This is a genomic window from Streptomyces griseus subsp. griseus (assembly GCF_000720255.1).
Taxonomy (GTDB): Bacteria; Actinomycetota; Actinomycetes; order Streptomycetales; family Streptomycetaceae; genus Streptomyces; species Streptomyces griseus_I.
On record NZ_JOJE01000001.1, the window covers coordinates 112,598 to 226,815 of the forward strand.

Here is a 114,218-nt window from a genome sequence, read left to right on the forward strand (position 1 = left end):
ACGACTCCTGAGAGCTTTCGCAGCAGTCGGCGAGCGCCGAGGTGGACACTCACCTCCGCACGAGCGACTCCACCGCCGTGACGGCCTCGGACAGCCCCGATGGATGCGGCAGCCCCGGCGCCGTCTGTCCGGCCCAGCCGGGACCGAGGGTCAGGACCAGCGGCTTCCTGCGGGCGCCCCGCACACCCCACTCGAGCGCTGCGACGTGCTGGGCCAGCGGCCGGCTCGCCGTGGCACGGGACTGCGCCCACAGCCCTACCACCGCCGGTCCGGTCCGGCGCACGGCGGCCAGGAGTGACTCGACGGGCAGTGCGCCACCGAACATGCGGACCGGGAGGTCGCGCTCGGCCAGCGCGGCGGCCAGCACCTCCAGCGGCAACGTGTGATGCTCCGCGGGCACACAGGCGAGGAGGGTGGTGGCACCGGGCCGGTCGGCGGCCACGGGCGGGGAGTGGCGCCGCAGCGCGCCGGAGACGTGCCAGGACAGGAAGTGCTCGACCTCCACGTACCTCTCCCCCGAGCTCTCCCACTTGCGGCCGACCGCCTGCAGCGTGGGCATGATCACCTCCGTCCAGGCGGTGATCAGGCCGTGCTCCTCGACGGCCGCCCTCAGCAGCTCGTCGAGAGCGGTGGCGTCGAGACGCAGGGCCGCGCGCGCGAGGCCCTTGCACTCCCGTCGTACGTCACCCAGTCGCAGACCGGTGCCGGCCCGGCCGCGCCCGCGGGCCGCCGCCGCGGGCTGTGAGGGAGCGGTACGCGTCGTCTGTGAGGCGCCGTCCGCACTCGGTTCCGCGAGCGCCAGGCGGGCGGCCTCGGCGGGGGGCAGTCCGGTCGCCGTGAGGGAGCACATCCGCTCCAGCCGTGCCACGTCGTCGGCGGTCCAGCGGCGGTGGCGGCCGTCGGTGTGGCCGGTGGGGCCGAGGCCGTAGCGACGGTCCCAGGACCGGACCGTTGTGGGCGCCACCCCGAGCCGTCTCGCCACCTCTCCGGTGGTCAGCCCGCCGCCATGCGACGCACCGGCCTGATCACCGTCGCTCCTGTCGTGACTCACACTCCCATCATACGACGCACAACCGACGCAGGTTGTCTGCGTCGTTTTCGCTTCTGAGACTGGTACCCACGCGTCCGGTCGCTGCGGCGCTCGCCCCGACCGGACCTGCACGGCAGGCGGTTCCGTATCCGCACCGTCCACCTGGCCAGGAGGAACAGGCCATGAGCCCGAACACGCGATCCACCGCAGACCGATCCCCGGCCGCGGAGGAGACCCGGTACGAGGACGAGCTGGCCCGCGGCCTGCGGGCAGCGGACCAGAACGCGTTCGCGGCCGTCTACCGGCGATGGGGAGCACTCGTACACACCATGGCGACCCGCTCGCTGGGCGACGCGCACGAGGCTGAGGACGTGACGCAGCAGGTGTTCCTCGGCGTCTGGCGCGGTCGGTCCGGCTTCCGTCCGGAGCGGGGACCGCTCGGAGCATGGATCGTCGGCATCACCCGCCGGAAGATCGTCGATGCCCTGGCGGCCAGGACGAGGCGCCACACGCTGGTCGACTCGATCACACGCGACGCGGACACCCACCGCACGGACGTGGTGGCACCCGACGACGTCCTGGACCGGGTGCTCCTGGTCGACGCCCTGTCCCGCCTTCCCCACGACCAGCGCGAGGTGCTGTGCATGGCGTTCTACGACGACCTGACCCAGACCCAGATCGCCGAACGGACCGGAATGCCTCTGGGCACCGTCAAGAGCCACAGCCGACGCGGCCTGCACCGGCTGCGTGCGGGAATCGAACAGGGGCGCGCCGGCGCAAGGGCCGCGTGACCGCGTCGGGTTCCCGTTCCCTCGCCCGCATCCGTGGCGGCGCCCGCCCACGAAGCAGAGACGAGACTCCGCAACGGGCGGAACCTCCTCATGAAGGGATATCCCCCATGGCCTCCCGCACCCCTTTCACCCTCGCCGCCATGGCCGGCGCCTGTGCTCTGGCCCTCGGTGTCACGGCCCCCGCCACGGCGGCCCGCGCCGCGGGCGGCGGCGACGACGCTGCCATGGTGTCCGTCTTCCACGGCGTTCCCGGGCTGACCGTCGATGTCTATGCCAACGGTGACAAGCTGCTCGGCGACTTCAAGCCCGGCACTGTGACCGCCCCCCAGGCCCTCGACGCCGGGACCTACGACATCCAGGTCTTCCGAGCCGGCCAGAGCCCCGGCGGCACACCGGCCATCGAGAAGGAGATCAAGGTGCCGGCCGGAGCGAACGCCACCATCGCGGCCCACCTCTCCGCAAGCGGCCGGCCCCGACTGACGGCCTTCGTCAACGACGTCTCCCAGGTGAACACCGGCAAGGCACGGCTGACCGTGCGTCATGTCGCCGCCGCTCCGGCCGTGGACGTCCGAGCGAGCGGGCAGCCCGTTTTCAAGGGGCTGGAGAACCCCGAGCAGGCCACCACCACGGTCGACGCCGGCACCGTCTCGACCGATGTCGTGCTCGCCGGCACGAACACCGTGGTGATCGGCCCGGCCGACCTGAATCTCAAGGAGGGCACCAGCAACATCGTCTACGCCTGGGGCAGCGCGCAGGACAAGAACCTGGCGCTGGCGACCCAGACGCTCAATGCCAAGGCATCCGCACCGAACACCGCCGGCTAGGGCCGCCCGGCGGATCAGGCCGCAGGAAGGCAGCGGTGACTCATCGACCCAGGTGAGCGGGGTCTGGTGCCGTCGGCAACCGACGACAACGCCGCAGGTGTGCGCGCCAGGCCCCGCGTCTGCGGCATGATCCGCCGGACAGCCCCCAGGGCGGCGGTGGCACCACCACCGTCGGTGCGGACTCCTCCGGCGGCCGGTGTCGTGGGCCCCGCCGAGCATCCGCGGAGGACCGCCGCCTGGGCGGCGGTCCTCGCCCTCGGGACCCGCTCTTCGGGATGGCGTCACCGCCGCCGACTTCCGCCCGGGCCGGCGCGGAGAGCGCCCCCTCGTGTCCCACCCCGGAGGATCTCGGCTGCTGCGGACAGGAACAGCGGCGGATCCCGAGGAACAGGAGGCCGCCGTGGCCCACGTCGATCCCGCGCGGTTGGTGGAACTCGCCTTGGGAGAAGCTGACTCGGGCAACGACGCGCACGCCTTGCGACACATCGCCGCATGCGCCCGGTGCAGTGCGGAACTGCGGTGGACGGCACATGTCGTGGCCGCTGCGCGCGGCGTCGAGGCGGCGGACCTGCCGACCGCGCCTCCGGAACGGGTGTGGCGACACATCGCGCGGGAGTTGCCCCACGCCGGGGAGACCTCTTCGGCGCCTGGTGCGGAGGCCGCTCGCATGCCACGTGGGGCGACAGTGGACGAGGACAGCACAAGGCACTTCAGGGACACCGGCATCCGCGTGTGCCGACGTGCCTTGAGGCTTCTCGGCGCGGTCACCGGTATCCGGAGATCCCGGCGCGCTCGTTCGCCCGGACGGCACGGTCGGCGTGCCTGACGCTCCGGCGACGGCGAGGTCGACCGCGAAAACAACCATCTGTTCACTTTTGGCGTCCTTATCAGTGCAGAGAGCCTGCCGGCCTGAGCCCCCCTCGGCCGGCAGCAGCCGACCGGAGCCCCCCTCGGGTCGGCGGTGCGAAGCCCCCGCCGGTGACGACCGGCGGGGGCTTCACATGTCCCCACTGAAACTTTCGACGCTTCGTGTCCCACCTCGCCCTGTTGACGGGCCGTTTCCCGCTGGTAAGACTCCGAAGGCGCGCGCCGCCCAACAGAATCCCCCACACTTCCACAGGACTGCCCATGCGCCCCAGAGCCGTGTTCGTCGCCTGTCTCGCCCTTCTCCTCACCCTGTTCGCCGCCCCACCCGGCACCGCGCACTCAGGAGCCCCGCCTGTGAAGCACTCCGAGTACGCCGGCTACCTCTTCGCCTACTTCACCGGCGAGGGCACCGCCGACGGTGAGCAGATCCGCTACGCCCTCAGCCGGGGCAACGACCCCCTGCACTGGCGCGAGCTGAACGCCGGGAAGCCGGTCCTGACCTCCACCACCGGTGAGAAGGGGCTGCGCGACCCGTTCGTGATCCGCTCCCCCAAGGGCGACAAGTTCTACCTGATCGCCACCGACCTGCGGATGTACCAGAACAGCAGCGGCAGCTGGGACTACGTGCAGCGGCACGGCAGCAAGTCGATCATGGTGTGGGAGTCCACCGATCTGGTCCACTGGACCGACCAGCGCCTGGTGAAGGTCTCCCCCGACAGCGCGGGCAACACCTGGGCTCCGGAGGCCTACTGGGACGACTCCCTCGGCCAGTACGTCGCCTTCTGGGCGTCGAAGCTGTACGCCGACGACGACCCCGATCACACCGGCTCGACGTACAACAAGATGCTGTACGCGACCACCAAGGACTTCCGCACCTTCAGCGCGCCGAAGGTCTGGGACGACCCCGGGTACTCGGTGATCGACTCCACGGTCGTGAAGTACAAGGACAGCTACTACCGCTACACCAAGGACGAGCGCGACCCGACCTCCAGCTCGCCCTGCTCGAAGTTCATCACCGCGGAGAAGTCGACGACCCTGACCTCCACGAAGTACGACTTCGTCGCGGACTGCGTCGGCAAGGGCGCGATGGACCGCGGTGAGGGCCCGACGGTCTTCAAGTCCAACACCGAGAAGAAGTGGTACCTGTTCATCGACGAGTACGGCGGCCGCGGCTACGTCCCCTTCGAGACCACGGACCTCGACTCGGGCAAGTGGACCCCGTCCACGAACTACCAGCTCCCGGCGAGCCCCCGGCACGGCACGGTGCTCCCGGTGACGCAGGCGGAGTACGACCGGCTGCTGGCCGCGTACCCGTCCTCCCCCTCCTCGGTCGTGGACGCGACGGCGAAGGACCAAAAGGGATACGCGATCGTCACGGAGAGCGCCTCGAAGGTCGTGCTGCCGATGAAGCCGGACGCCGACCTGCGTGGGCTGGCGCCGAAGCTGTGGACGGGTGAGGGCGCGAGCGTGAGCCCGAGGTCCGGTACGCGCCGCGACTTCCGCACCCCGCAGAAGTACACCGTCACGGCGGCGGACGGCACGAAGCGCACCTGGAAGGTCGAGGCGGTGCGCACCCGCAGTCCGATCCTGCCCGGCCTCAACGCCGACCCCGACGTGCACTACCTCAACGGCGAGTACTGGATCTACCCGACGACCGACGGCTTCCAGGGCTGGAGCGGCACGCAGTTCAAGGCGTACTCGTCGAAGGACCTGGTCCACTGGAAGGACCACGGCGTCATCCTCGACCTGGGCCCCGACGTGAGCTGGGCCGACAAGAACGCCTGGGCTCCGGCGATCGCCGAGCGCGACGGGAAGTACTACTTCTACTTCTGCGCCGAGCAGCAGATCGGCGTGGCGGTGGCGGACTCCCCCGCCGGCCCGTTCAAGGACGCGCTGGGCAAGCCCTTGGTCGCGAAGGGCGGTTCACTCCAAGGACAGATGATCGACCCGGCGGTCTTCACGGACGACGACGGCCAGGCGTACCTCTACTGGGGCAACGGGCACGGTTACGTGGTCCCGCTCAACGCCGACATGGTGTCGTACGACGCGTCGAAGGTGAAGGACATCACCCCGGACAACTTCCGTGAGGGATCCTTCGTGATCAAGCGGAACGGCACGTACTACTTCATGTGGTCCGAGGACGACACCCGCAGCGAGAACTACCACGTGGCGTACGCGACGGGACCGTCCCCGCTCGGCCCGTGGACCAAGCGGGGAACGATCCTGTCCAAGCGTCCCGAGTACGGCATCCTCGCCACCGGCCACCACTCCGTGGTGCGGGCGCCCGGCACCGACGACTGGTACATGGTCTACCACCGGTTCGCCCTGAACGGTCCCGGCAGGCCGGGCGGTGACGGCATGCACCGGGAGACGACGATCGACCGCATGGAGTTCGCGGCCGACGGCACGATCAAGCCCGTCGTCCCGACCCTCGGATCGATCGCTCCGGTACGGAACTAACTGACGAAATACGTCGGGTTGGGCAGCTTGTACGTCCGGTCCGCGTACCCGCCGTCGAGGTCGGAGTACTGGTCGCCGAAGTTGGCGATGATCTCGTACCCGAGGTCGTCCTCGATGTGCTTGCGGGTGCCGGCCTTGTACTGCACCGTCGTGCAGTTCCAGGTGCCCGGCGTGGCGCAGGCGCTCAGGTAGGACGGCGGGTTCGCCTTGTCCTTGAGGAACATGTGGTCGGCGTCGAGGTTCACCTCGGCGCCGATCTTCTTCAGGTTCTCGACGGCCGCCGGGCGCTGCGCCTCGCTGAGGCCGGAGTTGTAGAAGACCGCGACACCCTTCTTCTCGGCGTAGCGCACGAGTTCGGGGCTGCCGAAGACGGCCGGGCGGTCGGCGCGGTTCACGTAGTCGGCCCAGGTGGTGGCGTTGTACGTGTAGTTGTAGCGCTTCTCGTAGTCGAGGCTGAGCAGCAGCGTGTCGTCGATGTCGAAGACGACCGCGGGCTTCTCGCCCTTGTGGCGCGCCTTGCGGGCGGCCTGGTCGATGTACGTGCGCGCGGCCTTGTCGAGGCGCGCGAGGTCCTTGGCGTACGGGCTGTCCGGGGACGCCTGGTAGACGCCGTCGGCGTCGGCCGTGGTGCCGTAGTAGGTGTCGATGTCCTTGACCAGGAGCCCGATGTTGTAGGGCTCGTGGGTGGAGTTGGCCGTTGACTGGCCGGCCGTGGCGGCGCCGGCACCGCAGAGGCCGGCGCCGGCGACGGCACACGCTGCGGCGATCGCCGCGATACGCAGTGGCTTATGCATGACAGGTTTCTACGCGCGTCACCCCCGATGGCGCGAGACCCGCCGGGCAAAAAACGGGTCAAGCGCCCCTGAACGCGGGCGGGACACGGGTCAGTTCATGGTGGCGCCGATGGTCGTGCTGCCCGTGGTCAGGAAGGTGGTGGCGGGCAGGGCGCCGTTCGACTGGCGGGCGTTGTACGTGCTGGAGGCGTCCGTCGACCGGAAGGCGGGCGTGCCGACGCCGCTGTCCCAGTTGTTGCCGGACGACACCACCGAGGAGCCTTTGCTGACCTGGCCGCCGCCGTTGCTCACGGCGAGGTTCTTGCCGAGGCGGGCGGCGCCGGTGGCGAAGTAGTAGCCCCACTTGGCGTTCTTGTAGGCGGTGGTGCGGTTGATGGAGATGGCGCCCTTGTTGGAGTTCTCGGTGAAGCCGTTGCCCGCGTTGTCCCAGGCGGCCGAGTTGTTGATGACGTGCGCGACGACCTCACCGTCACCGCCCAGCTTGTAGCCGTTGCCGTCGCCCGCGAACGCGGAGTCGCCCCAGCGGTTCTTGCCGTTGCCCATGGACCAGGTGTGCTCGATGGTCACCGGCGAGGAGAACGACCAGAAGTCCAGGCCGTCGTCGGAGTTGTTGTAGAGGCGGGCCCCGGTGACCAGGTTGCCGGTGCCGGACCCGAACTTGATGGCGAGGCCGTCGGCGTTCTCGCCGTGGTTGGCGGGGTCGTAGTGGCCGTAGGAGTCGAGGTTGCGGACGGTGTTGTTGACCGTCCCGTCCCCGGTGAGGGTGAAGCCGGAGTCACCGCCGTTGATGGTCTTGATGTTGTTCCAGTTGGTGCCGGTGCAGGACTGGCAGACGACCGCGCTGTCCGGGGAGTTCTGGAAGGTGATGTTGGCGACGTTCCAGTGGTCGGCGGTCAGCTTGAAGATCCAGTCGCCGTCGGGGAGGCTCCCGCCGTCGATCTTCACGGTCTCCGAGCCGTACGCGGTGAGCGTGATGGGGCTGGAGGAGGTGCCGTTCTTCGTGGACTGGAGCGTGGCCGTCGGGTAGTAGGTGCCGCCGCGCACCTGGATGACCGTCCCGGCGGTCGCGTTCTTGATGGCGTTGGACAGGTCCGTGGAGTTGCTGACGACCACCGTGGCGGCCTGGGCCTGGGTGGGGAGGACGGCGAGGCCGGCGCCGGCGGTGACGACGGCGAGAGCGGTGAGGGAACTCCTGATGCGGCTCATGAGGTGGGGGATCCTCTCGTCATTCGGGTCGGGACGGTTCACAGGACGGCGTCGAGCCAGGCGAAGACCTCGTCCTGCATGCGGTCCGTGAAGACATGGCCGAGCCCCGGCCAGATCTCGGTACGGAGCCGCTCCTCGGCGTGGCGGGAGCGCCAGACGGCGCGCATCTTGGCGTAGGCCGCCCGGACGCCCTCGGCGGGGAACAGCGGATCCTGCTCGCCGTCGAGGAACAGCATCGGCCTGGGGGCGGCGATGCTCGCCACGTCGGGGAAGTCGAGGAACCGGGGAAGCCCCGGGTGGAGCATGTAGTACGACGACTGCCCGCGCAGGGTGTTGTTGCCGGGCACCATCATTTCCTTCAGGCCGGTCATCCAGCAGACGGCGGCCGTGGCCGCGAGGTCGTCGCTGAGCGCCGCGGTCTGCCAGGCGCGGAAGGCGCCCATGGAGAACCCGAGGGCCGCGACCCGCCGCCGGTCGACCCGGTCGAGCCCGGCGAGGAACCCGGCGGCCCGAACGTCCTCACGGGCCGTCAGCCCGGCCAGCGAGGAGCCGAGGTTGAAGAAGTTGCTCGCGAGGGCCTGCTGCTGCTCGTAGGTGAGCGGCCCCCGGTCGCCCCAGCCCAGGGCGTCCACGGAGAGCACCACATACCCCCGCCGGGCCAGCTCGTCGCCGACGAACCGCCCGCTGAAGTACTTCTCCGCCCAGCCCTGCGCGGAGGCGAGCCGGACGTCGTCGTACCAGGGCCGGACCAGTTTCTCCTTGCCGATGTCGAACCGGGCGCCGTGGTCGTGCAGGAGCAGCACGGCCGGGCAGGGGCCGGTGCCGTGCGGGGTGAGCAGGGCGCCGCGGACGCGTTCGTAGCGGGTGAGGGAGAGGGTGACCAACTCCCGTGTGAAAGCGTCCCCTTCGGAGCGCGAGCCGAACTCGGGGGCGTAGGGGACATGGTCGTCCCGACCGACGATCATCAACTCCTCGACCTTGGCCCGGGCGGTGCGGCGCCAGGCGCGGAAGTCGCGGATCGGGGAGCGTCCCCAGGCGAGCGGGAAGTCGAGCTCGGTCTTGAGGGCCGGGTGGAAGTCTGGCAGCGGCCCGTCGACGACCCCCGCCTCCGCCCCGCTCACCGCTCCCGCCGTGAACAGCGCGGCTCCGGCGCCGACCACGAACCCCCGCCGCCCCACCGGGTCACGGGCACTCATACGGCCGCCAGTCGCCGAGATACGTCCGCCGGGTGTGCGTGGCTGCCTCCTCGGCCGTCAGCTGAGGCCGGTTCTCCGGCACCGAGACCACCGCGCCGGGCCCGGAGTTGCCGTACTCCCGGAACCGCATGGTCTGCCACGGATAGGCGTCCCGCATGTTGGTGTACGGGGTCACCGCGTCGATCCCCGGTCCGAGCCAGGTGTCCCGCACGACCAGCGAGGGCCAGGCAGTGGTCTCGTACGACGGCACCCAGGGCCGGGCGATCTTGTACGCCGCGTCCTCGGCACCCGAGGTCACCCGACCGCGCAGGGCCAGGAAGCCGTGGGGGTTGGCCCGGGCGGTGGCGGGGGCGAAGACCATGCCCTTGGGCGTGAAGGTCACGTCCCGTCGCAGGGTGCGGAAGTGACAGGCCTCGAAGACGGCCGTCGCCCGGCCGAAGACGAAGTCGACGTCGCCCTCGATGTAGCAGTGCCGGTAGTACTGCCGGTCGAAAACCTCCAGCGCGGTCGTGTCCGCGAACAGGGTGTCCTGGTGGGCCAGCAGCCGCACGTTCTCGAAGCGCGACCGGTCCCCCGTCACATACGCGGCGACCGCTTGCGTTCCCGTGATGTCGGGGTGGTCCGCGCGCAGCCAGTCGTTGGCCAGCGTCAGGTCGCGGACGGTCAGTCCGGGGGCCGCCGAGGTGAAGGTGGCGGAGCCGGCCGTGCCATAGGTGCCCGAGCCGTCGGGCTTCGGGGTGCCGTTGGCGTTGTCGAAGACGATGACCGCGGCGCGGGGATCACGACTGGCCCCCCGAATCGTCAACTCACCCGCGTCCGCGGGGACTTTGACGACCTCACGGTACGTCCCCGGGTGCACGACGATCGTCCGGCCCGGGCCGGTGACCGCGTCGACGGCCGCCTGGACGGAGTCGCCGGGGCGGACGTGCAGGACACGGCGGCCGTGGGCGAGGGCGGGCGTGGCCCCGACGGCCGGCAGAGCGCCGGCGGCGGCGAGGCCGGTCAGGAGGGTGCGTCTGCGCAGCACGGTCAGCACTCCTTCCATGGGGCCCAGTCGCCGAGGTAGGCCACCCGGGTCGCCGACCCGGCCTGCTCCCGGGTGAGTCGGGGTCTGTTCTCGGGGACGGTGATCTCGGCGCCAGGGCCGGAGTTGCGGTACTCGGCGAACCGCATCGACTGCCAGGGGAAGGAGTTCGACATGTTGGCGTAGGGGGCGACCGCGTCGATGCCGGGGCCGAGGTGGGTGTCGCGGACGGTGAGCGAGGGGCGGGCGGTGGTGTCGGAGCTGGGCACCCAGGGGCGGGCCAGCTTGTAGAAGGCGTCCGGGGCCTCGCTGGAGACCCGGCTCCTGGTCACCAGGTAGCCGAGCGGGTTGGCGCCCGCCGTGGAGGGCGCGAAGACGAAGCCGTACGGGGCGGCGGCGAGGTCGGTGCGGTTCAGGGTGCGGAAGTGGCAGTGCTCGAAGACCGCGGTGGCCCGCCCGAAGACGAAATCGACGTCTCCCTCGACGTAGCAGTGGGAGAAGTACTGCCGGGCGAAGACGGCCAGGGCCATGGAGTCGGCGTACAGGGTGTCCTGGTGGCCGAGGAAGCGGCAGTGGTGGAAGGCGGAGCGGTCGCCCTGGACCTTGATGGCGACGGCCTGGGTGCCGGTGATGTCGGGGTGGTCGGCGCGCAGCCAGTCGTTGGCGAAGGTGATCCAGCGGGCGGTGAAGCCGTCGGCCTGCACCGTCGTGGTCGCCGACCCGGTGGTGCCGTAGGTGCCGCCGCCGGGCTTGGGGGTGCCGGCCGCGTTGTCGTACACGATCACGACGTCACGGGGGTTCTCGGAGGCGCCGATCCAGGTCAGGTCCGGACGGCTGACGTCGACAGCGACCGTTTCCCGGTACGCACCCGGGGCGATGACCAGCGTGTACCCGCTGCCTCTCGCGGCGGCGACGGCGTCCCGGACGGTGGTGAAGTCACCGGCGCCGCCCGGATGGACGTACAGGGTCCTCGGATTCGGGCGTGCGGCCGGAGAGCCGTACCGGCCGAACGGTCGCGGCCGGGCGGCGGCCCGTGCCGGGCCGGACGCCAGTGCGAGCGCGGCGCCCGCTGTGGCGCTCGCGACGAGGAACCCCCTGCGGGAGAGGGGACGATGGTGCTGCGAGAGCATGCGACTGCTCCTTCGCGGTGCGGCTCGTGCGGGTGGGGGTAGGGGGCCGGGCCGGGCGCACCTCGTGGTGTGCGCCCGACCCGGCCGGCTCTCGACCGGGCGTCAGCAGATGCGGCCGGCGCCCGCGCGGTGGTCGACGACGGCCGGGACCGCCTTCGTGGAGTCGATCTTGGTGCGCAGGGTGGGCGTCCAGTCGCCGTCCGACCGGAGCATCTCGCCGGGGATCTCCGCGTTGTGCACGGCGATCAGGTCGACCACCTTGCCGTTGACGCGGTTGTCGGCGGCGGTGAGCGGCGAGTCCATCCACTTCTTCAGGATCTTCGCCGGGCTGATCCCGGCCGGCAGCGTGAAGGCATTGTGCTCGGCGACGAGTTGGGACTCCTTGCCGATGCCGAAGCTGTAGACGTAGTCCTGGCCGGCCACGAAGTGGTTGTTGTACACGTCGACCTGTCCGAAGCGGACGCGGGGCGCGCGCTCGACGAGGTTGCGGAAGAGGTTGTGGTGGAGCGTCACCTTGAGCTTGCCCCGGTCCCCCGCGGCCGTCGACTCGCTGTCGCTGTTGCCGATCATGAGCGTCTTGTCGTGGTCGGCGAAGGCGTTCCAGGACGCGGTGACGTAGTTGGATCCCCGGACGATGTCCAGCTCACCGTCGTGCTGCTGGTACAGCGTGCCGAAGTACGTCGGTGCCTTGCTGTCGGGGTGGCTGCCGTCGGTGAACGTGTTGTGGTCCAGCCACACATGGGTGGAGCCGTAGACGACCGCGGTGTCGTACTCGGAGTTCCAGGCGCCGGTCGAGGTGTCGGTCGGGTCCCACTGCGGGAAGCAGTCGACGGGGCTCTCGAAGGTGAGATTGCGGACGATGACGTTGTCAACGGCCTTGATCTGGAGGCTGGCGCCCTTGAAGCCGGCGTTCCTGCCGACGCCGATGATCGTGGTGTTGGCGGGGACATTCGCCTTGATCTGCTGGTCCTGGTTGTCGGCGGAGGCCCGGCGCAGACCCTCCGGGCTGTCGTCCGGCTCGGCGCTCAGGTCGGTGTCGAGACCCCACTTCTCCGGCGCGTACTTCGCGAGATAGGCGTCGAAGTCGTACCCGGGCACGGCAAGTGCGTCACACCCCTCCGACACCGCGTCGATCGTGCCCTTCACCTTGATGATCTTCGGCGCGCTCCCCCCGGCGGCGAGCGCGGCCTTGAATCCGGCCCAGGTGGTCACGGTGTAGACGTGGTCGGTGTCGGCGGCGGCACCACCGGTGGTCCCGCTGCCGTACGACCCCCACCCGTCCTTCGCCCCGAGCGTCTGCCGTGCGGGATCGCTGGTGTCGGCCTGGGCGGAGGCGGTGCCGGTGAGGGTCAGCACCAGTGCGGTGCAGCCGACCAGAGCGGCCATCGTTCGAGTGGTGACATGCCCATGCCATCTCTGTGGGTGCATGTGTGCGGCTCTCCTTTTCGAAAATGGGGGCGTTACGCCGCGGCCTTCGGCCAGGTGATCCAGGACTCGGGAATCTGCTCGTCGAGCCGACGCACCTCGGCCGGCTCAAGCACTCGCGTGCGCAGCAGCTCCCGCGCCACCAGCCGCGCCACGGCGATCGCGCCGGGTGGGTTGAAGTGCGTGTTGTCCTGCTCGGTCGCGGTCCAGTTGAAGTACTTCTTGGTCTCCTCGACGCCCAGCCTCTGCCACAGCGCGATCGACAGCGCCTGGATGTCGAGCAGCGGCACGCCCTCCTTCAGGGCGAGCGCCCGCATCGCGGCCGGGTACTCGCCGTGCGTCGGCAGGGACTTGCCGCTCGCATCGAACTTGCGCCGTTCGACCGAAGTGGCGAGCACGGGCCGCGCCCCGCGCGCCCGGGCCCCGGTGAGGTACCTCCGCAGGTGGTCCTGGTACGTCGTCCACGGCTCGGTGTAACGCGTCGGGTCCTCGGTCTTCTCGTCGTTGTGCCCGAACTGGATGAGAAGGAGGTCGCCGGGCTTGATCACCGAAAGGATCGCGTCGAGCCGGCCCTCGTCGATGAAGCTCTTGGAACTGCGTCCGTTCACGGCATGGTTGGCGACCGGGCGATCCTTGCGGAGAAAGAACGGCAGCGCCATGCCCCACCCGGTCTCGGGGGCCGCGTCGGCGTATTTCTGGGCTGCGGTGGAGTCACCGGCGAGGTAAATCTTCTTCTCCTGACGACGTCCGGCCTGTGCGGTACCAGCGCCCGCAAAGGCGAGAGGAACTGCGGCGAGTGCCGCGGCTGTGACCTGTCTACGGTTCAAAGACACCAGCGTGCACCTTTCGGGGGAAGGATGAGCAGTCCCACCTGAGGGCGCGGGGAACTGCGCGACGAGCCAGGGGCGGCCCACAGCCCGCACACCACGGACCGCCCCTGGAAGACCTGCGGAATCAGCCCTTCTTCTGCTGGTTCCATTCGTCCTGAGCCTTGTTCAACTGCTCAGCCATCGTGTCCAGGAAGTCCTTCGCGCTCATCTTCCCGAGCAGCACCTTCTGGAAGTTCGGCTCGTTGTCCGCCTTCGAGATCGTGTTCCAGTCAGGCAGGTAGTAAGGAAGCTGAACAATGGTGGTGGAACCGTCGGACAGCGCCTGCGCGGCCAGCTTCGTGGGCTCGGCCTTCGCTATCCACGCGTCCTTGGCGGCCTCCGTGTTGGACGGCACCGCTCCCGCCGATTCGTTCCACTTGGAGTTGGACTCGTGCGAGACGGCGAACTCGACGAATTTCCAGGCGGCCTCCTTGTTCTTGGAACCCTTGAACACCCCGAGGCCGTCCACCGGGTTGGACACCTGAACGCGCTTGCCACCAGGACCGATGGGCTGCGGTATGCCCCGGAACTTGTCGGCCCCGAAAGCCTTCACGTGGTCCTGGTACGACCCGAGGTTGTGGTTCAGCATCCCGATCGTGCCGGAGTCCCACTGCGCGACCATCTTGGTGAAGTCGTTGTTGAGGTCGGCTGCCGGGGTGACCTTCTTGAACAGCGCCGCGTACTTCTTCAGCGCCTCGACGTTCTTCGGATCGTTGACGGTCGTCTTCTCGCCGCTCGTGTCCCAGAAGGAGGTGATGCCGGACTGCCCGTACATCGCGTCGAGTGCCTGGGCAATGGACCCCGCACCACCGCGAATGGTGTACCCGAACTCGTTCTTGCCCTTGTTGGTGAGTTTCTCCGCAGCCGCGTAGAACTTCTCCCACGTCGCCGGCTCGTCCAGGCCCGCCTTCTTGAACAGGTCGGTGCGGTAGTACAGGACACCGTTGTTCGCGGAGGTCGGAATCGAGTACAGCTTTTCGTCACCGCCGCCGGCGGCCTTCAGCGACGCGATCATGCCCTCGTTGAGCTTGCCGTTCAGCGACGACTTCGAGAGCCGCTCTTCCAGCGGGTCCAGCGCGTTCTGCGCGGCGAAACCGGCGAGCATCGCCGCACCGACTCCGCCGACGTCCGGCAGGCCGCCGCCCTGGATGGCGGTGTCGACCTTGGACTGGTACTCCGTGGAGGCGATCCCGACGTACTCGACCTTGATGTCCGGGTTCGCCTTTTCGAAGTCGGCGATGATCTGCTTCCAGATGTCGGTGCGGACGCCACCGTTGTTGTCCCAGAAGACGATCTTGCCCTTGCCGCTGCCCTCGGCCCCCTTGTCGCCGCCGGACCCGCTGCCGTCGTCACCGCAGGCGGTGGCGGTCAGGGCGAGGACGGAGCCCAGGGCGACGGCCACGGCCGCGCGCCTGCTTCTGCGGATGCTGCTCTTCATTGGTCGGCTCTCTCTTCTGGATCAAACGGAGATATGAAGTTGTGGGGGGTCAGTGCCGGGCGTACGGCGTCCAGTCGTCGTCACCCTTGAGGTACGCGGCGACGGTGTGCTTCCTCGCGTCCTCGTCGCTCATCTGCGGCCGGTCCGGGGTGATTTCCGACCCCGGCCCGTAATTCCGGTACTCCGTGAACCGGGCGTCCTTCCAGGAGAACTCGCTCATGTCCGTCCACGGAGTCGCCTTGATCGCGGTGGGCAGCTCGGTGTCCCGGATCAGGACCTGCGCGACGGCGTCCGGCTCCCCGCCCGGGTGCCAGGGCCGCCCGAGGTGGAAGCTCCCGGCCGGCGCGTCACTCACGATCCTCGACCGGGTGATCAGGAACCCGTGCGGGTTCTCCTTCCAGGTCGAAGCAGCCGTCACCCAGCCGTTGTTGGTGTCCGAGCCCCGACTGAGCGCCCGGATCACCGAGCGCTCGATCACCGTGGTGGCCCGCCCGTAGATGAAGTCGACGTCACCCTCGATGTAGGAGTCGCGGACGTAGACCCGGGTGGGAACGTTCAGCTTGGGGCTGTCGGTCATCAGGGTGTCCTGGTTGCCCAGGAAGGCCGTGTTCTCGAAGACGATCCGGTCGCCGGTCGTCTTCATCGCCAGCGCCTGCTCGCCCTTGAGTTCGTGCGCGGCCTCGTCGAAGTCGTTGCTGAAGGTGAGGTTGCGGGCCGTGACGTCGTTCGCAGCGATCCGTACGGTGGCGCTCCCGGTGGAGCCGCCGTACTCGGCGGGCGTGTCGAAGACGATGACGGCGTCGGAGCGGTCCTGTCCAGTCCCCTGCAGCACGAGGTTCGGTTTGGTCGCGGGGATGAAGACCTTCTCCCGGTAGGTTCCCGGTGCGATCGCGATCGTCACCGGCACGTCGTTGCCGACGGGCACGGCGTCGACGGCCGCCTGCACGGTCGGGTACGCGCCCGGAACGTCCAGCGTCACGCCGATCCGCTTCTGCGGCCCGGAGAACTTCCGCACCAGCGCGGGGACGGCGGCGGCGCGATCGAGCCGGTAGTCGTAGAACTCCCGCGGGTCGAAGGCCTTGCCCCGCGCGTCGGTCCGGCCGCTCGTACGCTTGAGGATCGATCCACGCTGCACCAACTCCGCGGTGGTGTCGGCCTGGTAGGGGTGCTGGACCCTGTCGTAGTAACTGTTCTCGATGACCATCTTGGTGCGGCCCCGCGACCAGTTCCCATACGTCCACACCGGGTCGCGGTCGGCCACCTGGGCGGAGAGGTAGTTGTTGTAGAGGTGCGCGTAGGCACAGTTGTCCGCCGAGGGGTTGCGCTGTTTGGTGCCGGTGAACCAGTTGTGGTCGATGGTGATCTGCGTCTGGACGTTGGTCGTCCAGCCGATCCCCAACGCCTTGTTGTGGTCGCTGAACTGGTTGTAGGAGACAGTGACGTACTGGCTGTCCTTGCGGATGTCGAGCAGACCGTCGCCCATGCGCGTGAATCGGTTGTGGTCGATCCAAACGTGGTCGACGGTGTCCATCTGGATGGCGTCGAAGTCGTTGGTCTTGCCGTCCCAGTCACCCTCGACGTAGGAGTCGCGGATCGTCAGGTTGCGGATGATGACGTTGTGGGTGCCGGGGTTGAGGTGCAGTTCGCCGTGGACGATCTCACCGGTGTCACCGACTCCGATGATCGTCTTGTTCGAGGCGACGACGATGTCCGAGCCGAAGGGCTCCACGGCCACGGACCCCGCCACCCGGATGACATACGGCTCGTCGGCGGCGGCATACCGCGCCAGCGAGGCCTGGTCAGTGACGGTGACGACCTTGCCGCCGGTCCCGCCCGTGGTGCCACCGGCCAGCGAGGCGAAACCATGGGCCTGGTCGGTCCAGCGGGCATCCGCGACACGTGCGGCCGGGACGGATGCGGCGGCAGGGGCGGACGCGGCGGCAGGGGCGGACGCGGCGGCGTTCGCCTCACCGACCGCGCCGAGCCCGAGGGTGGCGATCAGGCCCGCGACCGCGGTCAGGGCGAAGCCCGACCGGGGCAAGCGCTTGCTAGGGAAGTGCGTCATTGCGGCTCCCAACAGGCGTAACAGGGATAGGGAAAAAGGGGTTACAAGTCGGTGATCCGGAACCGCGTGAACGCGGCGGCGCCCGCGTGTCCCGACCCGACGGGCGCGAGGGCGAAGAGGCCCAGCAGGGCGCCGACCCAGCGCCAGGGGGTGGCGGCGAAGACGGGACCCGACGGGCACGGGCCGTCGCCGACGTCGTAGGAGAAGCGGCAGCGGGCGCCGGCGCCGATCTCGATGCGCAGCCTCACCCGGCCGTCCGGTGCGAGACGCGGATGAGCGGCGTCGCGTTCTCGCTCGGCGACCGACTCGGCGAACCGGTGGACGACGTGGACCGTGGCGTCGGCGCCGCGCTGGAGCCCGATCCAGCCGAACGCGTCCCCGAGGACCGCGAGCCCGGCCCGTGCTCCCGGCTCCTCGCTGTGCAGGCGCAGGTCCACCTCGACGACGGACGGGGTGCCGGGCAGTCGCTGGGTGAGGACGTTGGGCAGTTTGCGCAGGTCGTGCGCGTCCACCGAGCGGACGCAGGACAGCCGCAGTCCGTCGCCGGAGTGCTGGGTGGCCCAGCCGTCCTGCGGGTTGGCGGTCCACTGCCACTGCCGTCCGAACCGTCCGCCGGGGAAGTCGTCGTCGGTGGCGGGTGCGGCGGGCGGCTGGTGCGGCAGGTCGGGCCGGGTGTGGACGGCCACGGGGGCGCCGTCGTCCCCGATCACCGGCCAGCCGTCGGTGTCCCAGCGCATCGGCTGGAGGTGTACGACCCTGCCGTAGGGGCCCCGCTGCTGGAAGTGCAGGAACCAGTCCTCGCCGGACGGGGTGCGCACCCAGCCGCCCTGGTGGGGGCCGTTGACGTCGGTGTCCTTCTGTTCGAGGACGATCTTCTCCTCGTACGGACCGAAGAAGTCCCGCGCGCGTAAGGCGCCCTGCCAGCCCGTCTCCACTCCCCCGGCGGGCGCCAGGATCCAGAACCAGCCGTCGTGCCGGTAGAGCTTGGGGCCTTCGAGGGTGAACCAGCCGGGGATGCGGTCCCCGTCCACGATCAGTTTGCCCTCGTCGAGGAGGGAGGTGGCGTCGGGGTGCATACGGTGGCCGGTGAGGCGGTTCTTGACGCCGGAGCGGGACTTGGCCCAGCCGTGCACCAGGTAGGCCTCGCCGGTCTCGTCGTCCCACAGGGGGCAGGGGTCGATCAGGCCCTTGCCCCCCTTCACCAGGTGCGGGCGGGTCCAGGGGCCGCGGATCGCGGGTGCGTTGACCTGGAAGATGCCCTGGTCGGGGTCGCCCCAGAAGATCCAGAACCGGTCGTCGTGGTGGCGCAGGGACGGCGCCCAGACCCCGCAGTCGTGGCGGGGGGAGGTGAACTCGCCCGCCGGTTCCAGGCGTTCGAGGGCGTGGCCGACCAGCGTCCAGCTGACCAGGTCGCGGGAGTGCAGCAGCGGCAGGCCGGGGGCGCGGCCGAAGCTGGAGGCGGTGAGGTAGAAGTCGTCGCCGACTCGGACGACGTCGGGGTCGGACCAGTCGGCGTTCAGCACCGGGTTGCGGTAGGTCCCCTCGGTCATGCGCTCACCGCCTTGCGCACCAGTGTGGCGGTCTCGTCCCGGTCGAGGCGGCCGTCGGCGACGACGGTGACGACCCGCCGGACGACGGTCTCGCCCGGCGGGACCGGCACTCGGTCGTCGTACGCCAGCGACGATCCCACGCCCGGATACTCCTCGGTGCGCACGAACCACGGGTCCCTGCGGGTCTGTTCGGTGGCACCGGCGAAGGCCAGCGTCCAGGTGGAGCCGGCGAGGGCGAGCCAGTCGGCGCGGCCGCCGTGGACGTTCTTCTCGCCCTGCGCGTCTGCCGTGAAGACCTCCGGTGCCGCGTCCTCCTTGCGGGCCCGCCAGAAGAAGCCGCCGTAGGCCGCCCCGGGGCGTCCGTTGGTGGCGGGACTGCCGATGGACAGCGGGTCCTGGGTGACGTTGGTCAGGGAGAAGGTGAAGTCCAGCGCCCAGGCGGTGTCGGTGAGTCCGGTGGCCGCGACCGTACGGCGCTCGCGCAGCAGCTCGGCCCCCGAGGCGACCCAGCGCAGCTCCTCCACGAAGCCGTCGGGGTCGCGCAGCTGGAACGCGGTGTGCCGCTGGGCGCCGTGGTTGTCGAGCTCGGTCGGGCCCCGGTCGCGGACGTAGGTGCGTCCGCCCCAGAAGTTGAACCCCTCGACGTCGGGAACGGCGACACCGACGCCGAGGTGGTGTGTGTGGTCGGCGGGGCTCAGTTCGGTGACCGCCGTGCCGGACAGGGTGGTGACGGGGTGCAGGTACGGGCGCGGGGAGAGCCGTGCGGGCAGCTCGGGCCGGGTGACGTACCGGCCGACCGGGCGGCCCGCGACGCGCAGGACCGGGGAGTCGTTGGTCGTCATCAGGTGCTCACCTCTTTCGGCGCTTTGGGGACCTTGGCGGACAGCGCCCAGGAGGCGCCGAGTTCGGAGTAGAGGGAGAGGGTGTCGGCGGCGGCCGCGACGAGTCCGTCGATGCCGGGCACGACCCTGCGGTCCTCGTCGGGCAGCAGCTCCCAGGCGGCGTCGGGCAGCGGGGCCGGGTCGGGGGCCGTCCGGATCGCCTCGACGACCTTCATGAAGGCGCCGGTCGCGTCCGGGGTCACCAGCAGCTCGGCGCCGTCGGTGAGGTGGTCGACCAGGTTCTCCAGCAGGTCGGTGCGGCCGTACTCGTACTCCTCGGGGCCGTGGGCGGCGCGCTGGAGCAGGACGCGGTCCTGCTTGTACCAGAGGGTGATCCGGCCGCGGCTGCCGTGCACCAGGACGTACGGCTCGTCGGGGTGCTCGGCGCACAGGGTCGCGGCGACGGTGACCTGGCGGTCGTCGGCGGTGGTGACGCGGACGCAGGAGGTGTCGTCGGACTCGATGTCGTTGGCGCGCAGCAGCTCGGTCTCGATGCCGGTGACGTCCTCGGCACGGGTGGCGCCGGCCAGCGCGAGGGCGGTGGCGACGGCGTGGGCGAGCGGGTTGGTGAGCGCCCCGTCGATCACGTCCACACCGTTCATCCGCCGCTTGCCCGCCCAGGGGGCCCGCCGGTAGTAGGCCTGCGCGCGGGCCCAGGCGCCGGCGCCCCCGACCCCGGTGACCTCGCCGATGGTGCCGTCGGCGATCAGCTCGCGGATCGCGGGCACGGCGTGCGAGCCGAGCGACTGGAAGCCGATCTGGCAGACCACGCCCGCCTCGGCGATCCCGTCGGCCATCCGGCGGAACTCGGCGTAGGAGGGGGCTGGGGGCTTCTCCAGGAGAAGGTGGACGCCCCGGTCGGCGGCCGTCAGCGCCAGGTCCGTGTGGGTGGGGATCGGCGTGCAGATCACCGCCACCTGGGCGCCGGTGGAGTCCAGCAACGCGCCGAAGTCGCTCGCCTGCTCGGGCGTGCCGAGGCCCTCGGGGATCTCGTCGGACGTCAGCGGGGTCAGTTCGCAGATGCCCGCCAGGCGGACGATGCCCTTGTCCTGGAGCCTGCGGATGTTGTCCAGGTGCCAGCGGCCGTGGCCGCGCGCGCCCGCGAGGACGATGGGTACGGTCATGGGAGCCTCCCTGCGCCCGCGCCGCGCGCCACCTTCCGGTCGGCCGCCTCGGCGCTGTCGATCTTTGTGTGCAGGGTAGGCGTCCAGCCGACGTCCGCCGTGAGATCACGCTCGCTTCCGGAGTTGTAGGCGTTGTGGATCGCGAGCAGGTCGACGGGGAAGCCGTTGAAGAGAGTGCCGCTCTGGTGCAGCGCGGTGCCGTTCCAGCTCTTGACCAGGTCGGCGACCTCGACGTGGCCGGGGGCGTGGAAGGCGTTGTTCTCGCCGTGGATCGCGGACTCGGTCGACACGCCGATCGAGTAGCGGTAGTCGCCGCCGTCCTCGGGGATCACGTAGCGGTTGTTGTAGAGGTGCACCTGCCCGAAGCGGACCCGCGGGGCGCGCTGGACGACCGACTCGAACTCGTTGTGGTGCAGGGTGACCCGGAGCTTGCCGCGGTCGCCGGTGACCGTGTCGCCGTTGCCGATGAGCATCGCCTTGTCGTGGTCGGCGAACCGGCTCCAGGAGACGGTGACGAGGTCGGAGCCGTTGGTGATGTCCAGCAGGCCGTCGTGGCGGAGGTAGTTGCGGGCGAAGTAGGTGGGCTCCTTCGCGTCCGGGTGGCCCTGGTCGGAGGCGGTGACGTGGTCGACCCAGACATGGGTGGCGCCGGAGAGCCAGATGGTGTCGTACGCCGTCTTCCAGTCGCCGAGGCCGCCGGTGTTGGGCTGCCAGACGGGGAAGCAGTCGTAGGCGTCGCGCACGTCGAGGTTGCGCAGGATGACGTTGTCCGCGTTCCTGACCTGGAGGCTGGCGCCCTTGAGGACGGCCTTCTTGCCCAGGCCGACGATGGTGGTGTTGGAGCCGACGGTCAGCGCGACCCGCTCCGCCTGCTTCGCCGCGGATGCCTGGCGGGCCTCCTCCTGAGGACCGCTGGGCCTGGCGGAACCCCAGGTGCGGGGGTCGTAGGCGGCGAGGTACTTCTTCGTGCTGTAGCCGTCGGTGGCGTAGTCGGCGCAGCCGAGGTGGGAGCCGTCGTCGTCGGTGTTGGCGTCGATGGTCCCGGCGATCTTGATGATCTTCGGGGTGTCGCTGCCGTTGTCCAGGGCGCGGACGAGTCCGGCGCGGTCGGTGACCGTGTGGACGTGGGCGTCGTCGGCGGCCGCGCCCCCGGTGGTGCCGGTGCCGTACGCCGCCCAGCCGTCGTTCGCCGGGAGGGTGTCGCGGCTGATGTCGCGGCCCTCGGCGTGGGCAGGGACGCACAGCAGGCCCAGGACGCCTGCCAGTACGGCGATGTGACGGCCCCTCATCCCTTCACCGCCCCCGCGCTGAAGCCGGTGATCAGCCACTTCTGGATGAAGGCGAACACGATCACCACGGGTACGGCGGCGATGATGCCGCCCGCCGCGAGGGCGCCGAGATCGACGCTGTCCGCGCTCATCAGGGTGTTGAGGCCGACCGGGATGGTCTGCTTCTCCTGGTTGTTGAGGAACATCAGGGCGAACAGGAAGTGGTTCCAGGAGTGCACGAAGGCGAAGGAGCCGACGGCGATCAGACCGGGCCGCAGCAGCGGCAGGACGACGATCCTGAAGGCGGTCATCCTGTTGCAGCCGTCGACCCAGGCCGCCTCCTCCAGGGAGTACGGCACGTTCTTGATGAAGTTGCTGATCAGGATCATCGACAGCGGCAGCTGGAAGACGGTCTCCGCGAGGATGACACTGCCCAGTGAGTTGATCATCTTCAGCTCGGCGAAGATCTCGAACAGCGGCACGAGGAGCAGCGCGCCCGGCACGAACTGGGAGCAGAGCAGGGCGAGCATGAAGGCCCGCTTGACCTTGAAGTTGAACCGGGCGAGCGCGTAGCCGCCGGCCAGCGCGACGACCGTCGTCACCAGCAGGGTCGCGACGCCGACGAGGACGCTGTTCTGGAAGTAGGTGCCGAAGGACCGCTCCGTCCACACCTTCTCGAAGTGTTCGAAGGTGATCGGCCAGGGCACCAGCGAGGTCGAGCCGGCCGGGCGCAGCGCGAAGAGCAGGATCCAGTAGAAGGGGATCAAGGTGAAGATCAGGTAGATCCCGAGCGGCAGATAGATCTGCCAGCGCGGTGCCTCGTCCCAGGCGCGCTCGCGCTTCTTGGCGGGGCGGGGCGGCTCGGGGACCTCGTCCCGGGGAGCCGGTGCGACCTCGGTGGCCTCCTTGGTGATCACTTCTCCTCACCTCCGAACTTGCTCAGCCGCAGATAGACCACCGAGCAGAAGAGCAGGATCACGAACGCGACCGTGGTCAGGGCGGACGCGTAGCCGAAGTTGTGTGCGTCGACGGATGTGTTGGCGATGTACAGCGGGAGGGTGGTGGTCTCCCCCGCGGGACCGCCACCGGTCAGGGTGTAGAGCAGGTCGACGTTGTTGAACTCCCACACCGCGCGCAGCAGCGTGGACAGGACGATGGCGTCCTTCAGATGGGGCAGGGTGATGTGCCAGAACTGCTTGATCCGGCTGGCGCCGTCGACCTCGGCGGCCTCGTACAGGTCCTTCGAGACGGACTGGAGGTCGGCGAGGATGAGGATCGCGAAGAAGGGCACACCGCGCCAGAGGTCGGCGACGACCGCCGCCGGGAAGACGGTGGAGGTGTCCGACAGCCAGCTGGTGCCGTAGGAGCCGATGCCCATGTCCGCGAGGTAACGGGTGATGCCGGTCTGGGAGTTGTAGAGCAGCACCCAGATCGCGGAGGTCAGCACGCCGGAGACGGCCCAGGGGGAGAAGACCAGCGCGCGGCCCAGCGCGCGGCCGACGAAGGTCTGGTTGACGATCAGCGCCAGGGCGAGACCGAAGAGCAGCTGGAGCCCGACCTCGACGACGACCCACTTGCCGCTGAAGATCAGCGTGTCCCAGAACTGCGGGTCGTCGGTGAAGGCGTGGACGAAGTTGTCGAAGCCCGCGAATCCGTTCCGCCACGGCTTGGTGGGGTTGTAGTTCTGCAGGCTGTAGTAGAAGACGCTGATCACCGGGTATGCGATGAAGCCCAGCATCAGCAGGGCCGCCGGGGCGATCAGCAGGTACGGCAGCCTGCGCGGCGTGGCGGAGGCCCGGCGCCGCCGGGGTGGCGCGGGCGGTTTCGCCACGGCTGCGGCTTGGGCCATGACTGTTCTCCGTTCTTGTACGTCGTGCGTGCGTAGTGCGTGTACGTGCGGGTGAAGCGCTTTCTACGTGGGCAGGGCTGCGCCCTGTTCGAACTGCGTGCGGTTCAGCCCGCGTACGGGTCCTGCACCTTGCCCGGGCGGGCCAGGAACTCGAAGTCGCAGCCGGTGTCGGCCTGGGTGATCTGTTCGTTGTAGAGCGCGCCGTAGCCGCGCTCGTAGCGGACGGGCGGTGGCGTCCACTGCGCCCTGCGCCGCTCCAACTCCTCGTCGTCCACGTTGAGATGGAGGGTGCGGGCCTCGACGTCCAAGGTGATCGAGTCACCCGTGCGCACGAGGGCCAGCGGTCCGCCGATGTACGACTCCGGCGCCACGTGCAGCACGCACGCGCCGTAGCTCGTGCCGCTCATCCGGGCGTCGGAGATCCGCACCATGTCCCGCACACCCTGCTTGAGCAGGTGGTCGGGGATGGGCAGCATGCCGTACTCGGGCATGCCCGGGCCACCCTTGGGTCCGGCGTTGCGCAGCACCAGCACGCTGTCGGCGGTGATGCCCAGCTCCGGGTCGTTGATGGTCCGCTGCATCGTCCTGTAGTCGTCGAAGACGACCGCGGGGCCGGTGTGCTTGAGCAGGTGCCGCTCGGCGGCGATGTGCTTGATGACCGCGCCGTCCGGGCAGAGGTTGCCGCGCAGTACCGCGACCCCTCCCTCGCTCGCGACCGGGTTGTCCCGGGGCCGGATGACGTCGTCGTTGTGGACCTGGGCGCCGTCGATCTGCTCGCGCAGGGTGTCGTACGAGACGGTCGGCCGGTCCAGGTGGAGCAGGTCCGGGATCCGGGAGAGGAACCCGGGCAGGCCGCCGGCGAAGTGGAAGTCCTCCATCAGGTATTTCTGGCCGCCGGGGCGGACGTTGGCGAGGACGGGGACCGTGCGGGCGATGCGGTCGAAGTCGTCGAGGGTGAGCTTCACACCGGCGCGGCCGGCCATGGCGATCAGGTGGATCACGGCGTTGGTGGAGCCGCCGAGGCCGAGGACGGTCGTCACCGCGTCCTCGAAGGCGTCACGGGTGAGGATCTCGGAGAGGACGCGCCCCTTGTGGACTTGTTCAACGATCCTCATGCCCGCCGAGGCGGCCATCCGATCGTGCCCCGAGTCCACGGCCGGAATGCTCGACGCACCCGGCACCGTCACGCCCAGCGCCTCCGCCGCCGCGGTCAGCGTGGACGCCGTCCCCATCGTCATGCAGTGGCCCGGCGAACGGGCGAGGCCGTTCTCCAGCTCGGCCATCTCGCAGTCGCCGATGAGACCGGCCCGCTTGTCGTCCCAGTACTTCCACATGTCGGTGCCGGAGCCGAGGACCTCGTTGCGCCAGTGCCCCGGCAGCATGGGCCCCGCGGGCACGAACACCGTCGGCAGGTCGGCGCTCGCGGCGCCCATCAGCAGCGCGGGCGTGGTCTTGTCGCAGCCGCCCATGAGGACGGCGCCGTCGACCGGATAGGAGCGCAGCAGCTCCTCGGTCTCCATCGCGAGCATGTTGCGGTAGAGCATCGGGGTCGGCTTCTGGAAGGTCTCGCTGAGGGTGGAGACCGGGAACTCCAGCGGGAAGCCGCCCGCCTGCCACACGCCCCGCTTGACGGCCTGCGCCCGGTCACGGAGGTGCACATGACAGGGATTGATGTCCGACCAGGTGTTGAGGACCGCGATGACGGGCTTGCCCAGGTGCTCCTCGGGGAGGTAGCCGAGCTGGCGCGTGCGGGCGCGGTGGCTGAAGGAGCGCAGCCCCTCCGTGCCGTACCACTGGTGGCTGCGCAACTCCTCCGGGCGCTTCCTGTTGGCCGGCGCGTTCATACGGACCACCCGGCGGCTATCGCGGCCACCTCGGCGCGCTCCTCCTCGGGCAGCGGCCGGCTCGGGGGCCGTACGTCCCGACGGCACAGCCCGAGGGAGGCGAGCGCCTCCTTGACGACGGTGACGTTGTTGGCGGAGCCGTTGGCGGCGCGCAGCTCCTCGAAGCGGCGGATCTGTTCCCAGACCTTCATGGCGGCCGGGTAGTCGCCGGACCGGAGCGCTTCGATCATGTTCAGCGAGACGGCCGGGTTGACGTTCACGAGCCCCGAGGTGAAGCCGGTGGCGCCGGCGGAGAAGTACGAGGGGGCGTACGGCTCCGCGAGGCCGGCGACCCAGACGAAGCGTTCCAGGCCCGCGTCCCGGGCGAAGGCGGCGAACCGGGCCGCGTCCGGGACCGCGTACTTGACGCCGATGACGTTCGGGCAGACGTCGGCGAGTTCGGCGAGCCGGGCGCCGGCCAGTTGCGCGTTGCGGATGTACGGGACCACACCCAGCTCGGGGACGGCCTCGGCGATCGCGCGGTGGTAGTCGACCCAGCCGCTCTGCGAGACGTACGGGTGGACGGGCTGGTGGACCATCACCATGGCCGCGCCCAGCTCATGGGCGTGCCGGGCGGAGGCGATCGCGGTGGGCACGTCGTGACCGACGCCGACGAGGATCGTCGAACGATCCCCTGCCTCATCGATCGTCATCTCGGTGACGAGCCGGCGCTCCTCCGGGGTGAGGGCGTAGAACTCGCCGGTGTTTCCGTTCGGTGTGAGCGTGGTGATGCCGCCGTCGAGCAGCCGGCGCAACAGGGCCCGGTGGGTCTCCTGGTCGACGGAGCCGTCCTCGGCGAACGGGGTCACCGGGATCGCGACCACGTCGGCCAGGGCCGCCCGCTGGGTCTCGAACACCACGCTGCTCATTCCTGACCTTCCTGTTCCGGCGCCCCGGGGAACGCCCGCTGGACGAAGGACGCGATATGGGCGTGCAGCGCGCCCGCCGCGCCGTCCGCGTCGCCGCTCAGGGCGAGCCGGAGGATCTCGCGGTGCTCGGCGGCCTCCCGCTCCCAGGAGGGGTCGGCGGCCCAGGCGACGGCGGAGACCAGGGCGGCCTGGTCGCGGACCTCGTCGAGCATCCGGCCGAGCAGCGGGTTGCCGCACGGTACGTACAGGGAGCGGTGGAACTCCCGGTTGGCGAGGGAGCGTTCGGCGGTGTCCGTGGCCTCGTCGGCCCGGGTCAGCGCGGAGCGCGCCGCCTCCAGGGACGCCCCGCGCCGCACCGACCTGCGCAGCGCCTCCGGCTCCAGCAGCAGCCGTACGTCGTAGACCTCGCGCGCCATGTCCGCGTCCACCATGCGCACCGTGACGCCCTTGTACTGGTTCATCACGACCAGTCCGGTGCCGGCCAGGGTCTTGAGCGCCTCGCGCACAGGGGTCTTGGACACCCCGAACTGCGCGGCGAGCTCGGTCTCGACCAGGGCCTGGCCCGGCGTCAACTGCCCGGTCAGGATGCGGTGTTTGATCCCCTCCAGCACGTATTGCGTGCGGGACGGGATCGGCGTGGGCACAGAGGTCATGCGCGCCTCTCGGATCTCACGGATCACAGGATCTCGGATCGGATCTCACATATCGCGTCTCATATATGACGTACGAAGTACGACGCGATGAAACTAGGGAGGGCGCGTGTGTTTCGTCAATGCTTCTGGCAAAGGAAGTTGGCGTTGCGCGCGACGGGGGAGCCGCTTCCACGCCCGCCCCCGCCGCGCGGCCCGCGTCTTCGGGTGCCCGGTGGATCTGTTCGCCTTCGCGATGCGGTCGATGAGGAGATATGCACGCGCGCTCGATCACATCGCGTTCAGCTCGGGCATTCAGCCGTTCCGGATCCGTGTGCCACTGCAACTCTGCGAAGCGCGGTGTCTCCGGATCACGGCGTGCTCCTCCAACCGGGGTCACGTCCGCTCAGCCCCACCGCCCGGTCCAACAGGGGCGCGTCGGCCGGGACCGGGACGACCGGGCCGAAGATGCCGCCGCCCCGGTCGGGTTCCTCGGCGGCGGCGAGGAGGAAGTCGTGGGACGCCCGCAGCGCCGCGGGGTCCGGCTCGTAGGGCTGGCCGGTGGCGCGGGCCAGGTCCCAGGCGTGGATGACCAGCTCGTCGGCCGCCACCGCGCCGGCGACCACGCCGGGCAGGTCGATGCCGCCCGCGCGGGTCATGCCGGTCCAGGCGGCGGGGTCGCGCCAGGCCTCGGCGAGTTCGTCGAGGACCTTGGGCAGCTCCTCGCGCCAGCCGGGGCCGATGTCGGGCACGGCGGCGGTGGGGTCGGTGTCGGTCGTGACGCCCAGGTCCTTGCGCCCGGCGTCGCGGAAGGCGACGGAGAGGTGGAGCAGGTGCCCGAGCATGTTGCGCACCGCGATGCCCGGGCACGGCGTGGCGTCCGTCAGCTGCTCCTCCCGCACGCCCGCCGCGAGGCCGGCGACGATCCTGGCCTGGGGCCCGAGATCGAGCAAGGTCGTACTGGTCATGTTCCGCTCCTCGAAGACGCAGGGTCACCTCGAGGTGTGGACTGGCCCGGGGCAGGAAACTCATCGCGCCGCGATGGACGAGCGCGTCCTCTAGGGCATCTGCCCGATCCGCACACCCCCTCCTCAGCACCACGATGACCAGGCATGACGACGACTTGGACCGTGTCGCGCGTGCTGCGCGACCGCAGTGCGGCGCTGTATCTCGCCGCGGTGGTGGTCTCCGGCCTGGGGACCTCGGCGCTGTGGCTGGCGGCCGGTGTGTGGGTGAAGGACCTCACCGGTTCGGACGGGCTGGCCGCGCTGTGCACGTTCGCCCTGTGGGCGCCTTCCCTCGCGGGGCCGCCCCTGGGCACGCTCGCCGACCGCACCCGCCGCAAGCCCCTGCTCATCTCGATCGACCTGCTGCTGGCGGGCCTGCTGCTGACCCTCCTCACCGTCGACTCACCAGCAGGCCTGTGGCTGCTGTTCACGGTGCTGCTGGTGTACGGCACGGCGTCCGTCGTGCACGAGGCGGCCAAGTCGGCGCTGGTCGCGGCGGCCGTCGCCCCGGAGCTGCTCGGCGATTTCAACGGGCTGCGGACGACGGCCGTCGAGGGCGTGAAACTGGTGGCCCCGCTGGCGGGGGCGGGCCTCTACGCGGCGTACGGCGGCCCGAGTGTCGCCCTGCTGGACGCGATGACCTTCGTGGGGGCGGCTGTGCTGTACGCCTGTGTGCGGGTCCGCGAGAGCGGCCCGGAGCCGGCCACGAGCGGCTGGTGGGAGCAGACCGCCGAGGGCGCCCGGTCTCTGCGGCGGGACGCCCGGCTGCGGCACCTGGTCCTGGCCGGCGGTACGACGATGCTGTTCGCGGGCGTCAACGGGGCGCTGATCTACGCGGTCGTCGACGGGCTCGGCCGCTCCCCCGCGTTCGTCGGTGTGCTGTACGCGGCCCAGGGCGCCGGGTCCGTCGCGGTGGGGGTGGCCTCGGGCGCCGCCCTGCGTCGGCTGGGCGCGCGGCGGTTCGCGGTGGCCGGGATGGCGCTCACCGGTGTCGCGGTGGCGTTGCGGGCGGTGCCGTCCGACGCGGTGGTGGTGGCGTGCAGCGCGGCGATCGGCGCGGGGTTGCCCTGTGTGCTGATCGCCGCGCTCACCGCCGTACAGGCCGGGACGCCTCAGCGGACGCTGGGCCGTGCCGTGGCCACGGCCAACACGCTGCTGTTCGCGCCGAACGCGGTCGGTCTCGCCGCGGGGGCGCTGCTGGTGGAGCTGGTCGACCACCGGCTGCTGCTCGTGATCCTGGGTCTGGGGCAGCTGGTGGTGCTGGCTCAGAGTCCGCTGAGCCCCTTGCGCACGGCTTCCAGGTCGCCGTCCGACGCCAACCCGGCGTGATACAGCCGCAGTTCCGTGGCCCCGAGGTCACGGGCCCGCGCCGCGTCCACCGCGAGGGTGCCCGGGCTGCCGCCCATGCCGGAGACGACGCCGAGGTTGGCGGCGAGGACCGCGTCCGGGCGGCCCTGCTCGGTGAACGGCGTCAGCAGCCCGGGGCCGCCCGCGCAGGGCACGACGACGCCGTCCGCGACGGACAGGATGTGCGCGGGGTCGACGCCGGGGTTGGCTCCGACGCGGTAGGTCACGGGGTCCGCGTGCAACAGGATCTGGAAGCCCTCGGGGGCGGCGGCGCGGACGGCGGCGACGGCCGCCTCCTGGAGGGTGCAGGCGGTTTCGTCGCGCCACGCGCGCGTGGCCGCCGCCGTCGTCTCGCCGAGCAGCTTCTCCACGCCCGCCCAGCCCTGGTCATCGGTCGCGCCCTGCCACAGCGGCTCCAGCGCGGCGCGTACGGCGACGGCCAGCTCGTCGGGGTCGAGGCCCTGGGCGGCGTACCCCTCGCGGCAGGTGGAGCAGAAGCAGAGCGCCATCAGGTAGTACCCGGCGTCCCCGAGGCCGACCCCGCCGGTCTTGTCGTGGGCGTGCAGGTGCTGCAGTCCGTACCAGCCGAGCGACTCCAGTTCGGTGCCGCCGGCGCCGGGCCGTACGGCGGCCTCTGCTGCGAGGTCGACCAGGTACGCGCGCGTGGCGGGCTGCGCGATGCAGGGGGCCCAGGGGTAGCGGTCGCCGTAGGCGTTGACGACCGAGGTGCCCGGGTGTTCGGCGCCCAGGCGGGAGTTGTGCGCGAGGACCACCCAGGTGTGCACGTCCAGACCGGCGTCGGCGAGAGCGGTGGCCGCCTCGCCGTACGCGTCGCCGGGGGCCCAGTCGCCGGCCCGGTAGGGGCGCAGCGGGCGGCCCTCCCAGCGGGCGTCCGGCGGATAGAGGACGGCCGCGTGCTCGGCGGTGACGATGCGGTGGCGTGGGTGGCGGGGGGTGAGCGCGCGGGTGGAGTGGTAGGCGGCGGCGAGCGTCACCTGCCGCACCCCGAGCCCGGCGATGCGGGCCGGGGCCTGCGGGTCGCCGTTGACGTCCCAGGGATAGACGAATGTCGACGCCTTCACGTGTCCTCCTGCGGCAGCTTCACTTGTCGTTCGTCCGGCGGCGGCGTCACTCGGTGCCGTCCGGGAGCGGATTCACTTCTCGTCCAGCAACGCGTACCCGCGCTCGATCACCTGCGCGAGTTGTTTCACATGATCCTCGCTCGGCTCGTGCAGCGGGGGCCGGACCTCCCCCACGTCGAGACCGCGCAGCCGTACGCCTGCCTTGACGAGGGCGACGGCGTAGCCGCGGCCCTGGGCGCGCAGGTCGACGAACGGCCGGTAGAAGCCGTCGAGGAGCCGGCCCGCGGTGGTGTCGTCGCCGGAGCCGAGGGCGCGGTGGAAGGCGCGGGCGATCTCGGGGGCGAAGCAGAACACGGCGGAGGAGTAGAGCGTGATGCCGATGCCGCGGTAGGCGAGCTGGGTCTGTTCGGCGGTCGGCAGGCCGTTGAAGTAGAGGAAGTCGCCCGGCGCCTCGGAGCGGACGGCGCTGACGATGCGCTGCATGAGGTCCAGGTCGCCGAGGCCGTCCTTGAGGCCGATGATCCCCTCGGTGCGTGCGAGTTCGACGACGGTCTCGGGCGTGAACACGGCGTTGTCGCGCTGGTAGACGATGACGGGCAGCTCGGTCGCCGCGGCCACCTCGCGGTAGTGGCGCAGCAAGCCCTCCTGGCCGGCGATCACGAGGTAGGGCGGCATGGCGAGCAGCCCGTCCGCCCCGGCCTCCCGCGCCAGTCGCGCGTACCGCACCGCGAGCGCGGTCCCGTACCCGGCGCCCGCGACGACCGGCACCCGCCCCTCGGTCGCCTCCACGGCGGCCCGCACGCACTGCTCGAACTCCTCGGGGGTGAGCGCGTGGAACTCCCCGGTGCCGCAGCACGCGAAGACGGCGGCGGCCCCGGCCTCCACCCCGCCGCGGACGTGCTCGCGGTAGGTGTCGAGGTCGACGGACCCGTCAGGGCCGTAGGCGGTGACGGGGAAGAACAGCGGGCCGCTGGGGACACGCAGGCGTGTGGCGAGCGGGGCTGGCGTCACGGGCTCTCCCTAGAACAGGCGCTCACTCTTATGATCCTTGTTTACATTTCTGAACACATCCACCCTAAGGAGCCGCTTGAGCGGCGGTCAAGCGCACATGCGTCGCCTCACCGAGCAACGACCAGGCGAATGACCAGCTCCGCGCCATACTTGACGTGACGCGCCGACGATCCTTAGCGTGTCCACGAATGTGAATCCTGTACAAGAATGCGGCTGTCGACGCAAGGAGACCCGAGGATGCCAGCTCCCCGCACCGTTCTGCTCACCGGCGCCGCCGGCGGGCTCGGCACCCTGATGCGGGGCCTGCTCCCGGATTACGGCTATGAGCTGCGCCTGCTCGACGTGCGCCCGATCGAGGGCGAGCCGGACGCGGTCGTCGCGGACCTGGTGGACAAGGAGGCCCTGCGGGAGGCCGTGCGGGGCGTCGACGCGATCATCCACCTCGCGGGCATCTCCCTGGAAGCCCCCTTCGAGAAGATCCTGCGCTCGAACATCGAAGGAACCTACAACCTCTACGAGGCGGCCCGCGAGGAGGGCGTCGGGCGGATCGTCTTCGCCTCCTCCAACCACGCGGTCGGCTTCACCCCGCGCCCGCAGGGCGACGACCCCCTCATCCCGATCGACGCCCCGCGCCGCCCGGACACCTTCTACGGCCTGTCCAAGTCCTTCGGCGAGGACCTCGCCCAGCTCTACTGGGACAAGTTCGGCCTGGAGACGGTGTCGGTGCGCATCGGCTCCTGCTTCCCGGAGCCGACCAGCGTGCGGATGCTCTCGGTGTGGATGAGCCCGGCCGACGGTGCGCGCCTGCTGCACGCGGCCCTGACCGCAGAGGGCGTCGGCCACACCGTCGTCTACGGCTCCTCCGCCAACACCCGGCTGTGGTGGGACCTGACCTCCGCGCGATCGCTCGGCTACGAGCCGCAGGACGACTCCGAGCCGTACGCCGAGAAGCTGATCGCCGAGCAGGGCGACCTCGACCCGGACAACATCGCGCACGCCTACCTGGGCGGCCACTTCGTGAGCGACCCGCCGATCTGGCCGTACTGACAGGACCGCAAGATGGCGGGCGGGCACCGAGCGGGCCCGCCCGCCGCCGCATTCGGGCACCGGCGGTGCCCGTTCCCACGCCGTCCGCGGAAACCACGCAGGTCCGAGCCGGGCACTCCGCCCCGGGAATCGGGCCGATACGGGCACCATCGGGCCCGCAACAGACCTGGTCACCGCCGCACCCCCGCTGTAGAACTTCCCCCATGGGCCTTACCGGGCCCGAACGGGCAGGAAGGTGAGGTGTGGGAATGAACCAGAGAACGGCGGAGGAGCGCCAGCGGGAGATCGTGCGGGCCGCCCGCGCCACCGGCTCGGTCGACGTCACCGCCCTCGCGGCCGCACTGGGCGTCGCCAAGGAGACCGTACGACGGGATCTGCGCGCCCTGGAGGATCACGGCCTGGTCCGCCGCACACACGGCGGCGCCTATCCGGTGGAGAGCGCCGGGTTCGAGACGACGCTCGCCTTCCGCGCCACCAGCCACGTCCCCGAGAAGCGCCGGATCGCGGCCGCCGCGGCCGAACTGCTCGGCGACGCCGAAACGGTCTTCGTCGACGAGGGCTTCACCCCGCAGCTCATCGCCGAGGCGCTCCCGAGGGACCGGCCGCTGACCGTGGTCACCGCGTCCCTGCCCGTCGCGGGCGCACTCGCCGGGTCCGACCACGTGTCCGTCCTGCTCCTCGGCGGCCGGGTGCGCCCCGGCACGCTCGCCACCGTCGACCACTGGACGACGAAGATGCTCGCCGGCTTCGTCGTCGACCTCGCCTACATCGGCGCCAACGGCATCACCCGCGAACACGGACTCACCACACCCGACCCGGCCGTCAGCGAGGTCAAGACCCAGGCCGTCCGTGCCGCGCGGCGCACGGTCTTCGCGGGCGTGCACACCAAGTTCGGCGCGGTCAGCTTCTGCCGGTTCGCCGAGGTGAGCGCGCTGGAGGCGATCGTGACGAGCACCCTGCTCCCCTCGGCCGAGGCCCACCGCTACTCATTGCTGGGACCGCAGGTCATCCGGGTCTGAAAGTCCAACGCACTCACCCATAGGGCACCCCCATGCCTCATGGCACCCGTTACACCCCCTATGTCCAGGAGCGATCCATGCGAACCCCGAGCCGACGACGGCCACCGCGAGCCACGCTCGCCGCGGCCACCGCAGGGACGCTGCTCGCCCCGCTGCTCTCCGGCTGCTGGGTCGGGGCCGGCGGGGCGGGGTCGGGCGGCGACTCCCTCAACGTCCTGATGGTCAACAACCCGCAGATGACCGAGTTGCAGAAGCTCACCGCCGCCCACTTCACCGAAGAGACCGGCATCAAGGTCAACTTCACCGTCCTGCCCGAGAACGACGTCCGCGACAAGATCAGCCAGGACTTCGCCAACCAGGCCGGCCAGTACGACGTCGCCACCCTCTCCAACTACGAGATACCGATCTACGCCCGCAACGGCTGGCTGCACGAGATGAACACGTACGTCGCCAAGGACCGCGCCTACGACGAACAGGACGTCCTCAAACCGATGCGCCAGTCCCTGACCGGCGACGACGGCAAGCTCTACGGCCAGCCCTTCTACGGCGAATCGTCCTTCCTGATGTACCGCAAGGACGTCTTCGCACAGAAGGGCCTGACGATGCCCGCGCACCCCACCTGGGAGCAGGTGGCCGACCTGGCGGCGAAGGCGGACGGGGCCGAGCCGGGCATGAAGGGCATCTGCCTGCGCGGCCTGCCGGGCTGGGGCGAGGTCATGGCACCGCTGACCACCGTCGTGAACACCTTCGGCGGCACCTGGTTCGACCAGGACTGGAAGGCACGGCTGGACTCCCCGGAGTTCGAGAAGGCGACCAAGTTCTACGTCGGCCTCGTCCGCGCACACGGCGAGTCCGGCGCCGCCCAGTCCGGCTTCGCCGAGTGCCTCAACAACATGACCCAGGGCAAGGTCGCCATGTGGTACGACGCCACATCCGCGGCCGGCTCCCTGGAGGCGTCCGGTTCCCCCGTCAAGGGCAAGGTGGGCTACGCTCCCGCGCCCGTCGAGGAGACGAAGTCCTCCGGCTGGCTCTACACCTGGGCCTGGGGCATCCAGCACGCCTCCCGCAACCCCGACAACGCCTGGAAATTCGTCTCCTGGGCCTCCGGCAAACAGTACGAACAGCTGGTCGGCGACAAGATCGGCTGGTCGAACGTCCCCGCCGGCAAACGCGCCTCGACGTACAACAACCCCGCCTACGTCAAGGAGGCCGCCGCCTTCCAGGAGATGACCAAGGAGGCCATCGAGGGCGCCCGGCCGAATGCCCCCGGCGTGCAGCCGCGCCCCGCGCCCGGCATCCAGTTCGTCGGCATCCCCGAGTTCACCGACCTCGGCACCAAGGTCTCCCAGGAGATCAGCGCGGCCATCGCCGGACGCCAGTCCGTCGAGTCGGCCCTGAAGAAGTCCCAACAGCTCGCCGAGCGCATCTCCGAGGAGTACGAGGGACGATGACCGCCACGACCACGGCCCCACCGGCCGCCCTGCCCGTCCGCGCCCCGACGCGACCCCCCGCCCGGCTGCGCGCCTGGGCCACCCGGGCCCCGTTGCTCCCCGCCCTGATCTTCATGATCGTGGTCACCCAACTCCCGTTCGTGGCCACGCTGGTGATCTCCTTCTTCGACTGGAACGCCCTCTACCCCAAGGCCCGTCACTTCACCGGCCTCGACAACTACCACCAGGTGCTGACCGACACCGACCTGCGCCATTCGGTCTGGACGACCGTCCTGCTGACGGTGGCGGTGGTACTGGCCAGCCTGGTCCTGGGCCTGCTGCTCGCCCTGCTCCTCGACCGGAGGTTCCCGGGCCGGGGCGTGGTCCGCACCCTGCTCATCGCCCCCTTCCTGGTGGTCCCGGTGGCGGCGGCGCTGCTCTGGAAGCATGTGCTCTACAACCCCGAATACGGGCTGTTCAATGGGCTGTTGCACTATGTGGGCGGTCCACAGCCCGACTGGATCTCCCACACCCCGCTCCTCGCCGTCGAGGCTTCTCTCGTCTGGCAGTGGACGCCGTTCATGATGCTGATCCTGCTGGCCGGCCTGCAGAGCCGCGACCAGCAGCAGATCGAGGCCGCGCGGGTGGACGGCGCGAGCGACTGGCAGATCTTCCGCCATCTGACACTCCCGCACCTGCGCCGCTACCTGGAACTGGGCGCCCTGCTCGGCTCGATCTACATCGTGCAGAACTTCGACGCGGTCTTCACGATCACATCCGGCGGCCTGGGCACGGCCAACCTCCCCTACACCGTCTACCAGAGCTTCTACCAGGCCCACGAGAACGGCCTCGCCTCGGCCGCGGGCGTCCTGGTCGTCATCGGCTCGATCGTCATCGCGACCTTCGCCCTGCGCGTGGTGTCGTCCCTGTTCCGCGAGGAGGTGTCGCGCGCATGAGCGTCCTGCGCCGCAACGGGCTGGGCCTGGTGGCCTGGCTTCTCGGAATCCTGTTCTTCCTGCCCATCGCGTGGATGGCCCTGACGTCCCTCCACTCCGAGGCGGACGCGGCGACCAACCCGCCGAGCTTCGGCGCCGCCCTGACCCTGGACGGCTACCGCGAGTTCTTCGGCACGGGCGGCGGGGCGAGCCCCTGGCCCGCACTGATCAACTCCACGGTCGCCTCGGTGGCGTCGACCCTGTTCGTCCTGGTGCTGGCCCTCCCGGCGGCCTACGCGCTGTCCATCCGCCGGGTCAGGAAGTGGACGGACGTCCTGTTCTTCTTCCTGTCGACGAAGATGCTGCCGGTGGTGGCGGGCCTGCTCCCGATCTACCTGTTCGCGAAGAACACGGGGATGCTCGACAACATCTGGCTCCTCGTCATCCTCTACACGTCCATGAACCTGCCGATCGCGGTGTGGATGATGCAGTCCTTCCTCGCCGAGGTCCCGGTCGCGGTGATCGAGGCGGCGCGGGTGGACGGAGCGAGACTGCCCACGGTCCTCACCCGGGTCGTGGCGCCCATCGCTCTCCCGGGTATCGCCGCGACCGCTCTCATCTGCTTCATCTTCAGCTGGAACGAACTGCTCTTCGCACGGGTGCTGACCGGTGTGGTCGCCGAGACGGCCCCTGTCTTCCTGACCGGCTTCATCACCAGCCAGGGCCTGTTCCTGGCGAAGGTGTGCGCCGCGTCGCTCGTCATCTCCCTGCCGGTGCTCGCCGCGGGGTTCGCCGCCCAGGACAAGCTGGTCCAGGGCCTGTCACTGGGAGCCGTGAAATGAAGGCCGCCGTCATCGAGTCCGTGGGCCGCGCCGTCGTCGCCGAGGTTCCGGACCCGACGCCCGGGCCGCGCGAGGTCGTCGTCGAGGTCGCCGCGTGCGGCCTGTGCGGCACCGACCTGCACATCCTCCAGGGCGAGTTCGCGCCCGAGCTGCCCATCGTGCCGGGGCACGAGTTCGCCGGCGAGGTGGTCGGGGTCGGCACCCAGGTCACGGAGGTGTCGGCCGGCGACCGGGTCGCGGTGGACCCCTCCCTGTACTGCCACGAGTGCCGATACTGCCGTACCGGCCACAACAACCTCTGCGAGCGGTGGGCGGCGATCGGCGTGACGGCGGCCGGGGGCGCGGCGCGGTACGCGGTGGCGCCGGTCGCGAACTGCGTACGGCTGCCCGACCACATCCGCACTCAGGACGCGGCCCTGGTCGAGCCGCTGTCGTGCGCGGTGCGCGGCTACGACGTGCTGCGCTCCCGCCTCGGCGCCCACGTCCTGGTGTACGGCTCCGGGACCATGGGCCTGATGATGCTGGAGCTGGCGAAGCGGACGGGCGCGGCGAGCGTCGACGTGGTCGACGTGAACCCGGCCCGTCTGGAGACGGCCCGCCGGCTCGGTGTCTCGGCGTCCGCCGCGAGCCCGGACGAGCTGGACCGGCCGCAGGGCTGGGACGTGGTCGTCGACGCGACGGGCAACGCGGCGGCGATCCAGGACGGCCTCGACCGGGTGGCCAAGGCCGGCACGTTCCTGCAGTTCGGCGTCGCCGACTACGCGACCCGGGTGACGATCGACCCGTACCGCATCTACAACCAGGAGATCACGATCACCGGCTCGATGGCGGTCCTGCACAGCTTCGAACGAGCGGCGGAGCTTTTCGCGGGCGGCGTCCTCGACCCCGAGGTCTTCATCAGCGACAGGATCCCCCTGGACCGCTATCCCGAGGCCCTGGACCAGTTCGCGTCGGGCGTGGGCCGCAAGATCGTGGTGGTGCCCTAGCGGGCGGCTCCGGTGGACGGGGGCGAAAATCGGTGGGGCGGTCGACCGCACCGCCCTACCATCGCCGCATGCCCCGCCCTCAAGGTTTCCGATACGAGCGGCACGGTCCCGACACCGTCCACATCACTCACCACGACCGCCCCGCCACCACCCTGCACGGTGCCCGGGCCGCCCAGTTCCTCGCCGAGGTCGAGAACGCGGCCTCCTACCCCCAGCTGGTCATGGCCCGCTGGACCGGAAACTACAAGCGGGGCAACGAACGGACGGCCCGCAACCATCCGTGCAACCGCCGCTGACCCGATCGGCCGCTGGTAAGGGAACGGTAAAACGGCTTCGCTCGTTCACCCGGCATGACAGCTATGACCCCCGGCTCGAACATCCCTCTCTCCGCCCCACGCGTGACGGTGGACGTCGCCGCCCCGGTGCGGCTCGACGTATCGGGCCTGCTGCTCACCGGCGACGGCAAAGTGCGCTCCGACGACGACTTCATCTTCTACAACCAGCCCGCCGGCCCGGGCGTGACGTACCGCTCCGGCGGCGGCGCGGCGCCGGACGCCATCGTCGTCGACACCACCGCCCTCCCCCCGGGCATCGAGAAGATCGTCGTCACCGCCAGCCCCGACGCCCAGGGCCAGACCTTCCAGGGCGTCGAACCGACCGCCACCCTCCGCAACGCGGACGACAACAGCGTCCTCGCCACGTTCACGCCCCCGCAGCTCGGCACCGAGACGGCGCTGGTGGTCGTGGAGATCTACCTCCGGGGCGGTGTCTGGAAGGCCCGCGCGGTCGGCCAGGGCTACGCCAACGGCCTGGCGGGCATCGCCACCGACTTCGGCGTCACGGTGGAGGAACCCGCGGCGCCCGCGCAGCCGGTGGCTCCCCCGGCGCCCACGACGCAGCCGCCGGCCACCGCGCCTGCCCCGCCCATGCCCCAGACGCCGCCCGCGCCCGCCGTGGCCCCCGCCACGGGGAAGATCAACCTCGACAAGGGCCGCGTCAGCCTCCAGAAGAACCAGACCGTCTCCCTCATGAAGGGCGGCCGGCCGCTGCTCTCGCAGGTCAAGATGGGCCTCGGCTGGGAACCGGCGTACCGGGGCAAGGACATCGACCTCGACGCGTCGGTCATCGCGTACGGCCCGCAGCGCAACCACATCGACAGCTGCTACTTCGGCAAGCTGTCCATCGTCAACGGCGCGATCAAGCACTCCGGCGACAACCTCACCGGTGAGGGCGGCGGCGACGACGAGGTCATCGTGGTCGACCTCGGCCGCCTCCCCCAGGACGTCACCGGCCTGGTCTTCACGGTCAACTCCTTCTCCGGCCAGAAGTTCACCGAGGTCGCCAAGGCCTACTGCCGCCTCCTGGACGCGGCGACCGGCGAGGAACTCGTCCGTTTCGACCTCACCAACGCCGAACCCCAGACCGGCGTGATGATGGCCAAGCTGATCCGCCAGTTCTCCGGCGAATGGGACATGACAGCGATGGGCGACTTCGTGAAGGCCCGCACGGTACGGAACATGGTGAAGCCGGCGGCGCAGGCCCTGTGACGACCGGTACGCATCCAGGGTGCCCCCGCTTCAGGGGGCATTCTGCGTTCGGTGTTCAGTCCGTGGCCCTCGCCCGCAACCCCTCCACCAACAGCGACAAGTACCGTCGGATCTGCTTCCCCTCCCCCTCCGCCAGCTCCGACGCCGTAGCAACCCCATGTGCCAGCCGCAGCACGTCCACCGCCTCGATGTCCGCCCGCAACGCCCCCTCCCGCTGCGCGGCCTCCACCAGCACCACCGCCGCCTGCTTGAGAACGGTTCCGCACTCGGTGACCGCCACCGCCCCCGCGTCCGTGACGGCCGACCCCATCAGTGCCTTCAACCCCCGCACCTGAAGGGTCGTCACACACACCTCGTTCAGCCAAGCCACCAGCGCCTCCCCCGGCGGCAGCTCCTCCGCGAGCTCCCCCGCCCGTGCCGCCAGCTCCTCGATCCGCCCGACGTAGGCGGCCTCCAGCAGCGCGTGCCGATTGGGGAAGTGCCGGTAGAGCGTGCCGGAGCCGACCCCCGCCCGCTTGGCGATGTCATCGAGTGAGGCGTTCTCCCCATGCTCGGCGAAAGCGTCCGTCGCTGCCCTCAGCAACCGCTCGTAGTTGCGACGGGCATCCGCACGCATGGGCCTGACCTGCGCCATCCAGATACTCCTTGCGAGCCGGGGACACCCTCGGTATGGTACCGAGCATGAAACGGAGACAGTCCCCGGTTAGAGCCGTCCTGGACCGCTACCGAAGGGCGCTGCTCGACTCCTCGGCCGACGAGCTGGCCGACCTCTACGCCCCCGACGCCGTGCACGAGGTGCCGTTCCCCTTCCCGGGACTGCCCGAGCGCTGCGACGGACGCGAAGAGGTGCGCGCCGCGTACCGCGCCGCCTGGGCAGCCAGTCCGGCACGGCCCGAACACGTCGTCGAGGTGGCCGTCCACGAGACCACCGACCCGGAAGTGATCGTCGTGGAGCAGATCGTCACCGGAACCCTCGCCACCACCGGTGCAGCGTTCCGGGTACCGGGCCTGCTGGTGATGCGGGTGCGCGACGGCGCGATCGTGCACGTGCGCGACTACATGGACGGCTCGGCAGCGGTCCGCGCCGCCGGCTAGAACAGCGCGCTGTACGCGTTCAGCGCCGGCTGCCCGCCGAGGTGGGCGTAGAGCACGGTGGACCCGGGTTCGATATCGCCGCGCCGGACCATGTCGACCATGCCGGCCATCGACTTCCCCTCGTACACGGGGTCGGTGACCATGCCCTCGGTCCGTGCGGCCAGCCGCATCGCCTCCAGCGTGGCCTCGTCGGGGACGCCGTAGACACCCGCGTGGTACCGCTCGTCCAGTTCGACGTCCGCCTCGGTCAGCTCACGCTCGACACCGATGAGCTGTCCGGTGCGGTGGGCTATGCGGGCGATCTGGGTCCGGGTGGCGGCGGGCTTCGCGGAGGCGTCGACGCCGAGCACGCGCCGCGGCCGGCCGCCCGCCTCCTCCAGCACGGCGAACCCGGCGACCATGCCCGCCTGCGTGGAGCCGGTCACCGAGCAGACGACGACGGTGTCGAAGAAGACTCCCAGCGCCCGCTCCTGTTCGGCCACTTCACAGGCCCAGCCGGCGAAGCCGAGGCCGCCGAGCGGGTGGTCCGAGGCGCCGGCTGGAATGGCGTACGGCTTGCCGCCCGCCTCCTCGACCTCCCGCAACGCCTGCTCCCAGCTCTCCTTGAAGCCGATCCCGAACCCCGCCTTCACCAGCCGTACGTCGGCCCCGGCGAGCCGGCTGACGAGGATGTTGCCGACCTTGTCGTACACGGCGTCCGGCCAGTCGACCCAGCTCTCCTGGACCAGCACGCACTTGAGCCCGGCGCGCGCGGCGACCGCGGCGACCTGGCGGGTGTGGTTGGACTGCACCCCGCCGATCGACACCAGGGTGTCGCAGCCCTGCGCGAGGGCGTCGGCGACCAGGTACTCCAGCTTGCGGGTCTTGTTGCCGCCGTAGGCGATGCCGGAGTTGCAGTCCTCGCGCTTGGCCCAGAGGGTGGCGCCGCCGAGGTGCGCGGTGAGCCGCTCCAGGGGATGCACGGGGGACGGGCCGAAGAGCAGCGGGTAACGCTCGTACGAGGAAAGGGACATGGGTCCTCCCGGGTTCAGTCGCAGTCGGCGAGCTCTTCGAGCCCCCGCCAGATCTCGGCGGTGACGCGGACCGCCCCGGCCACGTCACGGTCCGCGCAGGCCTCGATGAGCCGCTCGTGCAGCCCGGCCGAACGGCAGTTGCCGCCCTCGCCGAAACGCTGTCGCTCCAGCCGGCGGATGAGCGGGGTGTAGCGGGCGACGGTCGCGGCGGCCGCGCGGTTGCCGCTCACCCGCACGAGAACGTCGTGCAGCTCGTCGTCGGCCCGCAGCGCCCCGTCCACGTCCCCGGCGCGGACGGCGGCGGCGAACCGCTCGTTGGCCGCGCGCATCACCTCGACATCGGCGTCCCCCAGCCGGGGCACGCCGATCCGGACCGCCAGCTCGTGCATGGCGCCGACCACGGCGGCCGCGTCCCGCACGTCGGCGGCCACGACCGGGGTGACCCGGGTGTAGCTCTGCGGCTTGCTCTCCAGCAGCCCCTCGTCGACGAGCCGCGCGAACGCCTCCCGCACCGGCGCCCGCGACAGCCCGAGCCGCTCCGCGAGATCGGCGTCCCGCACCACCGTGCCGGGTCCGATCTCACCGGCGACGATGGCGTCCCGGATGGACGCGTAGGCGCGGTCCCTGAGCAGGGTGCGCGGCACGGGTCGAATGGCCTCCACAACTGAAATGTTAGATATCAATCCTGGTTCCCGACAAGACCCCGGACACGCGAGAGGGCCCGCACCGGAGTACGGGCCCTCTCCACGCGACACGACCAGTTCAGGCAGCCCAAGGCCAGTCGGCGTCCCGGGCCGCCTCGAGCAGCGGCACCATCCGGAAAGCCGCGTCCGAGAGGCCGCCGAAGGTGTGCCGGTTGCCCTTCCCGGCCGGGCCGTGGCCTGCCCGGTATCCGGCGAGGTTCCAGGTGTAGACCGGCACATGCGCGGGGACCTGCTCGGTCGGCTCGCCGTGCGGGCTGTACGCGTACTGCTCGTCGGTGATGATCAGTACCCGGTCGTGCTCGCGGTAGTGGCGCCGCACCGCACCGGTGGTGTCGGTGCCGCCCAGGTCGCCGAAGCGCTCCAGGACCCGCAGCACGGACTCGCCCCGGTGGAATCCGACCGCCTTGCTGGTCGTGCCGAACTCGACGAGGTCCGCGTCCGCCGCCCGCAGCGCGAGCGCCGTGCCGAAGATCGCCGCCGCGTCGGCCCGGTTGAGCTCGGAGCGGTCCGAAAGCCGCGAGTAGAACATCGAGCCCGACCGGTCGACGAGCACCAGCGTCCGCCCGGACAGCGCCGGCACGTTGGCCAGCGAGTGACCGAGCGCCTGCTCCAGCGGGTACGCCCAGCGCAGCGACGGCGCGTGCTGGTACGCGGCGAGGTAGCGGAACGGGAACTGCCGCGAACGAGCGACCTCCGCCGGGCCACTGATCCGGGCCGCCACACCCGCCGCGACCTCGTCGGAGACACCGGCCTCGTCGAAGTTGCGCAGGTTGCGGACGAGCGCCATGGGTCCCATGGACGGAATGACCGCCTCCCAGGCCTCCTTGTCCATCGGCCCCTGCAACCAGCCCGCCAGCGCCTCCCACGTCATCCCGGCCGCCGCGAGCCGCCCGGCGCCGCCCTCCGAGGTGACGACCGCGCGCCGCTCCTCGACGGGCAGCGCCATGAGCTCGCGGTGCGCCGTGAGGAGATGGTTCGACGTGGGCGGCACCGCCGTGTCCGGGTTGTGCCGGCGGTCGAGGGCGTACTGGAACAGCTCGCCCTGCCACGGCTTGTCCGGGTCCGGCGCCGCGTGCACCAGGTTGAGGATGTCGCCGAAGCGGTACCCCTTGGAGGCGGTGTCGTACTTCAGCAGCGACTTGCCGCTGTAGAGACGCCGTACGGCGTCGGCGATCCCGCGCTTGACGGGCTTCGGGACGTTCCGGCCGTACCGCGCCGTCCAGTAGGCCAGCAGTTCACCGGGCTCGTCCGGTCGCTGGAGCACGCAGGCCACGACCTCGCGGTTCGACGGACCGTCGGTCGCGCCGGCCTCCAGGCGTGCCTTCACGTACTCGGCGGCCCCGACGACCGCGGCCGTACGGAGCCGGCCCTCGCCTCGCAGCCAGCCGAGCAGGCCGGCCGTCCACTCCGGGTCGGTGACGGCGAGCTCGCGCACGAGCCGCTGGTACCGGTCGTCGCGGTCGGCGCCGGTCTCGTAGAAGGTCTGCTGCGACACGAAGTTGGAGACGGCGAGGAGGAAGAGCTCGGAGCGTGCGTCCCGCTCGCGACCGCGGCCGCCCTCATAGGTACGGAGCAGCCGGCCCGTCGAGGTGACGCGTGAGGTCGGCTGCGCCTTGGCCGCACGTGTGTTGAATCGCGCCATGGTGAATTCCCCCCGAATTCAATTGCATTTCGGAGAGAGGCGCAGCGGAAGGAGGGTGCCCGAGATCAGGAGTCGGCGACGGACTTAGCCAGATGCTCTACCGATTGAGCTACACCGACCCGAAGTCGATGACGGGACTCGAACCCGCAACCGTCCGATCCAATGAAGTAACCGTTGCCTGCGCACCGGGCACCCACCATGAGCTGCGCCTCCCGAGATCAAGTCGGCGGCGGCGCTGGATTCTTTGCAAGAAGTAGCCGCTGCCTTCGCACCGGGAGGTGCGTTCTTTCGTGATCTCAATGTAGGAGACGCAGCTCGGGTGTCGCGAACGAATTAATTACCGCCGCTGACGCTTCCAGGGACCGGTGATGGCGAGCATGATGCCCGGGGTCTGGATGTTGGCGTAGAGGGTGCGGCCGTCGGGCGAGAAGGTGACGCCGGTGAACTCGCTGTACTCGGGCTCCTCCTCGGTGCCGATGTTCAGCTCGTTGCGGGCGATGGGGTAGGTACGGCCGCTGTCGGTGGCGCCGAACAGGTGCTGGACGCCCTCGCCGTCCTCGGCGATGACCAGGCCGCCGTAGGGGGAGACGGTGATGTTGTCGGGTCCGTCGAAGGCACCGTCGACGGACGGGTCGGGATTGACGCCGAGCAGGACCTTGAGGGTGAGCGTGCGGCGCTTGGGGTCGTAGAACCAGACCTGGCCGTCGTGCTGGACGGGGCTCTCCTCACGGGCGTACGAGGAGACGATGTAGGTGCCGCCGTCGCCCCACCACATGCCCTCCAGCTTGCGGGCGCGGGTGACCTGGCCGGTGGTGAACTGCTTGCGCACGGGCGTGGTCCTGGCGTCGCGGTCGGGGACGTCCACCCAGTCGACGCCGTACACGGTGCCGGTCTTCGTCGCGCGGGAGAGGTCGTCGACGAACTTGCCGCCGGAGTCGAAGCACTTGAAGGCCTGGAGGAGGCCGGCGTCGTCGGCGAGCCCACGCAGCTTGCCGCGGCCGTGGCAGAAGCCCTCCGGCGGGGTCCAGCGGTACAGCAGCCCGTTGGGACCGGACGCGTCCTCGGTCAGGTAGGCGTGACCACGCTTGGGGTCGATGACGACGGCCTCGTGGGCGTAGCGGCCCAGCGCCTTGATCGGCTCGGGAGCGCGGTTGGCCCGGCGGTCGACGGGGTCGACCTCGAAGACGTAGCCGTGGTCCTTGGTCATGCCGTTGGCGCCGGCCTTGTCCTCGGTCTCCTCGCAGGTGAGCCAGGTCCCCCACGGCGTGCTGCCGCCCGCGCAGTTGGTGGAGGTGCCGGCGATGCCCACCCACTCGGCGACGTGTCCGCCGGGGCGCACCTCGACGACCGTGCAGCCGCCCGAGGCGGCGGGGTCGTAGACCAGGCCCTCGGTGAGCGGCACCGGGTACGGCCAGGAGGCGCGCGGGCCCTTCAGCTCGTGGTTGTTGACCAGGAGGGTCGCGCCGCGCGGGCCGGCGAAGGTGGCGGTGCCGTCGTGGTTGGACGGCGTGAACTCGCCGGACTCCAGCTTGGTCTTCCCGCTGTACGTGATGATCCGGTACGTGAAACCGGCGGGCAGCGCCAGGATGCCGTTCGGATCGGGGATCAGCGGCCCGTAACCCACCCCATGGCCGTCCGCGGACTTCTCGTCCGCGTTCTCGACGTCCGTGGAGGCAAGAGCGTTCGGGGCGGTGGCGAGAGCGCCGACACTGCCCGCGAGCGCGACACCGGCACCGGTGATCGCGGATTTCCTGGCGAAGTCCCTGCGGCTGAGCGACATGGTGTGTGTCTCCTGTGACGGTGAGGCCGTGGAGGGGCGGCGGCGCCACCGTCCCGTCCACGCCTGAACAGGAGTTGAACGCGGGGCGAAGCATGCCGACCCGCTTCGGTGAATCCGGCAGGCGCCGCACCCATTCACCCGTGGCGCAGCCCCGGACGGTGCCCTCACTCCCCGCGCTGCGACCGCGCCTTGAACGCCGCCTTCCGGGCCTCCTTGGCCACCTTTTTGTCGGGGTGGATACGGCCCATTTCCTCCAGCACATCCGCCGTGGCGGGGTGGTCCACCCGCCAGGCCGCCGCGAAGAACCCGCTGTGCTGTTCGGCCAGGCCCGCCACCAGTTCGCGCAGCTCCTCGGAGTTGCCCTCGGCCGCCAGCTGCGCCGCGACCGTGTCGATGGTGAGCCAGAAGACCATGGCCTCGGACGGCGCCGGCACGTCGGGAGCGCCCTGCTCGGTCAGCCACACCCGCGCCAGCCCGCCCAGCTCGGCGTCGTCCAGCACTTCGCGCAGCGCGGGCGCGGCCTGGGGACCCACCAGCGACAGTGCCTGCTGGCACCGCAGCCGGCGCAGCGGCGCACCCGCGTCGGAGCCCCGAGCCGCTCCCAGCAACTCCCGTGCCGCGGTGAGCGCTTCACGCCGGGCCAGCCACTGCTCGGTCTCCGCCAGGGCGGCCCGCGGCCCGAAGACGGCCGTCCCGTCGAGCAGCGCGTCGGCGCCCTTGTCCGCGAGCTCCCCGACGGCGGGGGCCGTGAACCCGGCCTCCAGCAGCCGTGCCCGCAGCCCGTAGAGACCGAGCGGTGTGAGCCGCACCATGCCGTAGCGCGAGACGTCGGTGTCGTCCACGGGGGCCGACTGCTCCTCCGTCGCGTCCTCGGCGTCCGCCATCAGCGCCTCGTCGACCGGTCGGTACTCCACGAGTCCCACCGGTGCCAGCACCCGGAACTGGTCGTCCAGCCGCATCATCGCGTCGGACACCTGCTCCAGCACGTCGTTGCTGGGCTCCCCCATGTCGCCGGGCACGATCATCGACGCGGCCAGCGCGGGCAGCGGCACCGGCCCTTCCCCGGCCCCGTCCTCACTGACCGTCAGCAGATACAGGTTGCCGAGCACGCCGTCGAGGAAGTCCGCCTCCGCGTCGGGGTCCCAGTCCAGTCGCGAGAGGTCGATCTCGCCGCCCTCGTCCATCGCCTCGACCAGGTCGTCGAGGTCCGGCACACTCGCGTCGGCGAGCACGGTCTCCAGCGCGGCCAGCCACACCCCGAGCACGTCGTGCGGCGAGCCCCCGGTCAGCAGCGCCAGGTCGGCGCCCGGCGCCACGGTGCCGGCCTCCTCGTCGACCACCTCGACCAGCCCGGCGTCCATGGCGACCCGCCACGCCTCGCTCGCGAGGGCCGCGGCGTCGCCTTCACCCACCCCGGACTCGTCGGCGGCGGTCACGCCCAGTCCCAGCACCTCAGCCGCGGCCGGGAGCTGCTCGTCGACCAGGCCGCCGCCCGCGTCGACGCGGGTCTCGGGGCCGGCCCAGCGGGCGAGCCGAGCGGCCCGCGAAAGCAACGGCGTGGACAGCGCGTCCCGCGCCAGCTCCGCTTCGGGGTGAAGGCGCACCGGCGGCAAGGGGGAGCTGTCTGACATCGGTTGGTTCTCCTCGGGCGCGTCGTACCACTCAGTCGCTCAGCCTAGACGGATATCCACCCATGCCGCCCGGTTCATCTACCGGTCAGGGCACGTACATGGCCGAAACCTTGACAAGTGGCCTGAGCAGGCTGGAGATTGACGCGCGTAGAAATCAGTGAACACCTGTGTTCCCGACGTCTACGCGCGTCGCCATCGCCCCACCGGTCGCGGCTCACCGTCCACGCTCCACCCTCGTCCCGGCGCTCATGTTCGTCCCCGGAGGGATCCCTTGCCGAGCAGGTCTTCCGCGCGTCTCGCCGCGCTCACCGTCGCCGCCGTCTGTTCCGCGGCGTCCACCGTGGCTCTCACCTCTCCCGCGCACGCGGACTCCGTGCGCATCCACGACATCCAGGGCAGCACCCGCATATCCCCGTACGCCGGCCAGCAGGTCACGGACGTGGCCGGAATCGTCACCGGTGTGCGCGGCTACGGCTCCTCCAAGGGCTTCTGGATCCAGGATCCGACCCCGGACGCGGACCCCGCCACCAGCGAGGCCGTGTTCGTCTTCACCAGCTCCGCCCCGAAGGCCGCCGTCGGCGACGCCGTCACCGTCAGCGGCACCGTCTCGGAGTTCGTCCCTGGCGGCACCTCGACCGGCAACCAGTCGGTGACCGAGATCACCAAGCCGACGGTCACCGTCGTCTCCAGCGGCAACGCGGTCCCGGCCGCCACCGTCGTCGACGCCCGCTCGGTGCCGGACGCCTACGCCCCGGCCGGCGACACCGCCGCGAGCGGCTCGGTCAACGGCCTGACGCTCCGGCCGTCGAAGTACGCCCTGGACTACTACGAGTCCCTGGAGGGCATGAACGTCCAGGTCTCCGACGCCCGCGTGGTCGGCGCCACCGACCCGTACACCGAGCTGTGGGTCACGGTGAAGCCGAGCGAGCACACCGACCGCCGCGGCGGCACGGTCTACGGCTCCTACGACTCCCAGAACACCGGCCGGCTCCAGATCCAGTCCCTGGGCGCGGTGGCCGACTTCCCCGCCGCGAACGTCGGCGACACGCTCACCGGCACCACGGCGGGCCTGCTGGACTACAACCAGTTCGGCGGTTACACGCTGGTCGCCAACCAGCTCGGCACGCTGAAGAGCGCGGGCCTGAAGCGGGAGACGACCCAGAAGCAGAGCAGGAGCCAGCTGGCGGTCGCCACGTACAACGTGGAGAACCTCGACCCGTCGGACGCCACCTTCGAGGAGCACGCCTCCGCGATCGTGAACAACCTGCAGTCGCCCGACATCGTGTCCCTGGAGGAGATCCAGGACAACAACGGCGCGAAGAACGACGGCACGGTGGCCGCCGACCAGACGGTGACCAATCTGATCGACGCGATCGTGGCGGCGGGCGGCCCGACGTACGACTGGCGCTCGATCGACCCGGCGAACAACGCGGACGGCGGTGAGCCGGGCGGCAACATCCGCCAGGTGTTCCTGTTCAACCCGGAGCGGGTCTCCTTCACCGACCGCGCCGGCGGCGACGCCACCACCGCCGTCGCTGTCACCAAGGCACACGGCAAGGCGGCCCTGTCGCTCTCCCCCGGCCGCATCGCCCCCGCCGACGCGGCCTGGGCGAACAGCCGCAAACCGCTGGCCAGCGAGTTCGTCTTCCGTGGCCGGACGGTCTTCGTGATCGCCAACCACTTCAACTCCAAGGGCGGCGACCAGGGCCTGACCTCGCAGTACCAGCCGCCGGCGCGCAGCTCGGAGGTCCAGCGCCACCAGCAGGCGACGCTGGTGAACGCGTTCGTCAAGAACATCCTCGACGTCCAGAAGAACGCGGACGTCGTCGCGCTGGGCGACATCAACGACTTCGAGTTCTCCGACACCGCGAAGCTGCTCGAGGGTGACGGCGAGCTGTGGTCGGCGATCAAGTCGCTCCCGAAGAGCGAGCGTTACACGTACGACTACCAGGGCAACAGCCAGGTCCTCGACCAGATCCTGGTCAGCCCGTCGATCCGGCGCGGCTGCGACTTCGAGTACGACAGCGTGCACATCAACTCGGAGTTCAACGACCAGATCAGCGACCACGACCCACAGGTGCTGCGGTTCCGCCCGTAGGTCCGGGCAGGCGGCGAGGGGGCAGGACACGCGTCCTGCCCCCTCGTCGTGGGGTCGGGTCAGTGGTGCCTGCGCCGCAGGACGCCGGTCGCGATCGCCGCGCCCGCGGCCCCCGCGATCAGCACCATGCCCGGGTGCCGCAGACCGGCCTGGACGACCGTCCGCACCGGGCTCGGCAGCCCCTCCACGGCGTGCCCCGCCTGCTCCGCCCTGCCCTGCACGACGTGCCCGGCCTGGCTCGCCCTGCCCTGGACCACGTTCCCGGCCTGGCCGGCCCTGCCCTGCAGGGCGTGTCCGGCGTGGGACGCCTTGCCCTGGACGGCGTGTCCCGCCTGGGCCGCCTTGCCCTGCACCACGTGGCTCGCCTGGCTGGCCCGGCCCTGCACGACGTGACTCGCCTGCGCCGCGGTGCTGCGCAACTGGACGGTCATGGCGCCGGCCTTGTCCCTGAGGTCGGCGGCGCGGGCCCTGGCGCGGCCCTTGACGTCCGCCTTGGCGGCCAACTCCTCGATGGTGTCACCGAGCTGGCTCCTGGTCTGCGCGATCTGCCGGCGCAGCTCGTCGGGCCCCTTGGCGCCGCCCGTCCCCTTCGGTGTGTCCGTCATCGATGCGCCCTTTCCCTGATCTCGTCGACATCGGCCCTGACGCTGCCGAGGGTCTCCTCGGGGGTGGGAGGCGCGGCACGGCGCAGCTGGGAGCGGCCGAGCGCGGCCAGTAGGCCGGCGAGGGCGAACAGCACCGCCGTGACGATGAGCGCCGCGGCCCACACGGGCAGCGTCAGCGAGAGCGCGGCGGTGGCCGTACCGGCCAGGGCGAGCAGCCCGGCGTAGGCGACGGCGCCCGCGGCACCGATCAGGCCGCCGCCGCGGCCCGCACGCCGACCCTTCTCGGCCAGCTCCTCCTTCGCGAGGCCGATCTCCTGCCGTACCAGCCGGGAAAGTTGTTCGGTGGCCTGTCCGACGAGATCACCCACCGAGTGGTGTTCGTCGAGGGCAGGTCGGGAGTGCATGGTCCCGGTCACGGTGTTCCGCCTCCTCTCGTCTTTCCGGAAACACCCGGGTACCCGGACCGGCCCCCGTTACCCCTTCTCGCCGCCCCCGCTCCCGCTCGGCCCCAGCCGCGCCAGCTGGGCCTGGAACCAGTCGAGCCGCGCCTGCAACAGCGCTGCCTCCGCCACGAGTTCGGGCACACCGAAACCGTCGGCCGCACCGAGCCCGGGTGCCTCAGCCGCCCCGAGCCCGGGCGCCGCGAGGCCTGCCCCGGCCCCCGCCCCGGCCACGACCCGCAGCCCCTGCCCGGCCAGCCGGGCGAACCCGGCGAGCGAGAGGGAGGTACGGCCGCGCAGGCAGCCCGCGCAGCGCGGGGCGAGCGCGAGCCAGCCGGGGCGGCCCCAGCCGGCGTCGGCCAGCGCGGCGGCGACCGTGCCGCACGCGCAGGGGCCGACCGTGGCGGTGCGCACCCGTTGGCGGGCGTAGCGGAAGCCGCGTTCGAAGCGGATGTAGGCGCCCAGGACCGTGACCTCGAGCAGGACGGCCGTCCGGTGTTCGGCCGTGCACAGCATGGCCTCGGCGGTCGCGCGGTCGTGCACGCAGTGGAAGCCGCAGTCGCAGCGGCGGTGCGGTGCCCGGTGCCGCAGACCGTAGACGCAGGACGCGTCGGCCACGACTCCGTACGGCAGCGCGCCGCCCAGCGACACACCGGTGAACCCGGCCCGGGTGCCGTCCTGCGACAGCACCGGGTGGGCGATCTTGTATCCGGTCGGCGGCTCCGTCGGACGTTCCTCCGGAAGCCGCAGCCTCATCGTGCGGCCGGAACCTCTTCGGCCGCGGACGCCTGGAGGTCGTCGATCTCCTCGGGGAGTACGACCTCCTCGTCGTGGACCTGCGGCTGCTCCTCCGCGACTCCGGTGGCGAGTGCCTTGCCGAGCTTCATGACGCCTCCCATGCCCAGGGACAGATGACCGTCTCGACCATGGTGACCCATGAAGGGGCACATTGGACACCGGGCCTCGCGGCGCACCCCTCACACCCACCCTTCACCATTCAGCGATGCTTATGCATATCGCGTAGGAAATTTAAGTGGAGCTTCACGGTGGCGCGACCGAGACTATCCCCATGACGATTCCCGTGACTATCCCCGTGACGATGTCAGCCTCCTCGCCCCCGCCCTTGGGCCGGGCCCTGTGCGCCATGGTCACGCCCTTCACCGACGCCGGCGCGCTCGACCTCGACGGTGCGCAGCGGCTCGCCGACCGGCTGGTGACGGAGGGCTGCGAGGGCCTCGTCCTCTCCGGCACCACGGGTGAGTCCCCCACCACGACGGACGCCGAGAAGTCGGCGCTGGTGCGCGCCGTGCGCGAGGCGGTCGGCGACCGGGCGTCCGTGGTGGCGGGCGTGGGCACCGCGGACACCCGGCACACCGTGGAGCTCGCCCTGGCCGCCGAGAAGGCCGGCGCGGACGGCGTGCTGGTGGTCACGCCGTACTACAGCAGACCCCCGCAGGACGCCGTCGAGGCACACTTCCGTGAGGTCGCGGACGCCTCCGGGCTGCCCGTCGTGCTGTACGACATCCCGGGCCGCACCGGCACCCGCATCGAGCCCGAGACGATGATCCGCCTCGCCGCACACCCCCGGATCGTCGCGGTCAAGGACTGTTCCTACGACTTCCTCGGCACCCAGAAGGTGCTGGCCCGCACCGAGTTGGCGTACTACGCGGGCTGCGACGAGCACATCCTCGCCCTGTACGCGGTCGGCGGCGCGGGGTGTGTCAGCACCGTCGCCAACGTGGTCCCGCGTGAGGTGCGGGCGATCCTCGACGCCTTCGACGCGGGCGACACGGCGGAGGCGGCCCGGCGCCAGCGGCGCGCCACGCGGCTCATCGAGTCGATGATGGCGTCGGGCCTGCCCGGCACGGTCACCGCCAAGGGGCTGCTGAACGCTCTCGACCTGCCGGCGGGCCCGGTCCGTCCACCGCTGCGGCCCGCCGGCCGCGAGGCGGTCGACGGGCTGCGGGCGGCGTACGAGGAGCTGACGGGCGGCTGACCGAGCCGGCTGGCCCGGCCGGCTGGTCAGCGCTGGGCGAAGACGGGCTCCCACTCCTGCCGGATCTCGGAGCTCTCCTCACGGACCCCGCTCAGCGGTTTGACCCTGTCGCTGCCGATCGTGACCAGCACGAGCCGGGCCAGGTACCGCTCCTCGAGGCTCGTGGTCCGCTCCCAGGCGATGAGCCGCCTGTCGTCGGCCCAGGCGAGCAGGTGGCCTCCGCGAACCTTGGTGATCTCCTTGCCGGTACGGGGATCAAGGATCGAGGAGCAGGACTTGCCGGGGGCGATCCCCTTCGACAGCACGATGAGCCACAGCTGGTGAACGGCCTATGGCTACCGCCGGGAGATACGACGCCGGCCCGGACGGTCGCGGTGGCACGGTCCCGTAGGACTCGACCGCCCGGCGGTCACACTCCGATGAAACGCACTGTTTCCGACATGTCCGCCCGCCCGGTGCGCAGCGGTGACACCCCTTCCTTCTCGAATCCCACCGCGACACCGCAGAACAGCACGAGCCCGTCATCTGCCCCGACCAACTGGCTGACGGTCTTGCGATACATCGTCCACATCACCTGAGGGCAGCTGTGCAACCCTTCCGCCCTCAGTAGCAGCATGACCGTCTGCAGGTACATCCCCGCGTCCCCCCACTGCCCGGGCCCCATCGTCCGGTCGAGGTAGCAGAACAGCACGACCGGCGCCCCGAACGCCTCCGAGTTCAAGGCGGCGATCTTTTTGGGCCTGTCGAGGTCGTCCCGCTCGATCCCCAGCGCTTCGTACCGCTGGGCGGCCGCGGCCGAAAAGCGGTCCAGGTAGGGCGAGGTCAGTTCGGTCGGGTACATCGGGTACTCCCGCTCATCACCCGGGTCGCCCGCCATTGCCCTGGACGTCGCGCGCCTCTTCAGTTCGGCCAAGGGCTCGCCGCTCACGACATACACATGCCACGGCTGGAGGTTCCCACTCGACGGAGCACGCCTCGCTGCAGCCAGCACTCGTTCGAGTGCCTCTTTGGCCACCGGCTCATCGCTGAACGCCCGCACGGACCGACGACTGTCCACTGCTTCATACACGTCCACGTCTTCTCGTCTCTCTCAGCCAACGACAGCAACCTCTCCATCGTCTTTCAGCGCGCATGAAGGAATCAGAGGGTCGTATCGCCGGTCGGCCCCCTACTCGTACCGGTACTTCAGCGAATCCGCCTCCGCCTGCTCGATGTCAGCGATCGTCAGCTCCGGCATCCGCAGCTGGGCCAGCGTCACCTCGGCCGAGGTCGGCTGGGCGTCCGCCGGCAGCCACTGCTCCGGCTTCCACGCGCCGCCGCGCAGCAGCGACTTGGGGCAGTGCGGGTAGACCTCTTCGATCCCCACCACCAGCGCGCTGGCCGGCGGCTTGCCCACGGCGGTCAGCTGCGACAACAGCTCCGGGCGGGTGGAGACACAGGCCCGGCCGTTCACCCTGAGCGTCGTGGTGCGCCCCGGAATGACGAACAGCAGCCCGGCCCGTCCGGTGGCGACGACGTTCTGCAGGGTGTCCAGACGCTTGTTGCCGGTCGCGTCCGGTATCGCCACCGTCCGTGCGTCCAGGACGGCGACGAACCCGGCGGGGCCGCCGCGCGGGGAGACGTCACAGTTGCCCTCGGCGTCCGCGCTGGCGACCAGGACCAGCGATGAGCAGCCGATCAACCGCCGCGTCTGCTCGGTGAGTTCGGTCATCTGCTTGCGCACGGCCGTGTCTTTGGGGAGTTCGTAGACCCGGCGCAGCGCCTCCTGGTCGGACACGGCGTCGAGATGGAGCAGGTCGAAGGCACTGCCGGCAAGGGATGTCGTCATGCCCCCGACACTAATGGGCCGCTGAACCCGGCACACGGCCCCGCACTCCTCGCCCTCGACTGCGACCTGTGCTGGGCCACGACTTGGATAACCCCGCCAACCACTGGACAGTCCCAGTCGTCGGCCTCCCCGAACTGCCCTACGTCGACTTCGGTGACCACCGGTTCGCCCCTTCGCCTGGGTGGACGAAAACAGAGCCCCGCCGACCACACCTACATGGCCACCCACCACCAGGGCCTGGCTCTCCTGCACCACGTCAACCCACGCATCGGCCTGCGTGACCCCGACCAGACATGCCTCCCGGCGGGGGCGCTCAGGCTCCGAGATGGTGGGGGCGCCGTTCGCGAGTGCCGGCGGAGCTGGGGAGTGGTGGGCTGGGCAGGGGGTGAGTACTCCGGCACCCACGGGTGCCGCTGAACGCCTGGCTCAGGTACTGACAGGAGCGCGGGACAGGGCGGTACGTAGCGCGAAGGCGCCGAGCAGGCCACCTGCCGTGAACCGCTGGGCGGCCATGGCACGGGGCCGGGTGGCCAGAAACCCCGACACCCTCGCTGCGCCCAGCATGATCAGAGCGTTCACGAAGAGCCCCACGATGATCTGCACACCACCGAGTTGGAGCAGTTGCCCCCAGGCCGGACCTGCCTGCGGGTCCATGAACTGGGGCAGTAGGGCGGCGTACATCAGAGCGATCTTGGGGTTGAGCAGGTTGGTCAGCAACCCCATCGAGAACAGGCGGGCGTCGGAGACCGGAGGCAGGTCCTGGGCCGGGGCGAAGGGCGAGCTGCCGCCGGGCTTGAGCATGCCCCAGGCGAGGTAGGCCAAGTAGGCGGCCCCGGCAAGCTTGACCGCCATGAACGCCACCGGCACGGCGGCGAACAACGCGGACAGGCCCGCAGCCGCGGCCAGCAGGTAGCACACGAAACCCACGGCGGTCCCGCTGAGACTGACCAGGCCCGCTCTGCGGCCTTGGGTGATCGCGCGGGAGGCGAGGTGAATCATGTTGGGTCCCGGAGTCAGGGCCATGCCCAGTTCGACCAGGGCCACTCCTCCGACTGCGGTCAGAGTGATCACCGGTCAGCCTCCTGGTGGTTCGTCGGGCACCTGATACGGAATGGGTCGCCCCCTGGCGACGGACGGCTGTCACGCCATCAGCAGCGCCCGTCCCGCCTGCTGCAGAATACGGTCTTGCCGCTGGGTGTCTTCATGCACCCCCAAGCCCTGTCCTGGCCCGCCGACGACATCAAGTGCTGAGCCCGCAGCTGAAGCGACGCCGACGGCCCGGAGCCGACTCCAGCCGGAGAGCTCCCGCCCGGCGCGCGCCTGTGCCCCCTGTGTGCCCGTTGGAGCGGCACGGAACGGGGAGTCTCGACAAGCCTCCCGAGAACGCCCAGGTCAGCGTCTTGACTGGTCACGACAGGTGCGCATACGCGATCTTCCAGACTGGTGACGGCTCGGCACGGGTCCGGGCCGTCCCCGGGCCGTCCGAGGCGCCCGACGCCGACCGACAACGACAGAAGCCCACGGCATCCGACCTGGTCAGAGCCGTGGGCTTCGTCAATTTCCGCTGATCAGCGAGCCCCTTGATCAGTAGACCGGCCAACGTCGACAACTACCCAGCTCAGCAGCAGGTCAGGGCGTTGATCGATGGGGCAGCCGCAGGTCACGGCCGCCGATGATCAGTTGTGGCTGTGCAGGATCTCGTTCAGGCCGCCCCACTCCGCGTTGTTCGGGACGGCCTGGACCGTGCCGTTGAGGGAGTTGCGGCGGAAGAGGATGTTGTTGGCTCCGGACAGTTCGCGGGCCTTGATGATCTGGCCGTCGGGCAGCGTGACCTTGGTGCCGGCGGTGAGGTAGAGGCCCGCCTCGACCACGCAGTCGTCGCCGAGCGCGATGCCGACACCGGCCTCGGCGCCGACGAGGGACCGTTCGCCGATGGCGACGCGCTCCTTGCCGCCGCCGGAGAGGGTGCCCATGGTGGAGGCGCCGCCGCCGATGTCGGAGCCGTCGCCGACGACGACACCCTGGGAGATGCGGCCCTCGACCATGGAGGTGCCGAGGGTGCCGGCGTTGAAGTTGACGAAGCCCTCGTGCATGACGGTCGTGCCGGAGGACAGGTGCGCGCCGAGGCGGACGCGGTCGGCGTCGGCGATGCGGACACCGGCCGGGGCGACGTAGTCCGTCATGCGCGGGAACTTGTCGACACCGAACACGCTCAGGTGCTGTCCACGGGCACGGGCGGCGAGCCGCACCGTCTCCAGGGTGTCCACGGCGACCGGGCCGAGGGACGTCCAGGCCACGTTGGCGAGCAGGCCGAAGATCCCGTCCAGGCTCTGCTCGTTCGGCTTGACGAGCCGGTGCGAGAGCAGGTGGAGGCGCAGGTAGGCGTCGTGGGTGTCGAGCGGCTTGTCCTCGAGCGAGGAGATGACCGTACGGACCGCGACGACCTCCACGCCACGCACCTCGTCCTTGCCGACCGCGGCGACGGCGTGCTCGCCGAGCAGCTCACGCGTGCGCTGGGCGTCGAGCCGCTCACTGCCGGCGGGGCCGGGCTCGACGGCGAGCTCGGGGGCGGGGAACCAGGTGTCGAGAACGGTGCCGTCGGCGGCGACGGTGGCGAGCCCGGCGGCCACGGCGCCGGTGGTACGAGGAGCAGTCGTGTCGGTCATGAGGGAAACCTAACCGGCCGGGGCTCGCGGAGGCCAACCCGCGGGCGGCCGTCTCAGGTGCCGGGCGGGACGGGCCCGCGACCTCCTCGGAAATCGTGGGTTTCTTGTAGGAACCCACTATGCTCGGCGCGACGACAGCGCATGACACCGCACGGCAGGGAACACCGCACGGCAGGGAACACCGCACGGCGGAGAGAGGGACGAGCCATGGCCCGCAGGACCAGCATGGAGGACTCCACCTGTGCCGTCGCCCAGGCCCTGGACGTCGTCGGCGACTGGTGGACCCTCCTCGTCGTGCGGGACACGGCACGCGGCCTGCACCGCTTCGACGAGCTCCAGAGCGAGCTCGGCCTCTCCCGCAAGGTGCTGGCCGAGCGGCTGCGCCTGCTCGTGGAGGCGGACGTGCTCACCAAGGTGCCGTACCAGGACCGCCCGGTCCGCCACGAGTACCGCCTCACCCCGCGCGGCCGCGCCCTCCTGCCGGTGCTGATCGCCCTTCAGGACTGGGGTGACGCCTGGGTGTTGGGCGACGGTACGACGACGGCCACGGCGGCGGAGACCTCGATGGAGGCCCGCCGCGTCCACGATCTTCGCGGCACCCGACTCCCCCGGCTCGAACTCCTCGACGACCGTGGCGAGTCCCGCGACCCCGTCGCCTCCGGCACCCCGTTCACCGTCCTGTACTGCTTCCCCGGCGCCTACGCCCGCCCCGACGCGTATCCGCCGGGCTGGGCCGACATTCCCGGCGCCCCCGGCTGCACCCTGGAGTCCTGCGCCTACCGCGACAGTCTCGCGGAGCTCCGCGCCGCCGGCGCCACCGTGCACGGGATCTCGACGCAACGTCCGGACGAGCTGCGGGCGTTCGCCGAGACGGAGGACCTGGGCTTCCCGCTGCTGTCGGAGGCGGAGCCCGCACTGACCGCCGCCCTGCGACTGCCGACATTCCGTGCGGCGGGCACCGCGCGCCTGAAGCGGCTCACTCTCGTCGTCGACCGGGAACGGGTCGTGCGGGAGGTGCAGTACCCGGTCACGGACGTCGCGGGGGGCGTCGAGGCGGCACTGACGACCGTACGGCGTCTGGCTGATGACCTGACCTGAGCCTCCATCACACTATGGAAACCGCTCACTTCAAACGGCTGCTCGAAGGTCATCTGTTCCATTACTCTTCCATCTGCTTCACCATTCATACACCGGGTCATCGCAGCCGCGGCCGCTTGGAGCGCCGCGAGAGGAACAGCGCATGCCAGAAAACAAGTCCCGGCCCCCGCAGGAGCAACCGTGGGAGAACGGCTGGGCCCCGGACACCTCCCGGACGCCGGGCACCCGTCGGCTGTGGCTGGCGGGCGGCCTCGCCGTGGCCACCATCGCGGCCTGTGCGGTGGCCATCACCGCCACGCAGCGGGACGGTGACGGGATGTCAGGGAAGACATCGGACGCGGGCACCGCGCCGGGTCTGATCTCCTTCGGCACGCCGTCCCCGGCCGGCACCAAGACACCCAAGGGCAAGTCCGCGATGCCGTACGCGGCCGCCGCCTCCCCCACCCCCCTCAAGGAGAGCCCCACACCGACACCCACCCCCACACCCACCAAGGCCCCGGCCGAGAAGCCCGCCAAGCCCGCCAAGACGGCCCCTGCCGAGGAGCCCGCCCCCAAGCCGGCGACGAACTGGCGCTCCGTCCGCTCGGCCAACTACCCCGACCGGTACTGGTACGTGTCGGGCAGCTACGTGAAGCTGGCCGCGGTCAGCTCCGGGGCCGCCCGTCAGGACGTCACGTTCGCCCTGGTCAAGGGCCTGGCCAACGGGGCCTGCTATTCGTTCGCCACGACGGACGGCGGCTATCTGCGGCACCGCAACTTCGTGCTGCGCGCCGAGCACGACGACGGCTCCTCCCTCTTCGAGCAGGACGCCACCTTCTGCCCGCGCGTCTCCCCCTACTCCGGCGCGACCATGCTGGAGTCGGTGAACTACCCGGGCCGTTTCCTGCGCCACAAGGACTTCCAGATCCGTCTGGACCCATACCAGTACTACGGTCCGTACGCCGGGGACTCGGCGTTCCGGCTCGTGGGCGGACTGGCCTGAGAAGCACGGGCCTGAGGAAACGACAAACGGCGACGTTCTGACGAACGTCGCCGTTTCGCTTGTGCCGCGCGTTGTGCCGTGTGCGCCTCAGACGTTGAACCCGAGCGCCCGCAGCTGCTCGCGGCCGTCGTCGGTGATCTTGTCGGGGCCCCACGGCGGCATCCAGACCCAGTTGATGCGCAGCTCGTTGACCAGTCCGTCCGTGGCGGACTTCGCCTGGTCCTCGATCACGTCCGTCAGCGGGCAGGCCGCCGAGGTCAGGGTCATGTCGACGGTGGCGATGTTCGCGTCGTCGACGTGGATGCCGTAGATCAGCCCCAGGTTGACGACGTCGATGCCCAGCTCGGGGTCGACCACGTCCATCAGGGCCTCGCGGAGCTCCTCCTCCGAGGCGGGCTTCATCTCCACGGTGTCAGTCATGCCGTCTTCCTTTCGGCGTCCGCTCCGCCCAGGGCCTGGGCCGTCGCGTCCTTCCACGCCATCCAGCTGAGGAGGGCGCACTTGACCCGGGCCGGGTACTTGGAGACACCGGCGAACGCCACCGCGTCCTCCAGGATGTCCTCCATCGTGTCGTCGGGTTCGATCCTGCCCTTGGACTGCATCAGCTCCAGGAAGGTCTCCTGGATCTTCCGCGCATCCGCCAGGTCCTTGCCGACGAGGAGCTCGTTCAGTACGGAGGCCGAGGCCTGGCTGATGGAGCAGCCCTGGCCCTCGTACGAGACGTCCTCGATCGTCGTGCCGGCGTACTTCACACGCAGGGTGATCTCGTCGCCGCACGTCGGGTTCACGTGGTGCACCTCGGCGTCGCCATCCCGCAAGCCCCGCCCGTGCGGGTGCTTGTAGTGGTCCAGGATGACTTCCTGGTACATCGAGTCCAGCTTCATGCGATCGCTCGTCCCGTCAGCCGAAGAAGTTCCGTACGTGCTCCAGGCCGTCGACCAGCGCGTCGATCTCGGCCGACGTGGAGTACAGATAGAACGACGCTCGTGTGGTCGCAGGAATTCCGTACCGCAGGCAGACCGGCCGCGCGCAGTGGTGGCCGACCCGGACCGCGATGCCCTGCTCGTCGAGGACCTGGCCCACGTCGTGCGGGTGGATGTCGCCGAGCGTGAAAGAGATCGCCGCGCCCCGGTCCTCGGCCGTGGAAGGGCCGATGATCCGCAGGTCCGGGACCTCGCCCAGCTTCTTCACCGCGTACTCGGTGAGGGCGTGCTCATGGGCGAGGATCTTGTCCATGCCGATCGAGTTGAGGTAGTCGATCGCCGCGCCCAGGCCGACCGCCTGCGCGATCGGCGGGGTGCCCGCCTCGAACTTGTGCGGCGCCGGGGCGTAGGTCGACGAGTGCATCGACACGGTCTCGATCATCTCGCCGCCGCCCAGGAACGGCGGCAGGTCCTCCAGGAGCTCCTGGCGGCCCCACAGCACACCGATGCCCGTCGGACCGCACATCTTGTGGCCGGTGAAGGCCACGAAGTCGGCCTGCAGGGCCTGTACGTCCAGCGGCATGTGCGGCGCGGCCTGGGAGGCGTCGACGCAGACCAGCGCACCGACCTCCTGCGCCCGGCGCACGATCGCCTCGACGGGGTTCACCGTGCCGAGGATGTTCGACACCAGCACGAAAGAGACGATCTTCGTCTTCTCGGTGATGACCTCTTCGATGTTGGACAGGTCGAGCCGGCCGTCGTCGGTCAGCCCGAACCACTTGAGCTTCGCGCCAGTGCGCTGGGCGAGCAGCTGCCACGGCACGATGTTGGAGTGGTGCTCCATCTCCGTGATGACGATCTCGGTTTCGGAGTCCACGCGGTAGGGCTCGTCGGCCCAGCCCAGCATGTTCGCCACGAGGTTGAGCGACTCGGAGGCGTTCTTGGTGAAGATCACCTCGTCGCGGCTCGGCGCGTTGATGAACTCCGCGACCTTGTCGCGCGCGCCCTCGTACAGCGCCGTGGCCTCCTCGGCGAGCACGTGCACACCGCGATGGACGTTGGCGTTGTAGCGCTCGTAGTACTCGCTCAGGGCGTCCAGCACCTGGCGCGGCTTCTGCGAGGTCGCCGCGTTGTCCAGGTACACGAGCTTCCGGCCGTCGTGGACCTGACGGTCCAGGATGGGGAAGTCCTTGCGGATCGCCTCTGTGTCGAGGAGGCCCGGCAGCTGTGTCACGCGGATACGCCACCCTTCGTGTAAGCCTCGTAGCCCTCGTTCTCCAGCTTGTCCGCGAGCTCGGCGCCGCCGGACTCGGCGATCCGGCCGTCCGCGAACACGTGGACGAAGTCGGGCTTGATGTAGCGCAGGATGCGCGTGTAGTGCGTGATCAGCAGGGTGCCGACCTCGCCGGTCTCGCGGACGCGGTTCACGCCCTCGGAGACGATCCGCAGGGCGTCGACGTCCAGGCCGGAGTCCGTCTCGTCGAGGATCGCGACCTTCGGCTTGAGCAGCTCCAGCTGGAGGATCTCGTGGCGCTTCTTCTCACCGCCGGAGAAGCCCTCGTTGACGTTGCGCTCGGCGAAGGAGGGGTCCATGTTGAGGCGCTGCATGGCCTCCTTGACCTCCTTCACCCAGGTGCGCAGCTTGGGGGCCTCGCCGCGGATGGCGGTGGCGGAGGTGCGCAGGAAGTTCGACACGGAGACACCCGGAACCTCGACCGGGTACTGCATCGCCAGGAACAGGCCCGCGCGGGCGCGCTCGTCGACGGACATCTCCAGCACGTCCTCGCCGTCGAGGGTGACGGTGCCGCCGGTGATCGTGTACTTCGGGTGACCCGCGAGCGAGTAGGCGAGGGTCGACTTGCCCGAGCCGTTGGGGCCCATGATGGCGTGCGTCTCGCCCTGCTTCACGGTGAGGTCGACGCCCTTGAGGATCTCCTTCGTGGCGTTGTCGGCCTCGACGGTGACGTGCAGGTCTCGGATTTCAAGCGTTGCCATGGGTGCCTCAGGACTCCTGGGTGAGGGAGACGAGTACGTCGTCCCCTTCGATCTGTACGGGGTATACGGGGACGGGGCGCGTGGCGGGGAGGCCGGACGGCTTACCGGTACGCAGGTCGAAGGCGGAGCCGTGCAGCCAGCACTCGATCTGGCAGTCCTCCACCTCGCCCTCGGAGAGGGAGACGTTCGCGTGCGAGCAGATGTCGTGGATCGCGAACACCTCCCCCTCGGTCCTGACGACCGAGATCGGCGTGCCGTCGAGTTCGACCCGCTTCGGGGTGTCGTCCTCCAGCTCGCTCAGTCCACAGGCGCGTACGAAGGTCATGCGACCGACGCCTCCAGCTCCTCTTCGATCTTCGCGAGCAGGCGCTCCTCGATGTCGTCCACACCGATGTGCTGGACCAGCTCGGCGAAGAAGCCGCGGACGACGAGGCGGCGGGCCTCGTGCTCCGGGATGCCGCGCGCCATCAGGTAGAAGAGCTGCTCGTCGTCGAAGCGGCCGGTGGCGGAGGCGTGGCCCGCGCCGACGATCTCGCCGGTCTCGATCTCGAGGTTCGGTACGGAGTCGACCCGCGCGCCGTCCGTGAGGACCAGGTTGCGGTTCATCTCGTACGTGTCGGTGCCCTCGGCCTTGGCCTCGATGAGGACGTCGCCGATCCACACGGCGTGCGCGTCGTCGCCCTGGAGCGCGCCCTTGTAGGCGACGTTCGACTTGCAGTGCGGGGTGTTGTGGTCGACCAGGAGGCGGTGCTCCTGGTGCTGGCCGGCGTCCGTGAAGTACAGGCCGTACAGCTCGGCCTCGCCTCCGGTGCCGGCGTACTGCACACGCGGGTGCAGGCGGACGACGTCGCCGCCGAAGGTCACGACGATCGACTTGAAGGTCGCGTCCCGGCCGACGAGGGCGTTGTGCTGGGCCACGTGGACGGCCTTGTCGTCCCAGTCCTGGACGGAGACGACGGTGAGCTTGGCGCCGTCGCCCAGGAGGTAGTCGACGTTGGCCGCGAGCACGGCGTCACCGGTGTGGTCGATGACGACGACGGCCTCGGCGAAGGCGCCCAGTTCGACGATCTGGTGGCCGTAGGCGACGCCGCCCTCGCCGTGCACGGCGATGCGGATCGGCTCGGTGAGCACCGTCTCCTTGGGGACGCTGACCACGCCGGCCTTCTCGAACGCGGAGTACGCCTGGGCGGCCACGCGGTCCACGGGAGTGCCGGCCTTGCCGAGCCGGGCGTCGTCGCGGCCGACGGCCTCGACGGTGACGCCCTCGGGGGCCTGAACGTCCACCTTCACGCCGTCACCGGTGGCGACCGCGGTGCCGTCGTGCAGGCCGCGCAGCCGCTCCAGCGGGGTGAACCGCCACTCCTCCTCACGGCCGTGGGGGACGGGGAAGTCCGCCACGTCGAAGGAGGGCGGCGCGCTCATGCGCGTGGCGACGGTCGACTCCGCGGCGACCGCGATCGAACCGGCGGTGGTGGAACCCACCGGGATGCTCTGGGCGTCAGCCATGGCTGTCGTAGTGCTCGCTTTCTTACGTGAGTGGCTTGATGGGACGGCGGTGCGGGCCTTAGCCGACCGCGCCTTCCATCTGGAGCTCGATCAGCCGGTTGAGCTCGAGGGCGTACTCCATGGGCAGTTCCTTGGCGATCGGCTCGACGAAGCCGCGCACGATCATCGCCATCGCCTCGTCCTCGGAGAGACCACGGCTCATCAGGTAGAAGAGCTGGTCCTCGGAGACCTTGGAGACGGTCGCCTCGTGGCCCATGGAGACGTCGTCCTCGCGGACGTCGACGTACGGGTAGGTGTCGGACCGCGAGATGGTGTCCACGAGCAGCGCGTCGCACAGCACGTTCGACTTGGAGCCCGGGGCACCCTCGCCGATCTCGATCAGACCACGGTAGGAGGTACGGCCGCCACCGCGCGCGACCGACTTCGACACGATGTTGGACGACGTGTTCGGGGCCATGTGGACCATCTTGGCGCCCGCGTCCTGGTGCTGGCCCTCGCCCGCGAAGGCGATGGAGAGGGTCTCGCCCTTGGCGTGCTCGCCCATCAGGTAGACGGCCGGGTACTTCATCGTCACCTTGGAGCCGATGTTGCCGTCGATCCACTCCATGGTCGCGCCCTCGTACGCCACGGCGCGCTTGGTGACCAGGTTGTAGACGTTGTTCGACCAGTTCTGGATGGTCGTGTAACGGCAGCGGGCGTTCTTCTTGACGATGATCTCGACCACTGCGGAGTGCAGCGAGTCCGACTTGTAGATCGGGGCCGTACAGCCCTCGACGTAGTGCACGTAGGCACCCTCGTCGACGATGATCAGGGTCCGCTCGAACTGGCCCATGTTCTCCGTGTTGATACGGAAGTAGGCCTGGAGCGGGATCTCCACGTGCACGCCCTTCGGCACGTAGATGAAGGAGCCGCCCGACCACACGGCGGTGTTCAGGGCCGCGAACTTGTTGTCACCGGCGGGGATGACGGTCCCGAAGTACTCCTTGAAGAGCTCCGGGTGCTCCTTCAGCGCGGTGTCGGTGTCCAGGAAGATGACGCCCTGCTCCTCCAGGTCCTCGCGGATCTGGTGGTAGACGACCTCCGACTCGTACTGAGCGGCGACACCGGCCACGAGGCGCTGCTTCTCCGCCTCCGGGATGCCGAGCTTGTCGTAGGTGTTCTTGATGTCCTCGGGCAGCTCTTCCCAGGACGCCGCCTGCTTCTCCGTGGAGCGCACGAAGTACTTGATGTTGTCGAAGTCGATGCCGGAGAGGTCCGAGCCCCAGTTCGGCATGGGCTTCTTCGCGAAGAGCTTGAGGCCCTTCAGGCGGAGCTTGGTCATCCACTCCGGCTCGGACTTCTTCGAGGAGATGTCCTTGACGACGTCCTCGTTGATGCCGCGCTTGGCAGAGGCACCCGCCGTGTCGGAGTCGGCCCAGCCGTATTCGTACTTGCCCAGACCCTCGAGCTCAGGGTGGGCAGTCTCCGTGGGGAGAGTCATGCGGGGTTCCTCCCGGCCGTGCTTGCAGATGCGTTGTGGGAAATCTTGGGGATGAACGTCGTGCAGACGCCGTCGCCGTGGGCGATGGTCGCCAGTCGCTGGACGTGCGTTCCGAGCAGCTCGGCGAAGATCTCCGTCTCCGCTTCGCACAGCTGGGGGAACTGCTCCGCCACATGGGCGACCGGGCAGTGGTGCTGGCAGAGCTGCTCACCCTGTTGCGGGAGGGGCGCGCTGCGCGCCGTAGCAGCGTACCCGTCGACGCTGAGGGCCTTGGCCAGGGCTTCGGCTCGCTGGTCCGGGGTGACGGACTCGATCGCCTTGCGGTAGGCGCGTGCCTGGGCGGTGATCCTGGCGCGGGCGAAGGCGACGACCGCCTCGCTCCCGCCCCCCTGCTCGGCGATCCAGCGCAGGGCGTCCGCGGCGAGCTTGTCGTAGGACTGGTCGAAGGCGTCGCGGCCGCAGTCCGTCAGGGCGAAGACCTTGGCGGGCCGACCGCGGGTGCGCGCCCCGTAGACCCGCTGTTCGCGGGCTTCCACGACGTCGTCGGTGACCAGTGCGTCGAGGTGCCGGCGTACGGCGGCCTGGGTCAGGCCCAGTCGTGCGGCGAGCTCGGCGACGGTCGACGGCCCGTGGTCCAGGATGGACCGCGCGACCCGGTTGCGTGTGGAACGCTCCCCGGTCGCCAGCTCCTCCTGCGGGGCCCCCGTGGGGGTCTCCCGAGCCGCTCCGACGTTTTTCACAACGCCATTGTTGCGTAATTCGTCGGGGACGGGCAAGCCGTGCCCCGGCCACCCGGCGGTGCCCTGCATCACTTAGGCAAGCCTAATTTGACCTGCGGAAAGGATCTTTGATCGATCAAGGCGGCGGCAGCGCGCACCCGCCCGGTGCCCGCAAACCGGTGGCGGCGCCGCACCACTTCGGGAACACTCCCGAACCATGCCGACACCGCCTCCGACCGGCCCACTTGTCACCCGCGACACCCTCGCCGCACAGCTGCGCGAGTTGGGGATCCGCACCGGTGAGACCCTGCTCGTGCATTCCTCGCTGAGCTCACTCGGGTGGGTCTGCGGAGGGGCCGTCACGGTCGTCCACGGACTGCTCGACGCCCTCGGCCCCGACGGCACCCTCGTTGTCCCCACCCAGAGCGGAGACCTGTCCGACCCGGCGCTGTGGAGCAATCCGCCGGTGCCCGAGGAGTGGTGGGAGCGGATCCGCTCGGCCATGCCGGTGTACGACCCGCTGATCACCCCCAGCCTGGGGGTCGGCGTGATCCCCGAGACCGTACGGCGCTGGCCGGGCGCCCTGCGCAGCGCCCACCCGCACACATCGTTCGCGGCGCTCGGCCCGCGCGCGACGGAGATCGTCGAGGGCCACGCCCCCGACTGCCGGCTCGGCGAGCACAGTCCGCTCGGCCGGCTGGAGCGGCTGGACGCCCGGGTGCTGCTGCTGGGCGCGGGCTACGACACCTGCACCAGCTTCCACCTCGCCGAGTACCGCGTTCCGGCCCCACGCGTCGAAGTGGGGCGACCGGCTCCCGGCGGCGGCTGGGAGGTGCTGACCGAGGTGTCGATCGACTCCGAGGGCTTCGACGAGCTGGGACACGACTTCGAGCGGGACCGCCCCGTCGTCCGCGGAAAGGTGGGCGCGGCCGACGTACGGCTGTTTCCGGTCAGGGACGCGGTGGCCTACGCGGAGCGGTGGCTCGCGCTGCACCGTCCCCGTGCGGAGGAGATCCTGCACCCGCCCGCCTGATACGCCCGCCGCGTACCTAGACTCTGGACCCATGCGAACCGATCCCGTCGTCCAGGTGCGTGCCCTGGTGAAGCGGTACGGCACGAAGACCGCGGTGGACGGCCTCGATCTGATGGCCCAGCCGGGCCTGACCGCCGTGCTGGGCCCCAACGGCGCCGGCAAGACGACCACGGTCGAGACCTGTGAGGGGTACCGCAGGCCGGACTCCGGTACGGTACGCGTCCTGGGTCTCGACCCGGTCAGACAGTCCGGTGAGCTGCGACCCCGGATCGGGGTGATGCTCCAGTCCGGCGGCGTCTACTCCGGTGCCCGCGCCGACGAGATGCTGCGGCACGTGGCCAAGCTGCACGCGCACCCGCTCGACGTGGACGTGCTCATCGAGCGCCTCGGGCTCGGCTCCTGCGGACACACCACCTACCGGCGCCTGTCCGGCGGCCAGCAGCAGCGGCTCGCGCTGGCGATGGCCGTGGTGGGGCGCCCGGAGCTGGTGTTCCTGGACGAGCCCACCGCCGGCCTCGACCCGCAGGCCCGCCGGGCCACCTGGGACCTCGTCCGGGACCTGCGCACCGACGGCGTCTCCGTGATCCTCACCACCCACTACATGGACGAGGCCGAGCAGCTCGCCGACGACGTGGCGATCATCGACGCGGGCCGGGTCATCGCCCAGGGCTCCCCCGAGGACCTGTGCCGCGGCGGCGCCGAGAACACCCTGCGGTTCACGGGCCGCCCGGGCCTGGACGTCGGCTCCCTCCTCAAGGCCCTGCCCGCCGACTCCTCCGCCGCCGAACTGACCCCGGGCTCCTACCGGGTCACCGGCAAGGTCAATCCGCAGCTGCTCGCGACGGTCACCTCCTGGTGCGCCCAGCACGGCGTGATGCCGGACCGGATATCGGTGGAACGGCACACCCTGGAGGACGTTTTCCTGGAGCTGACGGGCAAGGAGTTGCGCTCATGAATGCGGCCGACACATGCCCCTGCCGGGGGCCCGGGGGCCGCCCCCCGGGAAGACACAGCCTGGAGCTGACGGGCAAGGAGCTGCGCTCATGAATGCGGCCGACACACGCCCCTGCCGGGGGCCCGGGGGCCGCCCCCCGGGAAGACACAGCCTGGAGCTGACGGGCAAGGAGCTGCGCTCATGACGACCACCACCTCCGGCGCCTACGCTCCCCGGCCGGGCGCGGCACCGCTCCCCCGGATGATCGCCGCGCAGGCGGTGCTGGAGACGAAGATGCTGCTGCGCAACGGCGAGCAGTTGCTGCTGACGGTCGTGATCCCGACGCTGCTGCTGGTCCTGTTCAGCTCGGTGGACATCGTCGACACCGGCAAGGGCGAGGCCATCGACTTCCTCGCCCCCGGCATCCTGGCGCTCGCCGTGGTGTCGACCGCGTTCACCGGCCAGGCCATCGCGACGGGCTTCGAACGCCGGTACGGCGTCCTGAAGCGGCTGGCGTCCTCACCGCTGCCCCGTTGGGGCCTGATGACGGCCAAGACGGCATCCGTGCTGGTCACGGAGGTCCTCCAGGTCGTCCTGCTGACGGTGATCGCCTTCGCGCTGGGCTGGTCGCCGCACGGCAACCCGGCGGCCGTCCTGCTCCTGCTGATCCTCGGCACGGCCGCGTTCTCGGGGCTCGGGCTGCTGATGGCGGGCACCCTGAAGGCGGAGGCCACGCTGGCCGCCGCGAACCTCGTCTTCCTGCTGCTGCTGGTCGGCGGCGGAGTGATCGTCCCGCTGGACAAGTTCCCCTCGGGCATGCGGGACGTGCTGGCGCTGCTGCCGGTATCGGCTCTGTCGGACGGGCTGCGGGACGTACTCCAGCACGGGGCCGGCCTGCCGTGGGGCGATGTCGGGATCCTCGCCGTATGGGCGGTGGTGGGGCTCGCCGCCGCCGGCAAGTTCTTCCGCTGGGAGTAAACCCGCCATGGACGAACCGGACCCTCGTGAAAGCGTGCACAAGCGGCGGCCTACCATGGACGGCGTGCCAAAGCTGACCCGCGCCGACGCCACCGCCGCCGTGCGCAACCCCCTCGCCTTCATCGCCGCACGCTGGACGCCGGATCCCCGGACGGTCCGGCGGGCGGCGCTCGCCGCGCTCGTCATGTCGGTGGTCATCGTCGTCACCGGCGGTGCCGTACGGCTGACCGGCTCGGGCCTCGGTTGCCCGACCTGGCCCAAGTGCACGGACGACTCGCTCACCGCCACCAGCGCGATGGGCTTCCACGGCGCCATCGAGTTCGGCAACCGCATGCTGACGTACGTGCTGTGCGCGGCCGTCGGCTGGGCGATCATCGCGGCGCGCTCCGAGAAGCCGTACCGGCGCGGCCTGACCCGGCTGGGCTGGGCACAGTTCTGGATCGTGATGAGCAACGCGGTGCTCGGCGGCATCGTGGTGCTCGTCGGCCTGAACCCGTACACGGTCGCGGCGCACTTCGTGGCCACGTCGGCCCTGATCGCGGTCGCCACGGTGATGTGGCAGCGCACACGGGAGGGTGACGGGGAGCCCCGTGCGCTGGTCGGCAGGTCCGTGCAGCAGCTGGTCTGGTTCCTGGTCGCCGCCGCCGTTCTGCTGATCCTCGTCGGCACGGTCGTCACCGGCGCGGGGCCGCACGCGGGCGACTCCAGCGAGGTCGACCGCATGCCGCTGGACTGGGAGACCGTCAGCAAACTGCACGCCGTGCTGGCGTGGATCGTGGTGACGCTGACCTTCGCCCTGTGGTTCGTCCTCAAGGCGGTCGACGCCCCGAAGGCGCCGCTGGCCCGCACCCGGGAGCTGTTCCTGGTGCTGCTCGCCCAGGGCGTCATCGGCTACGTCCAGTACTTCACCGACCTTCCCGAAGCGCTGGTCGGCCTGCACATGCTGGGATCCGCCGTGATGTGGATCTGGGTGGTGCGGGTGCTGCTGTCGCTGCGCGAACGGGCGGAGATCCCGGCCGGCCTGCCGGGCCCGTCCTCCGAGCCCGCGGTGGCCACGCGCGCGTGAGTCATCCGTACGCCGAAACGAGCCGGTCGATGGCCGGCCCCAGGTAGGCCCGCGCCAGCTCGCCCCGGCGTGCCGTCCAGTCCTCGGTGCGCCGGGCCGGTTCCTCGTACCGGCGTCGTCGAATGTCGTCGACGACCTCGGTGGGCGCCCCGAGACCGGGCAGCAGCTCCAGTGCCTCCCGCTTGGAGATCAGGCGTGCCTCGCGCAGCGTGACGTCGGCACGGGCGAACGTCAGCAGCCCCAGGTCGACCCAGACGTCCTGCCGCCAGAGCCGTGCCTTGTCCACGGCGGGCCGCCAGAAGTCCCGCTGGTCACGCACGACGAAGGCCGCGAGCTCGCCGTCCGGCACCGGCGGGAGCAGCCCTGTCGGGGCCTCGCCGTACAGCACTCGGCCGAAGGCGTGCAGCTCACGGCGGGTGACCGGGGTGACGGGGCGGCGCATCACATGGTCGTGGGCCCAGGTCAGATGCGGGTGCTCCGCGTCGGCCGATGTGCGGGGCGTGAGATAGCTGCAGTGCAGTTGGGGGGCGAGCGGCTCGGCGCGCAGCCCGCGGTGGAGCGCGACCACACGGCGTACGGTGCGCAGCGTGATGGTCTCGGGCAGCACCGCGATCAGGTCCAGGTCGCTGCGGCCCTCCTGGTAGTCGCCCCCGGCGAGCGAGCCGTGGGCCCAGACGGCGGTGGGGCTCAGGGCCATCAGCCCATCGAGGAAACGGGCCGATAAGGCGTCGGTCTTCTGCATGAGGGCCAGTCTGTACACCTCACCCCAGCCCGTACACCCTGCGCGCGTTCCCCGCCGCGATCAGCCCGGCGACCCGCTGGGCGTCCGACAGCGACCAGGCTCCCTCGGCCACCCAGGTGCCGAGGACCCTCGCCAGGGCCTCGCGGAACAGGCGGGCGCCCACGACGTGCAGCTCGGGCAGCCCCTGGGCCCCGCTGGAGAAGAGGATCTTGCCGAAGGGGGCGAGTTCCAGGATCTCGGCGAGGACGGTGGCCGCGCGGGCACCGGTGCGGACGAGGGCGGCGCCGGAGTCGGCGTACACGTGCGGGAAGACGCCCGCGAGGTGGGCGGCGTGGCGGTGGTACGGGTAGCCGTGCAGCAGGACCAGGTCCGTGCCGAGGCCCGCCGTCGCGCGGACGAAGTCCGTCAGCAGCACCGGATCCGTACGGTCGATGCGCAGGCCCGGCGCCCCCAGCCCCGCGTGCAGTTGCAGGGGCAGCCCGGAGGCCACCGCCATCCACAGCAGGTGCCGCAGCAGTACCGGGTCGCTCAGCTCACCGCCGACGCCACGCCCGGCCAGCCACCGTCCCGCGGCGCCGCGCACCTCCCCCGGGCCGGGCGGCTCCGGCGCGAGCGCGAGACCGTGCCGTACGCCCGCGACGGATGTGAAGGCGACGGCGTTCACGGCCGCCCCGCGCACCGCCTCGGCGAGATTGGCGAGGAACGACTCGACGGTGCCGGAGGTGTCGGCGACCTGTTCGGCGAGGAGTTCCAGGCGGATGATCTCATGGGCGCGCGCGTTGGCGGCGGCCGCCATCTCGCCGGGTCCCGTGAGGTCGCCGGGCAGTCCGGTGTCGACCAGATAGGTCGTGATCCCGCTGCCGCGCAGCAGCCGGCGGCCCGCTTCCAGTACGCCGAGTTCACGACGCCGGGCGAGATAGCGGGCGGGCGGGCAGTGCGGATCCAGGCCGAGGAGCGGGGGGCACCAACGGCGTACGGCGAAACCCGTCTGGGTGTCGAAGAGGGTGGTGCCGGGCGCGGGCGGGCCCTCGGTGCGGGCGAGCTGGGCCTCGAAGGTGCCTAGGCCCAGCTCCGTTCTCAGTACGCCGTGGCAGTACTGGTCCACGAGGGACGGCGTTTCGATCATCCGGGCTCCCCGTGTGCGCTGGCCTACACGGGCCTAACGGGTGAACCGGTGAGTAGGTGTTGGTGGGTGCGGTGATTCCGTCCCGGGCGCGTCGTTCAGCCGTTGCTCGGGCCGCCGACCTGGATCCCGGCCATCCTCGTCCACTCGTAGCGCCCCGTCCTCACCTTCGCCGCGAAGTCGCCGTCGAACGACTCGTGCACGGTGATGCCGGACTTCTGCACCGCCTGCTCGGCGATGGCGTACGTGGGAGCCACCAGGTCGCCCCAGCCGCCGTCCTCGCCGACGAGGACGATCCGGGCGCCGCGCTCCCCGATGTACGCGACCTGGCCCTCGGCTCCGCCGTGCTCCTTGGCGAAGGCGTTGATCTGCTTGCTGAGGCGGGCCACCTTGCGCTCGGCCTTCGCGTCTACCTGCTGCGTGTCTGCCATGGCCTGGATGCTACTCACGGGTAGAACGGCTGGCGAGGGCAGGGCCCTGTGACGTACGTCAGCGCAGGAACGGGTCCACCGCGATCGCCAGGAAGAGCAGCGACACATAGGTGATCGACCAGTGGAACAGGCGCATCTCCTTGAGCTTCACGCCCGTGACCTCCGCCTTCGCGCGGGTCAGCAGCGCGTGCGCCTCCCACAGCCACCAGCCGCCCGCCACCAGGGCGACCGAGGTGTAGAACCAGCCGGTGTAGCCGAGGGGCGTCAGCAGCAGGGAGACGGCCACCATCACCCAGCTGTAGAGGACGATCTGCTTGGCGACGACCTTGTTGGAGGCGATCACCGGCAGCATCGGCACGCCCACGCGCGCGTAGTCGTCCTTCACCTTCATGGACAGCGGCCAGTAATGCGGCGGCGTCCAGAAGAACATCACGAGGAAGAGGATGACCGGCGCCCACGACAGGGAGTTCGTCACCGAGGACCAGCCGATGAGCACCGGCATGCAGCCCGCGATGCCGCCCCAGACGATGTTCTGCGAGGTACGGCGCTTGAGGATCATCGTGTAGACGACGACGTAGAAGAGGAGCGCGCCGAGGGCGAGCCAGGCCGACAGCCAGTTGACGGTGAGGCCGAACAGCAGCGTCGAGACCACGGCGAGCGTGATGCCGAAGGCGAGGCACTCGCGCGGGCTGACCATGCCGGTGACCAGGGGGCGCTGCGAGGTGCGGTCCATGAGCGCGTCGATGTCACGGTCGATGTACATGTTCAGCGCGTTGGCGCCGCCGGCGGACAGATAGCCGCCGAGGCACGTGAGCAGGACCAGGCCGAGGTCCGGCACTCCCTGCTGCGCGAGGAACATCACCGGAACGGTGGTGATGAGCAGCAGCTCGATGATCCGCGGCTTGGTCAGAGCCACGAACGCCTTGACACGGGCCCCGAACGGCCGGTGGCTCGGGCTCTGGCTCGTCCCGATCATCCCCGCTGGACGGGATTCAACGGCCGTCACGCACACCCCTGACAGAGACATCCCAGCGAGCCTCCCGGTGTGAAGTCCCGGTAAAGGCTCGCGCGTACCACGCCACTGTAGACGTTGCCCAGACCCGGACATTCGCGGGGGTCGGATCGTGTTGGAGGGGGCCCTCCGGGGGGTCGTCCGCGGGGTCGTCCGACGTGCGTTCGGTGGCTCGATTGAGCAGTCGGATGAGCGGCTCCGTATTCAGATGCCGAATGCGGTCCCGCCCAGCGGGGAGGCGGATCGCGCGCACCCCCGTCCATCTGGAACGGCTCGAAAAAACGCACGTACTCGCGGGGGTAGGCTCGACAGCGGCCGGTGGGCATCCAGTGCACCGGCAGCCGGTGGGCGCGCGCCCAGAACACCGGTACCCGACATGTGGAGAGGAGCCCTGACCCAGGGTGAGCACCAAGCCGACCACCACAGACCTCGAGTGGACCGAGCTGGACCAGCGGGCCGTCGACACCGCCCGCGTCCTGGCCGCAGATGCCGTACAGAAGGTCGGTAACGGCCATCCGGGTACGGCGATGAGCCTGGCGCCTGCCGCCTACACCCTCTTCCAGAAGGTGATGCGGCACGACCCGGCGGACGCCGACTGGGTCGCACGCGACCGTTTCGTGCTGTCCGCGGGCCACTCGTCCCTGACCCTGTACACCCAGCTGTACCTGGCCGGTTTCGGTCTGGAGCTGGATGATCTGAAGGCGTTCCGCACGTGGGGTTCGAAGACCCCGGGCCACCCGGAGTACGGGCACACCACCGGTGTGGAGACCACGACCGGCCCGCTGGGCCAGGGTGTCGCCAACGCCGTGGGCATGGCGATGGCCGCCCGCTACGAGCGCGGTCTGTTCGACCCGGACGCCCCGGCCGGTGAGTCGCCCTTCGACCACTTCGTGTACTGCATCGCCGGTGACGGCTGTCTGCAGGAGGGCATCTCCGCCGAGGCCTCCTCCCTGGCCGGCCACCAGAAGCTCGGCAACCTGGTCCTGCTGTGGGACGACAACCACATCTCCATCGAGGGCGACACCGAGACGGCCGTCTCCGAGGACACCGTCAAGCGCTACGAGGCCTACGGCTGGCACGTGCAGCGCGTGGCGCCGAAGCCGGACGGCGACCTCGACCCGCACGCCATCTACAACGCCATCGAGGAAGCGAAGAAGGTCACGGACAGGCCGTCCTTCATCGCGATGCGCTCGATCATCGCCTGGCCCGCCCCCAACGCCCAGAACACCGAGGCCGCGCACGGCTCGGCGCTGGGTGACGACGAGGTCGCGGCCACCAAGCGCGTCCTGGGCTTCGACACCGAGCAGTCCTTCGAGGTGGCCGACGAGGTCATCGCCCACACCCGCAAGGCGCTTCAGCGCGGCGCCGACGCGAAGGCGGAGTGGGAGAAGTCCTTCCAGCTGTGGCGCCAGAACAACCCCGAGCGGGCGGCGGACTTCGACCGGGTCACCGCGGGTGAGCTGCCGGCGGGCTGGGAGGAGAAGCTCCCGGTGTTCGAGCCCGGCAAGGGTGTCGCCACGCGTGCCGCGTCCGGCAAGGTGCTGCAGGCCCTCGGCGAGGTCGTCCCCGAACTGTGGGGCGGCTCGGCGGACCTGGCCGGCTCCAACAACACCACCATCGACAAGACGAGTTCGTTCCTGCCGGCGGGCAACCCGCTTCCGGAGGCGAGCCCCTACGGGCGCACCATCCACTTCGGCATCCGTGAGCACTCCATGGCCGCGGAGATGAACGGCATCGCGCTGCACGGCAACACCCGTGTCTACGGCGGCACGTTCCTGGTGTTCTCCGACTACATGCGCAACGCGGTCCGGCTGTCGGCGCTGATGCACCTGCCGGTGACGTACGTGTGGACGCACGACTCCATCGGTCTCGGCGAGGACGGCCCCACCCACCAGCCGGTCGAGCACCTCGCCGCGCTGCGCGCGATCCCGGGTCTGAACGTGGTGCGTCCGGCGGACGCCAACGAGACCGCGATCGCCTGGCGCGAGATCCTCAAGCGCTACACCAAGGAGTTCGGCAAGGGCGCCCCGCACGGCCTGGTGCTGACCCGTCAGGGTGTGCCGACGTACGAGCCCAACGAGGGCGCGGCGCGTGGTGGTTACGTCCTCCTCGAGGCCGAGGGCGGCGAGCCGCAGGTCGTGATCGTCGCGACCGGTTCCGAGGTGCACGTGGCCGTCGAGGCGCGTGAGCAGCTCCAGGCCGACGGTGTCCCCACCCGTGTGGTGTCCATGCCGTCCGTGGAGTGGTTCGAAGAGCAGGACCAGGGGTACCGGGACAGCGTGCTGCCGCCGAGTGTGAAGGCCCGTGTCGCGGTCGAGGCCGGGATCGGACTGACCTGGCACAAGTACGTGGGAGACGCCGGTCGCATCGTTTCCCTGGAGCACTTCGGTGCTTCGGCCGACGGCAAGGTGCTCTTCCGCGAGTACGGCTTCACTGCCGAGAACGTGGCCGCCCAGGCCCGGGAATCCCTGACCGCCGCCCAGCGCTGACGCTCATATACGACACGTAGGAGATGCATTTTCCATGACAGACGCACTCAAGCGCCTCTCCGATGAAGGCGTCGCGATCTGGCTGGACGACCTGTCGCGCAAGCGGATCACGTCCGGCAACCTCGCCGAGCTGATCGACCAGCAGCACGTCGTGGGCGTCACCACCAACCCGACGATCTTCCAGAAGGCCATCAGCAGCGGCGACGGCTACGAGCAGCAGCTCGAGGACCTCGCGGCCCGCAAGGTCACCGTGGAAGAGGCCGTCCGCATGATCACCACGGCCGACGTCCGCGACGCCGCCGACATCCTGCGCCCGGTCTTCGACGCCACCGACGGCCAGGACGGCCGGGTGTCGATCGAGGTCGACCCGCGCCTGGCCCACAACACCCGGGCCACCGTCGCCGAGGCCAAGCAGCTGGCCTGGCTCGTCGACCGCCCCAACACCCTCATCAAGATCCCCGCCACCCGGGCGGGCCTGCCGGCGATCACCGAGGTGATCGGCAACGGCATCAGCGTCAACGTCACGCTGATCTTCTCGCTGGAGCGCTACCGCGAGGTCATGGACGCCTACCTCAGCGGCCTGGAGAAGGCCCGTGAGAAGGGCCTGGACCTGTCGAAGATCCGCTCCGTGGCGTCGTTCTTCGTCTCCCGGGTGGACACCGAGATCGACAAGCGGCTCGACGACCTCGGCACCCCCGAGGCCAAGGCCGCCCGCGGCAAGGCCGCCGTCGCCAACGCCCGCCTCGCCTACCAGGCCTACGAGGAGGTCTTCTCCTCCGACCGCTGGAGCGCCCTGGAGAAGGCCGGCGCCAGGAAGCAGCGGCCGCTGTGGGCGTCGACCGGTGTGAAGGACCCGGCGTACAAGGACACCCTGTACGTCGACGACCTGGTGGCGCCGAACACGGTGAACACCATGCCGGAGGCCACCCTGCTGGCCACCGAGGACCACGGCGAGATCACCGGCAACACCGTCGGCGGCGCCTACGAGCAGGCCCGCACGGACCTCGACGCGCTCGAGAAGCTCGGGATCTCCTACGACGACGTCGTGCAGGTCCTGGAGGACGAGGGCGTCGAGAAGTTCGAGGCGTCCTGGAACGACCTGCTGAAGTCGACCGAGGCCGTCCTGGAGCGCCTCGCCCCCTCGGAGGGCTGACATCTTGGCCTCGTTCTCCGGTTCCGGAGCGAACCCGCTTCGTGACCCCGCCGACCGACGGCTCCCGCGTATCGCGGGGCCGTCGGGCCTGGTGATCTTCGGCGTCACGGGTGATTTGTCACGCAAAAAGCTGATGCCCGCGGTGTACGACCTCGCCAACCGGGGGCTGCTGCCGCCGGGCTTCTCGCTGGTCGGCTTCGCCCGCCGCGAGTGGGCGCACGAGGACTTCGCCGCCGAGGTGCACGACGCGGTCAAGGAGCACGCCCGCACCCCCTTCCGCGAGGAGGTCTGGCAGCAGCTCATCCAGGGCATGCGCTTCGTGCAGGGCACCTTCGACGACGACGACGCCTTCGAGCGGCTGCGCTCGACGATCGAGGAGCTGGACAAGGCACAGGGCACGGGCGGCAACTTCGCCTTCTACCTGTCCGTGCCGCCGTCCGCGTTCCCGGTGGTCATCCAGCAGCTGAAGAAGCACAACCTGGCCGACCAGTCGGGCGGCTCGTGGCGGCGCGCGGTCATCGAGAAGCCGTTCGGCCACAACCTGGAGTCGGCCGAGGAACTCAACGCGATCGTGCACGAGGTCTTTGCCCCGGACCAGGTCTTCCGCATCGACCACTACCTGGGCAAGGAGACCGTCCAGAACATCCTGGCGCTGCGTTTCGCCAACACGATGTTCGAGCCGATCTGGAACCGGTCCTTCGTGGACCACGTGCAGATCACGATGGCCGAGGACATCGGCATCGGCGGCCGGGCGGGCTACTACGACGGCATCGGCGCCGCCCGTGACGTCATCCAGAACCACCTGCTCCAGCTCATGGCCCTCACGGCCATGGAGGAGCCGGCCTCCTTCGACGCGGATGCGCTCGCCGCGGAGAAGACCAAGGTGCTCGGCGCGGTGAAGCTGCCCAAGGACCTGGGCAAGGACACCGTGCGCGCGCAGTACGCGGCCGGCTGGCAAGGCGGCGAGAAGGCCGTCGGCTACCTCGAGGAAGACGGCATCAACCCGCAGTCGAAGACCGACACCTACGCGGCCGTCAGACTGAACATCGACAACCGCCGCTGGGCGGGCGTCCCGTTCTACCTGCGCACCGGCAAGCGGCTGGGCCGCCGCGTCACGGAGATCGCGGTGGTCTTCCAGCGGGCCCCGCACTCCCCCTTCGACCACACGGCGACGGAGGAGCTCGGCAAGAACGCGATCGTCATCCGCGTCCAGCCCGACGAGGGCGTCACGGTCCGCTTCGGCTCCAAGGTGCCGGGCACCTCGATGGAGATCCGGGACGTGTCGATGGACTTCGCCTACGGCGAGTCCTTCACCGAGTCCAGCCCGGAGGCGTACGCGAGACGGACGGAGCTGGCGCCGCCCATGAAGATAGACCTCACGGACACCACCGCCGGCAAGGTCAACAAGGCGCTGGTCCAGGGGCGGCGCGCCATCGGCACCCCGGCCGTCGGCATGGTCCTCACCCTCGTCGTCGTCACCGACGAGGAGAACGCCTACGACGCCCTGAAGGCCGCCGGCGACGCCTCCCACGAGCACCCCTCCCGCACCCTCGTCGTCATCCGGCGCGTCTCGCGTTCGCACCGGGACCGTACGCAGTCCCGGCTCGACGCCGAGGTGCGGGTGGGCGCGGACGCGGGCACCGGCGAGACGGTCATCCTGCGGCTGTACGGCGAGGTGGCCGACCACGCCCAGTCGGTCGTGCTGCCGCTGCTGCTGCCGGACGCGCCGGTCGTCGTCTGGTGGCCGGTCGAGGCGCCGCTGGACCCGGCCAAGGACCCGCTGGGCGCCTTGGCGCAGCGCCGGGTCACCGACACCTACACGGCCGAGCAGCCGGTACGGGACCTGACGGCGCGCGCCCGCACCTACACGCCCGGCGACACGGACCTGTCGTGGACCCGCATCACGCCCTGGCGTTCGATGCTGGCCGCGGCCCTGGACCAGGTCACCTGCGAGGTCCAGGCCGTCGAGGTCGAGGGCGAGGAGTTCAACCCGAGCTGTGAGCTGCTCGCGATGTGGCTCGCCGACCGGCTGGACGTCCCGGTGCGGCGTTCGCTGTCCGGCGGGCCCGGTCTCACCGCGGTCCGCATGGCCACCGACTGCGGTCCGATCGTCCTGGACCGTGCCGACGGTTCGCTGGCCACCCTGTCCATCCAGGGTCAGCCGAACCGTGCGGTGGCGCTGAAGCGCCGTGACACGGCCGAGCTGATCGCGGAGGAGCTGCGGCGGCTGGACCCGGACGACACCTACGCGTCGGCACTGCGGTTCGGCGTGGACCGGCTGAAGGCCGGATCGACTCCGGCGACGGCTCCGGCGACGGCTCGGGCACTGGACGCGGCACCCGGCGAGGGACCGGTGGCCAAAGGAGAGGAGCGCCTCGCCCTCCCCGCTCCCGTGGAGGTCGCTGCGAAAGCTCCCGCGAAGGAAGCGACGCAGGAGGCCCCGGTGAAGAAGGAGCCCGAAGAGGCCCCCGAGGGCAAGGGGGCGGCGCAGTGAGCACTCCGCAGCTGGTCGTGCACCGCGACAAGGAACTGATGGCCCAGGCCGCTGCGGCCCGGCTGATCACCAGGGTCGTGGACGCACAGGCCTCCCGGGGCCACGCGTCCGTGGTGCTGACCGGCGGCCGCAACGGCAACGGCCTGCTGGCCGCGCTGGCCGCCGCGCCCGCCCGGGACGCCGTCGACTGGGGCCGGATCGACCTGTGGTGGGGCGACGAACGCTTCCTGCCGGAGGGCGACCCCGAGCGCAATGTCACCCAGGCCCGCGAGGCACTGCTCGACGCGGTGCCGCTGGACCCGAAGCGCGTGCACGCCATGCCCGCGTCGGACGGACCGTACGGCGCCGACGTGGAGGCGGCGGCGGCCGCCTATGCCGAGGAACTGGCCCGGGCGGCCGGCCCCGAGAACCATGGGGCGGTGCCCACCTTCGACGTCCTGATGCTGGGCGTCGGCCCGGACACCCATGTGGCGTCGCTCTTCCCGGAGCTGCCCGCCGTGCGGGAGACCGAGCGCACGGTGGTCGGCGTCCACGGCGCGCCCAAGCCGCCGCCGACCCGCGTCACCCTCACCCTCCCGGCGATCCGGGCGGCCCGTGAGGTGTGGCTGCTGGCCGCCGGCGAGGACAAGGCCCAGGCCGCGGCGATCGCCCTCTCGGGCGCGGGCGAAATCCAGGCTCCGGCGGCGGGAGCGCAGGGCCGGGCCCGCACCCTGTGGCTCCTGGACACGGCCGCGGCGTCCCGGCTCCCGAGGTCGCTGTACCCGCCGGCGTCTCCGTGACGGTGCGGGGCCCGGGGCTCGACACGAAGCCCCGGGTCCTGGCCTCCGGTCACTTCACCGACCCGGCCATCACGCCCTGGACGAAGTGCCGCTGGAAGGCGAAGAAGACCACCACCGGCACGATCAGCGACAGGAACGCCCCGGGCGCCAGTACGTCGATATTGCTGCCGAACTGCCGGATCTGTGACTGGAGTTCGACGGTCAGCGGCTGGGACGAGCTGTCGGCGAAGAGCAGGGCCACCAGCATGTCGTTCCAGACCCAGAGGAACTGGAAGATGGCCAGGCTGGCGATGGCCGGCCGTCCCACCGGCAGGACGAGCCTGGTGAAGATGCGCCATTCGCTGCCCCCGTCCATCCGGGCCGCCTCCAGCATCTCCTTCGGCATCTCGGCGAAGTAGTTGCGCAGCAGGAACACCGCGAACGGCAGCCCGTAAGCCACGTGGAAGAGCACGACGCCGGGGATCGTGCCGAACAGGCCGAGTTGTCCGAAGAGTTTGGCGACGGGCAGCAGGCCGATCTGCACGGGCACCACCAGCAGCGCGACCACTACGAGGAAGACCGTCTCGCGGCCCGGGAAGTCGAGCCAGGCGAAGGCGTAGCCGGCGAGGGCCGCGACGACCACGACGAGCACCGTCGTCGGCACCGAGATCAGCACCGTGTTCCAGAACGCCTGGGTGATGCCCGCGTTCTTCAGCAGCGCCGTGTAGTTGTCGAAGGACAACTGCCCCGGGCTGGTGACCACCGTCCACCAGCCGCCCTCGGCGGTGTCCTCGGCGGACCGCAGGGAGGACACGAACAGCCCGGCCAGCGGTGTCATCCACACCAGGCCGACGACCACGAGGAAGGCCTGGACGAGCCCGTTGCCCAGCCCGCGCCGGACGGCGTTCATCGGTGACTCCTGTTCATCGCTGACCCCTCTTCATCGCTGACTCCTTCGAAAACGGCGGACGTTGAAGACCATGGCCGGGATCACCAGCAGCAGGAGCAGGACACCCAGCGCGCTGCCGAGCCCTTGGTTGTTGCCGCCGCCGAAGGACACCAGCCACATCTGCGTGGCGAGCACGGTCGCGTCCTCCTGCACGGGCCCGGGCGCGATGATGTAGACGAGGTCGAACACCTTCATCACGTTGATCACGAGGGTCACGAAGACCACGGTCAGCACGGGTGCCAGCAGCGGCACCGTGATCCGCCGGAAGATCTGCCACTCGTTCGCGCCGTCCATCCGCGCCGCCTCCAGCGCGTCCCGCGGCAGCGCCGCGAGTCCGGCCCCGATCAGCACCATCGAGAACCCGGTCCAGATCCACAGGTACGCCCCGATGATCGCCGGTGTGACGAGCGCGGGTCCGAGCCAGGAGATCCCCTCGTACGGCGGAGCGAAGTTGGAGGCGGGCAGCCGCACGGCGTACGAGCCGTCGGCGAGCCCCTCGAAGCGGAAGGAGCCGTCGGACGCGGTGGTCGTCGTGGCGACGGTCCTCCCGTCGCGCACCGCCTCGACCCTCATCTCCGGCAGCCCGCTCTCCCGCCGGTCGACCTTGCCCTGCTCCCCTCCCCCGCCTCGGGTGAAGTCGAGGTAGACGACCCCGCGGAGCTCGTCCGGCGCCGCCTTCCGCCCGGCGGCCGCGTACGCGGGCCGGGCCCCACCCGGGAGGTCCTCGGGCAGCACGCCGACCAGGCCCAGCGCCACCGCGTCCCCCGGCGACGCACCGGTACGCGTCTCGTACGAGCCGTCCGCCTCCTTGGTGACGCCCTGCCCGTCACGGGCCCGGGCGGTCGGGTACGTCGACGTCCCCTGGAAGGCGTCGTGCACGGAGACCACGGCCGCGTTCAGTACGCCCTTGTCCGGGTCCTCGTCGTAGGCGAGCCGGAAGATGATGCCGGCGGCGAGGAAGGACACCGCCATCGGCATGAACAGCAGCAGCTTGAACGCGGTGGCCCAGCGGACCTTCTCGACCAGCACGGCGAGGATCAGACCGAGGCCGGTGAGCAGGGCCGGGGCCACGACGACCCAGATCGCCGTGTTGCGGATGGCCTTGATCGTCGCCGGGTCGCGGAACATCTCGGTGTAGTTCTCGCCGCCCACGAAACGGGTCCCGGAGGCGTCGAAGAAGCTGCGGCCGACGGAGAACAGCACGGGGTAGACGACGAGCGCGCCCAGCAGGAGCAGCGCGGGCAGGACGAACAGCAGGGCGGCGGTCCGGCCCCGCCGCCGGTCGCGCCGGACGGGCGCGGCACCGGCGGCGCCCGGGGGCCTCGTCTCTTTCACCAGGGTGGAGGTCATGGTCAGCCCTGGTACGCCTTGACCGCCGCGGCCTCCAGCTTCGCCGCGGTGCCCTTCGCGTCGGACGGGTCGCGCAGGAAGTCCTGGAGCAGCTTCCACTCGCCGGCGCCCTTGGTGCCGCCGAAGGCCGCGGGGGCCTGGTCGGACATGTCGAAGCGGACGGAATCACCGGCCTGCACGAGGGACTTGGCGGTGGCCCGGGTGACAGCGTCGCCGTAGGAGGCGAGGTCGAGCTTCTCGTTCGGGGACAGGAAGCCACCCGCCTCGGCCCACACGGCCGCGGCCTCCGGCGTCGCCAGGTACTCCAGGAGCGCCTGGGCGGCCTTCTGGTTCTTGCCGTCCTTCAGGACGGCGGCCGCGTCACCGCCGCTGACCACCGGTGCCTTGCCGGCGCCGACGGCCGGGAAGGGGAAGAAGTTCGCGTCCTCGCCGATCTTCTTGCCGAACTGGTCCTTGGCGACCCCGGCCACGAAGTCACCCTCGTAGACCATGCCCGCCTCGGGCTTGGGTCCGAACACCTTCTCCACCGAGCCGGGGAAGTCGGTGTTCAGGGCGCCCTTCTGGCCGCCCGCGATCAACTCCTTGTCCTTGAAGAGCTTGCCGAGGGTGGTGAGCGCGTCGACCACGCTGGGGTCGGTCCACTTCAGCTTGTGGGCGGCGAGGGCGTCGTACTTCTCCGGTCCGGCCTGGGAGAGGTAGATGTTCTCGAACCAGTCGGTGAGGGGCCAGCCGTCCTGTCCGGCGACCGAGAAGGCGGCGAGCCCGGAGTCGGAGACGGTGTGTCCGGCCTTGAGCATCTCGTCGTAGGTCTTCGGAGGCTTGACGCCGGCCTGGGTGAGGGCGTCGGGGCTGTACCAGACCGTCGACTTGTGGGCGGCCTTGAAGTACAGGCCGTAGAGGGTGCCGTCGACGCTGCCGTAGTCCTTCCAGACCGGCGCGTAGTTGGCGGCAACGGCCTGCTGGGCCTTGGTGGACAGCGGCTTGAGCCAGCCCTTCTGCGCGAACTGCTTGAGCACGCCGACCTGCGGGACCATCACCACGTCGGGGGCGTTGCCGCCCTCGATCTTGCTGCCGACGACGGTGGAGACGTTGTCCCCGGTGGAGACGAACTGCGTCTTGGCGCCGGTCTTCTCGCTGAAGGCGTCCAGCACCTTCTGGAAGTTCTTCTGCTCGGTGCCGGACCAGACACCGGCCACGGTGACGGTCTGGCCGCCGAGCGCCTTGTCGCCGCCGCCGGCCGTGACGGGCCCGCCGCCGCAGGCGGTCGCGCCCAGCGTCAGTGCGAGGGCGGTGCAACCGGTGAGCAGGGTGGTACGTCGTCGCATCATCGTTGATGTCCCTTCGAGGGTGTGGAGGTGACGGGGGTTCAGCGGTCGTTGATCCACCAGGCGGCCGTCGAGCCGGGGAGCACCCCGGCCGGGCAGGGCCCGCTGGACAGCAGGGGGGTACCGGGGACCGGCGCGGGCGTGGGTGCCGTACCGAAGTTGACGGCGCAGACGAAGCCGTCACCTTCGTCGCCGCGGGCGAAGGCGAGGACGCCGGGCGGGGCGTCCAGCCAGCGCAGCGGCCCTTCGCCCAACTGGGGCAGAGTGGCGCGTAGTTGGAGACCGTCGCGGTACAGGTGCCAGAAGGAGCGGGTGTCGGCGAGCGCCCGGTCGGTGGCGTGTTCGGCGAACCACTCCGGCTGCGGCAGCCAGGGCTTGGTGCCCTCCGGACCGGAGGTGAAGCCGAACGGGGACGCCTGGCCGGACCAGGGCAGCGGCACCCGGCAGCCGTCGCGGATCCGGGCGCGGCTGCCCGTGCGGCGGAAGATCGGGTCGGTGAGCACGTCGTCGGGCAGGTCGACGACCTCGGGAAGCCCCAGTTCCTCGCCCTGGTAGATGTACGCGGCTCCGGGCAGCGCCAGCATCAGCAGCGCGGCGGCGCGGGCGCGGGCGGTACCGAGGCCGCTCCCACCGGGGGCGGGTTCTCCGTAGCGGGTCACGGTGCGGACCTGGTCGTGGTTGTTGAGGACCCAAGTGACCGTGGACCCCGTGCCGGCGATGTCCTGCATGGCCTCGGAGATGACCTTGCGGAAGGCGTCGGGGTCCCAGGGAGCACTCAGCAGGTCGAAGAAGAAGGCCTGGTGGAGTTCGTCCGGGCGGACGTACAGGGCGTGTTCGCGGGCGCTGGGCACGGACACCTCGCCGACCAGGAGCCGTTCGCGGCCGTCGCGAGCCGTGTACTCCTCGCACACCGCGCGCCAGTGCCGCCACACGCCGTGCACCTCGGGCTGGTTCCAGGCGAGTGGGTTGACGGAGTCGCGGGTGCGGGCGTCGGCCTCGGGGTCCGGGGAGTCGGGCAGGTCCGGGTGCTTGAAGAGGCCGGCGGCGACGTCGATGCGGAAGCCGTCGACGCCCCGGTCCAGCCAGAACCGCAGGGTCCGGCCGAACTCCGCCGGGACCTCGGTGTTGCGCCAGTTCCAGTCCGGTTGTTCGGGCGTGAACATGTGCAGGTACCACTGGCCCGGGCGGCCGTCCGCCTCGGTGATCCGGGTCCAGGCCGGGCCGCCGAACATGGCGTGCCAGTTGTTGGGTGGCTCGGCGCCGTCCGGGCCGCGCCCGTCGGCGAAGTGGAAGCGGGCGCGGGCCGCGCTGCCGGGGGCCGAGGCGAGCGCCTCACGGAACCACGGGTGCGCGCTGGAGCAGTGGTTGGGCACCACGTCGAGCAGCACCTTGACGCCGAGCCGCCGGGCGGCCGCCATCAGCAGGTCGAACTCGGCGAGGTCACCGAAGAGCGGGTCGACGTCGCAGTAGTCGGCCACGTCGTAGCCGTGGTCGTGCTGCGGCGAGGGATAGAACGGGCTCAGCCAGATCCCGTCGACGCCCAGCTTCTTCAGGTAGGGCAGTCCGGCCCTGACCCCGGCGAGATCGCCGACGCCGTCTCCGGTGCTGTCCAGGAAGCTGCGGACGTACACCTGGTAGATCACCGCGTCGCGCCACCAGTGGTACTTACTCAACATGCATGCATGTTAGGTAGGCGGGTGACGAGGGTGTCAACGAAAAGGTGCTCTCGTAGGGCGAGATGAGACCTAGGCGTTACTTAACAAGTAACTAAGAAGATCGCGGGAGCTATCGGTGAGAGATCGCGGCGAGCTCGCGCGCCAGCCGCCGCACCGCGCTCTCGGGCGTCTCGCGCCCGGTCATCGCGTCCTGCACGACCGCCTGCACGACCAGGCTGACCTGGTCGTAGCGCGGGCTCTTCGGGCGCGGCGCGGCCGCCAGCACACTGGCCCGCAGGGTCGGCAGATGGGGGAACTCCCGCACCAGCTCGGGGTCCTCGTACAGCGCGGCGCGTACGGGCGGCAGCGCGCCCTTCGTCAGGACCTGCCGCTGGACGGACTCGCTGGTGAGGTAGGCGATCAGGCGCGCGGCCGAGTCGGGGTGCCGTGCGTGGGTGTTGACGGCGAGATTGGAGCCGCCGAGGACGCTCGTGCCGGGTCCGTCGGGGCCGGGCAGCGGCACGGCGCCGACCTTCCCGGCGACCGGCGAGCCCTTGGCGGAGGCGCCGACGTACGCGTACGGCCAGTTGCGCAGGAAGAGCAGCTTTCCGTCCTGGAAAGCCTGCTTGGACTCCTCCTCCTTGTACGTCAGCGCCGCCTTCGGGATCCACCCCTCCCGCACCCCGCGCGCGAGGAAGCCGATGCCCTCGCGGGCGGCGGCCGAGTTCACGGTGACGCGCTCGCCCTCGTCGCCGAGGATCGAGCCGCCCGCCGAGTAGACGGCCTCGGCCGCGTTGACGGTCAGACCCTCGTACGGCAGGAACTGGCCGGCGTAGCCGCCGAGTCCGTACTTCGGCGCGATGGTCCTCGCGTCGTGCTCCAGCTCGGTCCAGGTGCGCGGCGGCGGGACGCCTTCCTCGGCGAGGACGTCCTTGCGGTAGAGGAGCAGGCCGGCGTTGGTGACGTACGGGACGGCGTACAGCTGTCCGTCGTAGGTCGCCGTGTCCACGACCGGCGGGAGCAAGGTGTCGAGCGGGAAGCGATCGGGGGGCAGCGGCCGGATCCAGCCGGCGGCGGCGAACTCCGAGGTCCAGCTGACGTCGATGTTGAGGACGTCGAAGCGGCTCTGGTCGCCGCCACGCAGATCGGTGGTCATCTGCGCGTGCGTCTCGTCGGCGGAGTCCGGGAGCTCGACGAGCGTGACCCGCTCCCCGGGATGTGTGCGGTTCCAGCCCTCCAGGACGGTGCCGAGATAGCCGGTGAGGTCGCCCGCGGTGGCGAGCGTCAGAGGGCCCCGGGCCCCTGCCGTACCCTCGTCGGCGCGGGCGCCCGAGGCGACGTAGCCTGTCATGATCACAACGAGGACGAGAAGGCCCCTACCGGCGGCGTGTATCCACCGCATAGGTTCCTCCCTGTACACCTGGAGCCGAGCGCCTTCGCCCGAGACCGCCGCCAATCAAGGGCCATGTATACCTGTTAGGTATGGGCGATACTAGGGCCTGGAGCACATTACGCAGACGAGGAGGACAGCACGAGTGCGCCTGCCCCTCCTGGCTCTCCTCGCGCGCGGCCCGGCCCATGGTTACGAGCTCAAGCAGGACCTTGAGCAACTGCTGGGCTCCGCGTACCCTCAGCCGAACGTCGGCCAGGTCTACGTGACCCTCGGCCGCCTCGAGAAGCAGGGACTGATCGAGGGCGAGGACGTCGAGCAGTCCAGCCGTCCCAACAAGAAGGTCTACCACCTGACCGACAGCGGGCGGGAGGCGCTGCGCGCCTGGTTCGAGGAGCCCGAGGACGAGCCGCGGGTACGGGACGAGTTCTTCATGAAACTGGCCCTCGCTCCGCAGACCGGTCTCGCCGAGCAGATCGCCCTGATCAACAAGCAGCGGCGCCAGTACCTCAACACCATGCGGCACCTGTCGAAGCTGGCCGCCGCCGAAGACCGCGACAACCGCATCGCCCAGCTGCTGATCGAGGGCGCGATGCTGCACCTGCAGGCCGACCTCGACTGGCTGGAACGGTGCCAGGAAGAGCTGGAGGAGCTGGAGTGAGCGAGCTGTGAGCGACCGCCCCACTCCTGTGCTGCGCGCCGAGGGCCTGGTCAAGACGCACTACGGCGAGGGTGCCCCGGCGCATGCCGTGCGCGGGGTCGACCTGTGTGTGCGGCAGGGCGAGTTCGTGGCCGTCACCGGGCCGTCCGGCGCCGGCAAGTCGACGCTGCTGCATCTGCTGGGCGGGTTGCAGCGACCGGACGCCGGCAGCATCTGGCTGGACGGCGACTGCACGGACGCCTATGGCGAGGCGCGCTGGGCGGTGGAGCGCCGCAAGCGGATCGGGATCGTCTTCCAGTTCTTCAACCTGGTGTCGAACCTCTCGGTCGCCGACAACGTGGAGCTGCCGGCACTCCTCGCCGGGGTTCCCCCGAAGCAGGCCCGCGCGGAGCGGGAGGCACTGCTGGCCGAGCTGGGCCTGGCCGGCAAGGAACGCAGCATGCCGGGTGAGCTGTCCGGCGGCGAGCAGCAGCGGGTCGCGCTGGCCCGGGCGCTGGTCAACCACCCTCCGCTGCTGCTGGCCGACGAGCCCGCGGGCAGCCTGGACAGCAAGGGCACCCGTGAGGTGATGCGGTTGCTGTCCCGCTTCCACCAGCGTGGGCAGAGCATCGTCCTCGTCACCCATGACGCACGGCTCGCGAGCTCCGCGGACCGGGTGATCAGCTTCTTCGACGGGCGGATCGCCGACGACGCGGAACTGGACGGCATGCCGACGCGCGGGACCGGCATCTCCGGGGTGCTGGAGCTCAGGGACTGACATGCGGGTGTACGACGTCCCCGGGGAGGGCTGACACGGTGCGGGCCACCTTGCGCTGGGCGCACTCCGATCTGCGCACGCACCGCGGAGAGGCGCTGTTCCTCGTCCTGGCGACCGCCGGAATCGTCGTGTCGCTGCTTCTGGCCACGGCGCTCTTCGGGTACGCCACCAACCCCTGGCAGCGCGTCTTCACCCAGGCACGCGGTGCGCACGTGTGGATCCACACCGATCGGTCCGCCCAGGTGGAGAAGCTGGCGGGCCTCGACGGCGTCGAGTCCGTCGCGGGGCCCTACCCCACCGCCTCCGCCACCCTCGCCTCCCGCGGCGCCCGCGCCTTGGTGGAGCTGCGCGGCACGCCCGAGCGGCCCGCCGTCGGCCGCCCGCTGATCACCGCCGGGCACTGGCTGGACCCCACGACCCCCGACGGCGTGGTGCTGGAGAGCCGCCTCGCCCGCGCCCTGCTGGCCGAACCCGGCGACACCCTCGCCCTGCCCGGCACACCGCGTCGGCTGACCGTCCTCGGCATCGCCGACAGCGCCGAACCCCGCTACCACGCGGGCGAGCAACCGGGCCTCGTCTGGGCGCTCCCGTCGGCCGTGCCGGACGCCGGCGGCCAGGTCATCGGCCTGCGCCTGACCGACCCCGACGACACGGACTACGCCGTCCAGCGCGCTGTCACCGTGCTGGGCGCGGGCGCCATCGGCGAGGTCTCCACCTGGCGACAGGCGCGCGCCGAGGCCCAGGGCGACAACCGGCTGCTGGGGCAGGTCCTCGGCCTGTTCGGCCTCGGTGCGCTGATCGCCGCCGGGCTCGCCGTGCACGGGGCGATCGCCACCCGTATCCGCGGGCATCTGCGGGACATCTCCGTGCTGAAGGCGATCGGCTTCACGCCCGGCCAGGTCGTGCGCGTGTTCCTGCTCCAGCACATCGCCTACGCCCTGCTGGGAGGCGTCGGCGCCGCCGCGTTCACCCAGGCGGTGGGCGGCCGGATCCCGGGACGTCTCGGGGACGCGGTCGGTGTCTGGCAAGGGCTGCCCGGGCACACGGTCGCGCTGTTCGTGGTGCCGGCGGGCGCGGTGCTGTTCATCGGCGCGACCACCGGGCTCGCGGCCTGGCGGGCGGGGCGCGTGCCCCCGGTTCCGGTGCCGCGGCCCGCGGTCTCGCCCGGCGGGCGGCTGTCGGGTGTGGCGCGCCGGGCGCTCGGGCTGCGGCTGCCGCCCGGCCTCGTGCTGGGCTGCCACAAGGTCCTCACCAGCCGCCTGCGGTCGGTGTCGACGGTGGCCCGGCTGGCGCTTCCCCTGCTGCTGATCGTGGTCGCGATGAGCGCCTGGACCACCATCGACCGCTTCCGCAGCAGCCCCGACGAGGTCGGCCTGCCGACCGCGCTGACCGTCCACGCGGACACGGGTCCGAGCACCCCGGACGTCCGGACCCTGCTGGAGCACGATCCGCAGGTCGCCGCCGCCTACCCGGGCGTGGAGGTGGCCGCGCTGGTCCCGGGCCAGACGGCCACGATCGCCCTGCGCGGCCTGGGTACCCGCGCGGAGCCGTACCCGTACACCCTCACCGAGGGCCGCCCCGCCCGCGGCCGGGACGAGGCGGTCGCCGGTCAGGGGCTGCTCGACCTGCTGGACGTCCGGGTCGGCGACTGGGTGCGGATGACGGTGGGCGACCAGCCGCAGATCCTGCACATCGTGGGCCGCAGCATCGAGCCCGAGAACGCCGGGCGGGTCATCTCCACCTCGCTCGACACCCTCCGCGAGAACGACCCGCGGCTGGCGCCGACGCTCTACCAGGTGCGGCTGCGCCCGGGCGCCGACCCGTCCGAGGTCGCCGGCCGGCTGACCACCGCCGGGCACGGCCACCTCGACGTGCACACCGTGACCAACCCCGCCGACGGGCTTTCGCCACTGCGCGGTGTCGTGGTCGGACTGATCGCCGTCCTGGCCCTCATCGGGCTGATCGAGCTGCTCACGGTGATCGGCGGCACCGTCCGCGAGGGCGAGCGGGACCTGCTGGCGCTCAAGGCGATCGGCCTCTCGCCGCGCCAGATCACGGCCGTCACCGTCACGGCCACCGGCTGCACCGCCCTGGCCGCCGTCCTCGTCGGCACGGCGCTGGGGCTGCCCCTCGCGCACTGGCTGATCGACGTCCAGGGGCGGTCGAGCGGCATCGGCCCGGGCATTGCCCGGGGGCCGTCGCCGGTGCTGCTGGTTCTGTTCGGCGCGGCCGCGGTGCTGGGCGCGGCCGCGCTCGCCGCCCTCCCGGCGGCCCGAGCGGCCCGACGCCGCCTCGCGGACACGCTGAGCGCGGCCGCCTGACGGGCCGAGCCGCCGCCGGCCGGGGCGTCACTGCCGGCCGCGCAGCTCCCGGTACGTGGCGACCAAGGCCTTCGTCGACGCGTCCAGGCCGGGGACGTCCGCGCCTTCGGTCAGAGCGGGCTCGACACGCTTGGCCAGGACCTTGCCCAGCTCCACGCCCCACTGGTCGAAGGAGTCGATGTTCCACACGGCGCCCTGGACGAACACCTTGTGCTCGTAGAGGGCGATGAGCTGACCGAGGACCGACGGGGTCAGCTCGCGCGCGAGGATCGTGGTCGTCGGGTGGTTGCCCTTGAACGTCTTGTGCGCGACCAGCTCCTCCGGCACCCCCTCGGCCCGCACCTCCTCGGGCGTCTTGCCGAACGCCAGCGCCTGGGTCTGGGCGAAGAAGTTGGCCATCAACAGGTCGTGCTGCGCCTTGAGTTGGTCACTCAGCTCGGCGACCGGCTCGGCGAAGCCGATGAAGTCCGCCGGGATCAGCTTGGTGCCCTGGTGGATGAGCTGGTAATAGGCGTGCTGTCCATTGGTGCCCGGCGTGCCCCACACGATGGGCCCGGTCTGCCACTCGACCTCACGCCCGTCCCGGCCGACGTACTTGCCGTTGGACTCCATGTCCAACTGCTGGAGGTAGGCGGCGAACTTGGACAGGTAGTGCGAGTACGGCAGCACCGCGTGCGACTGGGCGTCGTGGAAGTTGCCGTACCAGATGCCCAGCAGGCCCAGCAGAAGCGGGGCGTTGGACTCGGCGGGCGCGGTGCGGAAGTGCTCGTCGACGAGCCGGAACCCGTCGAGCATCTCGCGGAAGCGGTCCGGGCCGATGGCGACCATCAGGGAGAGCCCGATGGCGGAGTCGTAGGAGTAGCGGCCGCCGACCCAGTCCCAGAACTCGAACATGTTGGCCGTGTCGATGCCGAACGCGGCGACCTTCTCGGCGTTCGTCGACAGCGCCACGAAGTGCTTGGCGACGGCGGCCTCGTCACCGAGGGCGTCCACCAGCCAGGCGCGGGCCGAGGTGGCGTTGGTGATCGTCTCGATCGTGGTGAACGTCTTGGAGGCGATGATGAACAGCGTCTCGGCCGGGTCCAGGTCACGGGTGGCCTCGTGCAGGTCGGCGCCGTCCACGTTGGAGACGAAGCGGACCGCGAGGTCGCGGTCGGTGAAGGCACGCAGCACCTCGTAGGCCATGGCCGGGCCGAGGTCGGAGCCGCCGATGCCGACGTTGATCACGTTCCTGATGCGCCTGCCGGTGTGGCCGGTCCAGCCACCGGAGCGGACGCGGTCCGCGAAGTCGGCCATCCTGTCGAGGACGCCGTGCACGGCGGGAACGACGTTCTCACCGTCGACCTCGATGACCGCGTCACGCGGCGCGCGCAGGGCGGTGTGCAGCACCGCGCGGTCCTCGGTGGTGTTGATCTTCTCGCCGCGGAACATGGCGTCCCGGAGGCCGAAGACGTCGGTGGCGGCGGCCAGCTCACGCAGCAGCCGCAGCGTCTCGTCGGTGACGAGATGCTTGGAGTAATCGATGTGCAGGTCCCCGACCTGCAGCGTGTACCCGCCCCCGCGGCCGGGACCGGCGGCGAACAGCTCGCGCAGCCGCACCTCCCCCAGCTCCTCGCGGTGCTTGGCCAGAGCGGTCCACTCTGGCGTCTGGTTGAGCCTGGTACGGCCGTATGCGTTCATGTCGGACTTCAGCCTTCTTTCCTGCACCTGTCCTGCTGCGTACCTGCCCCGCTGCCGGTCCCAACCTAGTTGATCAGCGGGCGCCGTGAGCTGCTGTGGCGCGGTCGTGCGGGGCGACAACAGATACGTCCGGGCGGCGTACGGGTATCAGCGCGGCGACGGCGAGGACGAAGAAGGCGGCGGTGAGCAGCGGCGGTGCGTCGAGGCCCCACGCGGTGGCCACCGGGACGACGGCCCCGGTCCGCACGATGCCCGGTCCGCACGATGCCTGCGAGGAGCACGGCCCGGACGGGGCCGATCCGTCGGACGAGCCGGCCGTCGACCGGGCCGCCGGCCAGGCCGCCGAGGGTGACCGCGGTGGCCGCCGCCGCGTAACCCGCAAGACCCGCGTTCAGCCAGCCGGTGACCAGGAGGATCAGGGTGACGAGCTGGGCGCCCATGCCGATGTTGCACAGGGCGGTGGCGGCGCGCAGGCCTCGCAGGGAGCCTCGCGCCACAGGTGGCCCGTCCACATGGCCCGCCGCCGGTCCAACCGGTCGGCAACGGCTCCGCCGAGCAGTCCGAAGACGATCCAGGGCAGATGACCGCGGGCGGTGACCGAGGCGATGAGCAGGGGCTCGTCGGTCAGCGTGACGCCAGCAGGGGCAGCGCCGCCGCGCGAAGCCGGACAGCACGGCGGCGCTCCACAGCCGCCGAAACCTCCGCGCCACGCGGGCGTGCCCGACGCGGCGCCGACCAGTCGCTCCGGCGCTCGCGCTGCGCGCAGCGCCGTGCGCACGCCCGTCGCCTCGACCGCCGTCACCGCTCCCCCTCCCGGTCCGCCATGAACAAACCGTAGAGGGCACCACTGACAATCGGTCCGCGAGGACGTACGCCCAGCCGCGAAAACAGGTCCGGCCAGGCGCCCCATGGGCACCCGGCCGGTCCTCAACTTCTAGATCTCGCCGCGCAGTTTGGCGAGCGCCTCGGCGAGGATCGCCTCACCGTCCGCGTCGCTGCGCCGCTCCCGTACGTACGCGAGGTGCGTCTTGTAGGGCTCGGTCCGCGGCGGGTCCGGCGGGTTGTCCCGGTCCTGTCCGGCCGGGAAGCCGCAGCGCGGGCAGTCCCAGTTGTCGGGAACCTGTGCGTCGCTGGCGAAGCTGGGCTGCGTCTCGTGCCCGTTGGAGCACCAGAAGGAGATGCGCAGACGCGGCGCGGACTCGCCGCGCTCGGCCTCGCCCATCGGCCCCGCCCCGACCCGGCTTCCTCGGATCGCGTTGCCACTTGCCACGGTCGTAACTCCCTGCGTGATGGTGCCGCGAAGCGAGTCGGCGTTCCGCTTCGCCGCGAGCGCCTCAGTCTACGTAAGGCCCAACGCGCGTCCAGTGCTTGGAGTTACAAGGTCCCCGCTCCCGGGCGCAAGCCCCATGATAGGCCGCGCTCACGTGCGCGTACCGAACATGGGGCCTTACGTACGGAATGTGCGTATGTGCGAGCGGCGGATCAGCTGCTCGTCTTCATGAGGAGACCGAGGACGATGATGCACGCGAACCACAGCAGGCCGATGACCACGGTGATGCGGTCGAGGTTGCGCTCGGCGACCGAGGAGCCGCCGACGGAGGACTGCATGCCGCCACCGAACATGTCGGAGAGGCCGCCGCCCTTCCCCTTGTGCATCAGCACCAGCAGCATCAGCAGCAGGCTGAAGACGATCAGGGCGATCGAGAACCCCAAAACCACGGCTGGACCAACTTCCTCGGATTCGGATGGACGACGGGGCCCAGCTCACAGTGCTGGACCCCGCAAGGGTACGACGGATCGCCGCTACCGCATACTCACAGCTCGGATCACTGGTCGCGGAAGCGCACGATCTTGACGAACTCGTCGGCGTCCAGGGAGGCACCGCCCACCAGGGCGCCGTCGATGTCGGCCTGCGCCATGATCTCGGCGACGTTGCCGGCCTTGACGGAGCCGCCGTACTGGATGCGGACCTGGTCGGCCAGCTCCTGGCTGTACAGCTCGGCGATCTTGCCGCGGATGGCGGCGCAGACCTCCTGGGCGTCCTCGGCGCCGCAGACCTTGCCGGTGCCGATGGCCCAGACGGGCTCGTAGGCGATCACGACGGTCTCGGCCTGCTCGGCCGGGAGGTCCTTGAGGCCGCCCTCGACCTGGGCGAGGGTGTGCGAGACATGGTTGCCCGCCTCGCGGACCTCCAGCTCCTCGCCGACACACAGGATCGGGGTCAGGCCGTGCTTGTAGGCGGCCTTGACCTTGGCGTTGACCAGCTCGTCGGTCTCGTTGTGGTACTGGCGCCGCTCGGAGTGGCCGATCGCCACGTACGTGCACTTCAGCTTGGCCAGCATCGAGCCGGAGATCTCGCCGGTGTACGCGCCGGAGTCGTGCGCCGAGAGGTCCTGGGCGCCGTACTTGATCTTGAGCTTGTCGCCGTCCACCAGGGTCTGCACGGAGCGCAGGTCGGTGAAGGGCGGCAGGACGGCGACCTCGACGGCGTCGTAGTCCTTGTCGGACAGGGCGAAGGCGAGCTTCTGGACGTGGGCGATGGCCTCGAGGTGGTTGAGGTTCATCTTCCAGTTGCCCGCCATCAGCGGCGTGCGCGTGCTCATTGGGTCAGTCCTCCAGTGCGGCGAGGCCGGGGAGCGTCTTGCCCTCGAGGTATTCGAGGGAGGCGCCGCCACCGGTCGAGATGTGGCCGAATGCGGTTTCGTCGAAGCCCAGGATCCGGACCGCCGCGGCGGAGTCGCCGCCGCCGACGACCGTGAAGGCCGAAGAGTCGAGGAGAGCCTGGGCGACCGCCTTGGTCCCCTCGGCGAATTCGGGGTGCTCGAAGACGCCCATCGGTCCGTTCCAGAAGACGGTGGCGGCGTCGGTGATCTTCGAGGCGTACAGCTTGCCGGACGCCGGGCCGATGTCCAGGCCCATCCGGTCGGCCGGAATGGCGTCCGCGGCGACGGTGGTGGCATCGGCCGGGGCCTTGGTCTTCAGGTCCGGGAACGCGGGGGCGACCACCGCGTCGACCGGCAGGACCAGCTCGACGCCGGTCTTCTCGGCGCGCTCGATGTACTCCAGGACCGCCGGGATCTGGTCCTCCTGGAGGAGGGACGCGCCGACCTCGTGGCCCTTGGCCTTGAGGAAGGTGAAGGCCATGCCGCCGCCGATGAGGATGCGGTCGGCCTTGCCCAGCAGCTCGTCGATGACGGCGAGCTTGTCGGAGACCTTGGCGCCGCCGAGCACGACCACGTAGGGCCGCTGGACCTCGTCGGTGAGCTTCTTCAGGACGCCGACCTCGGTGGCGATCAGGTGGCCGGCGTAGTGCGGCAGCTTGCCGGGGAGGTCGAAGACCGAGGCGTGCTTGCGGTGGACGGCACCGAAGCCGTCACCGACGTAGGCGTCGGCCAGCGCGGCGAGCTGGTCGGCGAAGGCGCCGCGCTCGGCGTCGTCCTTGGACGTCTCCCCCGCGTTGAAGCGGAGGTTCTCGACGACCGCGACCTGTCCGTCGGCGAGGCCCGCGACCGTGGCGGTGGCGGACTCGCCCACCGTGTCGGTCGCGAACGCCACGGAGGCGTCCAGGAGTTCACCGAGGCGCGCGGCGGCCGGGGCGAGCGAGAAGGCCGGGTCCGGGGCGCCCTTGGGACGGCCCAGGTGGGAGGCGACGACCACACGGGCGCCCGCCTCGGCGAGGGCCTTCACGGTCGGCAGGACGGCGCGGATACGGCCGTCGTCGGTGATGGTGGTGCCGTCCAGCGGCACGTTGAGGTCGGCGCGGACGAAGACCCGCTTGCCCGTGACGCCCTCGGCGAGGAGTTCGTCGATCGTCTTCATTGAAGGGACTCCCGAGTGGACTGGTGGTGCTCGTGATCGTAAGAGGGCCGGTCTGTACGTGAGTCAGGGCCCGGACGGCGCGTCCCTGCGCCGCCCGAGCCCTGCACTCACATCAATGTGCCTGCTCTGTGGATCAGAGCTGGTTGCCGACGAAGACCGTCAGGTCGACGAGGCGGTTGGAGTAGCCCCACTCGTTGTCGTACCAACCGAGGATCTTCACCGACTTGCCCTCCTGGACCATGGTCAGGGAGGAGTCGAAGGTGCAGGACGCGGGGTCACTGACGATGTCGGAGGAGACGATCGGGTCCTCCGTGTAGGACAGGTAGCCCTGCAGCTCGCCCTCGGAGGCCTTCTTGAACGCGGCGTTGACCTCGTCCTTGGTGACCTCGCGCTCCAGCTCCACGACCAGGTCGGTGGCGGAACCGGTGGGGACCGGGACGCGCATCGCGATGCCGTCGAGCTTGCCCTTGAGCTGCGGGAGGACCAGCGCGGTGGCCTTGGCGGCACCCGTGGTGGTCGGGATGATGTTCTCCGCGGCGGCGCGGGCGCGGCGCAGGTCGGAGTGCGGGAAGTCCAGGATGCGCTGGTCGTTCGTGTAGGCGTGGACCGTGGTCATCAGGCCCTTGACGATGCCGAAGTTCTCGTCGAGAACCTTCGCCATCGGCGCCACACAGTTGGTGGTGCAGGAGGCGTTCGAGATGACGTGGTGGCTCGCCGCGTCGTACTTGTTCTCGTTGACGCCCATCACGATGGTGATGTCCTCGTCCTTGGCCGGAGCCGAGATGAGAACCTTCTTGGCGCCGCCGGCGAGGTGCTTCTCGGCGTCGGCCTTCTTCGTGAAGATGCCCGTCGACTCGATGACGATGTCGACGCCGAGCTCGCCCCACGGGATGTCGGCGGGGTTGCGCTCGGACAGCACCTTGATGGTGTGGCCGTCGACCGTGATCGTGTCAGCGGTGTGCGACACCTCGGCCTTGAGACGGCCCAGGATGGTGTCGTACTTCAGCAGGTGCGCGGTGGTCGCGGTGTCACCCAGGTCGTTGACAGCCACGATCTCGATGTCTGCACCCTGCTCCAGCAGCGCGCGGAAGTAGTTACGACCGATGCGGCCAAAGCCGTTGATGCCTACGCGGATCGTCACGAACCGATCTCCTCGTTGGTACGCCGGTTGCGAGACCGGCGATTCGTATTGGGATGTCCCCGACCGCCTACGACCCTACCTCTCTGAAGCCGCCGGGGTGACATTGAGACGTCCCATACACGGCACGGCGGTCCGTACCCGCCAGTAGGGGTACGGACCGCCCGGCCCGGAAAGGCCACTCACTCGATCCGGTTACGGAACGTCAGTTGCCATTGACCGCGTGTCACTCATGCAGGGAGTCGAGTGCCGTTCCCACGAGGGCCGCGCGCTCGGCCGCCGACGTGAGGTGTTCCAGACCGAACCCCAGCAACACGGTGTCGTCCGTGGTGACGGCGCCGTACGTCTGGAACAGGGCTCCGGAGCGGCCCCAGTCCTTGACGACCGCGGGGCTGCCCGCGGGCGGGCCGGGGGTGCTCCACGCACCGAGCGAGGTCTCGAAGCCCTCGGTCTCGACGGCGTTGCCTCCGATGACGACGGACGCGTTGTCGGCGAGGACGCCGCGGCCGCCGGATCCGGGGTCGGTGATGTAGCTGAGGGAGACCTCGACCTTCTTCCCGGCGTACGCGGAGAGGTCGAAGGAGACCTCCTGCCAGCCGGCCGACGCCCCGGTGAAGCTGTTCCACGAGCCACTGGTGCCGGAGGCCGTGCAGCCGCTGCCGGAGTGCGTGAGGTACCGGGTGAGGGCGGGGTGCGCCTGGATGAAGAACCCTGCGCCGCACTCGGCGGGCACGACGTCGCTCGTGGCGCCGCCCTTGTCCGGGAGCGTGGTCCAGTCGTCGGCACCGGCGGTGTGCGCCTCCAGGACCGCGTGGTCGTACCCCTTCTCGGTGTCCCACAGGAGCCGGGTGCGCAGCGTGGGCGTCTGGGAGGCGGTCACCGCGGTGAGGTCGACGGTGCGGGTGAGGCGGTCCCAGGCGTAGTCGCTGTGCGTGGCCGCGGCCATGAAAGCGCCCTGGTACGGCCCGTAGGGGTTGGCGGTGCCCGGGTAGCGGCCCGCTCCCGCACTGGCGAACTGGGGGTACTTGCCCGGGGAGAGGGTGTCCGAGGTGACGCTGTAGGAACCGGCCGCGTCCAGGGGGTTGCCGGGCGCGCCGCCCAGGGTCGCGGTGGCTCCGGCGAGGTCGCCGGTGCCCTCGAAGGCGGTGGTGCCGGGCAGCGACGTACGGGTGTAGGCGCCCAGGTAGTACTGGCTGAAGTCGTCCGACGGGGTGCCGTCGCCGAGGTCGACGGCGCCGCCGGCCTTTTCGCCCGCCTCGATCAGCTTGCCGCCCTCGTTGAGGTAGGCGCGCAACTGGAGTTGGGTGAGGTTGCCGGGAGTGCTCGCGCCCGTGTAGTGGACGACCGTCCCGAAGTGCTTGAGCACGCCGAGCGCGTCGGGGGCGCCCTGGGTGGCGACGTCCCAGACGACCGCCTTGCGGCCGTTGGCCTTCAGGGCGTCCACGTACTTCTGTGCCTGCGTGGCGGTCACGCCCTCCTCGGCTACCACCAGGGTGTTCGCACGGGGGCCCGCGGCGACCTTGTAGGTGAAGTGGTCGCTCGATGCCTTCTTGCCGCCGCGGGTCCGCCCGGTGAACCACACCTCGACCTTGTCGCCCGGGTCCGCGCCGCGCACCCTGGCCCGGTACTCGTCGAAGTGGCGGTTGTCGTCACCGCCGTACGTCTCGCCGCCCTTCCAGGGCCGCAGCGCCGTGCTCTTGGTCCGGCTGCCGTTGACGCGGTACTTGAGCTCCTTGTCGCGGACCGACTTGCGGGCGACGACGGAGACCTCCTGGTCGGCGCCGCGCGCGTAGGACGTGGTGAAGGGGGCCGGGGTGAAGTCGGCGGCCTTCAGACCGAGCGAGGACGTCGGCTGGTCGGGGTGGGCGGCGGACTCGGCGACGGAGAGCGCGAAGGGGATGTTCTTGGCGAACTCCTGCTGGATCAGCTTCTCGTCGTCGGGGAAGTTGAAGACCGACTGGCAGTCGGCCGCGTTCCAGGCGTCGTCCGGATCGAGGTTCGACGCGGTCTCGCAGGTCGACATCTCGGGGGTGAACATCGCCATGCCGTTGACGTTGGCCGCGTGGCCGTCCGCCTCGCCGTTGGTGGTGTAGAGCTCCGAGGAGACCTGCGGGTGGTAGCCGGGGATCGCGGAGTTGTCCGGCGTGCCGGCGAGGGCCTTGTAGAGGACGTCGTCCGGTGTGTCGGTGGCGACCTGCCAGCCGACGCCGTAGAGGAGGAGTTCGGCGGCGGAGTGGTAGTTGATGCCGTACTGGAAGCCGATGCGCCGCTGGAAGGCGTCGAGCGCGCGGGTCTCGGGCTCGGAGTCGGGGGCCGTGCCGCGGTAGGTCTCGCTGGTGGGGTTGGGGGACGAACCCTCGTCGTCGTAACCCCACTTGTAGGCGAAGTTGCGGTTGAGGTCGACACCGTCGCCGACACCGATGGCGCCGTCGCCGTTGGCGTCGCGCAGGTTCTTGCGCCACAGGCGGGTGTCGGAGGTCTGGAAGGTGTAGTCGTAGCCGTCGGGGTTGGCCGAGACGACGAACCACAGCTCGGTCGAGTCGACGATCTTCCTGACGCGCCGGTCGGTCTTGTAGTGGTCCAGGTAGTAGTGGAGCAGACGCCTCGTCATCTCCGGCGTGATCCACTCGCGCGCGTGCTGGTTGGACATGTACAGCACGGCGGGCTTGCTGCCGTCCTTGGACTTCTTCGCGCCCTTGGTCAGTTTGAGCGCGAGGATGTCCTGGCCGTTGACAGTTTTTCCGAGGGAGACGACCTTGGTGAGGTCCGAGTGCTGCCGCCCGGTCCTGACGATCTCTTCCTTGATGCCGCCGCGGCCGCTGTACGGGCGGTACACGCCGTCGGCGGCGGACTGGACGCGGTTCTCCGCCCGGGCCGAGAGGGTGTGCTCGGTGAGGTCGACGCCCTGCTTCTCCAGCTTCTGTGCCTGCTTGCCGGTGAGGTAGAGCTCGACGGTCGCGGTGCCCTTCGCGGGCGCCTGTTCGCCGAGTTCGTGGCCGTCCTGTCCGGCCGCCAGCAGCAGGGGTACCTGTTTCTTGGTGACCTCGGCGCGGTAGACCTTGACCTCGTCCGGGCCGGGGTCCGCCGCACGGCCGGGTTGTGCCTGGGCGATGGGTGCGATGCTCACCCCGCCGATCAGGAGCGCGCCGACAGCGAGGATCGATCTCGCTCTGTGTCTCATGTACCCCCCTAGCGGTGGTCCGCCACAGCGGCGGACAGATGCCAGGCTCATGACACTTCATGATCGAGTCAAGGGCGCCTCATGGGACGTCAAATGCCGGTGTCCTCACCCCAAAGGGGTAGGGAACACCGGCGTCTGACGGAACGTCCGTCGGGCTCCGTCGGCCTCCGTCGGCCTTTGTGAGCCTCCGTCAGCCGACGAGGTTGTCGGCCAGCTCGTCCGAGAGGTTCGCCTCCGTACCCGGGATGCCCAGGTCCGAGGCCCGTTTGTCGGCCATCGCCAGCAGTCGGCGGATACGGCCGGCGACCGCGTCCTTGGTCAGCGGCGGGTCGGCGAGCGCGCCCAGCTCCTCCAGCGAGGCCTGCTTGTGCTCCATGCGCAGCCGGCCGGCGGCCGCCAGGTGCTCGGGGACCTCGTCAGCGAGGATCTCCAGGGCCCGCTGGACACGGGCTCCGGCGGCGACGGCCGCGCGGGCGGAACGGCGCAGGTTGGCGTCGTCGAAGTTGGCCAGACGGTTCGCCGTGGCGCGCACCTCGCGGCGCATCCGACGCTCCTCCCAGGCCAGCACGGACTCGTGCGCGCCGAGGCGGGTGAGCAGGGCACCGATCGCGTCGCCGTCGCGGACGACGACCCGGTCGACCCCGCGGACCTCGCGGGCCTTCGCCGCGATCGAGAGCCGACGGGCCGCGCCGACCAGGGCGAGAGCCGCCTCGGGGCCCGGGCACGTGACCTCCAGGGAGGAGGAACGGCCGGGCTCGGTGAGCGAGCCGTGCGCCAGGAAGGCCCCGCGCCAGGCCGCCTCGGCGTCGCAGGTGGCCCCCGAGACCACCTGCGGGGGCAGGCCGCGGATCGGCCGGCCGCGGCCGTCCACCAGGCCGGTCTGGCGGGCCAGCTGGTCACCGCCCGCGACGACCCGCACCACGTAGCGCGAGCCTCGGCGCAGCCCACCGGGCGCCATCACGATCAGCTCGGAGCTGTGGCCGAAGATCTCCAGGATGTCCCGCTTGAGGCGGCGGGCCGCCATCGCGGTGTCCAGCTCCGCCTCGATCACGATGCGCCCGCTCACCAGGTGGAGGCCGCCGGCGAACCGCAGGACGGCGGAGACCTCCGCCTTCCGGCAGCAGGTCCGGGTGACGGGGAGCCGGGAGACCTCGTCCTTCACCGCTGGCGTCATCGCCATGGGCCGATCCTTCCATGCATCCGAAAAATACGGTCGTACGCGGCGGCTAGGAGCTCCGGGTCGTGCCTTGGGCTCCCGTCCGTCCGGGCCACCGGCGCCAGCTCCACCGCGGCCCCGAACCGCTTGGCTGCGTCGGTGAGGAGGTCGCGGTCGGGCACGGCGGCCTCGTCGGCCAGCACCACGTCCAGGGCGAGTTTAGGGGCGTGTCGCCCCAAAACCTCCAAATGACGCTGCGGGGAGAAGCCCTCGGTTTCTCCGGGCTGCGGGGCGAGGTTCAGGGAGAGTACCCGGCGGGCCTTGGTCGCGGTGAGCGCGTCCAGGAGTTCCGGCACCAGCAGGTGCGGAATGACCGACGAGAACCAGGAGCCGGGGCCCAGAACCACCCAGTCGGCGTCCAGGACCGCAGCGACCGCCTCGGGGACGGCGGGCGGGTCGTGCGGCATGACGTGCACGGACTGCACCTCGCCGGGGGTGAGGGCGACGGTCGCCTGGCCGCGGACGGTGTCGACTTCCTCGGGCCGGTCCGGATCGTGCCCCTTGACCAGCGCCTGGAGCTCCAGCGGTACGGCGGACATGGGCAGCACCCGGCCCTGGGCACCCAGGAGCTTGCCGACCAGGTCGAGGGCCTGGACATGGTCGCCGAGCTGCTCCCACAGGGCGACGATCAGCAGGTTGCCGACCGCGTGCTCGTGCAGGTCGCCCTGGGACTGGAAGCGGTGCTGGATGACGCGGGCCCAGGTCTGGCCCCAGTCGTCGTCGCCGCACAGCGCGGCCAGCGCCTTGCGCAGGTCGCCGGGCGGCAGTACGCCCAGCTCGTCGCGCAGGCGCCCGCTGGAGCCGCCGTCGTCGGCCACCGTGACCACGGCCGTGAGGTCGCCGGTGATGCGGCGCAGTGCGGCGAGCGAGGCGGACAGGCCCATGCCGCCGCCGAGGGCGACGACCTTGGGCTGGGTGCCCCGGCGGCGCGGCCTGGCCCCGCGCGCCTCGGCGGGTCGGCCCCCGCGGCCCTCGGGGTTGACCCTGCGCAGCCTGTTCAGCCGCGGTGTACGTCCGGTCACTCGCGCCCCATGTCCCGGTGCACGACCACGGTCTCCACGCCCTGGGAGGCGAGGCGGGCGGCCAGCTTCTCGGAAGTGGCGACCGAACGGTGCTTGCCTCCCGTACAGCCGACCGCGATGGTCACGTAGCGCTTGCCCTCGCGGCGGTACCCGGCGGCGATGAGCTGGAGCAGCTCGGCGTAGCGGTCGAGGAACTCCTTGGCCCCGGGCTGGTTGAAGACGTACGCCGCGACCTCCTCGTTCAGGCCGGTGAAGGGGCGCAGCTCCGGGACCCAGTGCGGGTTGGGCAGGAAGCGCATGTCCACGACCAGGTCGGCGTCGACGGGGAGGCCGTACTTGAAGCCGAAGGACATCACGGTGGCCCGCAGCTCGGGCTCCTCCTCGCCCGCGAACTGGGCGTCCATCTTCGCGCGCAGCTCGTGCACGTTGAGGCTGGAGGTGTCGATCACCAGGTCGGCGTCTCCGCGCAGCTCGCGCAGCAGCTCGCGCTCGGCGGCGATGCCGTCGACGATGCGGCCGTCGCCCTGCAGCGGGTGGGGGCGGCGCACGGACTCGAAGCGGCGCACCAGGGCCTCGTCGGAGGACTCCAGGAAGACGATCCGCCGGGTGACGTGCTTGGCCTCCAGGTCGGCGAGGGACTCGCGGAGGTTGTCGAAGAAGCGGCGGCCGCGCACGTCGACGACGACCGCGATCCGCGCCACATTGCCCTGGGAGCGGGCGCCGAGCTCCACCATGGTGGGGATCAGCGCGGGCGGGAGGTTGTCGACGACGAACCAGCCGAGGTCCTCCAGACACTTGGCGGCCGTCGAGCGCCCGGCGCCGGACATGCCGGAGATGATCACCAGCTCGGGGATGGCCGCGTCGGGGATCCCGGGCGGCGTGCTGTCCGTACTCACCTGTGCTCCGTGTTCCTGGCCCTCGGTGCCCGCTGTGCCCTGTGGGGCTCGCGTGGGCTCCTGATCTCGCTGTGCTGTGTGCTGTGCGTCGTTCTCGCTCATGTCTCCTGCCCCCGTCGTTCTTCCGGGGCGTCCGCTGTCGAGGACTCCTCCGGGGACCCGGCCGTCGTCCCGGGCGCCCCGACTTCCACGTCATCCATGATCTCTCCAGTCGCCGTGTTGACGGCGGGTGCGGCCGGGGCCGCCTGGGCGAGGGCCACGGCGATCGTCTCGGCCGTCTTGCGGCCTATGCCCGGGACCTCGCAGATCTGGTCGATCGTCGCCGACCGCAGCTTCTTCACCGAGCCGAAGTGTTTGATGAGCGCCTGCTTACGCGTCTCGCCGAGGCCCGGCACTTCGTCCAGGGGGCCGGCGCGGAACCTCTTGGACCGCTTGGTGCGCTGGTAGGTGATCGCGAAGCGGTGGGCCTCGTCACGGACGCGTTGCAGCAGGTAGAGGCCCTCGCTGGTGCGGGGCAGCACCACGGGGTCGTCGTCCTTGGGCAGCCACACCTCCTCCAGACGTTTGGCGAGACCGCACACGGCGATGTCGTCGATGCCGAGCTCGTCCAGGGCTTTCCTGGCGGCGGCCACCTGCGGCTGCCCGCCGTCGACGACGACGAGCTGGGGCGGGTAGGCGAACTTCCTGGGGCGGCCGTCCTCCTCTGTCAGCGCGTTCTCCCCGTCGGTCCATTCCCCCGTCTTCTCCTTCTCGGCGAGGTAGCGCCGGAAGCGGCGGGTGATCACCTCGTGCATGGAGCGGACGTCGTCCTGGCCCTCGAAGCCCTTGATCTGGAAGCGGCGGTACTCGCTCTTGCGCTGCAGGCCGTCCTCGAAGACGACCATGGAGGCGACCACGTCGTCGCCCTGGAGGTGCGAGATGTCGTAGCACTCGATGCGCAGCGGGGCGCTGTCCAGGTCGAGGGCGTCGGCGATCTCCTCCAGGGCGCGCGAGCGTGTGGTGAGGTCGGAGGCGCGCTTGGTCTTGTGCAGCACGAGTGCCTGCTGGGCGTTGCGCTGCACGGTCTCCATGAGCGCCTTCTTGTCGCCGCGCTGCGGTATGCGCAGGGAGACGTTGGAGCCGCGCCGCCCGGTCAGCCACTCCTGGACGGGCTCCAGCGGCTCGGGCAGGGCGGGGACGAGGACCTCCTTGGGGACGGAGTCCCCCGTCTCCTCGCCGTAGAGCTGTTGAAGGGCGTGCTCGACGAGGGCGCCGGTGGTGATCTCCTCGACCTTGTCGGTGACCCAGCCGCGCTGGCCGCGCACGCGTCCGCCGCGGACGTGGAAGATCTGGACGGCCGCCTCCAGCTCGTCCTCGGCGACCGCGATCAGGTCGGCGTCGGTCGCGTCCGCGAGCACGACCGCGTTCTTCTCCATCGCCTTCTTCAGGGCCCCGATGTCGTCGCGCAGGCGGGCCGCCCGCTCGTACTCCATCTCGTCGGCCGCCTCCATCATCTGCTTCTCCAGCCGGCGCAGGTAGGTGCCCGTACGGCCGGTCATGAAGTCACAGAACTCGTCGGCGAGTTCGCCGTGCTCCTCGGCGGAGACCCGGCCCACACAGGGTGCTGAGCACTTGCCGATGTACCCGAGCAGACAGGGGCGGCCGGTGCGGGCGGCGTTCTTGAAGACGCCCGCCGAGCAGGTGCGCACCGGGAAGACACGCAGGAGCAGGTCGACGGTGTCCCGGATGGCCCACGCGTGCGCGTACGGGCCGAAGTACCTGACGCCCTTCTTCTTGTGGCCGCGCATCACCTGGACCCGCGGGAACTCCTCGTTCATCGTCACCGCGAGGTAGGGGTAGCTCTTGTCGTCGCGGTACTTGACGTTGAACCGGGGGTCGTACTCCTTGATCCAGGAGTACTCCAGCTGGAGCGCCTCGACCTCCGTGGACACCACCGTCCACTCCACCGACGCGGCCGTGGTGACCATGGAGCGCGTGCGCGGGTGGAGGCCCGCCAGGTCCTGGAAGTAGTTCGCCAGGCGCTGGCGCAGGCTCTTCGCCTTTCCGACGTAGATCACCCGGCGGTGCTCGTCGCGGAACCTGTACACCCCGGGAGAGTCCGGGATCTGTCCCGGCTTGGGGCGGTAGCTGGAGGGGTCGGCCATGTCTCACACCCTACTGGCGGGGACCGACACTCCGACGGGCCTGTGGACGACGCCGGTGGCGGCCGAACAGGTGACTGTCCTGCCCACGGGAGTGTGGAACACCCCGCGTTGTCCGCGGTCCGGTCGGGCGCCGGGCGTCGAGTCCCGGCCAGGAGTACGCGGCCGTTGGGCGTCAGGTGTTGTCGGGACTTGGTCAACACGCTTCAATGCGGGGGAACTCGGGGCCCTGAAGGGCGGCGTACGCGTGTGCGGACGCCCCGGCGCTGGCGGGGCGGCCCCGACCACCCTTGTGAACGGTCTGACCAGCCGTTGTGCTTCTTTCACAGAAAGGCCCCTGCATGCAGCACGCCACACAGCACGCGGACGTCGTCGCCGCGGAACTGGACACGGCCCTGCGCGGCGGCCCCTTCCACGTCGCCCTGCGCGCCGCGATCGCCGCGCGCGGACTGCCGTTGCAGCGCGTGCAGCACCACCTCTCGCGCCACGGCGTGAAAGTGGGCGTGACGAGCCTGAGTTACTGGCAGCAGGGCGCCCGCCGCCCGCAGCGCCCCGAGTCGCTACGGGCCGTACGGGCGCTGGAGGAGATCCTGAAACTGCCGGAGGAGTCCCTGATCCGGCTGCTCGCCGACACCGACGGAGTCGCCACGGCCGGGCGCCCTGCGGGCCGCTCCTACCGCTCCTTCGTGGAGGCCTCCGGCGTGCTGGAACGGCTGCTGGCCGAGCTGGAGGCACCGCTCGACGGCGGGCTGCACACCCTGGGCCACCACGAGCGGGTACGCGTCGGCACGCGCCGTGAGCTGCTGGGGCGCGAGTCCCACCACATCGTGCGCGCCCACCGCGACGGCGTCGACCGCTTCGTCGCCGTCCACCACGGCGACCCGGGGTGCACACCTGAACGCATGACGGTACGCGCCCTGGAGAACTGCCGCACCGGCCGGGTCCGTTGGCACCACGACACCGGCGTGCTGGTGGCAGAGCTGCTCTTCGACCTCCGGCTGCGCGCCGGCGACACGTTCCTCTTCCGCTACGACATCGAGGACGGCACGGCCGGAGTCTGCCACGAGTACGTCCGCGGCTTCGGACTCGCGGGCGGCCAGTACGCCCTCCAGGTCCGGTTCGACGAGGACGCGCTGCCGGTGCGCTGCCACCGGTTCACCCAGCACTCGGCGGCGGCCCCGCGCAGCGGCCGTCAGGAACTCGCGCTCAGCGACCGCCACCACTCGGTGCACCTCGTCGAGCCCCGGGTGCGGTCGGGCATGGTGGGCATCGGCTGGGACTGGGAGTGAGCCCACGACGGACCGTGGTCGAGCCTCGCTGACCTTCACCATGTGACGTAAACGTTTGCGCAAGCGTTTACGCGCCCCCCTTCGATGGGATAACTTCCCGGCCGGACGTGGAAGCCGAGGGAAGGACGCGCGATGCCCACCATGGCCGACGTCGCTCGGTGCGCCGGGGTCTCCGTGGCCACCGTTTCGCACGTCCTGAACGACACCCGTCCCGTGCTCCCCCACACCCGACAGGCCGTCCTCGACGCCATCGACGAGCTCGGCTACACGCCCAACACCCTCGCCCGCTCGCTGGTGACCTCCCGCACCCACTCCATCGGGCTCGCGGTCTCGGCGATCAGCAACCCGTACTTCACGGAGATCCTCCAGGGCGTCGAGGCCGGCGCCCTGGAACACGGCTACAGCCTGCTCATCGCCGACCCGCACGACGACCCGGAGCACGAGCGCAAGGTGGTCCAGCTGCTGCACGAGCGACGTGTGGACGGCATGATCATCGCGCCCTCCGCCGACCCGCGCGGCCTCCTCGCCTACCTCACTCGGCATGACGTACCCGCCGTCTTCCTCGACCGCCTCATCGAGGACCCGGCGGACGTCACCTCCCGCTTCGACCAGGTCTGCGCCGAGAACGCCGAGCCCATGACCCGGCTGGTCGCCCACCTCGCCGAGCGCGGCCACCGGCGGATCGCGCTGGTCGCGGGCCTGCCCGGACTCAGCACCACCAGCGAACGCATCGCCGGTTACCGCCAGGGCCTCGCCTCAGCCGGGCTCCCCTTCGACGAGAGGCTCCTGGTCCACGGCGACTCCGCGACAGCAGGCGCCGAACGGGCCACGGCAAACCTGCTCTCCCTCGCGGCCCCGCCCACGGCACTCGTCACCGGCAACAACGCGATGACCATCGGCGCCCTGCGCGCCCTGCGGGAGCGCGGCGTGTCGGTGCCCGACGACATCGCCCTGTGCTGCTTCGACGACTTCGCCTGGGCGGACCTGTTCGCGCCCCGACTCACCGCCATCGCCCAGCCCAGCAGGGACATCGGCGCCCGGGCCGTCCAGGTGCTCCTGGACCGCCTCGCCACGCCGGACCGGCCCACCCGGACCGAGCGGCTCCCCTGCGCCTTCGTCCACCGCACCTCGTGCGGCTGCCCCGAGCGGCCCGCGCGGCCCCACACGCTCCCGTTGCCCGAGAGAGGAACCACCTCGTGATCGTCGTCGCCGGTGAGGCCCTGATCGACCTCGTACCGCAGGGTGCGGGCGCCCTCGCGACCCTGCGGCCGGCGCTCGGCGGCGGCCCCTACAACACCGCCGTCGCCCTCGGCCGCCTCGGCTCCCCCACCGCCTTCTGCTCCCGCACGTCCCTCGACGCGTTCGGCGAGGCCCTGCTCGACGGGCTACGGCAGGCCGGCGTCGACGTGTCCGCCGTGCAGCGCGGCACGGAACCGACCACCCTCGCCGTCGCGACGCTCGATGGGACCGGCTCGGCCGCCTACTCGTTCTACGTCGACGGCACCGCCGACCGCCTGTTCGCGGCCCCCGCGCGGCTCCCCGCCGGGACGCGCGCGGTGTCCTTCGGCACCTGCTCGCTCGTCCTGGAGCCGGGCGCGAGCGCGTACGAGGAGCTGATGAGGACGGCGGCCGCGCAGGGCCTGTTCACCGCACTCGACCCGAACATCCGGCAGGGGCTGATCCCGGACGCGGACGCCTACCGGGCCCGGTTCAAGAGCTGGCTGCCGTCGGTGTCGCTGCTGAAGCTGTCCGAGGAGGACGCACGGTGGCTGGGCGGCACCCCACAGGAGTGGCTCACCTCGGGCCCCTCAGCCGTCGTCGTCACCCGGGGCGGCGACGGACTGACCGTCTTCACCAGGGACGGCGCCGAGCACTCGGTGCCGGGCGAGAAGGTCGACGTCGTGGACACCATCGGTGCCGGCGACACCGTGAACGCGGCCCTGCTGCACGGCCTGTCCACCCACGACGCCCTCTCCCCTGCGGCCCTCGCCGAGCTGGGCGCCCACAGCTGGACCCGGCTGCTGCGCTACGCGGCCCGCGCGGCGGCGATCACCTGCTCCCGCCCGGGCGCGGAGCCGCCGTACGCGGCCGAGGTGGGCGAGGTGTAGCCCACCCCTCGGGGTGACCCGGCGGTCAGCCGCGCCGCCTGAGGTGACCCGGCTGAGGGGCCCCGCGGCCAGCCGCGCCGCAGGTGAGGCCGGCCCACCTGGGGTCAGCCGTGGGGTCCTCAGGGACGGGCGTGAGCCGCAGCCCTCGGGGCGCCCCGAGGGGGACCCGCATGAGCCGCAGCCCTCGGGGCCCCCAGGCGTCAGCCGCTCACCGCTCGTAGTGATCCCGGGGTGCGGCCGCTCAGGCGGTCGAGCGCGGTGGCCGTGGGCTCGTCGGCCGGGAGGTAGGCCGTGAGACGCTGGCCGTCGTCCGGCAGCGCGAGCGTCTCGTACGACAGGCGCAGCCGGCCCACCTCGGGATGCTCGACGACCTCGGTCCCGTTGCGCAGCGGCATGGCCGGTACGGCGCCGAGCCGCTCGGTGAACGGGGCGCCCGCGGTGACCGTCATCTCGTCGACCAGGGCGACGACGCTCGGGGCGTGCAAGGGTGCCTCGTGCCGCAGATGGGCGATCTGCTCGTCCGCGAGCCGCTCCCAGCCCGGATACACCGCGCGGGCCCGCTCGTCGGTGAACAGGTACCGCACGACATTGGGCGGGTGCCCGTCGAGCAGCCCCAGCGGGCGGGCCAGCCGCTCGTAGCCCGAGGTGTACGCCACGATGTCCCCGATCCAGTTGAGCAGGGCGGCCGGTGTGGGCTCCAGACGGTCGAGAAGCGCGCGTACGGTCGCGCGCACGGTGAGGATCGGGGGGACCACCGCCGCGCAGAGCATCTTGTCGGCGCCGTGTTCCTTGGCCAGGCGGCGCAGCAGGAGCCGTTCCGGTACGCGGAGGCGCAGCGCGTCCGCCAGGGCGCCGAGCACCTGGGGCGAGGGGTTGCGGTCGCGGCCCTGTTCCAGGCGGGTGAGGTACTCGACGCTGATGCCGGCGAGCGTGGCCAGCTCGGAGCGGCGCAGGCCGGGTGTGCGGCGGCGGGGGCCCGCGGGCAGGCCCGCCTCGGCGGGGGTGACGGCCTCGCGGCGGGCGCGCAGGAAGGTGCCCAACTCGTTGTCGCTCACCGGTCGAACGTATCGCGAGTGCCGCCTCGGAGGGTGGCCCTCTCACTACCACCATCGGCGCGGTCTCCCTAGGCCGCGCGGATCCCGCGAAGGTGGCGGCATGACTCAGGACAACTCCTCCGACACGTTCGCCCTCACCACTCTGCCGCTGTCTCCCGGTGACTGGGAGCTCGATCCCCTGCACTCGGCCGTCAACTTCACCATCCGTCACCTCGGCATCGCCAAGGTGCGCGGCACCTTCCGGGACGTGAAGGCCGAGTTGTACGTCGGGGGGACGGCCGACGAGGTGCGGGTGAGCGCCGAGGTGGCTCTGGCCTCGCTCGACACGGGCAACGCGGACCGTGACGCGCACACCCGCTCCGCCGACCTGCTCGACGTGGAGAAGCGCCCGACGATGGTGTTCCGCTCGACACGGGTGTCCGGGGAGGGGGAGGACTGGTCGATGGAGGGGGATCTGACCATCGGGGACGTGACCCGCCCGGTGACGTTCGACGTCGAGTTCGGCGGTGTCGTGGACTCCCCCGTTGATCAGAGGAGGCACGCCGGTTTCGAGGCGACGGGTGAGATCCGGCGCAGCGACTTCGGGCTGGACTTCGGGGCCGGTTTCCTCGGTGATGTTGTCAAGGTTCAGTTGGACATGCAGTTCGTCGAGCCGCGGGGACAGGGCGGCTGACCGGTGAACGGACGGCGCCCCGCGGGGATTTCCCGCGGGGCGCCGCATTTTTGTGCATGTGTCGGGTCTTGTGACCCATGAGCGTCAGGCCTCGCGGGTCCGCGTGGTCTTCTTCGCGGGTACGGCCTTCTTCGTGGCGCCGGCGGCCTTCTTCGCGGGTACGGCCTTCTTCGTGGCCGTGTTGTCGGCGGTCCGCGTGGTCTTGGCGGTGGCCGTCTTCTTCGCCGGGGACTTGGCGGCGACCGTCTTCGCGGCCGCCCTGCTCCGCGGTACCTTGACCGGTGCCGCGTCGCTGATCTTCTCCGGCGCCAGAATCTCGCGCAGGAACTTGCCGGTGTGGCTGGTCGGGACCCCGGCGACCTGTTCGGGGGTTCCCTCGGCGATGACGAGGCCACCGCCGGCGCCCCCCTCGGGGCCCATGTCGACGACCCAGTCGGCGGTCTTGATCACGTCGAGGTTGTGTTCGATGACGATGACCGTGTTGCCCTTGTCGACCAGGCCGCCCAGGACCCGGAGCAGCTTGCTGATGTCCTCGAAGTGCAGACCGGTGGTCGGCTCGTCCAGGACGTAGACCGTGCGCCCGGTGGAGCGGCGCTGCAGCTCGCTGGCGAGCTTGACGCGCTGTGCCTCACCGCCGGACAGGGTGGTCGCGGACTGGCCGAGCCGGACGTAGCCGAGACCGACGTCGTTCAGGGTCTTCAGGTGGCGGGCGATCGACGGGACGGCCTCGAAGAAGTCCATGGCCTCCTCGATCGGCATGTTCAGGACGTCGGCGATGGACTTGCCCTTGTAGTGGACCTCCAGGGTCTCCCGGTTGTAGCGGGCGCCGTGGCAGACCTCGCACGGGACGTACACGTCCGGGAGGAAGTTCATCTCGATCTTGATCGTGCCGTCGCCCGCGCAGTTCTCGCAGCGGCCGCCCTTGACGTTGAAGGAGAACCGGCCGGGCATGTAGCCGCGGACCTTCGCCTCGGTGGTCTCGGCGAACAGCTTGCGGACGTGGTCGAAGACGCCGGTGTACGTCGCCGGGTTCGAGCGCGGGGTGCGGCCGATGGGCGACTGGTCGACGTGCACGACCTTGTCGACGAGGTCGTCGCCGTCCACGCGGGTGTGCCGCCCCGGCACGTTCCTCGCGCCGTTCAGCTCGCGGGCCAGGTGCGTGTACAGGATGTCGTTGACCAGCGTCGACTTGCCGGATCCGGACACGCCGGTGACCGCGGTGAACACGCCCAGCGGGAAGGACACGTCGATGTCCTGGAGGTTGTTCTCCCGGGCGCCGTGCACCGTGAGCCGGCGTGAGGGGTCGAGCGGGCGGCGGATGTCGGGCAGCGGGATGGACTTCCTGCCGGAGAGGTACTGGCCGGTCTGCGACTCGGCGTTGGCGAGCAGCTCCTTGAAGGAGCCGCTGTGCACCACCTTGCCGCCGTGCTCACCGGCGCCGGGACCGATGTCGACGATCCAGTCGGCGACCTTGATGGTGTCCTCGTCGTGCTCGACGACGATGAGCGTGTTGCCCATGTCGCGCAGCCGGACGAGGGTCTCGATCAGCCGGTGGTTGTCGCGCTGGTGCAGACCGATGGACGGCTCGTCGAGGACGTACAGGACGCCGACGAGTCCGGAGCCGATCTGGGTGGCCAGGCGGATGCGCTGGGCCTCGCCGCCGGAGAGCGTGCCGGCCGCGCGGTTGAGCGAGAGGTAGTCGAGGCCGACGTCGACCAGGAACCGCAGCCGCTCGTTTACCTCCTTGAGCACACGCTCGGCGATCTTCTTGTCGCGGGCGTTGAGCTTCAGCTCGCCCAGGAAGCCCGCGCAGTCGCTGATGGACATCGCGGAGACCTCGGCGATCGACTTCTCCATGATGGTGACCGCGAGGACGATCGGCTTGAGGCGAGTGCCCTCACAGGTGGGGCAGGGCACCTCGCGCATGTAGCCCTCGAAGCGCTCCCGACTGGCGTCGCTCTCGGCCTCGCTGTGCCGGCGCTTGACGAAGGGCACCGCGCCCTCGAAGGGGGTGGTGTAGACCCGCTCGCGCCCGTACCGGTTGCGGTAGCGGACCTCGATCTGCGTCCGGTGTCCGTGGAGGAGGGCCTTCTTGGCGCGCTGGGGCAGGCCGGCGAAGGGGATGTCGGTCCGGAACCCCAGGGCGTCCGCGAGGGCACCGATGAGACGGCCGAAGTAGTCCTTGGTGTGGCCGTGCGACCAGGGGTGGATGGCGCCCTCGTCGAGGGACTTGTCCTCGTCGGGGACGATCAGTTCGGGGTCGACCTCCATGCGCGTGCCGATACCGGTGCACTCGGGGCAGGCGCCGAAGGGCGAGTTGAAGGAGAAGGACCGGGGCTCCAGCTCCTCGAAGGACAGGTCGTCGTACGGGCAGTACAGGTGCTCCGAGTACATGCGCTCGCGCTCGGGGTCGTCCTCGGGGAGGTCGACGAAGTCGAGCACGACCATGCCGCCGGACAGGCCGAGGGCGGTCTCGACGGAGTCGGTGAGGCGGCGCTTGGCGGAGTCCTTCACCGTGAGGCGGTCGACGACCACCTCGATGGTGTGCTTCTCCTGCTTCTTCAGCGTGGGCGGGTTGGAGAGCTGGATCGTCTCGCCGTCGACCCGCGCGCGGCTGTAGCCCTTGGTCTGAAGGTCGGCGAAGAGGTCGACGAACTCGCCCTTGCGCTCGCGCACGAGCGGCGACAGCACCTGGAAGCGGCTCCCCTCAGGCAGCTCCAGGACCCGGTCGACGATGGCCTGCGGCGACTGGCGCGAGATCGGACGGCCGCACTCCGGGCAGTGCGGCTTGCCGATGCGCGCGAAGAGCAGCCGGAGGTAGTCGTAGACCTCGGTGATCGTACCGACTGTGGAGCGCGGGTTGCGCGAGGTCGACTTCTGGTCGATGGAGACCGCCGGGGAGAGGCCTTCGATGAAGTCGACATCCGGCTTGTCCATCTGGCCGAGGAACTGGCGGGCGTACGAGGAGAGCGACTCCACGTAGCGCCGCTGGCCCTCGGCGAAGATGGTGTCGAAGGCCAGGGAGGACTTGCCCGAACCGGACAGGCCCGTGAAGACGATGAGCGAGTCCCGGGGCAGGTCGAGCGAGACATTCCTGAGGTTGTGCTCGCGCGCGCCACGGACGATGAGACGGTCGGCCACGCCGGTCCGCACCTTTCTTGAGAGAAGTGACAGGGGCGGGGCCCCCGTCCTTTCTCAGACTAGGGGGAGCCACTGACAACGCCGGTCGGATTCACCGAGTGACAACAATCCCCGACCATCCAGCATGCCCGACGCCGCCACTGACCATATAGCACGTGCATTCGATTTGCGGGACCGACTCGGCCGCCTTCACCCGAAGGGGTGGCCGGGCTAGGGTCAGCACCATGATTGATCACGCGCATGACCTGGCGTCTGTACGTGACGCGACGGAGCGGCTGCTCACCGCAGTCGCCAAACTGGACAACGCGTCTGTGGCCGAACCGTCACGCCTGCCCGACTGGAGCCGTGGCCACGTCCTGGCCCACCTGGCCCGCAACGCGGACGCCCTCGTGAACGTACTCGCCGGCCGGCCCATGTATGCCTCCGCCGAGGCTCGCACCGACGACATCGAACGGGACGCGCCACGTCCGCTGGAGATCCAGCTCACGGACCTGCGCGAGAGCGCGGGCCGCTTCCAGGAGGCGGGAGCCGAGCCCGCCGACTGGTCACGCACCGTGACTCTTCGCAACGGCGTCACCGACTCCGCGTCCCGGGTGCCGTTCCGACGCTGGG

At 70.5% G+C, this 114,218-nt stretch carries 102 protein-coding genes and 2 pseudogenes (2 of these 104 running past the window's edge); 36 read left to right on the top strand and 68 right to left on the bottom strand.

Annotated elements, in window-relative coordinates; translation table 11 throughout:
• A protein-coding gene (locus tag IG99_RS00535; RefSeq protein WP_037668396.1) for a hypothetical protein crosses the window boundary here: on the top strand, positions 1–11 show its final stretch. 844 nt of this gene lie to the left of the window's left edge; 11 of the gene's 855 nt are visible here — the last part of the coding sequence; the start codon falls outside the window, past its left edge; it ends in the stop codon at positions 9–11.
• Between the two features lie 38 nt (positions 12–49).
• Here IG99_RS00535 and IG99_RS00540 read toward each other — a convergent pair whose 3' ends face one another.
• Positions 50–1,051, bottom strand: a complete 1,002-nt coding sequence (locus tag IG99_RS00540; protein WP_051864814.1) for a MerR family transcriptional regulator — start codon at positions 1,049–1,051, stop codon at positions 50–52.
• Positions 1,052–1,212: 161 nt separating this feature from the next.
• On the opposite strand from IG99_RS00540, the gene IG99_RS00545 reads away from it, so the two are divergent.
• The 3 genes from IG99_RS00545 to IG99_RS00555 all read left to right on the top strand — a co-directional run bounded on the left by IG99_RS00545 (position 1,213) and on the right by IG99_RS00555 (position 5,972).
• Positions 1,213–1,821 (top strand): sigma-70 family RNA polymerase sigma factor, encoded by a 609-nt coding sequence (locus IG99_RS00545; protein ID WP_037668398.1) that lies wholly within the window; start codon positions 1,213–1,215, stop codon positions 1,819–1,821.
• A 107-nt stretch (positions 1,822–1,928) separates the two neighbouring features.
• The gene (locus IG99_RS00550) at positions 1,929–2,645 is read left to right on the top strand and encodes a DUF4397 domain-containing protein (protein WP_078947475.1); all 717 of its coding nucleotides are present in this window, start codon (positions 1,929–1,931) and stop codon (positions 2,643–2,645) included.
• A gap of 1,128 nt (positions 2,646–3,773) precedes the next feature.
• A complete protein-coding gene (locus IG99_RS00555; protein ID WP_037668399.1) occupies positions 3,774–5,972 on the top strand; it encodes a glycoside hydrolase family 43 protein in 2,199 nt (732 codons plus the stop codon).
• On the opposite strand, the gene IG99_RS00560 is transcribed toward IG99_RS00555, so the two are convergent.
• The 19 genes from IG99_RS00560 to IG99_RS00650 form a co-directional block, all read right to left on the bottom strand.
• On the bottom strand, positions 5,969–6,766 hold the full coding sequence (locus IG99_RS00560; RefSeq protein ID WP_037668401.1) for an HAD family acid phosphatase: 798 nt from the start codon (positions 6,764–6,766) through the stop codon (positions 5,969–5,971). The genes IG99_RS00555 and IG99_RS00560 overlap by 4 nt on opposite strands.
• Positions 6,767–6,856: 90 nt before the next feature.
• Positions 6,857–7,972, bottom strand: coding sequence for a right-handed parallel beta-helix repeat-containing protein (locus IG99_RS00565; protein WP_037669535.1), 1,116 nt, complete (start codon positions 7,970–7,972; stop codon positions 6,857–6,859).
• Positions 7,973–8,010: 38 nt separating this feature from the next.
• Entirely contained in the window at positions 8,011–9,168 is a 1,158-nt protein-coding gene (locus tag IG99_RS00570; protein ID WP_037668403.1) for a dienelactone hydrolase family protein, read from the bottom strand.
• Positions 9,155–10,192 carry a pectinesterase family protein gene (locus IG99_RS00575; protein WP_037669537.1) on the bottom strand — a complete coding sequence of 346 codons (1,038 nt, stop codon included), beginning with the start codon at positions 10,190–10,192 and terminating at the stop codon, positions 9,155–9,157. The genes IG99_RS00570 and IG99_RS00575 overlap by 14 nt, the downstream gene beginning before the upstream one ends.
• Before the next feature lie 5 nt (positions 10,193–10,197).
• Positions 10,198–11,322 (bottom strand): pectinesterase family protein, encoded by a 1,125-nt coding sequence (locus tag IG99_RS00580; protein ID WP_037668405.1) that lies wholly within the window; start codon positions 11,320–11,322, stop codon positions 10,198–10,200.
• A gap of 102 nt (positions 11,323–11,424) precedes the next feature.
• Positions 11,425–12,750, bottom strand: a complete 1,326-nt coding sequence (locus IG99_RS00585; RefSeq protein ID WP_037668407.1) for a pectate lyase family protein — start codon at positions 12,748–12,750, stop codon at positions 11,425–11,427.
• A gap of 32 nt (positions 12,751–12,782) precedes the next feature.
• Entirely contained in the window at positions 12,783–13,580 is a 798-nt protein-coding gene (locus IG99_RS00590; RefSeq protein WP_037668410.1) for a rhamnogalacturonan acetylesterase, read from the bottom strand.
• Between the two features lie 121 nt (positions 13,581–13,701).
• Positions 13,702–15,054: an ABC transporter substrate-binding protein gene (locus IG99_RS00595; RefSeq protein WP_037668411.1), complete on the bottom strand. Its 1,353-nt coding sequence runs from the start codon at positions 15,052–15,054 to the stop codon at positions 13,702–13,704.
• Positions 15,055–15,103: 49 nt separating this feature from the next.
• Positions 15,104–17,119, bottom strand: coding sequence for a pectinesterase family protein (locus tag IG99_RS00600; RefSeq protein ID WP_037668413.1), 2,016 nt, complete (start codon positions 17,117–17,119; stop codon positions 15,104–15,106).
• 41 nt (positions 17,120–17,160) lie between these two features.
• The gene (locus tag IG99_RS00605; protein WP_037668415.1) at positions 17,161–18,669 is read right to left on the bottom strand and encodes a glycoside hydrolase family 43 protein; all 1,509 of its coding nucleotides are present in this window, start codon (positions 18,667–18,669) and stop codon (positions 17,161–17,163) included.
• The gene (locus IG99_RS00610) at positions 18,666–19,511 is read right to left on the bottom strand and encodes a DUF6807 domain-containing protein (protein WP_037668416.1); all 846 of its coding nucleotides are present in this window, start codon (positions 19,509–19,511) and stop codon (positions 18,666–18,668) included. The genes IG99_RS00605 and IG99_RS00610 overlap by 4 nt, the downstream gene beginning before the upstream one ends.
• Complete coding sequence (locus IG99_RS00615) at positions 19,511–20,674, bottom strand: Gfo/Idh/MocA family protein (RefSeq protein WP_037668418.1); 1,164 nt, start codon at positions 20,672–20,674, stop codon at positions 19,511–19,513. Before IG99_RS00615 ends, IG99_RS00610 begins: the two co-directional genes overlap by 1 nt.
• A complete protein-coding gene (locus tag IG99_RS00620) occupies positions 20,671–21,963 on the bottom strand; it encodes a pectate lyase family protein (RefSeq protein WP_037668420.1) in 1,293 nt (430 codons plus the stop codon). Before IG99_RS00620 ends, IG99_RS00615 begins: the two co-directional genes overlap by 4 nt.
• Positions 21,960–22,859 carry a carbohydrate ABC transporter permease gene (locus IG99_RS00625; protein ID WP_037668421.1) on the bottom strand — a complete coding sequence of 300 codons (900 nt, stop codon included), beginning with the start codon at positions 22,857–22,859 and terminating at the stop codon, positions 21,960–21,962. Before IG99_RS00625 ends, IG99_RS00620 begins: the two co-directional genes overlap by 4 nt.
• Positions 22,856–23,791 (bottom strand): carbohydrate ABC transporter permease, encoded by a 936-nt coding sequence (locus IG99_RS00630; RefSeq protein ID WP_037668423.1) that lies wholly within the window; start codon positions 23,789–23,791, stop codon positions 22,856–22,858. The genes IG99_RS00625 and IG99_RS00630 overlap by 4 nt, the downstream gene beginning before the upstream one ends.
• Before the next feature lie 104 nt (positions 23,792–23,895).
• The gene (gene araD, locus IG99_RS00635) at positions 23,896–25,635 is read right to left on the bottom strand and encodes an L-arabinonate dehydratase (RefSeq protein WP_037669539.1); all 1,740 of its coding nucleotides are present in this window, start codon (positions 25,633–25,635) and stop codon (positions 23,896–23,898) included.
• A complete protein-coding gene (locus IG99_RS00640; RefSeq protein WP_037668426.1) occupies positions 25,632–26,543 on the bottom strand; it encodes a dihydrodipicolinate synthase family protein in 912 nt (303 codons plus the stop codon). The genes araD and IG99_RS00640 overlap by 4 nt, the downstream gene beginning before the upstream one ends.
• Entirely contained in the window at positions 26,540–27,196 is a 657-nt protein-coding gene (locus tag IG99_RS00645) for a GntR family transcriptional regulator (RefSeq protein ID WP_037669540.1), read from the bottom strand. The genes IG99_RS00640 and IG99_RS00645 overlap by 4 nt, the downstream gene beginning before the upstream one ends.
• A 347-nt stretch (positions 27,197–27,543) precedes the next feature.
• Positions 27,544–28,140 (bottom strand): TIGR03086 family metal-binding protein, encoded by a 597-nt coding sequence (locus tag IG99_RS00650; RefSeq protein ID WP_037668429.1) that lies wholly within the window; start codon positions 28,138–28,140, stop codon positions 27,544–27,546.
• Between the two features lie 144 nt (positions 28,141–28,284).
• On the opposite strand from IG99_RS00650, the gene IG99_RS00655 reads away from it, so the two are divergent.
• On the top strand, positions 28,285–29,508 hold the full coding sequence (locus IG99_RS00655) for an MFS transporter (protein ID WP_037668432.1): 1,224 nt from the start codon (positions 28,285–28,287) through the stop codon (positions 29,506–29,508).
• On the opposite strand, the gene IG99_RS00660 is transcribed toward IG99_RS00655, so the two are convergent.
• Positions 29,445–30,608, bottom strand: coding sequence for a hypothetical protein (locus IG99_RS00660; RefSeq protein WP_037668433.1), 1,164 nt, complete (start codon positions 30,606–30,608; stop codon positions 29,445–29,447). The genes IG99_RS00655 and IG99_RS00660 overlap by 64 nt on opposite strands.
• A 72-nt stretch (positions 30,609–30,680) precedes the next feature.
• The gene (locus IG99_RS00665) at positions 30,681–31,619 is read right to left on the bottom strand and encodes a 5-dehydro-4-deoxyglucarate dehydratase (protein WP_037668435.1); all 939 of its coding nucleotides are present in this window, start codon (positions 31,617–31,619) and stop codon (positions 30,681–30,683) included.
• A 237-nt stretch (positions 31,620–31,856) separates the two neighbouring features.
• Between IG99_RS00665 and IG99_RS00670 the strand changes: the two genes are divergently transcribed.
• The 8 genes from IG99_RS00670 (at position 31,857) to IG99_RS00705 (ending at position 39,425) form a co-directional block, all read left to right on the top strand.
• On the top strand, positions 31,857–32,666 hold the full coding sequence (locus IG99_RS00670; protein ID WP_037668438.1) for an NAD-dependent epimerase/dehydratase family protein: 810 nt from the start codon (positions 31,857–31,859) through the stop codon (positions 32,664–32,666).
• A gap of 248 nt (positions 32,667–32,914) precedes the next feature.
• Positions 32,915–33,685, top strand: coding sequence for a DeoR/GlpR family DNA-binding transcription regulator (locus tag IG99_RS00675; protein WP_037668441.1), 771 nt, complete (start codon positions 32,915–32,917; stop codon positions 33,683–33,685).
• A gap of 77 nt (positions 33,686–33,762) precedes the next feature.
• A complete protein-coding gene (locus IG99_RS00680; RefSeq protein WP_037668443.1) occupies positions 33,763–35,136 on the top strand; it encodes an ABC transporter substrate-binding protein in 1,374 nt (457 codons plus the stop codon).
• Positions 35,133–36,071, top strand: a complete 939-nt coding sequence (locus tag IG99_RS00685) for a carbohydrate ABC transporter permease (protein WP_037668446.1) — start codon at positions 35,133–35,135, stop codon at positions 36,069–36,071. The genes IG99_RS00680 and IG99_RS00685 overlap by 4 nt, the downstream gene beginning before the upstream one ends.
• Positions 36,068–36,892, top strand: coding sequence for a carbohydrate ABC transporter permease (locus tag IG99_RS00690; RefSeq protein ID WP_037668448.1), 825 nt, complete (start codon positions 36,068–36,070; stop codon positions 36,890–36,892). The genes IG99_RS00685 and IG99_RS00690 overlap by 4 nt, the downstream gene beginning before the upstream one ends.
• A complete protein-coding gene (locus tag IG99_RS00695) occupies positions 36,889–37,878 on the top strand; it encodes a zinc-dependent alcohol dehydrogenase family protein (protein WP_037668451.1) in 990 nt (329 codons plus the stop codon). Before IG99_RS00690 ends, IG99_RS00695 begins: the two co-directional genes overlap by 4 nt.
• A gap of 68 nt (positions 37,879–37,946) precedes the next feature.
• Entirely contained in the window at positions 37,947–38,174 is a 228-nt protein-coding gene (locus IG99_RS00700) for a hypothetical protein (RefSeq protein WP_037668453.1), read from the top strand.
• A 63-nt stretch (positions 38,175–38,237) separates the two neighbouring features.
• Entirely contained in the window at positions 38,238–39,425 is a 1,188-nt protein-coding gene (locus tag IG99_RS00705; RefSeq protein ID WP_037668456.1) for a TerD family protein, read from the top strand.
• Between the two features lie 55 nt (positions 39,426–39,480).
• On the opposite strand, the gene IG99_RS00710 is transcribed toward IG99_RS00705, so the two are convergent.
• Positions 39,481–40,059: a TetR/AcrR family transcriptional regulator gene (locus IG99_RS00710; protein ID WP_037668459.1), complete on the bottom strand. Its 579-nt coding sequence runs from the start codon at positions 40,057–40,059 to the stop codon at positions 39,481–39,483.
• 47 nt (positions 40,060–40,106) lie between these two features.
• On the opposite strand from IG99_RS00710, the gene IG99_RS00715 reads away from it, so the two are divergent.
• A complete protein-coding gene (locus IG99_RS00715) occupies positions 40,107–40,520 on the top strand; it encodes a nuclear transport factor 2 family protein (protein ID WP_234311725.1) in 414 nt (137 codons plus the stop codon).
• Here the strand turns inward: IG99_RS00715 and IG99_RS00720 are convergent.
• The 5 genes from IG99_RS00720 to IG99_RS00740 form a co-directional block, all read right to left on the bottom strand.
• Positions 40,517–41,533, bottom strand: coding sequence for a 1-aminocyclopropane-1-carboxylate deaminase (locus IG99_RS00720; protein ID WP_037668462.1), 1,017 nt, complete (start codon positions 41,531–41,533; stop codon positions 40,517–40,519). The two genes, IG99_RS00715 and IG99_RS00720, sit on opposite strands and share 4 nt — an antisense overlap.
• A gap of 14 nt (positions 41,534–41,547) precedes the next feature.
• Positions 41,548–42,195: a GntR family transcriptional regulator gene (locus IG99_RS00725; RefSeq protein WP_037668465.1), complete on the bottom strand. Its 648-nt coding sequence runs from the start codon at positions 42,193–42,195 to the stop codon at positions 41,548–41,550.
• Between the two features lie 100 nt (positions 42,196–42,295).
• Complete coding sequence (locus tag IG99_RS00730; protein WP_037668467.1) at positions 42,296–43,879, bottom strand: TROVE domain-containing protein; 1,584 nt, start codon at positions 43,877–43,879, stop codon at positions 42,296–42,298.
• Between the two features lie 337 nt (positions 43,880–44,216).
• Positions 44,217–45,659 carry an alkaline phosphatase PhoX gene (locus tag IG99_RS00735; RefSeq protein ID WP_037668470.1) on the bottom strand — a complete coding sequence of 481 codons (1,443 nt, stop codon included), beginning with the start codon at positions 45,657–45,659 and terminating at the stop codon, positions 44,217–44,219.
• Between the two features lie 164 nt (positions 45,660–45,823).
• Positions 45,824–47,290, bottom strand: coding sequence for a hypothetical protein (locus tag IG99_RS00740; protein ID WP_037668472.1), 1,467 nt, complete (start codon positions 47,288–47,290; stop codon positions 45,824–45,826).
• Positions 47,291–47,561: 271 nt separating this feature from the next.
• On the opposite strand from IG99_RS00740, the gene IG99_RS00745 reads away from it, so the two are divergent.
• Positions 47,562–49,388 carry an endonuclease/exonuclease/phosphatase family protein gene (locus tag IG99_RS00745; protein WP_037668473.1) on the top strand — a complete coding sequence of 609 codons (1,827 nt, stop codon included), beginning with the start codon at positions 47,562–47,564 and terminating at the stop codon, positions 49,386–49,388.
• Between the two features lie 59 nt (positions 49,389–49,447).
• On the opposite strand, the gene IG99_RS00750 is transcribed toward IG99_RS00745, so the two are convergent.
• Genes IG99_RS00750 through IG99_RS51330 form a run of 4 tightly spaced genes read right to left on the bottom strand, consistent with a single transcriptional unit; the run spans position 49,448 to position 51,320 of the window.
• Complete coding sequence (locus IG99_RS00750) at positions 49,448–49,993, bottom strand: DUF3618 domain-containing protein (RefSeq protein ID WP_037668475.1); 546 nt, start codon at positions 49,991–49,993, stop codon at positions 49,448–49,450.
• Positions 49,990–50,409 (bottom strand): phage holin family protein, encoded by a 420-nt coding sequence (locus tag IG99_RS00755; RefSeq protein ID WP_037668476.1) that lies wholly within the window; start codon positions 50,407–50,409, stop codon positions 49,990–49,992. Before IG99_RS00755 ends, IG99_RS00750 begins: the two co-directional genes overlap by 4 nt.
• A gap of 57 nt (positions 50,410–50,466) precedes the next feature.
• The gene (locus IG99_RS00760; protein ID WP_037668483.1) at positions 50,467–51,189 is read right to left on the bottom strand and encodes a hypothetical protein; all 723 of its coding nucleotides are present in this window, start codon (positions 51,187–51,189) and stop codon (positions 50,467–50,469) included.
• A complete protein-coding gene (locus tag IG99_RS51330) occupies positions 51,186–51,320 on the bottom strand; it encodes a hypothetical protein (RefSeq protein ID WP_267882522.1) in 135 nt (44 codons plus the stop codon). Before IG99_RS51330 ends, IG99_RS00760 begins: the two co-directional genes overlap by 4 nt.
• Positions 51,321–51,502: 182 nt before the next feature.
• Here IG99_RS51330 and dapA point away from each other — a divergent pair, with 182 nt between their 5' ends.
• Entirely contained in the window at positions 51,503–52,429 is a 927-nt protein-coding gene (gene dapA / locus IG99_RS00765) for a 4-hydroxy-tetrahydrodipicolinate synthase (protein ID WP_199815426.1), read from the top strand.
• 26 nt (positions 52,430–52,455) lie between these two features.
• Here dapA and IG99_RS00770 read toward each other — a convergent pair whose 3' ends face one another.
• The 3 genes from IG99_RS00770 to IG99_RS00780 all read right to left on the bottom strand — a co-directional run bounded on the left by IG99_RS00770 (position 52,456) and on the right by IG99_RS00780 (position 54,257).
• The gene (locus tag IG99_RS00770) at positions 52,456–52,734 is read right to left on the bottom strand and encodes a hypothetical protein (protein WP_037668488.1); all 279 of its coding nucleotides are present in this window, start codon (positions 52,732–52,734) and stop codon (positions 52,456–52,458) included.
• A 104-nt stretch (positions 52,735–52,838) separates the two neighbouring features.
• A complete protein-coding gene (locus IG99_RS00775; protein WP_037668490.1) occupies positions 52,839–53,504 on the bottom strand; it encodes a nitroreductase in 666 nt (221 codons plus the stop codon).
• A gap of 93 nt (positions 53,505–53,597) precedes the next feature.
• Positions 53,598–54,257 (bottom strand): MSMEG_1061 family FMN-dependent PPOX-type flavoprotein, encoded by a 660-nt coding sequence (locus IG99_RS00780; protein WP_037668493.1) that lies wholly within the window; start codon positions 54,255–54,257, stop codon positions 53,598–53,600.
• 21 nt (positions 54,258–54,278) lie between these two features.
• Here IG99_RS00780 and IG99_RS50010 point away from each other — a divergent pair.
• Positions 54,279–54,674: pseudogene (locus IG99_RS50010) on the top strand (hypothetical protein); the annotation flags it as partial.
• Between the two features lie 9 nt (positions 54,675–54,683).
• Here the strand turns inward: IG99_RS50010 and IG99_RS00785 are convergent.
• The gene (locus IG99_RS00785; RefSeq protein WP_037668496.1) at positions 54,684–55,328 is read right to left on the bottom strand and encodes a LysE family translocator; all 645 of its coding nucleotides are present in this window, start codon (positions 55,326–55,328) and stop codon (positions 54,684–54,686) included.
• A gap of 605 nt (positions 55,329–55,933) precedes the next feature.
• Complete coding sequence (gene dapD / locus IG99_RS00790) at positions 55,934–56,923, bottom strand: 2,3,4,5-tetrahydropyridine-2,6-dicarboxylate N-succinyltransferase (protein WP_037668499.1); 990 nt, start codon at positions 56,921–56,923, stop codon at positions 55,934–55,936.
• Between the two features lie 207 nt (positions 56,924–57,130).
• Here dapD and IG99_RS00795 point away from each other — a divergent pair, with 207 nt between their 5' ends.
• A complete protein-coding gene (locus IG99_RS00795) occupies positions 57,131–58,021 on the top strand; it encodes a winged helix-turn-helix transcriptional regulator (protein WP_037668501.1) in 891 nt (296 codons plus the stop codon).
• A 142-nt stretch (positions 58,022–58,163) separates the two neighbouring features.
• Positions 58,164–59,003 carry an AbfB domain-containing protein gene (locus tag IG99_RS00800; RefSeq protein WP_037668503.1) on the top strand — a complete coding sequence of 280 codons (840 nt, stop codon included), beginning with the start codon at positions 58,164–58,166 and terminating at the stop codon, positions 59,001–59,003.
• 87 nt (positions 59,004–59,090) lie between these two features.
• Here the strand turns inward: IG99_RS00800 and IG99_RS00805 are convergent, their stop codons facing one another.
• From IG99_RS00805 to IG99_RS00840, 8 genes are read right to left on the bottom strand one after another with little or no spacing between them, the layout of a single operon-like run.
• Entirely contained in the window at positions 59,091–59,423 is a 333-nt protein-coding gene (locus tag IG99_RS00805) for a metal-sulfur cluster assembly factor (RefSeq protein ID WP_037668505.1), read from the bottom strand.
• Positions 59,420–59,887: a Fe-S cluster assembly sulfur transfer protein SufU gene (gene sufU, locus IG99_RS00810; protein WP_037668508.1), complete on the bottom strand. Its 468-nt coding sequence runs from the start codon at positions 59,885–59,887 to the stop codon at positions 59,420–59,422. The genes IG99_RS00805 and sufU overlap by 4 nt, the downstream gene beginning before the upstream one ends.
• Before the next feature lie 16 nt (positions 59,888–59,903).
• On the bottom strand, positions 59,904–61,160 hold the full coding sequence (locus IG99_RS00815; RefSeq protein WP_037668510.1) for a cysteine desulfurase: 1,257 nt from the start codon (positions 61,158–61,160) through the stop codon (positions 59,904–59,906).
• Positions 61,157–61,921 (bottom strand): Fe-S cluster assembly ATPase SufC, encoded by a 765-nt coding sequence (gene sufC, locus IG99_RS00820; RefSeq protein ID WP_037668512.1) that lies wholly within the window; start codon positions 61,919–61,921, stop codon positions 61,157–61,159. Before sufC ends, IG99_RS00815 begins: the two co-directional genes overlap by 4 nt.
• A 7-nt stretch (positions 61,922–61,928) precedes the next feature.
• Positions 61,929–62,246, bottom strand: coding sequence for a non-heme iron oxygenase ferredoxin subunit (locus IG99_RS00825; RefSeq protein WP_037668515.1), 318 nt, complete (start codon positions 62,244–62,246; stop codon positions 61,929–61,931).
• Positions 62,243–63,427 carry a Fe-S cluster assembly protein SufD gene (sufD, locus tag IG99_RS00830; protein WP_037668517.1) on the bottom strand — a complete coding sequence of 395 codons (1,185 nt, stop codon included), beginning with the start codon at positions 63,425–63,427 and terminating at the stop codon, positions 62,243–62,245. The genes IG99_RS00825 and sufD overlap by 4 nt, the downstream gene beginning before the upstream one ends.
• A 58-nt stretch (positions 63,428–63,485) precedes the next feature.
• Positions 63,486–64,907 carry a Fe-S cluster assembly protein SufB gene (gene sufB / locus IG99_RS00835; RefSeq protein WP_037668520.1) on the bottom strand — a complete coding sequence of 474 codons (1,422 nt, stop codon included), beginning with the start codon at positions 64,905–64,907 and terminating at the stop codon, positions 63,486–63,488.
• Positions 64,904–65,647, bottom strand: a complete 744-nt coding sequence (locus IG99_RS00840) for a helix-turn-helix transcriptional regulator (protein WP_037668524.1) — start codon at positions 65,645–65,647, stop codon at positions 64,904–64,906. Before IG99_RS00840 ends, sufB begins: the two co-directional genes overlap by 4 nt.
• A 196-nt stretch (positions 65,648–65,843) precedes the next feature.
• Between IG99_RS00840 and IG99_RS00845 the strand changes: the two genes are divergently transcribed.
• The 4 genes from IG99_RS00845 (at position 65,844) to IG99_RS00860 (ending at position 69,637) form a co-directional block, all read left to right on the top strand.
• On the top strand, positions 65,844–66,659 hold the full coding sequence (locus IG99_RS00845; RefSeq protein WP_037668525.1) for an AAC(3) family N-acetyltransferase: 816 nt from the start codon (positions 65,844–65,846) through the stop codon (positions 66,657–66,659).
• A 31-nt stretch (positions 66,660–66,690) separates the two neighbouring features.
• Positions 66,691–67,614 (top strand): ABC transporter ATP-binding protein, encoded by a 924-nt coding sequence (locus IG99_RS00850; RefSeq protein ID WP_037668527.1) that lies wholly within the window; start codon positions 66,691–66,693, stop codon positions 67,612–67,614.
• A gap of 180 nt (positions 67,615–67,794) precedes the next feature.
• Positions 67,795–68,571: an ABC transporter permease gene (locus tag IG99_RS00855; RefSeq protein ID WP_037668530.1), complete on the top strand. Its 777-nt coding sequence runs from the start codon at positions 67,795–67,797 to the stop codon at positions 68,569–68,571.
• A gap of 55 nt (positions 68,572–68,626) precedes the next feature.
• Positions 68,627–69,637 carry a COX15/CtaA family protein gene (locus tag IG99_RS00860; protein WP_037668532.1) on the top strand — a complete coding sequence of 337 codons (1,011 nt, stop codon included), beginning with the start codon at positions 68,627–68,629 and terminating at the stop codon, positions 69,635–69,637.
• Between the two features lies 1 nt (position 69,638).
• On the opposite strand, the gene IG99_RS00865 is transcribed toward IG99_RS00860, so the two are convergent.
• The 4 genes from IG99_RS00865 to IG99_RS00880 all read right to left on the bottom strand — a co-directional run bounded on the left by IG99_RS00865 (position 69,639) and on the right by IG99_RS00880 (position 72,909).
• Entirely contained in the window at positions 69,639–70,379 is a 741-nt protein-coding gene (locus tag IG99_RS00865; RefSeq protein ID WP_037669541.1) for a nucleotidyltransferase domain-containing protein, read from the bottom strand.
• Positions 70,380–70,398: 19 nt separating this feature from the next.
• Positions 70,399–71,505, bottom strand: a complete 1,107-nt coding sequence (locus IG99_RS00870) for an amidohydrolase family protein (protein ID WP_037668535.1) — start codon at positions 71,503–71,505, stop codon at positions 70,399–70,401.
• 95 nt (positions 71,506–71,600) lie between these two features.
• Positions 71,601–71,933, bottom strand: coding sequence for a hypothetical protein (locus IG99_RS00875; RefSeq protein WP_037668537.1), 333 nt, complete (start codon positions 71,931–71,933; stop codon positions 71,601–71,603).
• A gap of 58 nt (positions 71,934–71,991) precedes the next feature.
• Positions 71,992–72,909: a heme o synthase gene (locus tag IG99_RS00880; RefSeq protein ID WP_199815427.1), complete on the bottom strand. Its 918-nt coding sequence runs from the start codon at positions 72,907–72,909 to the stop codon at positions 71,992–71,994.
• 437 nt (positions 72,910–73,346) lie between these two features.
• On the opposite strand from IG99_RS00880, the gene tkt reads away from it, so the two are divergent.
• From tkt to pgl, 5 genes and pseudogenes are all read left to right on the top strand, one after another.
• Positions 73,347–75,434 carry a transketolase gene (gene tkt / locus IG99_RS00885; protein ID WP_037668541.1) on the top strand — a complete coding sequence of 696 codons (2,088 nt, stop codon included), beginning with the start codon at positions 73,347–73,349 and terminating at the stop codon, positions 75,432–75,434.
• Positions 75,435–75,468: 34 nt separating this feature from the next.
• Positions 75,469–76,587, top strand: a complete 1,119-nt coding sequence (tal, locus tag IG99_RS00890) for a transaldolase (RefSeq protein WP_037668542.1) — start codon at positions 75,469–75,471, stop codon at positions 76,585–76,587.
• A 4-nt stretch (positions 76,588–76,591) separates the two neighbouring features.
• A pseudogene (gene zwf / locus IG99_RS50015) lies at positions 76,592–77,929 on the top strand (glucose-6-phosphate dehydrogenase); the annotation flags it as partial.
• 21 nt (positions 77,930–77,950) lie between these two features.
• Positions 77,951–79,081, top strand: a complete 1,131-nt coding sequence (gene opcA, locus IG99_RS50020) for a glucose-6-phosphate dehydrogenase assembly protein OpcA (protein WP_234311738.1) — start codon at positions 77,951–77,953, stop codon at positions 79,079–79,081.
• The gene (gene pgl / locus IG99_RS00900; protein WP_037668544.1) at positions 79,078–79,860 is read left to right on the top strand and encodes a 6-phosphogluconolactonase; all 783 of its coding nucleotides are present in this window, start codon (positions 79,078–79,080) and stop codon (positions 79,858–79,860) included. The genes opcA and pgl overlap by 4 nt, the downstream gene beginning before the upstream one ends.
• A 49-nt stretch (positions 79,861–79,909) precedes the next feature.
• Here the strand turns inward: pgl and IG99_RS00905 are convergent, their stop codons facing one another.
• From IG99_RS00905 to IG99_RS00925, 5 genes are all read right to left on the bottom strand, one after another.
• Positions 79,910–80,749: a carbohydrate ABC transporter permease gene (locus tag IG99_RS00905; protein ID WP_037668546.1), complete on the bottom strand. Its 840-nt coding sequence runs from the start codon at positions 80,747–80,749 to the stop codon at positions 79,910–79,912.
• A 30-nt stretch (positions 80,750–80,779) separates the two neighbouring features.
• The gene (locus IG99_RS00910) at positions 80,780–82,138 is read right to left on the bottom strand and encodes an ABC transporter permease (protein ID WP_037668548.1); all 1,359 of its coding nucleotides are present in this window, start codon (positions 82,136–82,138) and stop codon (positions 80,780–80,782) included.
• Between the two features lie 2 nt (positions 82,139–82,140).
• Entirely contained in the window at positions 82,141–83,466 is a 1,326-nt protein-coding gene (locus IG99_RS00915; RefSeq protein ID WP_037668550.1) for an ABC transporter substrate-binding protein, read from the bottom strand.
• A gap of 38 nt (positions 83,467–83,504) precedes the next feature.
• Positions 83,505–85,139, bottom strand: a complete 1,635-nt coding sequence (locus tag IG99_RS00920; RefSeq protein ID WP_199815428.1) for a glycoside hydrolase family 13 protein — start codon at positions 85,137–85,139, stop codon at positions 83,505–83,507.
• A 109-nt stretch (positions 85,140–85,248) separates the two neighbouring features.
• Positions 85,249–86,520: an ABC transporter substrate-binding protein gene (locus IG99_RS00925; protein ID WP_037668552.1), complete on the bottom strand. Its 1,272-nt coding sequence runs from the start codon at positions 86,518–86,520 to the stop codon at positions 85,249–85,251.
• A 133-nt stretch (positions 86,521–86,653) separates the two neighbouring features.
• Here IG99_RS00925 and IG99_RS00930 point away from each other — a divergent pair, with 133 nt between their 5' ends.
• The 3 genes from IG99_RS00930 to IG99_RS00940 are packed head-to-tail and all read left to right on the top strand — an operon-like array spanning position 86,654 to position 90,247.
• On the top strand, positions 86,654–87,169 hold the full coding sequence (locus IG99_RS00930) for a PadR family transcriptional regulator (RefSeq protein WP_037668560.1): 516 nt from the start codon (positions 86,654–86,656) through the stop codon (positions 87,167–87,169).
• 7 nt (positions 87,170–87,176) lie between these two features.
• A complete protein-coding gene (locus IG99_RS00935; protein ID WP_037668562.1) occupies positions 87,177–87,926 on the top strand; it encodes an ABC transporter ATP-binding protein in 750 nt (249 codons plus the stop codon).
• Positions 87,927–87,964: 38 nt separating this feature from the next.
• On the top strand, positions 87,965–90,247 hold the full coding sequence (locus IG99_RS00940) for an ABC transporter permease (RefSeq protein ID WP_037668564.1): 2,283 nt from the start codon (positions 87,965–87,967) through the stop codon (positions 90,245–90,247).
• A gap of 27 nt (positions 90,248–90,274) precedes the next feature.
• Here the strand turns inward: IG99_RS00940 and pgi are convergent, their stop codons facing one another.
• From pgi to uvrC, 12 genes are all read right to left on the bottom strand, one after another.
• Positions 90,275–91,927, bottom strand: coding sequence for a glucose-6-phosphate isomerase (gene pgi / locus IG99_RS00945; RefSeq protein WP_037668566.1), 1,653 nt, complete (start codon positions 91,925–91,927; stop codon positions 90,275–90,277).
• A gap of 73 nt (positions 91,928–92,000) precedes the next feature.
• A complete protein-coding gene (locus IG99_RS50025; RefSeq protein ID WP_234311726.1) occupies positions 92,001–92,174 on the bottom strand; it encodes a hypothetical protein in 174 nt (57 codons plus the stop codon).
• Between the two features lie 687 nt (positions 92,175–92,861).
• Entirely contained in the window at positions 92,862–93,197 is a 336-nt protein-coding gene (locus tag IG99_RS00955) for an RNA polymerase-binding protein RbpA (RefSeq protein WP_078947476.1), read from the bottom strand.
• A gap of 212 nt (positions 93,198–93,409) precedes the next feature.
• Complete coding sequence (gene secG / locus IG99_RS00960) at positions 93,410–93,646, bottom strand: preprotein translocase subunit SecG (RefSeq protein WP_078947477.1); 237 nt, start codon at positions 93,644–93,646, stop codon at positions 93,410–93,412.
• 107 nt (positions 93,647–93,753) lie between these two features.
• A complete protein-coding gene (gene tpiA / locus IG99_RS00965; RefSeq protein WP_037668574.1) occupies positions 93,754–94,530 on the bottom strand; it encodes a triose-phosphate isomerase in 777 nt (258 codons plus the stop codon).
• A gap of 4 nt (positions 94,531–94,534) precedes the next feature.
• Positions 94,535–95,746: a phosphoglycerate kinase gene (locus IG99_RS00970; protein WP_037668576.1), complete on the bottom strand. Its 1,212-nt coding sequence runs from the start codon at positions 95,744–95,746 to the stop codon at positions 94,535–94,537.
• A gap of 133 nt (positions 95,747–95,879) precedes the next feature.
• Complete coding sequence (gene gap / locus IG99_RS00975) at positions 95,880–96,887, bottom strand: type I glyceraldehyde-3-phosphate dehydrogenase (protein WP_037668578.1); 1,008 nt, start codon at positions 96,885–96,887, stop codon at positions 95,880–95,882.
• Positions 96,888–97,110: 223 nt separating this feature from the next.
• Positions 97,111–100,065 (bottom strand): M14 family metallopeptidase, encoded by a 2,955-nt coding sequence (locus tag IG99_RS00980; RefSeq protein ID WP_037668580.1) that lies wholly within the window; start codon positions 100,063–100,065, stop codon positions 97,111–97,113.
• Positions 100,066–100,255: 190 nt separating this feature from the next.
• Complete coding sequence (gene whiA / locus IG99_RS00985) at positions 100,256–101,245, bottom strand: DNA-binding protein WhiA (protein ID WP_037668581.1); 990 nt, start codon at positions 101,243–101,245, stop codon at positions 100,256–100,258.
• The gene (locus tag IG99_RS00990) at positions 101,236–102,303 is read right to left on the bottom strand and encodes a gluconeogenesis factor YvcK family protein (RefSeq protein WP_037668583.1); all 1,068 of its coding nucleotides are present in this window, start codon (positions 102,301–102,303) and stop codon (positions 101,236–101,238) included. The genes whiA and IG99_RS00990 overlap by 10 nt, the downstream gene beginning before the upstream one ends.
• Positions 102,300–103,301 carry an RNase adapter RapZ gene (rapZ, locus tag IG99_RS00995; protein ID WP_037668585.1) on the bottom strand — a complete coding sequence of 334 codons (1,002 nt, stop codon included), beginning with the start codon at positions 103,299–103,301 and terminating at the stop codon, positions 102,300–102,302. The genes IG99_RS00990 and rapZ overlap by 4 nt, the downstream gene beginning before the upstream one ends.
• On the bottom strand, positions 103,298–105,343 hold the full coding sequence (gene uvrC, locus IG99_RS01000; RefSeq protein WP_037668587.1) for an excinuclease ABC subunit UvrC: 2,046 nt from the start codon (positions 105,341–105,343) through the stop codon (positions 103,298–103,300). Before uvrC ends, rapZ begins: the two co-directional genes overlap by 4 nt.
• A 338-nt stretch (positions 105,344–105,681) precedes the next feature.
• Between uvrC and IG99_RS01005 the strand changes: the two genes are divergently transcribed.
• The 3 genes from IG99_RS01005 (at position 105,682) to IG99_RS01015 (ending at position 108,737) form a co-directional block, all read left to right on the top strand.
• Complete coding sequence (locus IG99_RS01005) at positions 105,682–106,629, top strand: hypothetical protein (protein WP_037668589.1); 948 nt, start codon at positions 105,682–105,684, stop codon at positions 106,627–106,629.
• 132 nt (positions 106,630–106,761) lie between these two features.
• Entirely contained in the window at positions 106,762–107,829 is a 1,068-nt protein-coding gene (locus tag IG99_RS01010) for a LacI family DNA-binding transcriptional regulator (RefSeq protein WP_037668592.1), read from the top strand.
• Positions 107,826–108,737: a carbohydrate kinase family protein gene (locus IG99_RS01015; RefSeq protein ID WP_037668594.1), complete on the top strand. Its 912-nt coding sequence runs from the start codon at positions 107,826–107,828 to the stop codon at positions 108,735–108,737. The genes IG99_RS01010 and IG99_RS01015 overlap by 4 nt, the downstream gene beginning before the upstream one ends.
• 200 nt (positions 108,738–108,937) lie before the next feature.
• Here IG99_RS01015 and IG99_RS01020 read toward each other — a convergent pair whose 3' ends face one another.
• A complete protein-coding gene (locus IG99_RS01020) occupies positions 108,938–109,792 on the bottom strand; it encodes a helix-turn-helix domain-containing protein (RefSeq protein WP_037668596.1) in 855 nt (284 codons plus the stop codon).
• Between the two features lie 100 nt (positions 109,793–109,892).
• On the opposite strand from IG99_RS01020, the gene IG99_RS01025 reads away from it, so the two are divergent.
• Positions 109,893–110,465, top strand: coding sequence for a YceI family protein (locus IG99_RS01025; RefSeq protein WP_037668600.1), 573 nt, complete (start codon positions 109,893–109,895; stop codon positions 110,463–110,465).
• A gap of 84 nt (positions 110,466–110,549) precedes the next feature.
• Here IG99_RS01025 and uvrA read toward each other — a convergent pair whose 3' ends face one another.
• Positions 110,550–113,606 carry an excinuclease ABC subunit UvrA gene (uvrA, locus tag IG99_RS01030; RefSeq protein WP_037669545.1) on the bottom strand — a complete coding sequence of 1,019 codons (3,057 nt, stop codon included), beginning with the start codon at positions 113,604–113,606 and terminating at the stop codon, positions 110,550–110,552.
• Between the two features lie 224 nt (positions 113,607–113,830).
• On the opposite strand from uvrA, the gene IG99_RS01035 reads away from it, so the two are divergent.
• Positions 113,831–114,218: the 5' portion of a maleylpyruvate isomerase family mycothiol-dependent enzyme gene (locus IG99_RS01035; protein WP_037668602.1), read on the top strand. The gene runs 299 nt beyond the window's last position; only the first 388 of its 687 coding nucleotides appear in the window; its start codon is at positions 113,831–113,833; the stop codon falls past the right edge of the window.

Bases quoted from the DNA above. Each gene is read 5' to 3' on its own strand.
- IG99_RS00685 (WP_037668446.1), top strand. From the start codon at position 35,133: ATGACCGCCACGACCACGGCCCCACCGGCCGCCCTGCCCGTCCGCGCC.
- IG99_RS00705 (WP_037668456.1), top strand. From the start codon at position 38,238: ATGACCCCCGGCTCGAACATCCCTCTCTCCGCCCCACGCGTGACGGTG.
- IG99_RS00580 (WP_037668405.1), bottom strand. From the start codon at position 11,322: ATGCTCTCGCAGCACCATCGTCCCCTCTCCCGCAGGGGGTTCCTCGTC.
- IG99_RS00545 (WP_037668398.1), top strand. From the start codon at position 1,213: ATGAGCCCGAACACGCGATCCACCGCAGACCGATCCCCGGCCGCGGAG.
- sufB (WP_037668520.1), bottom strand. From the start codon at position 64,907: ATGACTCTCCCCACGGAGACTGCCCACCCTGAGCTCGAGGGTCTGGGC.
- IG99_RS00750 (WP_037668475.1), bottom strand. From the start codon at position 49,993: ATGACGGACACACCGAAGGGGACGGGCGGCGCCAAGGGGCCCGACGAG.
- tal (WP_037668542.1), top strand. From the start codon at position 75,469: ATGACAGACGCACTCAAGCGCCTCTCCGATGAAGGCGTCGCGATCTGG.
- IG99_RS00860 (WP_037668532.1), top strand. From the start codon at position 68,627: ATGGACGGCGTGCCAAAGCTGACCCGCGCCGACGCCACCGCCGCCGTG.
- IG99_RS00920 (WP_199815428.1), bottom strand. From the start codon at position 85,139: ATGTTGAGTAAGTACCACTGGTGGCGCGACGCGGTGATCTACCAGGTG.
- IG99_RS00800 (WP_037668503.1), top strand. From the start codon at position 58,164: ATGCCAGAAAACAAGTCCCGGCCCCCGCAGGAGCAACCGTGGGAGAAC.
- rapZ (WP_037668585.1), bottom strand. From the start codon at position 103,301: ATGAGCGAGAACGACGCACAGCACACAGCACAGCGAGATCAGGAGCCC.
- IG99_RS00980 (WP_037668580.1), bottom strand. From the start codon at position 100,065: ATGAGACACAGAGCGAGATCGATCCTCGCTGTCGGCGCGCTCCTGATC.
- whiA (WP_037668581.1), bottom strand. From the start codon at position 101,245: ATGGCGATGACGCCAGCGGTGAAGGACGAGGTCTCCCGGCTCCCCGTC.
- IG99_RS00720 (WP_037668462.1), bottom strand. From the start codon at position 41,533: ATGTCCCTTTCCTCGTACGAGCGTTACCCGCTGCTCTTCGGCCCGTCC.
- IG99_RS00825 (WP_037668515.1), bottom strand. From the start codon at position 62,246: ATGACCTTCGTACGCGCCTGTGGACTGAGCGAGCTGGAGGACGACACC.
- IG99_RS51330 (WP_267882522.1), bottom strand. From the start codon at position 51,320: ATGAAGCTCGGCAAGGCACTCGCCACCGGAGTCGCGGAGGAGCAGCCG.
- IG99_RS00550 (WP_078947475.1), top strand. From the start codon at position 1,929: ATGGCCTCCCGCACCCCTTTCACCCTCGCCGCCATGGCCGGCGCCTGT.
- IG99_RS00585 (WP_037668407.1), bottom strand. From the start codon at position 12,750: ATGCACCCACAGAGATGGCATGGGCATGTCACCACTCGAACGATGGCC.
- IG99_RS00915 (WP_037668550.1), bottom strand. From the start codon at position 83,466: ATGATGCGACGACGTACCACCCTGCTCACCGGTTGCACCGCCCTCGCA.
- IG99_RS00565 (WP_037669535.1), bottom strand. From the start codon at position 7,972: ATGAGCCGCATCAGGAGTTCCCTCACCGCTCTCGCCGTCGTCACCGCC.
- uvrC (WP_037668587.1), bottom strand. From the start codon at position 105,343: ATGGCCGACCCCTCCAGCTACCGCCCCAAGCCGGGACAGATCCCGGAC.
- IG99_RS00680 (WP_037668443.1), top strand. From the start codon at position 33,763: ATGCGAACCCCGAGCCGACGACGGCCACCGCGAGCCACGCTCGCCGCG.
- IG99_RS00555 (WP_037668399.1), top strand. From the start codon at position 3,774: ATGCGCCCCAGAGCCGTGTTCGTCGCCTGTCTCGCCCTTCTCCTCACC.
- IG99_RS00740 (WP_037668472.1), bottom strand. From the start codon at position 47,290: ATGTCAGACAGCTCCCCCTTGCCGCCGGTGCGCCTTCACCCCGAAGCG.
- IG99_RS00655 (WP_037668432.1), top strand. From the start codon at position 28,285: ATGACGACGACTTGGACCGTGTCGCGCGTGCTGCGCGACCGCAGTGCG.
- dapA (WP_199815426.1), top strand. From the start codon at position 51,503: ATGACGATTCCCGTGACTATCCCCGTGACGATGTCAGCCTCCTCGCCC.
- IG99_RS01005 (WP_037668589.1), top strand. From the start codon at position 105,682: ATGCAGCACGCCACACAGCACGCGGACGTCGTCGCCGCGGAACTGGAC.
- IG99_RS00865 (WP_037669541.1), bottom strand. From the start codon at position 70,379: ATGCAGAAGACCGACGCCTTATCGGCCCGTTTCCTCGATGGGCTGATG.
- IG99_RS00630 (WP_037668423.1), bottom strand. From the start codon at position 23,791: ATGGCCCAAGCCGCAGCCGTGGCGAAACCGCCCGCGCCACCCCGGCGG.
- IG99_RS00600 (WP_037668413.1), bottom strand. From the start codon at position 17,119: ATGACGCACTTCCCTAGCAAGCGCTTGCCCCGGTCGGGCTTCGCCCTG.
- IG99_RS00715 (WP_234311725.1), top strand. From the start codon at position 40,107: ATGAAACGGAGACAGTCCCCGGTTAGAGCCGTCCTGGACCGCTACCGA.
- sufC (WP_037668512.1), bottom strand. From the start codon at position 61,921: ATGGCAACGCTTGAAATCCGAGACCTGCACGTCACCGTCGAGGCCGAC.
- IG99_RS00610 (WP_037668416.1), bottom strand. From the start codon at position 19,511: ATGACGACCAACGACTCCCCGGTCCTGCGCGTCGCGGGCCGCCCGGTC.
- IG99_RS00795 (WP_037668501.1), top strand. From the start codon at position 57,131: ATGGCCCGCAGGACCAGCATGGAGGACTCCACCTGTGCCGTCGCCCAG.
- IG99_RS00925 (WP_037668552.1), bottom strand. From the start codon at position 86,520: ATGCGGTGGATACACGCCGCCGGTAGGGGCCTTCTCGTCCTCGTTGTG.
- IG99_RS00615 (WP_037668418.1), bottom strand. From the start codon at position 20,674: ATGACCGTACCCATCGTCCTCGCGGGCGCGCGCGGCCACGGCCGCTGG.
- IG99_RS00905 (WP_037668546.1), bottom strand. From the start codon at position 80,749: ATGAACGCCGTCCGGCGCGGGCTGGGCAACGGGCTCGTCCAGGCCTTC.
- IG99_RS00695 (WP_037668451.1), top strand. From the start codon at position 36,889: ATGAAGGCCGCCGTCATCGAGTCCGTGGGCCGCGCCGTCGTCGCCGAG.
- IG99_RS00805 (WP_037668505.1), bottom strand. From the start codon at position 59,423: ATGACTGACACCGTGGAGATGAAGCCCGCCTCGGAGGAGGAGCTCCGC.
- IG99_RS00595 (WP_037668411.1), bottom strand. From the start codon at position 15,054: ATGAAGAGCAGCATCCGCAGAAGCAGGCGCGCGGCCGTGGCCGTCGCC.
- IG99_RS00870 (WP_037668535.1), bottom strand. From the start codon at position 71,505: ATGATCGAAACGCCGTCCCTCGTGGACCAGTACTGCCACGGCGTACTG.
- IG99_RS00970 (WP_037668576.1), bottom strand. From the start codon at position 95,746: ATGAAGACGATCGACGAACTCCTCGCCGAGGGCGTCACGGGCAAGCGG.
- IG99_RS00640 (WP_037668426.1), bottom strand. From the start codon at position 26,543: ATGAGCAGCGTGGTGTTCGAGACCCAGCGGGCGGCCCTGGCCGACGTG.
- IG99_RS00690 (WP_037668448.1), top strand. From the start codon at position 36,068: ATGAGCGTCCTGCGCCGCAACGGGCTGGGCCTGGTGGCCTGGCTTCTC.
- sufU (WP_037668508.1), bottom strand. From the start codon at position 59,887: ATGAAGCTGGACTCGATGTACCAGGAAGTCATCCTGGACCACTACAAG.
- IG99_RS00605 (WP_037668415.1), bottom strand. From the start codon at position 18,669: ATGACCGAGGGGACCTACCGCAACCCGGTGCTGAACGCCGACTGGTCC.
- IG99_RS01010 (WP_037668592.1), top strand. From the start codon at position 106,762: ATGCCCACCATGGCCGACGTCGCTCGGTGCGCCGGGGTCTCCGTGGCC.
- IG99_RS00845 (WP_037668525.1), top strand. From the start codon at position 65,844: ATGCCGACACCGCCTCCGACCGGCCCACTTGTCACCCGCGACACCCTC.
- IG99_RS00560 (WP_037668401.1), bottom strand. From the start codon at position 6,766: ATGCATAAGCCACTGCGTATCGCGGCGATCGCCGCAGCGTGTGCCGTC.
- IG99_RS00670 (WP_037668438.1), top strand. From the start codon at position 31,857: ATGCCAGCTCCCCGCACCGTTCTGCTCACCGGCGCCGCCGGCGGGCTC.
- IG99_RS00880 (WP_199815427.1), bottom strand. From the start codon at position 72,909: ATGATCGGGACGAGCCAGAGCCCGAGCCACCGGCCGTTCGGGGCCCGT.
- IG99_RS00710 (WP_037668459.1), bottom strand. From the start codon at position 40,059: ATGGCGCAGGTCAGGCCCATGCGTGCGGATGCCCGTCGCAACTACGAG.
- IG99_RS00850 (WP_037668527.1), top strand. From the start codon at position 66,691: ATGCGAACCGATCCCGTCGTCCAGGTGCGTGCCCTGGTGAAGCGGTAC.
- IG99_RS00875 (WP_037668537.1), bottom strand. From the start codon at position 71,933: ATGGCAGACACGCAGCAGGTAGACGCGAAGGCCGAGCGCAAGGTGGCC.
- IG99_RS00855 (WP_037668530.1), top strand. From the start codon at position 67,795: ATGACGACCACCACCTCCGGCGCCTACGCTCCCCGGCCGGGCGCGGCA.
- tpiA (WP_037668574.1), bottom strand. From the start codon at position 94,530: ATGAGCACGCGCACGCCGCTGATGGCGGGCAACTGGAAGATGAACCTC.
- pgi (WP_037668566.1), bottom strand. From the start codon at position 91,927: ATGAACGCATACGGCCGTACCAGGCTCAACCAGACGCCAGAGTGGACC.
- IG99_RS00700 (WP_037668453.1), top strand. From the start codon at position 37,947: ATGCCCCGCCCTCAAGGTTTCCGATACGAGCGGCACGGTCCCGACACC.
- IG99_RS00675 (WP_037668441.1), top strand. From the start codon at position 32,915: ATGAACCAGAGAACGGCGGAGGAGCGCCAGCGGGAGATCGTGCGGGCC.
- opcA (WP_234311738.1), top strand. From the start codon at position 77,951: ATGAAGATAGACCTCACGGACACCACCGCCGGCAAGGTCAACAAGGCG.
- IG99_RS00910 (WP_037668548.1), bottom strand. From the start codon at position 82,138: ATGACCTCCACCCTGGTGAAAGAGACGAGGCCCCCGGGCGCCGCCGGT.
- IG99_RS00645 (WP_037669540.1), bottom strand. From the start codon at position 27,196: ATGACCTCTGTGCCCACGCCGATCCCGTCCCGCACGCAATACGTGCTG.
- IG99_RS00780 (WP_037668493.1), bottom strand. From the start codon at position 54,257: ATGACGACATCCCTTGCCGGCAGTGCCTTCGACCTGCTCCATCTCGAC.
- IG99_RS00650 (WP_037668429.1), bottom strand. From the start codon at position 28,140: ATGACCAGTACGACCTTGCTCGATCTCGGGCCCCAGGCCAGGATCGTC.
- IG99_RS00620 (WP_037668420.1), bottom strand. From the start codon at position 21,963: ATGAGGGGCCGTCACATCGCCGTACTGGCAGGCGTCCTGGGCCTGCTG.
- araD (WP_037669539.1), bottom strand. From the start codon at position 25,635: ATGAACGCGCCGGCCAACAGGAAGCGCCCGGAGGAGTTGCGCAGCCAC.
- IG99_RS00735 (WP_037668470.1), bottom strand. From the start codon at position 45,659: ATGTCGCTCAGCCGCAGGGACTTCGCCAGGAAATCCGCGATCACCGGT.
- dapD (WP_037668499.1), bottom strand. From the start codon at position 56,923: ATGACCGACACGACTGCTCCTCGTACCACCGGCGCCGTGGCCGCCGGG.
- IG99_RS01025 (WP_037668600.1), top strand. From the start codon at position 109,893: ATGACTCAGGACAACTCCTCCGACACGTTCGCCCTCACCACTCTGCCG.
- IG99_RS00760 (WP_037668483.1), bottom strand. From the start codon at position 51,189: ATGAGGCTGCGGCTTCCGGAGGAACGTCCGACGGAGCCGCCGACCGGA.
- sufD (WP_037668517.1), bottom strand. From the start codon at position 63,427: ATGGCTGACGCCCAGAGCATCCCGGTGGGTTCCACCACCGCCGGTTCG.
- IG99_RS00570 (WP_037668403.1), bottom strand. From the start codon at position 9,168: ATGAGTGCCCGTGACCCGGTGGGGCGGCGGGGGTTCGTGGTCGGCGCC.
- IG99_RS00730 (WP_037668467.1), bottom strand. From the start codon at position 43,879: ATGGCGCGATTCAACACACGTGCGGCCAAGGCGCAGCCGACCTCACGC.